The organism is Glutamicibacter sp. B1, from assembly GCF_039602135.1.
Lineage (GTDB): Bacteria > Actinomycetota > Actinomycetes > Actinomycetales > Micrococcaceae > Glutamicibacter > Glutamicibacter ectropisis.
Genome location: NZ_CP125942.1, coordinates 230,687 through 346,029, shown reverse-complemented (window position 1 = coordinate 346,029; position 115,343 = coordinate 230,687). Strand labels below are relative to the sequence as shown.

General features: G+C 55.2%; 95 protein-coding genes, 6 pseudogenes and 4 riboswitches (2 of these 105 running past the window's edge). Of the genes and pseudogenes, 45 read left to right on the top strand and 56 right to left on the bottom strand.

Translation table 11 applies throughout. From position 1 onward, the window contains the following. The 6 genes from QMQ05_RS01620 to QMQ05_RS01595 all read right to left on the bottom strand — a co-directional run. A protein-coding gene (locus tag QMQ05_RS01620; RefSeq protein ID WP_345472454.1) for a hypothetical protein crosses the window boundary here: on the bottom strand, nt 1-591 show its beginning. 819 nt of this gene lie to the left of the window's left edge; the window shows 591 of its 1,410 coding nt (coding positions 1-591); its start codon is at nt 589-591; its stop codon lies off the left edge, out of view. Between the two features lie 117 nt (nt 592-708). After that, nucleotides 709-2,043: an HtaA domain-containing protein gene (locus QMQ05_RS01615; protein WP_345472452.1), complete on the bottom strand. Its 1,335-nt coding sequence runs from the start codon at nt 2,041-2,043 to the stop codon at nt 709-711. Next, a complete protein-coding gene (locus QMQ05_RS01610) occupies nt 2,040-3,515 on the bottom strand; it encodes a hypothetical protein (RefSeq protein WP_345472450.1) in 1,476 nt (491 codons plus the stop codon). Before QMQ05_RS01610 ends, QMQ05_RS01615 begins: the two co-directional genes overlap by 4 nt. After that, on the bottom strand, nt 3,512-4,312 hold the full coding sequence (locus QMQ05_RS01605) for a heme ABC transporter ATP-binding protein (protein WP_345472448.1): 801 nt from the start codon (nt 4,310-4,312) through the stop codon (nt 3,512-3,514). The genes QMQ05_RS01610 and QMQ05_RS01605 overlap by 4 nt, the downstream gene beginning before the upstream one ends. 14 nt (nt 4,313-4,326) lie before the next feature. Next, a complete protein-coding gene (locus QMQ05_RS01600; protein ID WP_345472446.1) occupies nt 4,327-5,460 on the bottom strand; it encodes a FecCD family ABC transporter permease in 1,134 nt (377 codons plus the stop codon). Continuing rightward, nucleotides 5,457-6,563 (bottom strand): heme/hemin ABC transporter substrate-binding protein, encoded by a 1,107-nt coding sequence (locus QMQ05_RS01595; protein ID WP_345472444.1) that lies wholly within the window; start codon nt 6,561-6,563, stop codon nt 5,457-5,459. Before QMQ05_RS01595 ends, QMQ05_RS01600 begins: the two co-directional genes overlap by 4 nt. Nucleotides 6,564-6,973: 410 nt before the next feature. On the opposite strand from QMQ05_RS01595, the gene QMQ05_RS01590 reads away from it, so the two are divergent. Beyond that, on the top strand, nt 6,974-7,639 hold the full coding sequence (locus tag QMQ05_RS01590; RefSeq protein ID WP_345472442.1) for a heme oxygenase (biliverdin-producing): 666 nt from the start codon (nt 6,974-6,976) through the stop codon (nt 7,637-7,639). A 188-nt stretch (nt 7,640-7,827) separates the two neighbouring features. Here the strand turns inward: QMQ05_RS01590 and QMQ05_RS01585 are convergent, their stop codons facing one another. Beyond that, nucleotides 7,828-9,228 carry an LLM class flavin-dependent oxidoreductase gene (locus QMQ05_RS01585; RefSeq protein WP_345472440.1) on the bottom strand — a complete coding sequence of 467 codons (1,401 nt, stop codon included), beginning with the start codon at nt 9,226-9,228 and terminating at the stop codon, nt 7,828-7,830. Between the two features lie 59 nt (nt 9,229-9,287). Continuing rightward, complete coding sequence (locus tag QMQ05_RS01580) at nt 9,288-10,619, bottom strand: acyl-CoA dehydrogenase family protein (RefSeq protein WP_345472438.1); 1,332 nt, start codon at nt 10,617-10,619, stop codon at nt 9,288-9,290. 16 nt (nt 10,620-10,635) lie between these two features. Continuing rightward, a riboswitch (SAM riboswitch) is annotated at nt 10,636-10,727 on the bottom strand. Nucleotides 10,728-10,994: 267 nt separating this feature from the next. Beyond that, a riboswitch (SAM riboswitch) is annotated at nt 10,995-11,097 on the top strand. A gap of 147 nt (nt 11,098-11,244) precedes the next feature. On the opposite strand from QMQ05_RS01580, the gene acs reads away from it, so the two are divergent. Further along, on the top strand, nt 11,245-13,206 hold the full coding sequence (gene acs / locus QMQ05_RS01575; RefSeq protein WP_345472437.1) for an acetate--CoA ligase: 1,962 nt from the start codon (nt 11,245-11,247) through the stop codon (nt 13,204-13,206). Nucleotides 13,207-13,279: 73 nt separating this feature from the next. Here acs and QMQ05_RS01570 read toward each other — a convergent pair whose 3' ends face one another. Beyond that, nucleotides 13,280-15,136 carry a BCCT family transporter gene (locus QMQ05_RS01570; protein WP_345472436.1) on the bottom strand — a complete coding sequence of 619 codons (1,857 nt, stop codon included), beginning with the start codon at nt 15,134-15,136 and terminating at the stop codon, nt 13,280-13,282. Between the two features lie 663 nt (nt 15,137-15,799). Between QMQ05_RS01570 and QMQ05_RS01565 the strand changes: the two genes are divergently transcribed. Then, the gene (locus QMQ05_RS01565) at nt 15,800-16,234 is read left to right on the top strand and encodes a Fur family transcriptional regulator (RefSeq protein WP_345472434.1); all 435 of its coding nucleotides are present in this window, start codon (nt 15,800-15,802) and stop codon (nt 16,232-16,234) included. Between the two features lie 92 nt (nt 16,235-16,326). Then, entirely contained in the window at nt 16,327-18,507 is a 2,181-nt protein-coding gene (gene katG / locus QMQ05_RS01560) for a catalase/peroxidase HPI (protein ID WP_345472432.1), read from the top strand. A gap of 79 nt (nt 18,508-18,586) precedes the next feature. Here the strand turns inward: katG and QMQ05_RS01555 are convergent, their stop codons facing one another. The 6 genes from QMQ05_RS01555 to QMQ05_RS01530 form a co-directional block, all read right to left on the bottom strand. After that, nucleotides 18,587-20,077 (bottom strand): aminobutyraldehyde dehydrogenase, encoded by a 1,491-nt coding sequence (locus QMQ05_RS01555; RefSeq protein ID WP_345472430.1) that lies wholly within the window; start codon nt 20,075-20,077, stop codon nt 18,587-18,589. A 9-nt stretch (nt 20,078-20,086) separates the two neighbouring features. Next, nucleotides 20,087-20,992 carry a 4-hydroxy-tetrahydrodipicolinate synthase gene (dapA, locus tag QMQ05_RS01550; protein WP_345472428.1) on the bottom strand — a complete coding sequence of 302 codons (906 nt, stop codon included), beginning with the start codon at nt 20,990-20,992 and terminating at the stop codon, nt 20,087-20,089. A gap of 258 nt (nt 20,993-21,250) precedes the next feature. After that, on the bottom strand, nt 21,251-21,928 hold the full coding sequence (locus tag QMQ05_RS01545) for a GntR family transcriptional regulator (RefSeq protein ID WP_345472426.1): 678 nt from the start codon (nt 21,926-21,928) through the stop codon (nt 21,251-21,253). A gap of 74 nt (nt 21,929-22,002) precedes the next feature. Continuing rightward, nucleotides 22,003-23,487: an alanine/glycine:cation symporter family protein gene (locus QMQ05_RS01540; RefSeq protein WP_345472424.1), complete on the bottom strand. Its 1,485-nt coding sequence runs from the start codon at nt 23,485-23,487 to the stop codon at nt 22,003-22,005. Between the two features lie 125 nt (nt 23,488-23,612). Then, nucleotides 23,613-24,995 carry a protoporphyrinogen/coproporphyrinogen oxidase gene (locus tag QMQ05_RS01535; protein WP_345472422.1) on the bottom strand — a complete coding sequence of 461 codons (1,383 nt, stop codon included), beginning with the start codon at nt 24,993-24,995 and terminating at the stop codon, nt 23,613-23,615. 498 nt (nt 24,996-25,493) lie between these two features. Further along, nucleotides 25,494-26,831, bottom strand: coding sequence for an MFS transporter (locus QMQ05_RS01530; protein ID WP_345472420.1), 1,338 nt, complete (start codon nt 26,829-26,831; stop codon nt 25,494-25,496). A gap of 179 nt (nt 26,832-27,010) precedes the next feature. On the opposite strand from QMQ05_RS01530, the gene QMQ05_RS01525 reads away from it, so the two are divergent. Continuing rightward, nucleotides 27,011-27,847 (top strand): shikimate dehydrogenase family protein, encoded by an 837-nt coding sequence (locus QMQ05_RS01525; protein ID WP_345472418.1) that lies wholly within the window; start codon nt 27,011-27,013, stop codon nt 27,845-27,847. A gap of 9 nt (nt 27,848-27,856) precedes the next feature. Here the strand turns inward: QMQ05_RS01525 and QMQ05_RS01520 are convergent, their stop codons facing one another. From QMQ05_RS01520 to QMQ05_RS01510, 3 genes are all read right to left on the bottom strand, one after another. Further along, a complete protein-coding gene (locus QMQ05_RS01520) occupies nt 27,857-28,486 on the bottom strand; it encodes a methylated-DNA--[protein]-cysteine S-methyltransferase (RefSeq protein WP_345472416.1) in 630 nt (209 codons plus the stop codon). After that, complete coding sequence (locus tag QMQ05_RS01515) at nt 28,483-28,980, bottom strand: RNA polymerase sigma factor (RefSeq protein WP_334121070.1); 498 nt, start codon at nt 28,978-28,980, stop codon at nt 28,483-28,485. The genes QMQ05_RS01520 and QMQ05_RS01515 overlap by 4 nt, the downstream gene beginning before the upstream one ends. A 95-nt stretch (nt 28,981-29,075) precedes the next feature. Beyond that, a complete protein-coding gene (locus QMQ05_RS01510) occupies nt 29,076-29,636 on the bottom strand; it encodes a histidine phosphatase family protein (protein ID WP_334121069.1) in 561 nt (186 codons plus the stop codon). A gap of 111 nt (nt 29,637-29,747) precedes the next feature. Next, nucleotides 29,748-29,842, top strand: a riboswitch (SAM riboswitch). A gap of 118 nt (nt 29,843-29,960) precedes the next feature. Between QMQ05_RS01510 and QMQ05_RS01505 the strand changes: the two genes are divergently transcribed. The 15 genes and pseudogenes from QMQ05_RS01505 (at nt 29,961) to QMQ05_RS01435 (ending at nt 47,825) form a co-directional block, all read left to right on the top strand. Then, nucleotides 29,961-31,334, top strand: a complete 1,374-nt coding sequence (locus QMQ05_RS01505; protein WP_345472413.1) for an O-acetylhomoserine aminocarboxypropyltransferase/cysteine synthase family protein — start codon at nt 29,961-29,963, stop codon at nt 31,332-31,334. After that, nucleotides 31,334-31,828: a CoA-binding protein gene (locus QMQ05_RS01500; protein WP_058256124.1), complete on the top strand. Its 495-nt coding sequence runs from the start codon at nt 31,334-31,336 to the stop codon at nt 31,826-31,828. Before QMQ05_RS01505 ends, QMQ05_RS01500 begins: the two co-directional genes overlap by 1 nt. Before the next feature lie 730 nt (nt 31,829-32,558). Further along, nucleotides 32,559-34,023 (top strand): annotated as a pseudogene (locus QMQ05_RS01495) (IS3 family transposase). A 269-nt stretch (nt 34,024-34,292) separates the two neighbouring features. Then, complete coding sequence (locus tag QMQ05_RS01490) at nt 34,293-34,865, top strand: recombinase family protein (protein WP_345472410.1); 573 nt, start codon at nt 34,293-34,295, stop codon at nt 34,863-34,865. A gap of 87 nt (nt 34,866-34,952) precedes the next feature. Next, nucleotides 34,953-35,972, top strand: coding sequence for a hypothetical protein (locus tag QMQ05_RS01485; RefSeq protein ID WP_345472408.1), 1,020 nt, complete (start codon nt 34,953-34,955; stop codon nt 35,970-35,972). Between the two features lie 211 nt (nt 35,973-36,183). Beyond that, the gene (locus QMQ05_RS01480) at nt 36,184-36,594 is read left to right on the top strand and encodes a hypothetical protein (RefSeq protein WP_345472406.1); all 411 of its coding nucleotides are present in this window, start codon (nt 36,184-36,186) and stop codon (nt 36,592-36,594) included. 217 nt (nt 36,595-36,811) lie between these two features. Then, nucleotides 36,812-38,030, top strand: a pseudogene (locus QMQ05_RS01475) (IS3 family transposase). 858 nt (nt 38,031-38,888) lie between these two features. Next, a complete protein-coding gene (locus tag QMQ05_RS01470) occupies nt 38,889-39,374 on the top strand; it encodes a GNAT family N-acetyltransferase (RefSeq protein WP_345472404.1) in 486 nt (161 codons plus the stop codon). A gap of 318 nt (nt 39,375-39,692) precedes the next feature. Further along, entirely contained in the window at nt 39,693-40,469 is a 777-nt protein-coding gene (locus QMQ05_RS01465) for a DeoR/GlpR family DNA-binding transcription regulator (RefSeq protein WP_345472403.1), read from the top strand. After that, nucleotides 40,466-41,446, top strand: a complete 981-nt coding sequence (locus QMQ05_RS01460) for a 1-phosphofructokinase family hexose kinase (RefSeq protein WP_345472401.1) — start codon at nt 40,466-40,468, stop codon at nt 41,444-41,446. The genes QMQ05_RS01465 and QMQ05_RS01460 overlap by 4 nt, the downstream gene beginning before the upstream one ends. After that, a complete protein-coding gene (locus tag QMQ05_RS01455) occupies nt 41,443-43,509 on the top strand; it encodes a PTS fructose transporter subunit IIABC (protein ID WP_345472399.1) in 2,067 nt (688 codons plus the stop codon). Before QMQ05_RS01460 ends, QMQ05_RS01455 begins: the two co-directional genes overlap by 4 nt. Next, a complete protein-coding gene (gene ptsP, locus QMQ05_RS01450; protein ID WP_345472397.1) occupies nt 43,506-45,188 on the top strand; it encodes a phosphoenolpyruvate--protein phosphotransferase in 1,683 nt (560 codons plus the stop codon). The genes QMQ05_RS01455 and ptsP overlap by 4 nt, the downstream gene beginning before the upstream one ends. A 52-nt stretch (nt 45,189-45,240) precedes the next feature. Beyond that, complete coding sequence (locus QMQ05_RS01445) at nt 45,241-45,519, top strand: HPr family phosphocarrier protein (protein ID WP_058256119.1); 279 nt, start codon at nt 45,241-45,243, stop codon at nt 45,517-45,519. Between the two features lie 126 nt (nt 45,520-45,645). Next, nucleotides 45,646-46,950 carry an MFS transporter gene (locus QMQ05_RS01440; RefSeq protein WP_345472394.1) on the top strand — a complete coding sequence of 435 codons (1,305 nt, stop codon included), beginning with the start codon at nt 45,646-45,648 and terminating at the stop codon, nt 46,948-46,950. 215 nt (nt 46,951-47,165) lie between these two features. Then, nucleotides 47,166-47,825, top strand: a complete 660-nt coding sequence (locus QMQ05_RS01435) for a polysaccharide deacetylase family protein (protein WP_345472392.1) — start codon at nt 47,166-47,168, stop codon at nt 47,823-47,825. A gap of 20 nt (nt 47,826-47,845) precedes the next feature. On the opposite strand, the gene QMQ05_RS01430 is transcribed toward QMQ05_RS01435, so the two are convergent. The 5 genes from QMQ05_RS01430 to QMQ05_RS01410 form a co-directional block, all read right to left on the bottom strand. After that, nucleotides 47,846-48,277, bottom strand: coding sequence for an SRPBCC family protein (locus QMQ05_RS01430; RefSeq protein WP_345472390.1), 432 nt, complete (start codon nt 48,275-48,277; stop codon nt 47,846-47,848). Between the two features lie 117 nt (nt 48,278-48,394). Beyond that, nucleotides 48,395-48,763 (bottom strand): hypothetical protein, encoded by a 369-nt coding sequence (locus tag QMQ05_RS01425; RefSeq protein ID WP_058256095.1) that lies wholly within the window; start codon nt 48,761-48,763, stop codon nt 48,395-48,397. Nucleotides 48,764-48,902: 139 nt separating this feature from the next. Continuing rightward, nucleotides 48,903-50,519 carry a tetratricopeptide repeat protein gene (locus tag QMQ05_RS01420; RefSeq protein WP_345472388.1) on the bottom strand — a complete coding sequence of 539 codons (1,617 nt, stop codon included), beginning with the start codon at nt 50,517-50,519 and terminating at the stop codon, nt 48,903-48,905. A 21-nt stretch (nt 50,520-50,540) separates the two neighbouring features. Beyond that, on the bottom strand, nt 50,541-51,797 hold the full coding sequence (locus tag QMQ05_RS01415; protein ID WP_345472386.1) for an ATP-binding protein: 1,257 nt from the start codon (nt 51,795-51,797) through the stop codon (nt 50,541-50,543). A 125-nt stretch (nt 51,798-51,922) separates the two neighbouring features. Continuing rightward, entirely contained in the window at nt 51,923-53,578 is a 1,656-nt protein-coding gene (locus tag QMQ05_RS01410) for a thiamine pyrophosphate-dependent enzyme (protein ID WP_345472384.1), read from the bottom strand. A 322-nt stretch (nt 53,579-53,900) separates the two neighbouring features. Between QMQ05_RS01410 and QMQ05_RS01405 the strand changes: the two genes are divergently transcribed. Then, a complete protein-coding gene (locus tag QMQ05_RS01405) occupies nt 53,901-55,430 on the top strand; it encodes a sodium:solute symporter (protein WP_345472382.1) in 1,530 nt (509 codons plus the stop codon). A 197-nt stretch (nt 55,431-55,627) separates the two neighbouring features. Here QMQ05_RS01405 and QMQ05_RS01400 read toward each other — a convergent pair whose 3' ends face one another. Next, nucleotides 55,628-56,092, bottom strand: a complete 465-nt coding sequence (locus QMQ05_RS01400; protein WP_345472380.1) for a TIGR00730 family Rossman fold protein — start codon at nt 56,090-56,092, stop codon at nt 55,628-55,630. A gap of 552 nt (nt 56,093-56,644) precedes the next feature. Between QMQ05_RS01400 and QMQ05_RS01395 the strand changes: the two genes are divergently transcribed. The 3 genes from QMQ05_RS01395 (at nt 56,645) to QMQ05_RS01385 (ending at nt 59,282) form a co-directional block, all read left to right on the top strand. Then, nucleotides 56,645-57,253: a hypothetical protein gene (locus QMQ05_RS01395; RefSeq protein WP_334121054.1), complete on the top strand. Its 609-nt coding sequence runs from the start codon at nt 56,645-56,647 to the stop codon at nt 57,251-57,253. Nucleotides 57,254-58,559: 1,306 nt separating this feature from the next. Further along, nucleotides 58,560-58,991, top strand: a complete 432-nt coding sequence (locus QMQ05_RS01390; RefSeq protein ID WP_345472377.1) for a hypothetical protein — start codon at nt 58,560-58,562, stop codon at nt 58,989-58,991. A 132-nt stretch (nt 58,992-59,123) separates the two neighbouring features. Beyond that, nucleotides 59,124-59,282, top strand: coding sequence for a hypothetical protein (locus tag QMQ05_RS01385; protein ID WP_345472374.1), 159 nt, complete (start codon nt 59,124-59,126; stop codon nt 59,280-59,282). 45 nt (nt 59,283-59,327) lie between these two features. Here QMQ05_RS01385 and QMQ05_RS01380 read toward each other — a convergent pair whose 3' ends face one another. The 3 genes from QMQ05_RS01380 to QMQ05_RS01370 all read right to left on the bottom strand — a co-directional run bounded on the left by QMQ05_RS01380 (nt 59,328) and on the right by QMQ05_RS01370 (nt 62,813). After that, nucleotides 59,328-60,308 carry a TIGR00730 family Rossman fold protein gene (locus tag QMQ05_RS01380; protein ID WP_345472372.1) on the bottom strand — a complete coding sequence of 327 codons (981 nt, stop codon included), beginning with the start codon at nt 60,306-60,308 and terminating at the stop codon, nt 59,328-59,330. 196 nt (nt 60,309-60,504) lie between these two features. Continuing rightward, nucleotides 60,505-61,260, bottom strand: coding sequence for an SDR family NAD(P)-dependent oxidoreductase (locus QMQ05_RS01375; protein WP_345472370.1), 756 nt, complete (start codon nt 61,258-61,260; stop codon nt 60,505-60,507). A 257-nt stretch (nt 61,261-61,517) separates the two neighbouring features. Further along, entirely contained in the window at nt 61,518-62,813 is a 1,296-nt protein-coding gene (locus QMQ05_RS01370) for a flavin monoamine oxidase family protein (RefSeq protein WP_345472368.1), read from the bottom strand. A 126-nt stretch (nt 62,814-62,939) separates the two neighbouring features. On the opposite strand from QMQ05_RS01370, the gene QMQ05_RS01365 reads away from it, so the two are divergent. Further along, nucleotides 62,940-64,313 (top strand): PucR family transcriptional regulator, encoded by a 1,374-nt coding sequence (locus tag QMQ05_RS01365; protein WP_345472366.1) that lies wholly within the window; start codon nt 62,940-62,942, stop codon nt 64,311-64,313. 68 nt (nt 64,314-64,381) lie between these two features. Here the strand turns inward: QMQ05_RS01365 and QMQ05_RS01360 are convergent, their stop codons facing one another. Together QMQ05_RS01360 and QMQ05_RS01355 are read right to left on the bottom strand one after the other, a co-directional pair. Further along, on the bottom strand, nt 64,382-65,488 hold the full coding sequence (locus QMQ05_RS01360; protein ID WP_345472364.1) for a mandelate racemase/muconate lactonizing enzyme family protein: 1,107 nt from the start codon (nt 65,486-65,488) through the stop codon (nt 64,382-64,384). A 10-nt stretch (nt 65,489-65,498) separates the two neighbouring features. Beyond that, on the bottom strand, nt 65,499-66,275 hold the full coding sequence (locus QMQ05_RS01355; RefSeq protein WP_345472362.1) for an HpcH/HpaI aldolase family protein: 777 nt from the start codon (nt 66,273-66,275) through the stop codon (nt 65,499-65,501). 208 nt (nt 66,276-66,483) lie between these two features. Here QMQ05_RS01355 and QMQ05_RS01350 point away from each other — a divergent pair, with 208 nt between their 5' ends. Beyond that, nucleotides 66,484-67,980 (top strand): MFS transporter, encoded by a 1,497-nt coding sequence (locus tag QMQ05_RS01350; protein WP_345472360.1) that lies wholly within the window; start codon nt 66,484-66,486, stop codon nt 67,978-67,980. A 424-nt stretch (nt 67,981-68,404) separates the two neighbouring features. On the opposite strand, the gene QMQ05_RS01345 is transcribed toward QMQ05_RS01350, so the two are convergent. The 7 genes from QMQ05_RS01345 to QMQ05_RS01315 all read right to left on the bottom strand — a co-directional run bounded on the left by QMQ05_RS01345 (nt 68,405) and on the right by QMQ05_RS01315 (nt 75,671). Continuing rightward, the gene (locus QMQ05_RS01345; protein WP_345472358.1) at nt 68,405-68,764 is read right to left on the bottom strand and encodes a hypothetical protein; all 360 of its coding nucleotides are present in this window, start codon (nt 68,762-68,764) and stop codon (nt 68,405-68,407) included. Nucleotides 68,765-68,952: 188 nt separating this feature from the next. Beyond that, entirely contained in the window at nt 68,953-70,407 is a 1,455-nt protein-coding gene (locus QMQ05_RS01340) for an aldehyde dehydrogenase (NADP(+)) (RefSeq protein ID WP_345472356.1), read from the bottom strand. A gap of 12 nt (nt 70,408-70,419) precedes the next feature. Then, nucleotides 70,420-71,208 (bottom strand): 2-keto-4-pentenoate hydratase, encoded by a 789-nt coding sequence (locus QMQ05_RS01335; protein ID WP_345472354.1) that lies wholly within the window; start codon nt 71,206-71,208, stop codon nt 70,420-70,422. A 92-nt stretch (nt 71,209-71,300) separates the two neighbouring features. Next, nucleotides 71,301-71,726, bottom strand: coding sequence for an ester cyclase (locus QMQ05_RS01330; RefSeq protein WP_345472352.1), 426 nt, complete (start codon nt 71,724-71,726; stop codon nt 71,301-71,303). Nucleotides 71,727-71,731: 5 nt separating this feature from the next. Then, complete coding sequence (locus QMQ05_RS01325; protein ID WP_345472350.1) at nt 71,732-72,268, bottom strand: flavin reductase family protein; 537 nt, start codon at nt 72,266-72,268, stop codon at nt 71,732-71,734. 14 nt (nt 72,269-72,282) lie between these two features. After that, entirely contained in the window at nt 72,283-73,668 is a 1,386-nt protein-coding gene (locus QMQ05_RS01320; protein WP_345472348.1) for an LLM class flavin-dependent oxidoreductase, read from the bottom strand. A gap of 503 nt (nt 73,669-74,171) precedes the next feature. Continuing rightward, nucleotides 74,172-75,671, bottom strand: a complete 1,500-nt coding sequence (locus QMQ05_RS01315; RefSeq protein ID WP_345472346.1) for an MFS transporter — start codon at nt 75,669-75,671, stop codon at nt 74,172-74,174. A 143-nt stretch (nt 75,672-75,814) separates the two neighbouring features. On the opposite strand from QMQ05_RS01315, the gene QMQ05_RS01310 reads away from it, so the two are divergent. Then, nucleotides 75,815-77,215 carry a PucR family transcriptional regulator gene (locus tag QMQ05_RS01310; protein WP_345472344.1) on the top strand — a complete coding sequence of 467 codons (1,401 nt, stop codon included), beginning with the start codon at nt 75,815-75,817 and terminating at the stop codon, nt 77,213-77,215. On the opposite strand, the gene QMQ05_RS01305 is transcribed toward QMQ05_RS01310, so the two are convergent. Next, the gene (locus QMQ05_RS01305; protein WP_345472343.1) at nt 77,212-78,006 is read right to left on the bottom strand and encodes an IclR family transcriptional regulator; all 795 of its coding nucleotides are present in this window, start codon (nt 78,004-78,006) and stop codon (nt 77,212-77,214) included. The genes QMQ05_RS01310 and QMQ05_RS01305 overlap by 4 nt on opposite strands. Before the next feature lie 83 nt (nt 78,007-78,089). Continuing rightward, nucleotides 78,090-78,866, bottom strand: a complete 777-nt coding sequence (locus QMQ05_RS01300) for an IclR family transcriptional regulator (RefSeq protein WP_345472342.1) — start codon at nt 78,864-78,866, stop codon at nt 78,090-78,092. A 173-nt stretch (nt 78,867-79,039) separates the two neighbouring features. Between QMQ05_RS01300 and QMQ05_RS01295 the strand changes: the two genes are divergently transcribed. Together QMQ05_RS01295 and QMQ05_RS01290 are read left to right on the top strand one after the other, a co-directional pair. Continuing rightward, entirely contained in the window at nt 79,040-80,134 is a 1,095-nt protein-coding gene (locus tag QMQ05_RS01295) for an alcohol dehydrogenase family protein (protein WP_345472341.1), read from the top strand. Between the two features lie 19 nt (nt 80,135-80,153). Then, nucleotides 80,154-81,203 carry a proline racemase family protein gene (locus QMQ05_RS01290; RefSeq protein ID WP_345472339.1) on the top strand — a complete coding sequence of 350 codons (1,050 nt, stop codon included), beginning with the start codon at nt 80,154-80,156 and terminating at the stop codon, nt 81,201-81,203. A 126-nt stretch (nt 81,204-81,329) separates the two neighbouring features. On the opposite strand, the pseudogene QMQ05_RS01285 reads toward QMQ05_RS01290, so the two are convergent. Beyond that, a pseudogene (locus QMQ05_RS01285) lies at nt 81,330-81,725 on the bottom strand (IS5/IS1182 family transposase); the annotation flags it as partial. A 205-nt stretch (nt 81,726-81,930) separates the two neighbouring features. On the opposite strand from QMQ05_RS01285, the gene QMQ05_RS01280 reads away from it, so the two are divergent. From QMQ05_RS01280 to QMQ05_RS01270, 3 genes are all read left to right on the top strand, one after another. After that, on the top strand, nt 81,931-82,626 hold the full coding sequence (locus QMQ05_RS01280) for an NAD(P)H-dependent oxidoreductase (RefSeq protein ID WP_345472337.1): 696 nt from the start codon (nt 81,931-81,933) through the stop codon (nt 82,624-82,626). Between the two features lie 372 nt (nt 82,627-82,998). Next, nucleotides 82,999-83,964 carry a quinone oxidoreductase family protein gene (locus tag QMQ05_RS01275; protein WP_345472335.1) on the top strand — a complete coding sequence of 322 codons (966 nt, stop codon included), beginning with the start codon at nt 82,999-83,001 and terminating at the stop codon, nt 83,962-83,964. Between the two features lie 305 nt (nt 83,965-84,269). Beyond that, nucleotides 84,270-84,686 (top strand): riboflavin kinase, encoded by a 417-nt coding sequence (locus QMQ05_RS01270; RefSeq protein ID WP_345472333.1) that lies wholly within the window; start codon nt 84,270-84,272, stop codon nt 84,684-84,686. Between the two features lie 139 nt (nt 84,687-84,825). On the opposite strand, the gene QMQ05_RS01265 is transcribed toward QMQ05_RS01270, so the two are convergent. Continuing rightward, nucleotides 84,826-86,115: an adenylosuccinate synthase gene (locus QMQ05_RS01265; protein WP_022875364.1), complete on the bottom strand. Its 1,290-nt coding sequence runs from the start codon at nt 86,113-86,115 to the stop codon at nt 84,826-84,828. 2,018 nt (nt 86,116-88,133) lie between these two features. Beyond that, a complete protein-coding gene (locus tag QMQ05_RS01260; RefSeq protein WP_345472329.1) occupies nt 88,134-89,255 on the bottom strand; it encodes a ferrochelatase in 1,122 nt (373 codons plus the stop codon). Between the two features lie 214 nt (nt 89,256-89,469). Between QMQ05_RS01260 and QMQ05_RS01255 the strand changes: the two are divergent. Both QMQ05_RS01255 and QMQ05_RS01250 read left to right on the top strand, forming a co-directional pair. Further along, nucleotides 89,470-89,922, top strand: a pseudogene (locus tag QMQ05_RS01255) (deoxyribodipyrimidine photo-lyase); the annotation flags it as partial. After that, nucleotides 89,917-90,564 (top strand): DUF2867 domain-containing protein, encoded by a 648-nt coding sequence (locus QMQ05_RS01250; protein WP_345474591.1) that lies wholly within the window; start codon nt 89,917-89,919, stop codon nt 90,562-90,564. The pseudogene QMQ05_RS01255 and the gene QMQ05_RS01250, both read left to right, overlap by 6 nt. Here the strand turns inward: QMQ05_RS01250 and QMQ05_RS01245 are convergent. Together QMQ05_RS01245 and QMQ05_RS01240 are read right to left on the bottom strand one after the other, a co-directional pair. Next, nucleotides 90,561-91,187, bottom strand: a complete 627-nt coding sequence (locus tag QMQ05_RS01245) for a MarR family winged helix-turn-helix transcriptional regulator (RefSeq protein ID WP_345472327.1) — start codon at nt 91,185-91,187, stop codon at nt 90,561-90,563. The genes QMQ05_RS01250 and QMQ05_RS01245 overlap by 4 nt on opposite strands. A 183-nt stretch (nt 91,188-91,370) precedes the next feature. After that, nucleotides 91,371-92,297: pseudogene (locus QMQ05_RS01240) on the bottom strand (transposase); the annotation flags it as partial. Between the two features lie 413 nt (nt 92,298-92,710). Between QMQ05_RS01240 and QMQ05_RS01235 the strand changes: the two are divergent. Beyond that, nucleotides 92,711-93,573, top strand: a pseudogene (locus QMQ05_RS01235) (IS110 family transposase); the annotation flags it as partial. A gap of 210 nt (nt 93,574-93,783) precedes the next feature. Further along, entirely contained in the window at nt 93,784-94,011 is a 228-nt protein-coding gene (locus tag QMQ05_RS01230; protein ID WP_345472325.1) for a GyrI-like domain-containing protein, read from the top strand. On the opposite strand, the gene QMQ05_RS01225 is transcribed toward QMQ05_RS01230, so the two are convergent. Continuing rightward, nucleotides 94,008-95,243, bottom strand: coding sequence for an ROK family transcriptional regulator (locus QMQ05_RS01225; protein ID WP_345472323.1), 1,236 nt, complete (start codon nt 95,241-95,243; stop codon nt 94,008-94,010). The two genes, QMQ05_RS01230 and QMQ05_RS01225, sit on opposite strands and share 4 nt — an antisense overlap. 132 nt (nt 95,244-95,375) lie before the next feature. Here QMQ05_RS01225 and xylA point away from each other — a divergent pair, with 132 nt between their 5' ends. Genes xylA through QMQ05_RS01210 form a run of 3 tightly spaced genes read left to right on the top strand, consistent with a single transcriptional unit; the run spans nt 95,376 to nt 99,304 of the window. Next, nucleotides 95,376-96,563: a xylose isomerase gene (gene xylA / locus QMQ05_RS01220; RefSeq protein WP_345472321.1), complete on the top strand. Its 1,188-nt coding sequence runs from the start codon at nt 95,376-95,378 to the stop codon at nt 96,561-96,563. A gap of 35 nt (nt 96,564-96,598) precedes the next feature. After that, the gene (gene xylB, locus QMQ05_RS01215) at nt 96,599-98,026 is read left to right on the top strand and encodes a xylulokinase (RefSeq protein ID WP_345472319.1); all 1,428 of its coding nucleotides are present in this window, start codon (nt 96,599-96,601) and stop codon (nt 98,024-98,026) included. 9 nt (nt 98,027-98,035) lie between these two features. Continuing rightward, a complete protein-coding gene (locus tag QMQ05_RS01210; RefSeq protein ID WP_345472317.1) occupies nt 98,036-99,304 on the top strand; it encodes an FAD-binding protein in 1,269 nt (422 codons plus the stop codon). Here QMQ05_RS01210 and QMQ05_RS01205 read toward each other — a convergent pair. The 3 genes from QMQ05_RS01205 to QMQ05_RS01195 all read right to left on the bottom strand — a co-directional run bounded on the left by QMQ05_RS01205 (nt 99,225) and on the right by QMQ05_RS01195 (nt 101,740). Further along, nucleotides 99,225-100,226, bottom strand: coding sequence for a DMT family transporter (locus QMQ05_RS01205; protein WP_345472315.1), 1,002 nt, complete (start codon nt 100,224-100,226; stop codon nt 99,225-99,227). The two genes, QMQ05_RS01210 and QMQ05_RS01205, sit on opposite strands and share 80 nt — an antisense overlap. Next, nucleotides 100,223-100,792: a TetR/AcrR family transcriptional regulator gene (locus QMQ05_RS01200; protein ID WP_345472313.1), complete on the bottom strand. Its 570-nt coding sequence runs from the start codon at nt 100,790-100,792 to the stop codon at nt 100,223-100,225. The genes QMQ05_RS01205 and QMQ05_RS01200 overlap by 4 nt, the downstream gene beginning before the upstream one ends. Nucleotides 100,793-100,858: 66 nt before the next feature. Continuing rightward, the gene (locus QMQ05_RS01195; protein ID WP_345472311.1) at nt 100,859-101,740 is read right to left on the bottom strand and encodes a LysR substrate-binding domain-containing protein; all 882 of its coding nucleotides are present in this window, start codon (nt 101,738-101,740) and stop codon (nt 100,859-100,861) included. 117 nt (nt 101,741-101,857) lie between these two features. Between QMQ05_RS01195 and QMQ05_RS01190 the strand changes: the two genes are divergently transcribed. Further along, on the top strand, nt 101,858-103,024 hold the full coding sequence (locus QMQ05_RS01190) for an FAD-dependent oxidoreductase (protein WP_345472310.1): 1,167 nt from the start codon (nt 101,858-101,860) through the stop codon (nt 103,022-103,024). Between the two features lie 33 nt (nt 103,025-103,057). Beyond that, the gene (locus QMQ05_RS01185) at nt 103,058-104,296 is read left to right on the top strand and encodes an allantoate amidohydrolase (RefSeq protein ID WP_345472308.1); all 1,239 of its coding nucleotides are present in this window, start codon (nt 103,058-103,060) and stop codon (nt 104,294-104,296) included. 181 nt (nt 104,297-104,477) lie between these two features. On the opposite strand, the gene QMQ05_RS01180 is transcribed toward QMQ05_RS01185, so the two are convergent. From QMQ05_RS01180 to QMQ05_RS01160, 5 genes are all read right to left on the bottom strand, one after another. Next, a complete protein-coding gene (locus QMQ05_RS01180; protein ID WP_345472306.1) occupies nt 104,478-104,702 on the bottom strand; it encodes a hypothetical protein in 225 nt (74 codons plus the stop codon). Nucleotides 104,703-104,786: 84 nt separating this feature from the next. Beyond that, entirely contained in the window at nt 104,787-105,353 is a 567-nt protein-coding gene (locus QMQ05_RS01175) for a hypothetical protein (RefSeq protein ID WP_345472304.1), read from the bottom strand. A 300-nt stretch (nt 105,354-105,653) separates the two neighbouring features. Beyond that, complete coding sequence (locus QMQ05_RS01170; protein WP_345472302.1) at nt 105,654-106,784, bottom strand: tyramine oxidase subunit B; 1,131 nt, start codon at nt 106,782-106,784, stop codon at nt 105,654-105,656. Nucleotides 106,785-106,822: 38 nt separating this feature from the next. Next, complete coding sequence (locus tag QMQ05_RS01165; RefSeq protein ID WP_058256064.1) at nt 106,823-107,170, bottom strand: P-II family nitrogen regulator; 348 nt, start codon at nt 107,168-107,170, stop codon at nt 106,823-106,825. Nucleotides 107,171-107,194: 24 nt separating this feature from the next. Beyond that, nucleotides 107,195-108,433: an ammonium transporter gene (locus tag QMQ05_RS01160; protein WP_345472299.1), complete on the bottom strand. Its 1,239-nt coding sequence runs from the start codon at nt 108,431-108,433 to the stop codon at nt 107,195-107,197. A 376-nt stretch (nt 108,434-108,809) separates the two neighbouring features. Here QMQ05_RS01160 and QMQ05_RS01155 point away from each other — a divergent pair, with 376 nt between their 5' ends. Together QMQ05_RS01155 and QMQ05_RS01150 are read left to right on the top strand one after the other, a co-directional pair. Further along, complete coding sequence (locus QMQ05_RS01155) at nt 108,810-109,556, top strand: gamma-glutamyl-gamma-aminobutyrate hydrolase family protein (protein WP_334121023.1); 747 nt, start codon at nt 108,810-108,812, stop codon at nt 109,554-109,556. Between the two features lie 40 nt (nt 109,557-109,596). Then, on the top strand, nt 109,597-110,130 hold the full coding sequence (locus tag QMQ05_RS01150; RefSeq protein WP_334121022.1) for a TetR/AcrR family transcriptional regulator: 534 nt from the start codon (nt 109,597-109,599) through the stop codon (nt 110,128-110,130). Nucleotides 110,131-110,254: 124 nt separating this feature from the next. On the opposite strand, the gene QMQ05_RS01145 is transcribed toward QMQ05_RS01150, so the two are convergent. After that, nucleotides 110,255-110,443: a hypothetical protein gene (locus QMQ05_RS01145; RefSeq protein WP_334121021.1), complete on the bottom strand. Its 189-nt coding sequence runs from the start codon at nt 110,441-110,443 to the stop codon at nt 110,255-110,257. Nucleotides 110,444-111,028: 585 nt separating this feature from the next. After that, nucleotides 111,029-111,652 (bottom strand): thymidine kinase, encoded by a 624-nt coding sequence (locus QMQ05_RS01140; RefSeq protein ID WP_345472295.1) that lies wholly within the window; start codon nt 111,650-111,652, stop codon nt 111,029-111,031. A gap of 178 nt (nt 111,653-111,830) precedes the next feature. Beyond that, nucleotides 111,831-111,976: riboswitch (SAM riboswitch) on the top strand. Between the two features lie 20 nt (nt 111,977-111,996). Here QMQ05_RS01140 and QMQ05_RS01135 point away from each other — a divergent pair. Continuing rightward, complete coding sequence (locus QMQ05_RS01135; RefSeq protein ID WP_345472293.1) at nt 111,997-112,284, top strand: hypothetical protein; 288 nt, start codon at nt 111,997-111,999, stop codon at nt 112,282-112,284. Here the strand turns inward: QMQ05_RS01135 and QMQ05_RS01130 are convergent. After that, complete coding sequence (locus QMQ05_RS01130) at nt 112,281-113,675, bottom strand: amino acid permease (RefSeq protein WP_345472291.1); 1,395 nt, start codon at nt 113,673-113,675, stop codon at nt 112,281-112,283. The two genes, QMQ05_RS01135 and QMQ05_RS01130, sit on opposite strands and share 4 nt — an antisense overlap. Before the next feature lie 122 nt (nt 113,676-113,797). Continuing rightward, on the bottom strand, nt 113,798-115,078 hold the full coding sequence (kynU, locus tag QMQ05_RS01125; RefSeq protein ID WP_345472290.1) for a kynureninase: 1,281 nt from the start codon (nt 115,076-115,078) through the stop codon (nt 113,798-113,800). Nucleotides 115,079-115,182: 104 nt separating this feature from the next. On the opposite strand from kynU, the gene QMQ05_RS01120 reads away from it, so the two are divergent. Then, nucleotides 115,183-115,343 carry the 5' end (the start) of an Lrp/AsnC family transcriptional regulator gene (locus QMQ05_RS01120; RefSeq protein ID WP_345472288.1) on the top strand. Its footprint extends 325 nt past the window's final position, so the window shows 161 of its 486 coding nt (coding positions 1-161); the start codon lies at nt 115,183-115,185; its stop codon lies beyond the right edge, outside the window.

The following is a 115,343-nucleotide window of genomic DNA, read 5'->3' as shown; positions in this document are numbered from 1 at the left end:
AGCCTGGTACCCCGAAGCGGTAGCCTTCAGCGTCGCACTGCCGTCAGCAGCCACCGTTAGTACCGGGTCGGTAGCAGACCAGTAGGTCATGCCGCTGTAGAACACTGAGGTGAAAGAACCAGTCCAAGACACGGTGGCTTCACCGGTTTGCGGGTCAACCTTGCCGGTACCGTTGCTCAGCACGACCTTGTTGTTGCTGACCTTCTGGTTGGCGCCGGTACCGGTGGTCACGTTTGAACCATCACCGGTCTGGCACTTGGTGGCCCAGGTTGGTGTCATGGTGCTGCCGTCGGGACCGTCCTTGATGATGCTGACGTTACCTTCGGAGCTCTTGTAGAAACCATCATTTTCGGTCCAGACACGGCTGGATCCGGTATTGCCTGCGACGCCTGCCGAAAGGAAGTTACAGGTGCCCGGCGCGAAGCCTGCCGCTCCGCTCTCTGCATTCAGTCCCCATGTCAGTGAGACCCCGTCGAGCGTCTGCTCGGCGGCGTGCGCTGGAATAGCAACTGCTGCGATCGACACGGCGACGCCGGTTGCAGCGGCCAGGGCCAATGATTGACGAACTTTGGTGATGCCGTATTTTGCCACGGACTTTTCCTCCGAGTGATTTTAGAATGGAGTCGGAACCTGGCGGGTTCCGACGGTGAGGTGTATCAGTTTGACCGCGGGAGCTTTGATGCTCCCGGATCGATGTAGTGCTGACCCTTACTTTTTCGACGAGAAGGGCCAGACAAGCCAGCCGTGGCGGAATCCAACCCATGCCACGCTGCCCAACGCCAGCAAACCCGCCAGGGACCACAACAGTGGTTCCTTATAGTCCTTGACGCGTTCCACAGCTTCTGGAATAAGCGACTTTCCGACCCAGTTGATAGCTCTGGTCGCCAAAGCCGTTGGTTCAAGCAGGGTGGTACCTGCTCCTGGTAGTACTGCGCTGGCCGGCAGAACCGACTCGAGCGCTTGTTGCACCAGTTGCTGTACCGGCGAACCGGCACTGGCTACCCCAGAGGTCGCTTCATTAGCTCCTCCGGAATTCTCTTGTTCTTCGCTCACCACACCGCTCTCGCTATCCCCAGACTGATCCGTATCGTTTTTCTGAGGCGCGATGGGTGTAGCAATCACCGAGTTTTCTTGCGTGTAATTGATGTAGACATCGGTGGCTACCTTGCGAACGTCGGCGGCGCCACCGGATGAATACCAATACGATCCTTGACCGGTGAGTTGGTTAAACTCGACCCAATCTTTGGGGAACGAGCCCCACCAGGACTGTTCGCGCGACTGTGCCGGTTCAACCCCGTCGATCTTGACGCCTTGATACGCGGGGGTGCTCACGATGCCATTCTTTCCAAGACTCACCTTGGGCAGTTGGGCCATCACGATGTTCTTGCTTTCGATCTTGTTCCATTTGGTGGTGTCGATGCGATCGGCGGCATACCCGCTAGCAGTTGCGGTCAAGGTCCCTTTCCCGTCGGCAACTTTAAGTACCGGGTCAGACAGCGACCAGTAGGTCAGCCCTCCGTAGAACACCAAAGAGAACGAGCCCTTCCAGGAAATCTCGGCGGTTCCCTTCGCTGCATCAACTTTTCCGGTGCCCTGATCAATGACTACCTGTGCCCCGGTACCCGATTCAGATAGGTCAGTAGTGACCGTGCGTCCGTTGGCGTCTTGACACTTATTAGCCCATGAAGCGCTGGCCCACTCACCGGCGGCGTTAGGTTTCTCAATACGAGTATTGCCGTCCTGGGTCTTATACAGATCATCGGATTCTTTCCATACCTTGCTCGCCCCGGCATCTGCGGCGACACCCGCGGACAGGAAGTTGCAGTCTCCGGAAAAGGACCCTGAGTTCGACTCGACATTAACTCCCCAACGGAATTGGGCATCTTTGACTTCAAAGGCATCCGCTTGTGGAATGGTGACCTTCAGGTCAATTTCCTTGCTGCCGTTATTATCTGCTGCAACAGCTACCTGTCCGGTCAACAGCATGCTGGCACCGATAACAGGCACGATGAGTGCCGAAAGAACACGATGTCGCAAACTCACGCCCGCTCCTTATCAAAGCTCTCTTCAAGTAGGTCTAGGGCAGAAGTCTGTAACTCGTCTTCGGCGAGCGCTTCTTGCCCAACCGATGCTCTGGCCTCCATGGTTTGTTCAACAGGTGGCCTACCCTTGGCTGGGCGTCGACGCTTCTGAACCCGGCGCTTGACCTTACGTTGTCTTGAGATGGCGGGCTCAGATTTTTGGGCAGCCTTCCGGCGGCTACGCATAATTCCCGAGATCAGCGAGCTGATAATCAATACGGCCAGCAGCGCCCCGGCGACAACTACCGCAATCAGCGCCCAGCGTATAGGCTGCTGGTCCTGCGGTGTCGCACTCGCAAGCGCTTGGGCATCAGCCATCACACTGAATTCGGCTTCAACCGAGGTTCCTGAACCTGCACCGGTGAGTTTGATCTTGTGGGTGCCTGCTACGGTGTCGGCAGGAATTTGGACGGTGCCAGCGATTTCACCAAATTCACCGGCAACTACCGGTCCTGCAGCACTCAAGCCTGAGGAAATGCTGGCAACAACTTGCTCGCCTGCAGCAAATCCGCGACCGGTGAATCCCAACGACCTGCCGGCGATGACGGTCCCTTGTTCTAGGCCTAGCGTGGGATCCCCACTGGTGACCGCTTCGCGTACCGTTTGGCCATTCGAAGTGTCTTCGGCACTCTCTTCGTCAGCGGTTTGTTCACCGTTCGGCTCGGTGTCAGCAGTATCGTTGCCACCTTGTTGAGTAGTGGAGTTTGTGGATTCCCCGCCTGCGCTCGGAGCCTGCTGGCTGGTCGCGGATTCTGTTGACTGTTGGGCTGTCGACGTATCTTTAGTGGTTTGTTTTTGCGACTGTTTCTGGGTCTGGGCGGAGGCGCTACCAAAGCTCACCGGGGTGAATGCTTCATTAGCTCCGTTGACGACTCCGTGCGCGCCGATGGTGATGATGCCGCAGGTGACTTCCCGGCAATCGATGTTCTTGCTTCCGCCCGAGGCTGTTGCTGCGCTAAAGGTTGGTCCCGGGATCACTATGGTGGTGCTGAATGTTCCATTGGCGGCGATAGTTCCACCATTGGCACTGTCTGCGGTACTTGAGCCAGGGAACGCGACAAAACGCTGGTATCCCTTATTGTTTTTAGTCTGCGAGTCCGCGACATAATAGAAGTCTTTCCCGCTGGTTCCACCCTTGCTTGGCTTCCACCCTGCGGTATTGGAAATGTATCCAAAGACGACATATATCCCACCAAATCCGTTCTTCACGGATTGGAATCCCGAACCTTTTACCGTGATGGTTGTCGCTCCGGTCGCTGAAGCTTTGCCGGTGCCCAGGTTGGAGGTGACGCTCAGTGTACCCGCGGCCTGAGCGGGTGAAGTCGCAACAAGTCCACAACTGAGCATCATGGCGACGACTACCGCGATCAGTAATGTTCTGAACCGATTGTCTCGTCCCAACGCTGTGCGCTGTGTTGCATATGGGGAGCTCATATCAGTTCTCCTTCGGGGAAACGTTGGGTGCTTGAGTGCGCACGAAGCGGAACGATCACTAGTCCCCCGTGCTCTGTATGTTCAAAAACACTGACCGGGTAGCGATAGATGCTCTGCAGATTCTGTGCCGTGAGTACTTCTTCAGGGGTGCCATGAGCGATTACTCGCCCCTCGTCAAGCAGTACTACTCGGTCTGCATAGGCGGCAGCCAGGGATAGGTCATGCAGGACGACAACCGCAGTGACCCCGGAATTGGCCCGTGAACGCACGGTACTCATCAGATGTTCTTGATGCCGGATATCCATCGCTGCGGTGGGCTCATCAAGGAACACCAGCATGGTTTCTTGTGCCAGTGCCCGGGCAAAAGAAATCCGGGCTTTCTCACCGCCGGAGAGTGTTTGCACTGCTCGCGATATCAGCGGTTGGGATTCAGTCACGGATACCGCGGTAGCAATGACTTCCTCGTCCCGTTCCTCCTCAATAGTGCCCGTCCACGGTGAACGGCCCATCCGGATGACATCTTCACCGGTGAAGGCAAAGGAAATCCGTGACTCTTGGGTTTGCACTGCCCTGAGTTGTGCAAGGTCCTTGGCCGAGCGGTGCATGACTTCACGTCCCTGAAGCAGAATCTGCCCCGAATCCAGTGGCTCATCACCACACATTGCGGCCAGGAGAGTGGACTTTCCGGCACCGTTGGGCCCTACCAAGGCCACAACTTCACCGGGGTAGAGGTCCAGATTGACCGTGTCGAGAACTCGCCGACCGCCCAAGGACAACGTTGCATTGATAACTTGCATTATTGGCTGAGGCATCATGACCAACCCCCAGCACCACGACGCGTGCGGCGAATGAGCCAGAAGAAGAATGGGCCACCAACCAGGGCCGTGAGCATGCCGATGGGCAGATCTGCGTTGGCTACTAATGTGCGTGCCACGGTGTCGGCAACCAGCAGAAGCAATGCACCGCCCATGACCGAGGCCGGCAACAACAGGCGATGCCCCGGACCCAATGCCATGCGAAGAATGTGTGGCACTACCAGCCCGACGAACCCGATCACGCCGGCAAAGGCCACGGCGGCTGAAGTTAGAAAGGCCACGATAACAATGACTTCTTTGCGTAGTCGCTCTACGTTCACCCCAAGATGGCGTGCGGGACGTTCGCCTAAAGCCAGTAGATCCAGTTTTCGGGTTTGGGTCATGGCAAAGATGATGCCAATGAGTGCAATAGGTCCAGCGCTGACGACGTTGTTCCACATGGTGCCGTTGAGCGAGCCCAGTTGCCAGAAGATGATTTCTTCACGAGCCGAAGTGTCGGAAAGAAAAGTCATCAAGGCGATACAGGCCCCGGCAATCGCGTTGATAGCAACACCGGTTAGGACCAGGGTGACTACTTCTGTGCGGCCAGAGTGCCGTGCGGTGAGATAGACCAAGGCGGTGGCCAAGAGCCCACCGAGAAATGCTGCAATGATGGTGGTCCAGTTGCCGAAGATACTCAACCCAAAGGCGATGGAGGTGCAGGCGAATGCTGCAGCGCCGGAGGAAACTCCCACCACGCTGGGCTCAGCCAGCGGATTGCCGAAGACTCCTTGCATCAGAACTCCGCCGGCTGCCAATGCGGCTCCAACGATGATGGCCATGACCACACGAGGGAATCGAATCGTCCATAAAGCTTGCTGAGCAAACTGTTGTTCTGGCAGTGTGCCCCAGTCCAAGCCCACACGGTGGGCGATGCTGGCCAAAATCTCTGGAACGCTGATCTGCATCTGACCAACCCCGGCGCTAATAAGAGCCATCACGAATACTGCGAGGCCTAGTGCGCTAAGTACGATCAGATTTCCTTTCTTTGAGTTCGGTTTTGTGCCGAGCGGAGCCGTATTCGGCGCTTCGCCTTCGAGCTGAAGATCTGTGATTTCAAGGCGCAGTGGAGCGTTCTGCGTTGTGCTCATGAGTCTTCTCCAGCATCGGGCGCATACACAGCGACCGACATAGCCTCCAGCACTGCTGCGGAGTTCGGGCCGAAACTCAACAATTGTGAATCGGCCATGTCCACGATTCGGTGGTTCTTACCTGCTGGCGTGAGGTCAATGGCTGGCACCGAATCGGCGATGCCTTCCACCCCGCCCACTGATTCCAGGCCCTTGGTCATCATGATGATCAGGTCTGGTTCTGCATTGACCATGGCTTCATCCGTCATTGGTTTCATGCCGTCCCAACCAATTTCGCTGGCCACGTCGATTCCTCCCAACGAAGTGATCAGTGAGTCGGCGCCAGAGCCCTTGCCGAAGATGTAGTAAATTCCGGATTGGCCACGCGCATAGAGCATGAGCATGCGCACTCTTCGGTCTCCCTCGGGCGCGATGTCAGAGATCTGAGCGGTGATTTTCTCAATGTCGGCTTCGGTTCGTTCGGCAAGCTTTTTGCCTTCTTCGGGCACACCGAGTGCCGAGGCAATCTGCTCGATCATTTCGGCCGAGGTCTCCAAACTACGCTCGGAGTCCAATACGACCACGGGAATTCCAGCTTCACGCATTTGTTCAATGACGTCCCATGGCCCTAGCGATGTGTCGGTAATAATGACCGAGGGTGCGAGCTGCAAGATCGCTTCTGCGTTGAGTTCGTGTCCGTTTTGGGTGACCACTGGCAGGTCTTGGGCCTCATCAAAGGTTGTAGAGGTATCCCGTCCAATGACGTTGTCGCCCAGGCCTAAGTCGAAGACCACGCGTGAGGATGTCCCGTAAAGGTCAATGGGTAGGATCCGTGAGATGTCGGTGACGGTTACCTGATTCTCTTGGGCGTCAACAATGCTGGCGGGCAGCTTTGCTTCGGGATGCTGTGCGATCGGATCGATGTCTGCGCCGCTAAGAACTGCGGTGGATGGACCTTCATAAGATTTCGGGTCTTCGAGAGTCTGAACTGACGATAACGCCTTGCCGCTTCCGTCAATGGTGTTTTTGGAAGCACCATTTCCGCACGCTGTCACCACTAACAAAGTTGCCAGGCCCAGAGCGGTCAGCTTAAGGCGGCCAGAGATATTTTGCTTGCGAAACACAGAAATCCTAGATGCGAGAGTGTTGATGACCCGAGGTGGCATTCCCACATGCGCCTCAAGTATTTAGGTTAAGTTCACCTAAGCTCTAGATAGTAGCTTAAAGAATGATTTCGTATCGCAATAAAAATTCTTTTCAGCCTGCCAGCCGTCATCTGCAGACGCGCCGACGGGCACCAACTAGCGCACCCAGAAACGTAATGCTGAAGGAAAATTTTATAAATATCACCATATCAGTCAAATATTTTTGAAAATCGCCAAACGCCCACCGAATAGTGAACTACTCAAGGTCTTCCCGACGTTCATTCGCCGTGAACTGGATCACACCGACCGACCGGTCGTGAGATGCAGAATATTAGGGTACCCTTAACAAAATCCTTGAAATCGACTCGTATCTAAGGACCATGGGGAACATGACAGTTATCGATCAACCACAATTTTCAACTCGGCTACGCCAGGTCACCCAAGATGACCACCAGTCGGCAGAGTCCAGTAAGTTCATCACGACGTTGATGGCTGGCGAGCGTAGCGCACGTGACTACACGCTACTGATCTCGCAGTATCACTATATTTATGCAGCTTTGGAGCAGGAGGTGCGACGGCTGGCTCACCAAGCTGAGCTATCTCCCATCTTTGACCTTGCACTGGAGCGCTCGGCAAATATCGATGGGGATCTAGCGGTGCTCCTACCTGCTCATGGCTTCGAGCAGTTACCACCCGCTCTACCTGCCACGACCGAGTATGTAGAAGCCATCCATGCGGCCGCTATCGAACCTGCCAGGCTCGTTGCCCACCATTATCTGCGTTACCTCGGCGATCTATCCGGCGGTCTTCCCATAGGTAAGCTCGTAGCCCGCCACTACGGCATTGCCCCTGAAGCGCTGAACATGTGGAATTTTGAGCAAATCGAGAAGCCGAAGCTCTACAAAGACCGCTATCGGCTGCAATTAGATATCTTCGGTGAGGACGAAACTCGCGCCGTAGCCGTGCTGGATGAAGCTCAACGTGGATTCCAGTGGAACAAACAGCTGTTCCAAGAGTTGTTGCAGGTTTCAGAAGCACATCTTGCGCTGACCTAAGGTTCTAGATGCGCATGCCCTTCACCATACGCACAAACCCTGTGCTGCCACCGGGGCTATTCATTGGCTCGCTTCTATGCGATGCTCCTGAGAACAGCCGTCAAAGGCACAAAAATGCCCCAGTTCAGAATTTTGAACTGGGGCATTTGCGGGCTGTCTATGGGCAGCTCGCTCGGCTTCTCAGGAGGTTAGCCCTGAGCAGCTACGCGGTTAGCAATCTTGTACTTGGCGGCACGGTGGGTGTCCTTGACCCGGTCACCTGCGTTGAAGAGCTTGTTGCGCAGTGATCCTTCGGCGTACTCGGTCTTGTATGCGCCACGAGCCTGCAGCTCAGGAACCACGTACTCAACAACGTCTTCGAAGGTGCCAGGGGTGATGGCGTAGGCCAGGTTGAAGCCATCCACGTCGGTGTAGTCCACCCAGTCAATGAGCTTCTCCGCTACCTCGGCACCGGAACCAACGGTGATCGGACCGAAGCCGCCGACGCCAACCCACTCTGCCAACTGGCGGATGGTCCATGGCTTGCCATCATCGCCGCTGGCCTTCTGGAAGGTTTCCACCGAAGACTGGATAGCGTTGGACTTCACGTTGGAACCCAGTGGCTCGTCAGGATCCAACTCTGACAGGTCCACACCCATCCAACCGGAGATCAGTACCTGAGCACCCTCAATATCCGCGTAGGACTTGTAGTCTTCGTACTTAGCCTGAGCCTTTTCAGAAGTCTCGTCGGTGATGATGGTCTGCATCGCAAAGATCTTCACGTCATAGCGATCGCGGCCAGCCGCTTCGGCTGCATCACGGATCTTGGTGACAGTGGCCTTGAGGATTTCGCGGGTTGGGCTCGTCACGAAGACTGCTTCAGCATTTTCCGAAGCGAACTTGATACCGCGCGAGGAAGCACCAGCCTGGTAGATCACTGGGGTGCGCTGGGTGGAAGGCTCGGTGATAGCGATGCCTGGAACCTTGAAGTACTTGCCTTCGTGCTCAATGTTGTGCACCTTGGCCGGGTCGGTGTAGATCCCGGTTTCCTTGTCGGCCTGAACAGCGTCGTCTTCCCACGAGCCTTCAAGCAGCTTGTAGATGACTTCGAGGTACTCGTCGGCGTGGTTGTAACGCTCGTCGTGTTCCATCTGGTCTTCCTGACCCATGTTGCGAGCAGCCGAAGGCAGGTAACCGGTAACGACATTCCAGCCCACGCGACCATTGGTCAGGTGATCCAGAGTAGCCAAGCGACGGGCGAAAGCGTATGGGTGCTCGTAGGCGGTGCCTGCAGTAACACCAAAGCCGAGGTTCTCGGTCACTGCTGCCATGGCCGAAACCAGCATCATCGGGTCATTGACCGGAGCCTGTGCACCGGAGCGCAGTGGGGACTCGTTGGTCCCGTTGAAAACATCGTAGGTGCCTAGCACGTCGGCAATGAACAGGCCGTCGAACTTGCCCTTTTCTAGTACCTTGGCCAGGTGGGTCCAGTAACCAATGGTGTTGTAGGTCGAGGCCTTGTCCTCTGGGTGACGCCACAGGCCTGGCGACTGGTGCACGACACAGTTCATATCGAATGCATTGAAGAGAATTTCGCGCTTCTGGCTCATTAGTTTCCCCTTGCCATAGTTGAGTAGTAGTGAAGTTTGTTGGGCGGCGTGGATGCGCCTTAGGCCCGATGGTTACTGTCTTCTCCGGTGACCGAGAGACGTTGCGGTTGCACTGCATTGATCTCGTAGTCACCCACGATGCGTGCCTTATAAATGGCCGGATTGTGGGTGGCGATGGTGCGGGCATTGCGCCAGTGTCGATCCAAGTTACAGATCACGCTGGTGGACGATGCTCCAAGCCCATCAAAGAGTTTGCTCGTGGCTCCGATGACCAGTGGCTGGACAATGGTTTGTGCCCGGTTAGCTGCTAGTTCACAGACCGCGTAGCGTTCCTCATCATTTAGCCCTGGGTCGATGAGGGCGGCTTCAACCTCAAGGACAGCACCGATCACCACCGAGTCAGCGGCGAAGGACTCTGCGGAGACCTCACCGACTAATTGCAGTACTTGTGGTTCGCGGTGTACCGGCACTCCCGTGCCGGTGGTGAAGATGCGCGTACGATTCTGCACCGAAATACGCAGGTCATTCAGTGCTGCCCGCGCTATGCCAGCCTGCACGGCCATGAGTACCAGCTGGAAAATCGCTGCCTCAGGGTCATTCTTCTGCTGTGGCATGAAGGTGTCTACCGGCACCTGATGGAATTCCGTGGTTCCCGTACCGGTGAGACCCTGGCCGAAACCATCCCAGTCATCCAAGATTTTTACGCCACTATGTTGGGTGGAGACCACCGCAATCTGGCGCCCGGCAAGCTCCGGGTGAGCCACAGCCACCGTGGTCCAGTCGGCAAAGATAGTGCCGGTGCAGTAGTACTTTTCACCAGTCACCAGCCAACGGCCATCAACCTGGCTGGCTTTGGTGTTCAAGGTACCAAGCGCATTGCCGCCACGTTCGGTGTACGCGTTGCCGACAATTTGTCCCGCGGCAATGCGGGAAACCCACTTGCTACGTAGTTCCTGATCTTCAAGAACCAGAACATTTTCAACAAATGCGATATGCGCGCGCCATAGCTGGCCCACATGCGAATCAGCTTCGGAAAGTTCGATGAGTAGACGGAAGACGTCAACCAGTCGTGCGCCGTACCCACCTTCGGCGACTGGGATACGTAGCGCCCCAAAGCGTTCTCGATTGAGCAGGCCTACCTGCTCAAAAGGCAGTACGCGGTTCCGGTCACGTTCCTTGGCGGTGGCTGCAATCTGCGCGAAAACCGGGCGGAAGACTTCAGCCAAGCGATCATATTGTTCGTCTGCGCTAGGGCCTGGGGTGACCTTGAGTAGTTGCCGGGTAGGCAGCTGCTCTTGGAAGTCATCTAGTCCCATGGCGCTAGCCTGCGAAGGATCACTGAGCTGGTTGAAGTCCAAGCTTGTGGTGTTTGGCGACTCGCCAAATGACATTAGAAATCCTCAATTCTTTCCATCGGTCCTGGCGGTAGCACCGTCCCGCAAATCGGGTGGTTGCTGCGGCGTCATCGAGCCAGATCTCTCGGCCGCTCTGGATGGGTTCTCATTCATTTGTAGCCGTAACAAAGCGGTGCTTCCAAGCCACGAAGTCACATTTCGTCGTGACGATGCGCCGGTTTGACAGGCGGTTTGCACAGGCAACTTCGCATTCCACCGAAGATGAACTCATGAAAATCATCAATCATCGATCAAACCGGCATTCAATGAAATAAATAACGAAATATCTCGTGCGTGTGACGTAGTTATCGAATATTTTTCATGTTACGCAAGATTTGCATTCAATTCGTTCGAAATCATGTAATGGACGGGTAACCATCCCGAGCGACCGAGAGATCTGGCTCCTAGACGTCGCAGCAACCACCTATGAATCACATGTTCCATAGGCCGGTGCTACCGCCAGAACCGATGGAGATGATCATGGCACTGAACTATGCACAGCCTCAGGGACAAGACCCGGCCAACGCTTCAATTGCGCTGGCTATCGAGCGGGGAACCTGATTTCGCCTCTCCCGCAGCTTCTCAACTTGTCACCCATTAACACTCCAAGGAATTATCTTTCATGACCATCGAATCAGCATCGACCGCCACACTGGTGTCAGAGGAAGCACGCCAAGCATTCTGGGATGAAGCGGCGCACCTTCTAGATTGGGACACCGAATGGCACACCACCAGCCAAATTCTCCCCGCTGACCCAGTAGCCAAGCGTGGCCCGCAGATTTCTTGGTACCTCGGTGGCAAACTCAATGCCGCGGTGAACTGTGCCGACCGCCATGTTGCGGCCGGTCGCGGTGACAAGGTTGCGCTGTACTTCGAGGGCGAACCCGGCGACCGTGTAGCCGTCACCTACAAGAACTTGCAAGAACGCGTCAGCCAAGCTGCCAATGCCTTGGAATCCTTGGGTGTGGTCAAGGGCGACCGCGTGGTCATCTATCTGCCAGTACTTATCGAAACCGTCGTCATCACCTTGGCTTGCGCCCGCATTGGCGCGATCCACTCATTGGTTTTCGGCGGGTTCTCTGCTGAGGCGCTGAAGTTCCGCGTGGAAGACACCAAAGCCAAAGTCTTGGTAACCACGGACGGCCAGTTCCGTCGTGGCACTTCCGTGCCGGTCAAAGACAACGCCGATCAGGCGGTCTCGGGCGAAAATGAAATTGAAAAGGTCCTGGTCATTCGCCGCACAGGCGATGAGATCCCATGGACCGAAGGCCGAGATGTTTGGTGGCACGATGTGGTCGACACCCAGCCCACCGAGCACGCTGCACAGTCCTTTGACTCGGAAACCCCGCTATTTATCATGTACACCTCAGGGACGACCGGACAGCCTAAGGGCCTGGTACACACCACCGGCGGTTATCTGACTCAGGCAGCCGCCAGCTACAACATGCTTTTCGCCAACCCTGATGTTTCAAAGCGAGACCAAGACGTTCACTGGTGCACCGCAGACCTAGCCTGGGTCACCGCCCACACCTATGAGATCTACGGTCCGCTGTCGAACGGCGTTACTCAGGTCATCTACGAAGGCGTACCAAATGCCCCACATCCTGGCCGTCACTTCGAAGTCATCGAACGCTACAAGGTCACCAGCTACTACACCGCGCCAACGCTAGTGCGTTCGTTGATGGGCTGGTTCCCGCAGGGCATTCCAGCTTCCTACGACCTGTCCTCCATCAATATTGGCGGCACCGTGGGCGAAGCAGTGAACCCGGAGGCTTGGAAGTGGTTCCGTGAACAGTTAGGTCGCGATACCACCGAAGGTCTTCCCATGGTAGATACCTGGTGGCAGTCCGAGTCGGGAGCCACGATCCTTTCGCCACTGCCCACCGACGAGTACTTCAAGCCTGGTTGCGCTGCCCGCGCCCTGCCTGGAGTTTCGGTGGACATCGTTGATGCTCAAGGCCAGCGCGTTGCACCGAACACTCAGGGAAATATTGTCATCACCCAGACGGGACCTTCGATGGCACGAACCGTTTGGGGTAATCCAGAACGCTACTACACCAGTTATTGGGAACAGTATGTCGGACAGGGATGGTTCCTTGCCGGTGACGGGGCGCGCTTTGATGATGATGGAGACATTTTCATTTTGGGTCGCACCGATGACGTGATCAACATTTCTGGGCACCGCCTGTCCACCATTGAAATTGAATCTGCTCTGGTCACTAACGCGGGTGTCGTTGAGGCTGGCGTGTGCCCCACCCCAGATGCCAAGACTGGCCACGCCGCTACCGCTTTTGTGGTTCCTTTGGACAAGTCATTGATTGCTGAATACCCAGATGAGCACCTGGCTGCCCGTCAGGCACAGTTCATTGCCGAATTGCGCTCTACCGTAGCTAATCAGATTGGCCCCATTGCCAAGCCACGCGATGTGGTTCTGGTTCCGGACGTTCCTAAAACACGTTCGGGCAAGATTATGCGCCGACTGCTCACCCAACTATTTGAGGGCACCACACTCGGCGATACCACGAGCTTGCAAAATGAACCGTGCATTCCAGAGATCAATGCGATCTGCCGAGCACGTAGCTAGCTCTTAGCCAAGAGAATGGCAGCTTAAATAGTGGAAGCCACGTCCCGCGGGACGTGGCTTCCACTATTTTTTGCTAGGAATCTTTTGACTCGGTGGAGTCCTTAGAGTCTTTCCCATCAGCTTCGGTGACAAACACCTGCGCTGACTTGGTAGCATCCTCTGCTGAAGTCTCAGCCGGAGCAACAATTGGAATCTCGGTGGTCATCAGGCCGAACTGGCTACCTTCGTGCCGGTCCACGCCCTGGGTCACCGATTGCTCCAGTACGGTGCGGGCAACCTTTCCACGCAAGATCAATGGATCCCGGCTCAGGTCCTTCCACAGCGCGACGCACAGCAACAACATCACGATCACGAATGGCAAGGCCGAAACAATCGTTATGTTCTTCAAACCGTTGAGCGCCTCGTCTGGATGATCTCCACCGGCAAGCAGCATAACGGCAGCAACGGCACCAGTGGCGACACCCCAGAAGATCACTGACTTCTTGGTCGGGTCTTCGGCGCCACGCTCACTGAGCGCGCCCATCACGATCGAAGCCGAGTCGGCTCCCGTGACGAAGAAGATGGCAATCAACAGAACGGTGATCACCATCAGCACGGTCGCTATCCAGCCGTTCAGCGGGAGCTTATCGAGCAGGTCGAAGAGGATCAGGTCAAAGTTAATGTCTGGTGCCCCGTCGACCATCTTGGCCAAAGCATCTCCGGTGTTCCCGGCACGCTCAGCACGTTCCTGCAAGCCGATGGCTCCGCCACCGAAGATCGAGAACCACAGCAAGGTCACGGCCGATGGCACCAACAGTACGCCGGTAACAAACTGGCGAATGGTGCGTCCACGCGAGATACGTGCGATGAACAGGCCAACGAATGGGCTCCATGAGATCCACCAAGCCCAGTAGAAGACGGTCCATGAGGACAGCCAGCTGGACATGGTTTCATCGCCGGAGGCCGCGGTGCGCGAAGCCATCTGAGGCAGGTCACCAATGAATGAACCCACAGCGTTCGGGATGACGTTGAGGATGAATAGCGTCGGTCCGCCAATAAAGACGATGAGCGCCAGGATTACTGCCAACACCATGTTGATGTTCGACAGCCACTGAATGCCACGCTCAATGCCGGAGACGGCAGAGGCTACAAACAATGCAGTCAGAATCGCGATGATGACTACCAATATGCCGGAGCCGACCTTCTCAAGAATGCCGGCGGACTGGATACCGCCACCAATCTGCAGCGCGCCAAGGCCCAGCGAACATGCTGACCCGAAAAGGGTCGCGATGATTGCCAAGATGTTGATCGTGCGACCGCCCCAGCCATGTACTACGCGCTCTCCAAAGATTGAGGAGAACATGGCAGAGAAGAGCTGTGGGCGTCCAAGACGGAAACTGCCGTAAGCCATACCCAAGCCGACGATGGCGTACATCGCCCATGGGAATAAGGTCCAGTGGAAGAGCGTCGTACCCATGGCGGTGCTCATGGCCGCGGCGCTAGATCCTTCGACGGTCCCTGGTGGAGGTGACATGTAGAAGAACAGTGGTTCTCCTACGCCGTAGAACACCAAGCCGATGCCCATACCGGTCGCAAACATCATGGAGATCCACGAGACGGTAGTAAATTGTGGTTTTTCGTCATCCTTACCCAGCGGGATACGGCCAAAGTTCTTCACTGCGACCACGATGACAAAGATTGCGAATACCGAGGCTGCAATAATAAACAGCCAACCGGTGTTGGTGATGACCCAGTCCAGGGCTACATCTGCGGCTTTACCTAAGCCTTCTGGGGTAACGAAACCCCAAACAATAAAAGCCAGCGCTAAGGCGCCAGCGATACCAAATACCCAATAGTCAGTTCCTGAAACCGAATATTTCTTAGGGCGTCGTTGTCGAGCTGAATGCAGCTCGCCGACAAGGTCTTCAAATGATTGATCCGTCTGCTTCATTGCTTTCTTCCTTCACCGGCGAGGTTTCAAAGGTGAAATTCCTTCGGAGCCCAACGAGCAACGGTTCAACTAGTGAACGATTGCTCTGCAGTGTGCTTGATTGCGAATTGCTTATCGGTTTCGATTCACTGAATCCAAATCTAGCGTCAGCGGGCGCTGAATGAAACAGCTGACCCCGTGTATTCTCACCGGTAATTTCACCAGTGACCCGACGCTATTTCTTCTCGGATTGTCACAATAAATCCTAAATAGTCCTTATTAAGGATGGTCGACCCACCATCATTGGTCAAACCAGAGTCCCCAGTTTTCGCGGTTTTCGCTCCCCCGACCCCGGTGTAGCGCATAGTTTCCATAGGTGATTCACAGCTATGTGAACTTGCTCGCGTTGATGAAAATCCATGCCCACCGTGCCATGAATTCAACGATTTTCTATCAGTAATTTCGGCGACGGATTCTCCGCTTAAATCCCACGGCTGACCGTTGTTGTTGGTCTGCAGCCTCGACTGAAGACGGTCCTGTAGGGGTAATTCAAAGTATACCGAAAGGGGAATATATACCCTCTGATGAGGGCCTTGGGGCGCTTGCCGAGGATTTTCGCGATGTAACCTGAAAGACATCTCGTCTTATCTTGACTCATTCAAAATAAGCAGGCATGCTGAAGGTATGACATCTACGGACGGGATTGAGCAGGTGCTCAAGGCAGCTTCAATGCGAGTCACGCAACCACGCGTTGCGGTGCTCGCTGCCGTTGCCCGGCACCCTCACGCAGACACCGAAACGATCATTTCGGCGGTCCATCGTGAATATCCCAAGGTGTCACACCAAGCGGTCTATGACTCCCTCAAACTTTTCACGAGTTTGGGAGTCATCCGTCAGATCCAGCCGCAGGGACATATTGCACGCTATGAAACTCGCATCGGGGACAACCACCACCATGTGGTGTGCCGGCAATGCGGGAACTTAGCGGATGTTGATTGTTCTGTCGGTGAGTCTCCTTGTCTACATGCGTCAGATGACCACGGTTTCAAGATTGATGAAGCTGAAGTGATCTACTGGGGCGTCTGCCCCGAATGCCAGGCAAAAGACCTCGACGGCTGACCGCGCGGCCCTAAGACTTGGTTGTCGCTCGGGAACCGCCCAAGCGATGAGCATCAAACCCTAAACCCCAAGAAATCCGGAAGGAAGAGCACATGTCTGAGACAACAGCAGGTCAGTGCCCGGTTGTAGGTAACACCGGTCGCGTTCACCCGACCCAGGGCAACGCCAACACCGAGTGGTGGCCAAATAAGCTGAACCTGAAGATCCTGTCGAAGAATCAGGAGGCTACCAACCCTCTGGATGCCGACTTCGATTACATCGAGGCTTTCGAAGCCCTGGATTTGGCAGCGGTCAAGGCTGACCTTGCCGAGCTAATGACCAAGTCCTACGACTGGTGGCCAGCTGACTTCGGTCACTACGGTCCTTTCCTTATTCGTATGGCATGGCACTCCGCCGGTACCTACCGTTCGCACGACGGCCGTGGCGGTGGCGGTGCTGGTCAGCAGCGCTTCGCTCCATTGAACTCATGGCCAGATAACGTGAACCTGGATAAGGCTCGCCGTTTGCTATGGCCAGTAAAGAAGAAGTACGGCCAGTCCATCTCCTGGGCTGACCTTATTATCCTGGCTGGCAACGTGGCTCTTGAAGACATGGGCTTCAAGACCTTCGGTTTCGCTGGCGGTCGTAAGGACGTTTGGGAAGCCGACGACGACGTGTACTGGGGCCCAGAAAAGGTATGGCTGGAAAGCGAACGCTACACCGGCGCTCGTAACCTCGAAGCTCCGCTGGCAGCAGTCCAGATGGGCCTGATCTACGTCAACCCAGAAGGTCCAGACGGCGTTGCTGACCCACTGGCTTCGGCAGTAGATATCCGTGAAACCTTCCGCCGTATGGGCATGGACGACGAAGAGACCGTCGCCCTCATTGCCGGTGGCCACACCTTCGGCAAGACCCACGGTGCCAGCGCCGAATCGCACAAGAGTGGCGACCCAGAGTCCGCTCCACTAGAAATGCAGGGTCTGGGCTGGAAGTCCGACTTCGGCACCGGCCACGGCGATGACACCATCGGTTCCGGTCTGGAAGTTACCTGGACCTACCACCCAACCCGTTGGGACAACGAGTTCTTCCACATCCTCTTCGCCTACGAGTGGGAACTGTTCCACTCGGCAGCCGGTGCACAGCAGTGGCGTCCAAAGGACAACGGCGGAGCCGACATGGTTCCAATGGCACACAACCCATCGGTGCGCCGCGAACCACGTATGCTCACCAGCGACTTGGCCCTGCGCTTTGATCCTGCCTACGAGAAGATCTCTCGCGAGTTCAAGGACAACCAGGACAAGTTCGCAGATGCCTTCGCTCGTGCATGGTTCAAGCTGACCCACCGCGACATGGGTCCAAAGTCCCGTTACTTCGGCCCAGAGGTTCCAGCTGAAGACCTGCCATGGCAGGATCCACTGCCAGCTGCACCAGAAACCACCCTGGGCGCTGCAGAGATCTCGGCACTGAAGGAACTGATCAAGGAATCCGGTCTGAGCGTTCAGCAGCTGGTCTCCACCGCATGGAAGGCCGCAGCTAGCTTCCGTTCTTCGGACAAGCGTGGCGGTGCCAACGGCGGTCGTATCCGCCTGGAACCACAGGTTTCCTGGACCGTGAACCAGCCAGAGCAGCTCAAGCCAGTAATCGCGAAGCTGGAAGAAATCGTTGACACCTTCAACGCTACTTCCGCCATCAAGACTTCCTTCGCTGACGTTGTGGTTCTTGCCGGCAACGTAGGTGTTGAGCTGGCAGCTTCGGCAGCCGGCCAGCAGGTCGAGGTACCGTTCACCCCGGGTCGTGTTGACGCTACCCAGGAGCAAACGGACGTGGAACAGTTCGCATGGTTGGAACCAGTTGCTGACGGTTTCCGCAACTACGATTCGGGCTTCTTGAACCTGCCTTCCGAGTACCTGTTGCTGGACCGCGCTAATCTGTTGGGCCTGACCGCACCGGAAACCACCGTACTGGTTGGTGGCCTGCGCGTACTGGGCAACAACTGGGATGGTTCGAACACCGGTGTCTTCACCGACACCCCAGGTGCCCTGACCAACGACTTCTTCGCTAACCTGCTGGAACTGGGCCTGGAATGGACCCCAGATGCAGAAGAGAAGACCTACGCAACCACTGACGGCCGCTGGGTCGGTAGCCGCGTAGACCTGGTCTTCGGCTCCAACTCCGAGCTACGCGCACTGGCCGAAGTTTACGCTTCGGACGACGCCAAGGAGAAGTTCGTCAAGGACTTCGCTGCAGCTTGGGCCAAGCTCATGGATGCAGACCGCTTCGAGCTGCGTAAGTAAGTAGCCCTAGGCACAAAAACCGTGGCCGCTACCTTCCAAATGATTTGGAAGGTAGCGGCCACGGTCGTTCTTGCCCTATTTATCGGGACATATTGTGCATGACGTGCTTGGTTCTCGAGTAGTCATCCAAGGCGTAGGCCGAAAGGTCACGTCCGTAGCCCGATCCCTTAAAACCGCCCCATGGCATTTCGGTAGCCAACACCAGATGGGCGTTGACCCATACGGTTCCGGCGTCCAAGCGCGAAGCCACATAGTGGCTACGCTGGGCATCCTTGGTCCACACCGAAGCGGCGAGGCCGAAGGGAACTTCATTGGCACGAGTGATGACTTCTTCCTCGCCACTAAAGGTCTCTACCGAAATGACTGGGCCAAAAATCTCCTGCTGGGTGCATGATGCTCCCTGCGATGCCTTGATGACCGTGGGCTCGATGAAGTACCCCTTGGTCGGTATCGCCTGTCCCCCGGTCACAAATTCATTGCCTTCTTGCTCAGCAAGTTTCAGATGGTCCAATACACGGGAGTAATGCGCTTGGGAAATCATCGGACCGATTTCCACGTCTTCTCCTGTCTCTGGCTCACCCACCACCAAACTCGATACCGCCTCAGCTAGTTTTGAAGTGAATTCTTCGGCAATTGACTCATGCACCAGTACACGACAAGCCGCTCCACATTCTTGACCAGCGTTCCAGAATCCACCGTTGCGTAGCCCTGCTACCGTCGCCTCAATATCAGCATCTTCAAAGACCACAGCGGGTGCTTTGCCACCCAATTCCAGATGGACCCGTTTCACCGAATCCGCGGCGGAAGCAGCAACCGATTGACCACTCCCCACCGAACCCGTCAAGGCGATCATCGCAACTTGCGGATGCGAGGCAAGTCGGTCTCCGATGACCGCTCCACGTCCGGTCAGAACGTTAAAGACACCGGCCGGTAGGAGGTCGGCTGTCAGTTCTGCGAACTTAAGCGTGGTCAGTGGTGTAGTTTCCGAGGGTTTGATCACCAAGGTATTGCCTGCTGCGAGGATTGGCGCAATCTTCCAGACGCCCATGAGCAGCGGGTAGTTCCATGGGGTCACCGCTCCGATGACTCCCAAAGGTTCGCGGACGATCACGGAGGTATGGTCTTTTGCGTATTCTCCGGCCGCCAAGGTGGTGCCCGCACGCAATGCCCCAGCCATAAAGCGGAAGGAGTCAATGGCCGAATCAACGTCATCCTCGGCTACTGCTTGAGGCTTGCCGGTATTAAGCGATTCCAGCTCAACTAATAACTCCCGCTCATCCTCCATGCGCTGTGCAATATTGAGCAGTACTGTTGCACGCTCAGCCGGAAGGGTGCGTCCCCACGTGCCGAAGGCTTCGTGAGCTACTGCAACGGCGCGGTCGACATCTTGGGTACTCGCTCGGGGAACGTCAAGAATGTTCTCTTCGGTGCTTGGGTTGATGACCGTGAAAGTCTCGGTACTCTCTCCTGCGGTGAACTCGCCGTTGATAAAGAGTGCTGCTGGAGGCAGTGCTGGAGTTGGACGTTCTTGCCCATTGCGACGAACTTCCACTGTGCTTGTGGTTTCCATGTCCGGTCCTTAGTTCTTCGCCGATGCTGCAGCTTCGGCCAGCTGTCCTAGCAAGCCCTTAATACGTTCGGTCGTTTCTTCGCTGGCAGGATGGATTGGTAGGCGTGGTTGACCGAAGTCTTCTCCCTGAATCTTCAGCGCAGCCTTGATGGCTGGGATGAATGGTTCGGTGAGCAGGCCGTCGATGACTGGATAGACCTTGTTCCACAAGGCACGGGCCTTGACCAGGTCGTTGTCTTGCACCGCGGCATAAACGTCAGCAAGTTCGCGCGGCACTACATTGGCAGCGCCAGCGACAATTCCGGCTGCACCTTCAAGCAGCCCTGCAAGGGTCAAGACGTCCCAGCCAATGTAGGTCTCGATCTTGTCACCCAAGTGATGGATCATCTGCAGTGCCTGTTCCATATTTCCACTGGAGTCCTTGATGTATCGGACGTTTGGAATTTCAGTAACGAGTCGTTCCACCAAGGCAGGGTCAAGGTTGATGCCGGTGGCTGGTGGAATGTTGTAAAGCATGACCGGTAACGATACTGAAGCGCTGACGGTTTTGAGATAGTCAACGGTTTCTTCAATCGAGATTGGCTCGTAGTACGGGGTCACGATCATGACGACATCGGCACCTACTTGTTCTGCATGCCGAGTGAGTTCAATTGCTTCACGTGCTGTGGTGGCACCGGTCTGAGCGACAACGGGGACTCGGCCCGCGGCGGCTTCCACAACTACTTCAACAACTCGTTTGCGTTCTTCGTGCGTCATTGCACTGAACTCTCCGGTAGATCCGCAGGTCACCAGGCCATTCACGCCTCCGGCGATGCTTCGTTCTACGAGGTTTTTTAGAGCGGTTTCGTCAAGGCTTCCATCATGTGCAAATGGTGCGATGAGCGCGGTGAGGATTCCATGAAGATTTACAGACATGTTGGATACTCCTTCAGTTTTGAATGAATTTGCGCCAGATACGTATCAGATTTTTCAGAGCGATCGGCGGTTGAATAGATTGATTTCGTCATGTTGCCATTGACTATGACGGGTGAACGGAACATGCGTCAACTAAAGATGTTTCGTGTAACGTGGATCTCATTCAAGAGTAATATGTGATCACAAATCACACAAGAGGTTAAAAAATATCCCATAAATTCAAGCCATGGCGGCTCGTGTGGTGTCAGAAAATTCCTATTACTGCGTGGCCGAGGGAAGCGCCTGGCGAATCCGCTCCATAGCCGCAAGAATAGATTGATCAGTGAGCTCAGCCATCAAATTGACGTCCTGCGCCTTCACCGCCTTGAGAAGTTTGGACTGAAATTCCCAAAGTAGACGAGATTTGCCTTCAGCCACGGCACGTCGTGCGCCGATCAGCTTGTAAGCCCGACACTGAATCCACAAACGTTCAATGGACTCGTACAAAACCGAGTTCCCTGATGCCAAATAGATGGTGCTCAAGAATTTTTCGTCAAAAGCTAGGCATGCTGCCAGATCACCATCTGCCAAAGCAGCTTTCATAGAATCATACTGATCCTTTAAAACTGCTTGCTCAGGCTTGCCAAGGTTTACGACACCGAGTTTTGCTGCTTCTACTTCCAAAACTCGACGAACCGCATAGACGTTGAGCAATTCGCGAGCGGTAAAGGTACGAACTACTGCCCCACGATAGGGAATAGTCTCAACTAGACCGCTTTCCTCCAGACGACGGATCGCATCTCGTACCGGCATGACGCTTGTGCCAAGCTGGTCAGCCAAGTCTCGAATTCGAAGTCGTTGTCCGGCAACAAGATCACCATTGGTGATCCCCTGATGGATCGCATCGAAAACCTGATCTGCGACCAGGGCACCTGGTTCGAGCTTGTTCAACGTCATGTCGACATTCTATCGATGGATGTGATCACGAATTCAATTTTTGAGTCCTTTAATGCAACACGTCGTTCGGATCGTTACTTGCGGACAGATTCCTTGTTATCGGTATCGATCCAGAAGTCGGCACCATCGATTCCAAGCTTTCTAGGGTCAAATACCGGATTCAGCCCAAGCTTTCGCTGCCGTTCGTAATCGGCATGGATCTTACGTACCGTCGGGAAGAGGAATGCCAGACAGATCAGGTTGACCCACGCGATCAGCCCCAAACCGATATCTCCGGCAGCCCAGATGAGTTTGGCATCAGCGATTGAGCCGATGAAAACAATAGCCATGGTGCCTAGCTTCAACGCTAACTTCCAGACGTTGCCGGACTTCCCATTCAGGAGGAACAACAGGTTGGAATTGGCAACGTAGAAGTACGCCAAGAGGCAAGCGAAGCCAAAGAGCAGAACGGCCACAGCAACAAATCCCGCACCCCAGCCTGGTGCCACGGTATCGATCGCTTCTTGCACCCAGTTTGCTCCGGCAGCAACGTCCGGCACGTTATTGACAAGGAAGCCATCAGCACCGTCAGATACGTTGAACTTTCCGGAGACAACCATCATCAGACCTGTGGCCATGCAGATGAGCAGAACGTCGATATAGATGCTGAATGTTTGCACCAATCCTTGCTTTGCAGGGTGCGAGGTTCGAGCGGCGGCTGCGGCGAATGTAGCTTCCCCGAGTCCGTTAGACGAGGCGAAGACCGCACGGCGTACGCCCCACGCGACAGCTGCACCTGCCACACCACCCAGAATCGGATGAATTCCTAACGCAGACTGGATGATAAGCATGAATGCAGCGGGAACCTTAGTGATGTTCAGGGCAATGACAACTAAGGCGAGGATCAAGTAGCCTACGGCCAGTACCGGTACGAGGAACTGTGTCACCTTCACCAGTCGAGTCGTTCCACCGAAGATCACTCCAGCAATCAAAAGGGTCACGAGAATCGCAGGAACCCACGAAGGAACGTCAAAAGCCAGCTTTGCACTCGCGGCGATCGTATTGACTTGGAAGCCGGGGAAGACTACGCCGTATCCAATGACTCCAAGGACGGCAACCAGCGCACCAATCTTGGGCAGCTTGAGACCGTACTTGATGTAATAGGGCATACCACCAATATCTTCATTGGCTTTCTGCCGGTCTTCGTCCATCACCCGACGCTTGAACGCTTGGGACAATGTGGCTTCGGCATAACCGACGGTGCAACCCACTAGGCCGGTTGCCGCCATCCACAGCAGCGCACCGGGACCACCAGCGAAAATTGCGGTGGCTACGCCGGCGATACTACCGACACCGACTCTGGATGCCAGTGCTAGAACCAGTGCTTGAAAGGATGACAGGCCACCCTGACTGCCGTCGTTCTCCTTTAGTTGCCGAAGCATGTCCGGGATGCGGGTGAATTGGACCCCTTTGGTTGCCACTGAGTAGGCAATACCTAAGCCCAAAACTACGTACGCCATTGGTCCCCATAGTGCATCGGAAACCCGTGACAAGAGCTCTGCGAAGTCAAAATTTTCCATTTGGCCTCTCTCTTTCCTTGTCGTGAATCGTGAAAACTAAGTTGTTGAACGCCGCAATCAGCGAGGAGGCTTGTCGCGGTCTGTCGAGATGATTGGAGTTTGGTTGGAGCTTGGTTGGCTTGAAGTTATCCGGCTTCGCGAATTTCAAGCGTGGGGCTCTGGCGATGCGTAGCCAGTACACTGGCGGCATTCTGCGCGGCAGAGAATCCTGAGGTCACCGATGATTCGGTGTACAGGGTCCCCATAAAGTCGCCTGCCAAGAAGACGCGATCGGTGCCCCGCATGAGGGTACTTTGCAGCTTGGCCCGTCCTGGGAAGCAGTAAGGTGAAGCGACTTTCCAGCGTTCGGTTTTTGCTTCAACTACGGAGTCTGCAAACTTTCCGCCGAGTACTTCATCCAGATCACGCAGGTGGGTCTCGATTACCTCTTCTTCAGGTTTCTCAAGTAGAGCTGCTCCGAGGTCAGCCGGTGAGAAGGTCATCATGCTTCCGCCGGGCTGACGCGATGACTCGCTTCCGCGCACAATGCTGGCTTGGTTCAAGGCAATAGCAAATGAACGTTTTGGAGCCGCAATCGCGTAGATGTCGTCCCAGTGTCTGGCTGAAGTTTCGTCGGTCAGGAAAGCGGTACTGACGTGTGGACCGTACTTGATTTGAGACAACGCGTCTTTCAAGTCTTCTGGCAGATCAACACCAACCCGGTGGGATACATCTGCGGTCGTGGCCAGAATGACGGTTCGTCCCTCAACTTGGCGCATCTGCCCATTTTGCTGGTATCGCACAATCACTGAATTGCTCTTGTGAATCACTTCCTGGACTTTCGCACCGCGTTCGATACGTCCGTCCAGGGCTGCGGCAATGCTTTCGGTCAGGGTGGAGGGTCCGCCTACGATTCCCTTGCTCAGTCCTTGACCAAAGCCTAGAACCAGACTGAAATAACCGATTCCGGCTCCGGCCGAAATCTGATCCATAGTGCCGGCAGATCGGGTGACAGTAGTTTTGAAGAGCGAAGCGGCGTCTTCGGGAAGGTCACCAATGAAGTCTTGGAAGGTGCGCTCATTTTCAAAGTCGTAGATGCGTTGTTGGCGCGAAGCACCGGATTCGCCCGCACGTTTACGCACCACAGATGTGTATTTAGCGACGCCCGATACGACTTTAAGTCCGCCTTTGAAGGTGGCAATCCGATCACTCAGGCTCATTGGTAACCGCAGTGGATAGGTTGCGATATGTCCGTTTTTGATGAATTTTCCATTCATCGACATTCCCTGCAGTGAGCCGGGAATATTGACAGCGGTCACTCCGACCTCGTTGAGCAATGACTCAGTCGAGGAATCTTCACCAGCGAAGACGTGTCCGCCCCAATTGAGCCAGTAGGCGCCCCTACGCTCCGATTTAATTCGCCCGCCAACTCGGTCGTCCGCTTCGAGGATCAATGAGTCCCAATGACGCATCCGCCATCCAGCGGATAGCCCAGCTAGGCCTGCTCCGACGATAACAACGTCCTTCATGAGTTCTTTTCTCCTTAATTCAGGGGTCGACAAATAGCGCGCTGACGGCGCGTGAAAATATGAGGGGAACGCAGGCCAAATGCTGCAACTACACAGTGGATCGATGAGATTCAATGATCCGGGTGCCAACTGGAGCGGCGAGTTTTCTGCGAATGCTTCGATCGCATCGGATGTAACGCCACTCACATTAACTGTAATTTGTGATCACATATCACGCAAGAGGTTATTTGATAATTCTCGTTAGATCCTCACCTTCAGGTCGCAGCCCCAAAACAACCTCAGACAGCTTCCTCCAAGTCAGGGCTGGATCAGCGAAGTAAAGGCACAATCAGAGTTAGCCATCATGCAGTGCATCAATATCTACGGCCACAGAGCTCCAACAACTGATTAATCAGATGAAAGTGAAATGCCAGAGAATTAAAAACACGGTCACCACCTTCCAGATGTATTGGAAGGTGGTGACCGTGGTGGTTTGCGAGAGCTATTGTTGTGCTACTCCTAAGGAACCGGATTGCCCAGTTCTCGCAGATCCGTCTTACTAGTTTCGCGAGCCCACAGCGCGCCAATGACAGCGAGAATCGAGGAAGCGGCAACGATCCAGGCCGCTGGGCCCCAGTTAGCAGTCACCCCACCGACGAGCGCGGTGGCCAGCATGGGAGTGAAGCCGGCACAGAGAATACCGATCTGCAACCCAATAGCCATTCCCGAATAACGAACCTTCACGTTGAATAGTTCGGAGAACCAAGCCGGGTACACCGAATTTGATGCGGCGTACGTTCCGGCCGTAATCAGCATGCTAGAAACAAAAATCATGGCCAGATTCCCAGTGGAAATCGTCATGAAGTACACAAAGATCATGACACCCGAACCCAGAACACCGGCGATGAAGACCTTTTTGCGTCCAAAGATATCCGAGAGTCGCGCAAAGAATGGCTGGCTAGCGATAGCAATGATGTTTCCAGCGATGCTTACCCACAACATAGTGGCAGCTGGAATACCTACCGAGACGGCATAGGCGAGTCCGAAAGACTGCATAAACGTATTCGTGACCACTTGAAAGGACATCAGCGCGACTTGGATAAATTGCGCTGGGTGGGTGGTGATCATTTTGGTAAATGGCAGCTTGAGCGTCGAGTCATCTTCCTGCTTCTCCTCGAAAACCTCGGGTTCATCCAAGGAACGGCGCACCAGGTAAGCAGCGACGAGCACTAGAAGTGAAAGCCAAAACGGAATTCTCCAGCCCCACGCCAACCGCGCGGATTCCTCCATTGCGGCCACGGGAAGAAAGGCGAGGGAGGCAAGGACGATGCCGAAGGAAATACCGCTCATGGCAAAACTAGCGAAAAAGCCACGTCGACCTTCTGGTGCTTCCTCAGTAGACAGCGCCGAAGCTCCTGCCGTTTCAGCACCGGCCGACAACCCTTGCATCAGGCGCAAGATCACCAGAAGTGCCGGAGCCCAATATCCGACAGTCGAAAAGTCAGGCAGCACACCAATAAGGAAGGTTGCCGAACCCATCAGCACCAGGGTCATCACCAGCGTTGCCTTGCGCCCCAGCTTGTCGCCAAGATGCCCAAAGAAGACCGCGCCGAAAGGCCGGGCAATGTACGCAACACCGAAGGTCGCAAATGAAGCCAGTAACGCGATGGTTGCATCCCCGGAAGGGAAGAAAATTTTGGAGAAGATCAGCGAAGCCGCTGTCGCGTAGATAAAGAAGTCGTAGTACTCCAGTGCGCCACCGAGAAACCCTGCGAGCGCCGCTTTCTTAGCTCGTTTGAGCTTGCGCTGTTGTTCTTCATCGAGGCTGTGACTCGATTTAATGATGGTCTTGCTCATTGGGGCGTCCTTCCACGACAGCGGGGATGTTTCACGTCCTACGTTGATGATAATGTGCACTATGCGTACACATGTGCGTTATGCGACAATTAATAAAGTACAGCAAGGTGAGGCGCGTCACAAGATGTTAATTGGTTTGCATCGCCAATGCTGAAGAAGTTCGAGTCGAAAGGACAACAGTGAGTTACCAGGACAACGCATCACAACTATTCATCATCGGATCCCACGCCTCTGGCACCATGTCACCCAGCCTCTGGAATCCAGTATTTGAGGCATTGGGCAGTCACTGGAATTACGTTCCCTGGGATGTCCCGGTGCACAGTGACATGCAAAAAGTTCATGATGGCTTGCTCTCTTCAGAAGTCATAGGCGCCAACGTGACCATGCCGCACAAGCAGTGGGCCGCGGCCATCGCGGACGAGCGCTCAGAACAGGTCAGTCTCAGCGGTGCAGCGAACCTCCTGATTCGTCAGGACGGCAAACTGAATGCTTACAACACTGATTTGATTGCAGTAGAAGCAAGACTCGCCACCAAAATCCATGAACACGTATTGCTCATCGGCGCTGGTGGTGCAGCTCGTGCTGCCCTGGTTGCGCTCAAGGGAAACATCGGCACCATCACTATCACTGACCGAAATCACATGGCCGCCGAAGAGCTTTTATCCTTGGCACGTTCCATGGGGATTTCAGGAAGGACAGTGGACTTCTCTTACGTTGCCGAAGCCGCCATGCAAGCCACCTTGATCATTAACGCCACACCTATAGGAAAGTATCGTGAAGACGTGGCGCCTTGGGGTACACAAGAGCTTTCGTCTGGAACCTTTGTCTATGACTTTGTGTATAGCGAGCACACCACGGGAACAATCACGTCCGCCATGGAGCAAGGCCTGGAATATTCAGATGGCTGGCAGCACCTATTGCTTCAGGCCGAGGCGATGATCCCAATACTGGGTTTGGGTGAACAGGCCAAAGAGCAGCTTGAGCTCTCCTTGATGCGCATCCGCGAAAACAACTGATCAATAAAACTAGAAAAGGGTCCTCATTGCGCCACCGAAGTCTGGATTCTCCAACTTCAGCAATTGAGTTTTCGTTTCCAGCCCACCTAAATAACCACCGAGTGAACCATCAGTTCGTAGTACCCGGTGGCATGGCAGGACAATGGGAATCGGATTGGTCGCGCACGCTGAACCCACAGCACGCACCGCCTTCGGGTTGCCGATACGCTCCGCCATTTGCGAGTAACTCCACGTTTGCCCGTAGCCAATTTCGCCCAGTTCTAATTGCACTTGACGCCGGAAAGCAGTGGAAAGTTTCAAATCCAGCGGCACATCAAAATTGCGGCGGGATCCAGCAAAATACTCATCAAGCTGCCGAGCCACGGCGTCCAGTCGCGACGAGTCTTTAAGGATTCGCGGGCTGAGTTTCTGACTCAGTAGCTCAAGGATTTTGTCATGATCTTCGCTCTCAAAGGCCACACGCACCAGACCAGCTGGAGTGCTAGCCAGCAGGAGCGAGCCGATAGGGCTATCAATCACACGGTAGGAAACATCCAGTAGGTCCGATGCTTTCGCTTTAGCCCGAAGTTCTTTTCCAAGCTGCGCCAAAAGCTCAGCTTCTTCTCCGGTTGCCGAGGAGTTGAATTTTGCCTGCGTCATGACTGCTCCCGCCACAGTGAGTCATCGCCGAGTATTCGGCGAAGGTTTTTGATCCCGTCACTACCAGCACGCCGTGCGGCGGCCTCGCTCCCAGAAACTAGCTGGGCTATCTGCGCGTAGCTCAGACCGCCGAGATATCTATAGCCAACTACCATTCGTTGCTTCTGCGGAAGTTTTGACACTTCCTGCCATAGTTGGAGATTGTCGGCTTCCATCTCAAGGTTCACTTGCTCATCAGCATGTTCCCACTGCTGATGATCATCAAGAATTTCTGGCTTATTCTTACGCAGCTCATCGATGGCCTTGTTCCGTGCAATGCGTACAAGCCAGGCTGATACGTTGGCATCCTCAGCAAGTTGCGGATAAGCCTTGAGCGCGGAAAGGAAGGTTTCAGACCAAGCATCTTGTGCACGGTGTTCATCAAGTAGGGCACGGCAAACCCGCAGTACGTTCAGCCCATAATCCTGGACTATCCGCTCAAACGGTATTTGCATGGCTCTCCTGAAGATTGGCACCGTAACGGGCTTTCACCATGTAAACGTATCGCGCAGCAAAAGTGTGAGGTCGAGGGACAAAAAATTTTGAGCCTCTAGCAGCTCACCAAATCCAACTCTTCAGCCAACTCTTTGAGGCGTTGGATATCTATCTGAATAATCTCACCGTTTTCCACGCCACGTGGGAGCTTGGTCCCTGCGAGCGCATCACGGATGACACGCATGGTCGCGCCATGACTAACTACGGCTACCTTTTTACCTGCGTGCTCTTCACACAGATTCAGTAGTGCAGGAATAGCTCTGTTCAGAATATGTGCAATGGGCTCCAGTTGATCCCGCAACGCTGCTGACTCTTCGTCACTGACCTCGGCCATGATTCGGCCTTCCAGAGGTCCAAAACCGCGCTCAATTAATTCCGGGACTGGCCGTCCTGTATCAATGTTCAGTTCTTCAGCAATCAACGCTGCGGTTTCCTGAGCCCGCCCTAGCGGTGATGCCAGAACGAGGGAAAAACCTTGACCAGCTAGTTCGCGTCCAACTCTGCGGGCCTGTTCACGTCCGGTCTCATTCAAGGGGATATCAGTGCGCCCCTGAAGACGGCCTACCAGATTCCAATCGGTCAGTCCGTGTCTGATCAACACCAGCGCAGTATCCATGATCCAAGCCTACCGGCGCGCCAACGAATCGAAGAATCTCCGATATTACGTCCAATACGCAACGTTAAGACTCATAGTTAGGTCACGAACGGTCATGTTGCGAAGATTGTTACACCATCCCGAGCGGCTGAGAGATCTGGTTCGATGACGCCGCAGCAACCTGCCACATCCGGTGGTTACGGTGCTACCGCCAGAAACGATGCAGCCGCATACCTTGTTTAACCACAACGAGTTGCGACATTGATTCCGGGATTCCTGCCTCGATCGCACTACCGCCTAGCGGTGAAGAGCGAAAACCCAATCGACAAGGAGTCGTAAGCCCACATGGCAGATCATCAGTTTGGATTCCGCACCCGTGCATTGCACGCCGGTGGTACCCCCGATGCCGAGCACGGCGCCCGTGCAGTCCCTATCTATCAGAGCACTTCATTCGTCTTTAAAGATGCCGACGATGCAGCCAACCTTTTTGCTTTGCAGAAGTACGGAAATATCTATTCGCGTATCGGCAACCCGACCGTCGCTGCTTTTGAAGAACGAATTGCTTCCTTGGAAGGAGGCATCGGTGCCGTAGCTACTGGTTCGGGCATGGCCGCCGAATTCGTTACCTTCGCTGCCCTGGCACAAGCCGGGGATCACATTGTCGCGTCCTCAAAGCTTTATGGCGGAACCATCACCCAGCTTGATGTTTCGTTGCGTCGTTTTGGCGTCGACACCACTTTCATTGATTCCAATGATCCGGCCGATTTTGAAGCCGCCATCCAGGAGAACACCAAGGCGGTGTACACCGAAGTAGTGGCGAACCCGTCGGGCGACATTGCCGATATTAAGGGGCTGGCCGAGGTGGCACACCGTCACCTGATCCCGCTAGTGGTTGATTCCACTCTCACTCCCCCATACATTCTGCGCCCTATTGAGCACGGTGCGGATATTGTCATTCACTCAGCAACCAAGTTCATTGGTGGCCATGGCACCACGCTCGGTGGCGTCGTTGTTGAGTCGGGCAAGTTCAACTGGGGCAACGGCAAGTTCCCCACCATGACCGAACCGGTGGCCAGCTACGGCAACGTTTCCTGGTGGGCCAACTTTGGCGAGTACGGTTTCTTGACCAAGCTTCGTAGCGAGCAGCTGCGCGACTTTGGTCCTGCGCTGCCAGCTCAGTCGGCATTCCAGCTCTTGCAGGGCTTGGAAACCTTGCCGCAGCGTATGGATAACCACCTTTCCAACGCGAAGCAGGTTGCTGCCTGGCTTGAAGCAGATCCACGCGTGACCTATGTGAACTTCGCTGGTCTGGAATCCCACCCGCAATATGCCCACGCAAAAGAATTGTTGCCCATGGGCGTCGGCTCGGTCTTCAGCTTTGGCGTGAAGGGTGGCCGTGAGGCTGGTTCCAAGTTCATTGAAGCTCTGCAGCTGGCCAGCCACTTGGCCAATATCGGTGATGCTCGCACCCTGGTGCTGCACCCCGCATCCACCACCCATCAACAGCTAAGTGCAGAGCAGTTGGTGGCAGCCGGCGTTCCCGAAGACCTAATTCGCCTCTCAGTGGGTCTAGAAGATGTCGAGGACATCATCTGGGACCTTGACCAAGCATTGACTGCATCACAGGAAGCCACCGATGGGTCCGCTGAAGAATTTGCAGCACCTACCTATGACGGTGCAGCCTGCGCCATTCCTGCAGCACCGAAGGGAGCTAACTAATGAGCACCACCGAACGCACTTGGGAAGGTCCGGGAGCAGCCGAACGGCTGAACATCCTGCGCGAAACCAAATCCATCGCCATCGTGGGCGCTTCCAATAAGCCTTCACGCGCCAGCTACTTCGTCGCAACCTACTTGTTGTCGTCGTCCAAGTACAAGGTGTACTTCATCAACCCGGTACTCGATGAGATCTTGGGCCAGCCGGTCTACAAGTCCCTCGCGGACCTGCCAGAGACTCCGGACCTGGTTGAGGTCTTCCGCAAGCACGATGACCTGCCGACCGTTCTGGATGAGGCATTAGCTGTAGGGGCCAAGACTCTCTGGTTGCAGCTTGGCTCGTGGCATGAAGAGGTAGCCCAGCGCGCAGAGGCTGCTGGCTTGAACGTTGTGATGGATCGTTGCGTCAAGATTGAGCACGCTCGATTCCATGGTGGGCTGCGCTTGGCGGGCTTTAATACCGGCGTGATTTCTTCGAAGCGTCAGGTACTCGCCTAAACACTGCAATACGAACGCCGGCGGCGGATGACCCTAAAGGTTTTCCGCCGCCGGCGTTCGTTTTCAATTGCAGATAAGACTTTTATGGTCTCAGCCACGGATGCCTTCGTTGACTCAGATTATTCACGCGATTCTTTACGGCCATAGGCACGGAGTTCGGCGCGCAATTGATCCTCAAACTTGGACGCGAGCTTTTCGTTCACGGGCCTCTGCGCGAGAAGCTCCTCAAGTTTCATCATGATTGCGCCAGTCTTTCTCTAGAAGTTATCCAGTGTGCAGGCCACGGCCGCACACTAGTTACGAACTTCAATCCCATTATCCTAGGTTCTGCCCGCGTCACAATAAGAGACTACTACCGTCGTCCTTCCCAACAGTGCTTCCTCTGACTGGTGCTCAAATTCATGAGTCTCGTGGTGGCCACACGATTTAGCATCTGCACTGACGTCGATTATTCGACGCTGATAACTTCCATTAACGCGCCCAAGCCGAACTCCACCCATTGCGTGGCGACCCCCGGGACAGATCCAGTTTCGCTGCACTAGTCATCGCCGAATCACTCCTATGTGAGCCGATAACTGTATACAAGTCGCCGGTCTCGTGCCGCGCCCCTGTCTGTCAGGGTTGAGTGAAACCAGTCCTTCATAGCAACACCACCAACCCAGACAGGGCGAGAACTAGGAAAACACTGCCGACCATGACCGCCACCGACATTCACCACCCAGCACCACCGATGCCCGAGAATAGAACCATGGCTTCTTCTCCACGCCCGGACCAACCAAAACGCCGAACCATCAGCCCCGCACAGAAACTCGCTTACCTTAACGATTACGAGCAAGCCAACCAACAAGAGCAAGGCGGCAGCTACTTACGCACCAACACGATCTACTCCTCGCAAATTGCTGAATGGCTCAAAATACGCGACGCGGGCATCCTCGACGAAAACACCACCACAATCACCGGTCAGTCTTCCCGCACTGGCAGGGGAAAACTCAGTAAAGAACAAGCCGAAATCGCGCGACTCAAACGATAATTAGCAGCCCGTGATGCGAAGCTTGCGACGACTCAAAACGCGTTAGACATCATGTGAAAAGCACACGCGCTCTTGGAACAGATCTCGAAGAGCGCGGATACCGAATAGACTCTCGTGCGTTCATGAAGAACGTCTATGACCAGCTCATTGAGTCAGGGATCTCCACCCGCAAGGCCAGTTATCTGTCTGGGGTCAGTCGTGCCACTATGGCCCGCCACAAGCGGGCCAAACGGTTCCCGCCTCAACCCATGGATGCGCGCAGGCCGGTACCAGTCAATAAGCTGTCCGAGGCTGAAGAAGCAAGGATTCTTGAAACGTTGTATAGTGACCGGTTCGTAGATCAAGCCCCTGAACAGATTTATGCGGTCCTATTGAGTGAAGGGACGTATCTATGCTCTGTCTCCACCATGTATCGACTGCTGCGCAGGGCGAAGCAAGTGCAAGAACGCCAGCGTCAGGAACGTCATCCTGCTCGGAAAGTCCCTGAACTAGTGGCGTATCAGCCGGGTGAAGTGTTCTCTTGGGACATTACGAAACTAGCTGGCCCTGCTAAAGGAACATATTTTGATGCGTACGTGATGATTGATATTTACTCCCGTTTCATTATTGGCTGCGAAGTGCATGCCAGAGAGTCAGGATTGTTAGCAACAGCATTCATGAAAAGCGTGTTTGCCCAGCATCAGGTACCACTGGTGGTGCATGCTGACCGCGGCACGTCGATGACATCAAAACCGGTGGAAGCGTTGCATTCTGATTTAGATGTGTTGCGGTCGCATTCGCGTCCGAAAGTCAGTAATGACAACCCCTACTCGACAGTCGTGGTTCAAGACGTTGAAGTATATGCCGGTGTCCCCTCCAGCGGTTTGGTTCGTTGAAGCACGCTAGGGATTTTATGGGCCGGTTTGTTCAGGCGTATAACACTGAACGTCGCCATTCGGGGTTGGGTTTTCATACGCCTGCGGACGTGCATTTCGGGGTGACGAGTTATGTTGATGATCAGCGTTTGGCTGCGTTGGAGATGGCGTGGGCTGAGCATCCTGGGCCGTTTGGGAAGAATAGGTTGCCGAAGAAAATGTTGTTGCCTCACGCGGCGTGGATCAACGAACCAATTGAGCAGGAAGAGACAGAGAAAAATGATCTTCTAAGAGCTAGTGGTCTCACTTGATTTGAAAATTACCGATCCGGTACGCGCGCGTATCCGCTAATGACCTAGACCTCACTGCCCGGAAGAACGTGCTCATGGCCTCGGGCGTGACTCCTGACCAGATCTTCACTGATCAAGGCCTAACCGGCACAAAAAAGCGTGGCCAGGGCTCCGTGAGGCGTTGGCTGCTCGCCGCGCAGGGGGATACATTCGTGATGACGAAGCTTAACCTGTTGGAGTGATCCTAAAGAGACACGAAAGACATTGCGGATGAACTCACTCGCCGCGAGGTGAAGCTCAGCATCAGCGGATCTGTTCATGACCCCATCGTCCCTGAAGGCGAACTCCTGTTAAATGTCCTGGCTTTGGTAGCCGAGTTTGAGGCAGATTTGATCCGGGCACGCATGCGTGAGGGCATGGCTGTGGCCGAAGGAAAAAACACACTATACGACAAGCAGCTCAAACTTTCAAGCAAGAAGCGCATCTATCGGAGCTGCATTGCGCCGGGAACGACACAACGACAGAACTTGCCGAACTATTCTCGGTGGCCAGATCGACTGTGTGTCGCACCCATAGGAGAGCTAGCGAACCCATTAAGCAAGGAAGCTAAATTTTTCCGCGCAGGTCAGTTCATAGGCCTAATGCTCAATTTCCAGCTCTGTGCAGTGTACCTCGGAAATTTTCATGCCCATAGTCGACTGCCCAAGCCTAGAATCTCACTGACTCGCGTGCCGCAAACTTCAGAAACTGGTAGCTGCCCGGTTCTTGACCATCTGGTCAAAACGACCATTTCCGGCAACGATCGACCAAATAGAGGGAACGGACTAACAAATTCAATTGATCATCGTGAACTAAAACCCTAGTCAAAGAACTACATGCTGTGCAATAATAATATTTCTGCCGAAAAAATTCAGCAACTCGTTCTATAAAGTTTTGGTTAGGTTCCTAGTATGAAGATGAAACCGCTTCCTGTCGTTTCGCTATGCGCGCTAGCACTAGTGGCATCGCTTTCAGTTGCTCCTGCAAACGCTGCTTCGAATGTCCAGTCGCAGCCCGTTGACGCAACCACTTTAACGACTGGCGACAAGCAAGAAATTATTCCGCCGGCACCAGAAGTAAAGTTATCTACTTCGGAAAACCCTAGCTTAGACGAGTCTGGAATTTCCTTGAAATCCAAACAACTCCTATCTTCCAACGAGGCACGTGTGCTCTCAAAGGCGACTGCCCAGGCACTCGAAACAGTGGCGCCAGCGGCCAATGAAATCAACAAGGGCTTCACATTAATTCAAAAGAACGCTAATTCTCCGGTAGCTAACCTTACGATCGAGACGGCAACCGATTCGGATCTCATCCTTCAAATTGACGATACAGTCTTCATCCAAAGTGAGGACGAAACTCAGCAGTATGGAGTTATCGAAAAGCCTGTAGGCATTGACGCTACGGGTAAAGAAGTTGAACTGACTACTGCTGTAACTGGTTCTAAGGTTTCATACACGGTTGCAGATCCAGAAAAAGCCGTATTTCCGGTCGCTACTGCTGCAGCTTGGAGCTACACGGTTGCTTACACCTGGAAGGACGTAGGATGGCCTGCCTACGTTTCGTTCAAAAAAGCCGCAGCCGCACTTAAGAGATGCTTCAACTGCAGCTTCCCCTTGAGTGGAGCACCAAAAGCGTTCCCTGTGAAGGGCCAAAAAATTAACCTTAGCGTCATGGGTGTAAAGGCACCAGTACAAGTTACCAAGGCATCGAAATCGCCACTCACGTGGACTTTTAAGACTTTGCCAGGACACTTTGATGGTCCCGGATCAACGATCCAGTTCAATCTCTTTAGTGGACGTAACAATGAATTTGCCCTAGGTGTCACGGCTAAAGTCACGAGTTCCAAGATCCCTCAATGGTTGAACAAAAATGCTTCGCAGAAAACTTGGAGGACTTTTGCCTACAGGATTGCTCGAGAAGCAAATAAGTAGTCGGGCCGATCAATATAAGATCTCGTAAATAATGCCTTATGAGGTGGCGAGACTGCAGTGTCAGACTCGCTGCCTCCACTTGGCAGATAAATGTGTTGCCTGATGTCTGCAAATGGCTAACGCTTCGAGTAGATTATTCTTGACTCCTGTTCAATACAGAGTCACATGACAATGGTACTAATGGGTACATGGACCCCTAAAAGAGGCTACGATGCGCGAGACTGAACTAAAGTTTTCCCGAGTAATCATTAACTCATTACTCTTCTCAATATTGGTCCCATTGCTGGTTGCGATCGCTTCCCTGATTGACCCTGAACGCAATTCAATATCTCAAGCATTCTTGGGATATGTAGTATTTTATGCACCCTTTTCACTACCCGGAGCCGTAGCTTTGACGGCAGTTTCTGTCATAGTCTTCATGGTGGGGTTAAAGCGGTGGAGGAATTCGATCAGTGCTCTTGCATCCTTTGTAGCTGTATTTATAGTTGGGCTGCTTGCGGCGCTCGCGGTTGGTCAATTTCAAGCGTTGGATATCCTGAGTGTTGTTATTGCAGCGACTTGTTTAGGGTCCTTAGCTGGCCCCATCGGAGCTTTAACGCACAAAGATTCCAACCTAATGTGACGATGCTTCAAAGTTTCGTATGGCCATCGTTTGTGAAGTTCTCTTTGTCCTTACACCACAGCTCACGTGTGCGGTAAGAGAAAGCCGAAATGATGGAAAACAGAACCAACGTTTCTATCCCCACTGGATACATTTTCCTTGGTTGCTGATGGGGTTAGCCTGAATTAGTGGACACCCAAACTAGCGGGATTCAGTTCCTGCTGAAAGGATGTCACTGATGTCAGAACATAAACGCCAGCGTCGGACCTTCTCCGACGAATACAAGAAAGAAGCTGCCGGTCTCGTTATCGATACCGGCCGATCGATCACCAAAGTCGCTCGTGAAATAGGTGTCGGCGAACAATCCCTAGGGACTTGGGTCAGAGCGGAGAAGAGTCGCCGCGGACTGAGTGGAGAGCCTACCGGCGCCTTGGATGAAGACGAACGCGCTGAACTGAAACGTCTACGTAAAGAAGTCTTTGATCTGCGGGAAGACAACAAATTTTTGGGAAAAGCAGCGTCCTTCGTCGCGTCGAAGCATCACCGTCCGAACGGTTCGAACTGATGCGCGAGGAGAAGGAGAACTTCTCCATCAAACGAATGGCGCACTTACTGGATGTCTCTACCTCCGGATACTACAACTGGTTCCAGAGGCAAGCGCAGGGACCTAGTCCGCGTGCTGTCATCCAGCGGGTCAGGGATCAGAAAATCGCGAAAGTGTTCGAGGATTCGTATGGGACTTACGGGGCACCGCGCGTAGCAGCGCAGCTGGCCCGCGAAGGGGATAAAGCGGATCCCAAGACGGTCGCGGACTCGATGCGCCGGCAAGGGATCGAAGGGATTAGCCCGCGCAGATTCCGACCGGTGACCACTATCCCCGGCGTGGACACGCATAAAATACCGGATCTCGTGCAGCGCACCTGGGATCGCGGACGTTTAGACGCTGTGTGTGTTTCAGTGACATAACCTATCTGCGGACTCGTGAAGGTTGGTTGTATCTGTGCGCAGTGCGAGATGGATGTTCGCGTCGGGTTTTGGGGTGGGCTATGGATTCGGTGCAGAACACAGATCTGGTGGAACGTGCTTTGCGTGGTGATCTTCCGGCAGATGTGGTGTTCCATGCGGACCGTGGGGCTCAATTCACCTCGACTCAGTTGTGGGAAGCATCCCAGGAGCTCGGTGTTTTGCAGTCCGTGGGCCGTACCGGGGTGTGTTGGGACAACGCCATGCAGGAGTCTTTCTGGTCGACGTTGAAAGCCGAGTTTTATGACCGTCGAGTTTGGAAAACTCGGGCTGAGGCGAAGGCTCAGGTTGCTTGGTGAAATGAAGATTTCTATAACCGTCGTCGGTTGCATTCGAAGGTTGGAATGTTGCCGCCGGTGGAGTTTGAGCAGGCTATGCGTGCTGGGGCTCAGGCAGTGGAAGCTGAAGAGGAAGTGCATACGCTAGCTGCGTGATGCGGAACACGTGTCCACTAGTTGCGGGGAACCCCAGAACCATCTGTGATAGAACTAAGCTCCCATTGCTCCGAAAACCTATCCACAGTGAGCTCGTTGAATTCCGCGGGGGAAGATGCCTGCCGCAGGGTTAAACGAACCTCTATTCGGTTCCATAAATTCACTTGACGAAGGATCGATATGATTGCCGTTCCGTCTTCCGAACTCAAGCCTCGTTGGAGTAGATCATGGATTCTCTTCACGAGAAAACTCCGGCTTCTTGATCTCTGAGCCATCCATAATTCTTATTATCGACATTACGTGGCATTGGGGCTTTGCCATGGCTGTGCCTCTGAAATGTCTTGCATCGAATTAGATCGAACACTTCTCAGTACCATCCTTGGTACGGCTCAACCACTAGGTTCCTGACATCTGTTCGCCAACCCCAATTCTGAAGCTATCGCTATTTTCGCAAGTAATAAAATTGTCACGCGATGAAGTCGAGCAAGAAGCCTTGTCGCAAATGGGTTTGGGCCTTTGCCTCGACTAGAACGGACTCCAACGATTAGCTCAGGTTGCCAAATCTTCATGACGGAGAGCGAACAAAAATGCAGGGCTACAAGAAGATCCAATACAAGTACCCCGGCCCCAGCTTCCGCTAAAATTCCAAGTTCACTACTAGTTGAAGTGAACGAGGACCACGGAGTATTACCCAAACGTCTGAATACGCTTCAAATCGGTCGCGATTGTTGCAGCTTTACTCATCACTACGCGTATGCGGAACGTATGCCTCTTACAAAGTGGCCCATTTAAATGGATGATAGTTGAAATATCCGCCGGCGTTCAGGCCTGGCATACGCATTTAACAAGGAGTGCCGCGTGAGCATTATCGTACGCCGAGCAGATTCATCCGACATCCCGGCAATTCAGGCTATTGGCTTATTAACTTGGCCGACAACCTACCTACCGTTCACTTCTCCAAACTATGTTCTGGCAAATTTGAATTCATGGTGGACGGAATCCGCTGTACGACAAACGATCGAAGAAGACGTGACTTTCGTAGCCTGCGATGGCGAACAGGTACTGGGCGCGGTGACCGTGGGTGAGTTTGAAGGGGAGTCCGTAATTTGGAAGATCTATGTTCTTCCTGAAGCGCAAGGCAAACGTATTGGACTCATGCTCATGAATACGGCCCTGGAATTAATTGGCGAGAACTGCGATGCGCGTCTCGAATTCGTCAAAGGTAACGAGCACGCTCGCGACTTCTATGAAAAAGCCGGGTTTACTTTTGATTTCGAAGAAGAACCCGGCGATGGCAGCGTCACCGTTTGGATGCGTCGTAAAGCTCGGGCAACATCGCGATGACACCGCAAAATTCCATGAGCTACTAACAAGGGTCGGAGCAGTGTCGCGTTCGATAGATCCCGTGCTCAACACTTCCGACCACCGTCCTCCGTAGACATCAAAAGCTACGGGGAGCTACTCTCAGCGCATAAATTTTCGAGCCGATTTTTAAGGCCCAATGGTACCCGACCGGGCAAAATGCCAACTATAGCCACATTCAGATGTCTGATTCGTTAACTTTCGCTCACATTTCACTTGACGTTCCCACTCAATCGGGCATAAAGTCATGGAAACACAGATTCATGTGGTGCACGTCATGAGGGATTGCGGAGGCAGTAAATGTTCGCCGAAGAACGACACCGGCTGATCGTCGAGCAGCTTGAGAAGGACGGAAAAGTCACCGTCGCTCAGCTCGCCGAACGCTTTGAAATCACCCGGGAAACGGTCCGCCGCGACCTCGCCCAACTCGAATCAGAAAACTTCCTCCGCCGCGTCCACGGTGGAGCGGTCACCACCACCGAGGCAAGCACCCGCGAGGAAAGCCACCTGGTACGTACGGCCATTCACTCCGATGCTAAATCCCGCATCGCCCAGCGCGCACTGAGCCTGCTGCCCGTCTCGGACGCCTCGGTCATCATCGATGCCGGCACCACCACCGAATTCCTAGCAGAACGCATGCTGCGCACCAACGCCAGCGCTGGTCTGGTCGTCATCACCCACGCCCTACCCATCGCCTCCGTCTTGGTTCAAAGCACCGCGGTGACCCTGGAACTGATCGGTGGACGCGTCCGCGGACTAACCGGAGCCACCTCCGGAGCACAAACCGTCGAGGAATACTCCCGCCACCGCGCAGACATCGCTTTCATCGGCACCAACGGACTGCACTCTAGCTTCGGCCTGAGCACCCCCGATCCACTAGAAGCCGCCGTGAAACGCGCCCTGGTGAACAGCGCCCGCCGGGTCGTATTGCTCTCCGACAGCTCCAAGTTTGATCAGGAAACCCTGGTCCGCTTTGCCACCTTGGATGCCATTGACACCCTGGTGACCGATCAACAGCCTGGTGAAGAACTTGCGGCCGCCTTGGAAGCCGCCGATGTAGAAGTGGTGATCGCATGATTGTGACCCTGACAGTCAACCCGGCACTGGATAAAACCATTGAGCTCAGTGAGCCTCTGTCCCACGGCGCAGTACAGCGCGCCGCCGCCAGCCACGTGCAGGCAGCAGGCAAGGGCGTGAACGTCTCACGCGCCATCGCCGCCGCCGGCGTACCAACCCTGGCCGTACTGCCCGGTGCCAGCACCGACCCGCTGGTCACCTCGCTGAGCAACGATCAGTTGGCCCACCGCTGCCTCTCGATCAGCGAGCCACTGCGCACCAACATCACCCTGACCGATCCTGATGGCACGACCACCAAGATCAACGAACCAGGCCCCACCCTGAACGCCGACCAACTGGCAGAGCTCAGTGAGCTCGTATCAGATGCGGCAGCCGGTGCCCACTGGCTGGTGCTGGCCGGATCACTGCCACCGGGCGTGCCAGCGGATTACTACGCACAGCTGACCGCAAAGCTTCGCAGTGATCTGGGCGAGAAGTGCCCAAAGATCGCGGTCGACACCTCCGGTGCTCCGCTGATCGAGCTCTTCGCCCACTCCCAGAGCCACGTGCCCGACCTGATCAAGCCCAATGCCGAAGAATTGGCGGAATTGGTCGGCGGTTACGACGAAGACGCGCTGGAAGGTTCGGTTCAGTTGGCTTCCGACTGCGCACAGCAGTTGTTGGCCAAGGGAATCGGCACGGTGCTGGCCACGCTGGGCGCCAAGGGCGCACTGCTGGTTGCCGAAGAAGGTATCTGGCATGGCTCCCATACTCCGATTACCCCGCGCAGCACGGTGGGAGCTGGCGATTCCTCGCTGGCCGGCTACCTGCTGGCAGATGTTGCAGGGGCCAGTGCCCCTGAACGGTTGAAAAACGCCGTCGCCTATGGGGCTGCAGCAACGCAGCTGCCAGGCTCCACCATCCCCACAGAATCTGATCTCACCGTTGACGCCGTCACCGTCGAGAAAATTACTTCAACGCAAGGAACCGAGTCATGAGTGAACTAATCACCCCACAGCTCGTGCTGCTCGATGCCGATCTGGGCAACAGCACGGGCGAAGTCATCGAGAAGCTAGCTTCGCTGGTGGCCGAACAGGGCCGTGCCACCGATGCCAGTGCGCTGGCCGCCGACGGTAAGGCCCGTGAAGCCAAGACCGCCACCGGCGTTCCTGGCGGCATTGCCATCCCGCACTGCCGTTCAACCGCGGTGACCGAACCAACCTTGGCGATGGCCCGACTGAACCCCAAGGTGAACTTCGGTGCCAAAGACGGCGAAGCTGACCTGGTCTTCTTCATCGCTGCCCCAGATGGTGCCGACCAGGCTCACCTGAAGCTGCTCTCCAAGCTGGCTCGTGCCCTGGTGAAGAAGTCCTTCACCGGTGCCTTGCGTGAAGCCAAGAGCGAGAACGAAATCGTGGAACTGGTACGCGAGGTAGTGGCCGACAAGCCAGCTGCTCCTGCGGCTGCACCGGCCGCCGCTGCTGCCCCAGCTGCCGCAACCTCCGAGGCATCACCAGCTGCTGCCAACGGCCCCAAAAAGAAGTCCATCGTTGCGGTGACCGCATGCCCTACCGGTATCGCCCACACCTACATGGCTGCCGACTCGCTGGCGCAGACCGCCGAAGAAATGGGCGTCGAGTTCGCCGTAGAAACCCAGGGTTCCTCGGGCTCCACCCCACTGGACCCAGCGGTCATTGAAGCTGCTGACGCGGTGATCTTCGCGGTGGACGTAGACGTGCGCGACCGCGGCCGCTTCGCCGGCAAGCCGGTCATCCAGGTTCCGGTCAAGCGCGGCATCGATGAGCCGGAAAAGCTGATCAACGACGCCATCGCCGCCTCCGAGGATCCGCAGGCACGCCGCGTTCCTGCAGGCGCCGCGGCAAGCACCGAAGAGAACAAGGACAACGAATCCTTCGGCGCCGGGCTGAAGCGCGCGCTGCTCACCGGCGTCTCCTACATGATTCCGTTTGTTGCCGGCGGCGGTCTGCTGATCGCACTGGGCTTCTTGCTCGGCGGTTACTCGATCACCAACGTGGCCGATGACTTGCTCGGTGCCAACACCCTATTCAACCTGCCCGGTGCCGACGTCATGTCGCAGCTGGACACACCTTTTGGCCCAGTCGGCGCCTACCTCGGCGCGGTAGCCTTCAAGATCGGTAGCCTTTCCATGGGCTTCCTGGTCCCGGCCCTGGCAGGCTACATCGCCTACGCTTACGCTGACCGTCCGGGCATCGCCCCAGGCTTCACCGCGGGTGCGGTGGCAGGCTTCATGGGCGCCGGCTTCATCGGCGGCATCGTCGGCGGTTTGATCGCCGGCCTGGCCTGCCGCTGGATCGGCTCCTGGAATGTCCCGCGCTGGATGCGCGGGTTGATGCCGGTAGTCATCACCCCGCTGCTGGGCTCGATTATCGCCTCGGGTTTGATGTTCCTGTTCCTCGGCGGACCGATCGCCAAGCTCACCGAAGCGCTGAACAGCTGGCTCTCGGGCATGTCCGGTGCCGCCGCAGCAGTGCTCGGCCTGATCCTTGGCCTGATGATGGCCGTCGACCTCGGTGGACCGGTGAACAAGGTGGCCTACTCCTTCGCGGTGGCAGGACTGGGTACCGCCTCGCTGGCAGATAACCCGGCACCGATGATGATCATGGCTGCCGTCATGGCCGCCGGCATGGTTCCGCCACTGGCTCTGGCCCTAGCCACCACCGTCGCTTCCAAGCTGTTCACCGAAGCCGAACGCGAAAACGGGAAGGCCGCCTGGCTGCTGGGTGCCGCTTTCATCTCCGAAGGCGCCATTCCATTCGCCGCAGCTGACCCGCTGCGCGTGATCCCGGCTTCCATGGTAGGCGCCGGCGTCACCGGTTCGCTGATCATGAGCTTCCACGTGATCAGCCAGGCCCCACACGGTGGCATCTTCGTCTTCTTCGCGATGAACAACACCTGGCCGCTGTTCCTCTTGGCTACCTTGATTGGTACGGTGATCTCGGCAGTGTTGGTCGTGATCCTGAAGAAGTTTGTACGTAAGGCTCCGGTTGGAGCCGCTGAACCGGCAAAGGTCGCAGCATGAGCAAGAAATTCACTGGAGTAGGCGTCAGCGCTGGACGTGTCATTGGACAGGTGCGTCGCATGCCTGACCCTATCCTGGCTCCGGCCGATGGTGCACCGCTGCCCCAGGGTGTAAGCCCCGAGGAAGAAAGCCAGCGCCTGGCCGAAGCTTCCAAGGCGGTAGCCACCGGGCTCAAGGAGCGCGCAGCAGTGGCCACCGGAGATGCCCAAGCCGTCTTGAAGGCCACCGCATTGATGGCCAGCGATCGCACCCTGCTGAAGTCAGCGACCAAGTTGGTGTCCAGTGGCACCTGCGCCGAGTCGGCCATCTGGGAAGCTGCCGATGCGGTCGCCACCCAGCTGACCGCCCTGGGCGGTTATATGGCTGAACGTGCCGGGGATGTGCTCGACGTACGTGCCCGCATCGTTGCCGAACTGCGTGGCGTGCCTGCCCCAGGCATCCCGGACTCGGATCAGCCATTCATCCTCGCTGCCGTGGATCTGGCCCCTGCGGACACCGCAACCCTGGATCCGGCTAAGGTGCTGGCCCTGGTCACCTCCGATGGTGGACCACAGTCGCACACCGCAATCATCGCTCGCTCGCTGGGCTTGCCGGCCATCGTCGCAGCACCAGAAACCACCGAGCTGGCCGATGGAGACTACGTCTTTGTTGACGGCATCGACGGACTGGTCGTCACCGATCCGAGCGAAGCCGAAGAGCATTTGGCCCAGACTTACGCGAACCGCGAGGTTCTGCCAGATTTCTCTGGCACCGGCGAACTGTCCGACGGCTACCGCGTACCACTGCTCTCGAATGTGGGCAGCGGTGAAGACGCACAGTTGGCTGCCGCCGCAGGCGCTGAAGGTGTAGGCCTGTTGCGTACCGAGTTCTGCTTCTTGGGGAAGGAAAAAGAACCTACCCACGAGGAGCAGGTTGCTGCCTACGGCGCGGTCTTCGCTGCCTTCGCCGGCAAGAAGGTTGTTGTTCGTACCCTGGATGCCGGTGCGGATAAGCCACTGCCGTTCTTGACCGACGCCAGCGAACCAAACCCGGCACTGGGTGTGCGTGGTTACCGCACCGATATGACTAGCCCGGGCGTGCTTGAACGTCAGCTCAAGGCCATCGCCCAGGCAACTAGCGAGCATGAGGCTGATGTCTGGGTCATGGCCCCGATGATCTCCACCCCGGCTGAAGCCCAGGATTTCGCGCAGATGGCTCGGGGTGCAGGACTCGCTACCGCAGGAACCATGATTGAGGTCCCTTCAGCAGCAGTTCTGGCCGGCCAGATCCTGCAGCGCTGCGACTTCGTTTCTATTGGTACCAACGACTTGACCCAGTACACCATGGCTGCGGACCGTCAGCTGGGCACCCTTGCCGAGCTGAATGATCCATGGCAGCCAGCGGTGCTTCACATGGTCGCTGCCACCACCGCTGGTGCACAAAGCGCCGACGGTAAGCCAGTGGGTGTTTGTGGTGAAGCCGCTGCCGACCCGGCTCTGGCCGTGGTGCTGGTGGGCTTAGGCGTCACCACCCTGTCCATGAACAAGCGCGCACTGGCTCCGGTTTCTGCGGTACTGCGTACCGTGGACTTTGCTAAGGCCCAGCGTCTGGCGCAGCTGGCCTTGGATGCACCGTCCGCTGAGTTGGCTCGAAGCGCGGTGCGCGCCGAGTTGAGCGAATTGGACCGCTTCGGCCTCTAGGCCACTAGAATTTATCTCAAGCAACCGTTCACAAGATCCTAAAGGAGCCATCATGGCAGAACGTAAAGCAATCATCGGTAGCCGCGTCGGTTTGCACGCCCGTCCGGCAGCTATTTTCGCCGAAGCAGCAGCAGAGCTTCCGGTAGAGGTCACCATCGCACTGGAAGGTGAACCTGCAGAGGACGCAATGGACGCATCGAGCATCCTTTCGCTGATGGGTCTGGGCGCTGAGCACGGTACCACCGTGGTTCTGCGTGCCGAGGGTGATGGGGCGGAAGCTGCTCTGGATCAGCTGGTCACCATCTTGGAGACTGACCACGACGCTGAGTAATTTTTAGCAAGAAAAGCGGGGAACAAGCTGTGGCTTGTTCCCCGCTTTTTGTTTCGCAAATTACTGATTGACAGATCTCAATCACTTGTCGGATGATAATACTTACGCACTACCGTAGGAGTTTGGATGAGGGCACTCAAAAGCTCTGCGCTGCGTCTCATCAGGCCCTTCGCCATCCGCGATTACGCCATGTTGGCCAGCGCTCTTGTTTTATCTACATTCGCCGCAGGCATGTGGACCGTGGCCATGGTTTATCAGGTGCGCCATCTTGGCGGTGGTCCGATGGAACTGTCGATGGTTGCTACCGCTAACGCCGTGGGGCTGCTCTGCTTTGTGCTTTTCGGCGGCATTATGGCTGACCGCCATTCGTGCCGGCGCATCGTTGTGCTGGTAGAAACCTTTTCCTTCGTGCTGATGAGTAGCATCGCAGTCTTGGCCATCACCGGCAGCTTGGAATTGTGGCATCTGATGGTGGCAGGCTTTCTTATTGGCGCCGGCTCGGCCTTTTTCTATCCCGCATACTCAGCTTTACTTCCCAAAATGTTGCCCGCTGAACAGTTGTTGGCAGCCAATGGGTTAGAAGGCACCATCCGGCCTGTAGTGCATACGGCGCTAGGACCGATGACCGCGGGATTCCTCGTGGCCGCCTTGTCGCCAGCTCACGCCATCATTGGCGTGGCCCTAGTGCATGCTTTAGCTCTACTCATGCTTCGCATGATCCCCAACCGGGATGCTTACAACGCAGTGAGCGCGGAAGGTGACCAACCGCAGCCGAGCATTCTTAGACAATTGCGTGAGGGTGTTGGTTATACCGTGCGCACCCGCTGGTTGCTGTGGACCCTGTTGTTTTCCGTCATTTCAGTGTTCACCTTTATCGGCCCCTTCGAAGTGTTGCTGCCGTTTATCGTCAGCGATAACTTGCATGGTGATGCAAAGCTTTTCAGTTTCGCCTTGGCCTTCTTTGGAATCGGGTCTGCACTTGGATCACTGCTCATCGCCTCCGCAAAATTCCCCCGACGCTATCTAAGCCTGATGACCGCTTGCTGGTGCTTGGGCACCCTGCCCCTAGCGATGATCGGCTTCGTCAGTGAGGCGTGGACGCTCTTTGTTATCTTGTTGGCCTTCGGTATTACCGACGCAGTGGGGATGGTCATTTGGGGGACGCTGTTACAGCGTAGAGTCCCTAGCCACCTGTTGGGCAGAATTTCCAGCTTAGACTTTTTCGTTTCACTAGCGTTGATGCCTTTATCCATGGCGGTGGCCGGACCGCTCACCCAGGTAATGAGCCTCCAAACGATTTTTGTCATCGCAGGGGTAGCCTCGCCAGTTTTCGGCATCATCGCGTGGTGGGCCGGGAAATTTGCCAACGATGAATTGGAAAATCCACTCATTGACGAACCTACTTCTGTGCCCGAGGCAGAAACACTCTAAGTGCAGTATCTCTGCCCTAGCGCAGTCGGGCAAGTGCGCTGGTTCCGCGCTAACCGCCTTGAAATTCATGGCCCATTTCCGTGACGGTCTATACGAATTGCACAAGTAGCGACAAGATTAGAAAGATGACCCGACGATTTTCGCGCCGGATAATGTGCTCTTTGGCGCTACTGACTTTGATATGCACTGCCTCGTGCTCATCCATTCCAGAGGCAGTGTCACCCACCCAATCCCCCACCGAGTCCGCTGCCCCACAAGTCGACTGTTCGCTGGAGAACTGTGTTGCGCTCACCTTTGATGACGGGCCGGATCAGTACACCCAGAACCTACTCGACACCCTAAAGTCCACCAACACTCCTGCGACGTTTTTCCTCATCGGAAGCAAGGTTCAAAACTTTCCCTCCATGGTGAAACGCATGGAAGCGGAGGGCCACCAGGTGGGGAGTCATACCTGGGATCATGCCGATATCACGACCCTGTCTGACCTAGAGCTAAAGCAACAGCTAGAACGCACCGACGAGGCTATCAAGGAAGTTACTGGAAATAGTCCCAGCGTTTTTAGGCCACCTCTGGGTCATCACGATGAATCACACAATGAGCAAGTACCCTACCCAGTGATTCTATGGGATACCAACAGTCACGATGGTAGGATTAAAGATTCTCAGAAGATCGCAGACGCCATTATGGACACCGTACATCCGGGTTCCATTGTCCTGATGCACGACACCCGCAACACCACGGTGCAGGCGGTTCCAGAGTTAGTTTCGCAACTCAAAGCGCAAGGCTATACGTTGGTGACCATAGACCAGCTCTTTGCTGGAGAACTCACTAATTCTGTGGCGTATTCCTCGGGGCCACAAGTCACCGGAAAGTAAGCGTCCGCGTTCATTTGTTTCTAGGGCGCTTGCTCCGCATAGAGCCGTAATTGGTCTAACTTGTCCCCTTCACTTTCGCGAATGTTCGAGGCAAGCTCTTCGCACTGTTCAACACTCAAATCAGGATTGATAATCGCAACCTGCAAGACCACTTCGGTATACCCGGCATCGTCTTTCAGATCGTATCGGTAGGACAGCCCGTCCGGATTTTCCGAAGTATGCAGAATCAACAACCGATTTTCGATGAGCTCGTGGACGCGATAGACCCGTTCGTGCCCGGCAACGCGATAAACAAGATTCGTTCCAACTTTTAGTTGGGGATCATCAGAATGCATGGAACCAATTCCATGAATCCACAAGGGAGCAGCTGCCCAGTCGGTCAGCAACTCCCATACGCGGTGCACCGGAAGGTGAATAAGAACGGTGCTTTCAAAAACACTGAACTGGCTCATACCCGAATGGTGGCACTCTCAACGCGTATTGGGAATAGCTTTCAGCGGATTTGGGTAGATAAAAAGTGATCCCGAGCAGAATCTCTGCTCGGGATCAGTTCAAAGCGTTAACGGCGTTTACCAGTCTTCGTCAACGTCTGCCTCGGAAACACCCAACTCCGGTTCTTGCTCTAAGTCGAAGTTGTACCAGGCTTCAGTGAAGTCAGCCATCGAGTCCAGTGCGTCCTGTGCATCGCCGTCCAGTACCTCAAGGGCTTCAGGACTGTTCAGCACAGCAGTGACTGCAACGAATGGGTGGTTCTCAAAGTAATCGGTTGGAGTGGCCTCTTCGTTAAACGTCAGATTCTCGCTCTGCGCAAAAAGTTCAACGTACTGAGCCACTGCCTCGGGCAGACGGCTCAGGTTGATGCCAGTCAAGGACTCATTGTAGATTTCAGCGGTTGCGTCAGCCCACTGCTCAATGAGCTCGTCGCTCATCTTTGCCATCAGATTATCCACCTCGTGGTCGGGGTTGTTGCTTCACGTAATTCGGTAGCAATTCATCCTATTTCTTCAGGGCGAGCATGCCAAGACAGAAGCTTTAGTTGGATTGTGATCTTTCTGATCGTGTGAATTTCGACGGCAACTACTGATCCAATGAAGGAAGATCGGGAAGTTCAGGCAACGGCGTAATACTGAAATCTTCAGGTTTCACCGAAGGAATCTGCGTGGGAATCGTGGGGGTTTGACTTGGTTCTTCTACCTTGCCTGATGGCTGTTCGTCTACCGAGTTATCCGTTGCACCAATGGATTCAGGAGACTGCACCAGCAATGAGAGCGCAGCGGAAAAGGCGATCAGTCCAATGACTAAATGTAGCCCGATGAAGTACATGCCTCCGATATTGCCTCTAAGCAAAGCGAAGTTCCGCGACTTCGCCGAAGCACCGACCGCAAGCCCATAGGCGAAGGCGTTGTTTTTGAATCCCAAACGGAACTGGCAGTAGGCCAGCACTCCTCCAATCACTAGGAGTTCAAGGCCCACCGAAGCCAATGGCACCGTAGCCATGTGATTCGTTTGCGAGACAGCTACCCCAAAGAGAATCAGGTGGGCGATGACCAGCAGAACACGTTTCCAGAAACCTGCCGCGAATCCCCCACTAAGGCGCACCAGATGAACGCGACGCTCTTCAGGATCAGTCCGATCCGTCGGGGGAGCCGAATTTTCTCTACGAATCAGTGTCGCTGCCACCCTACTGGCCACGATGCTCAGAATCATCAAGATGGCTCCAGCAAGCGGTGCAAAACAGCCTGCGAGCGCACCGGCCACGGCCACTACCCAACTGCCCTGATAGGCGCGCACTGCTTTAGGCAATGTCGGGAAACGAGAGTGGATATCTTTGAGGTAGCCGGAGGGAAGGGACTTCGCGGTCTTTTTATAGGTCGAAATATTCCACCAGGCAAATACGCCGGCACCCACCAATACCAGTACGATCACCACAATTTTGCCCAGCGAACCACCGCCATAACCAAAGGCGGCGATGACTGCCAATATCGGAGTGAAAAGCCACCAACGGTCGGCATAAACAACCTGTTTCTCTAGGAAGTTCTCTGCATAGTCCCCGTGCAGCTTTTCATTCATTGGGTCGCTGGCCAGCATTCCGCACAACAGAACACCTTGGTCTCCCACGACCTTGTGACCATTCTTGATACTGCCCGCTGCACGCAGCAGCCCCTGATGGTGTGGATCTATGCGCAAACCAGCTTCGAGGAAACCCAATGCGCTATTTTGATCATCAGCTAAATCAGCGGCTAAGGCTGCACCTTGATAGAAGTCAGGGTTTTCTGGATCCAGTTTCAGCGCATGTTCGGTGGCCTGACGAGCCAAGATGCGTTCATCATTGTTCTGGACGTGGCCGAGCAGAATCATGCCAAGCAGGTAGTGCCCGCGCGCATACTCGGGGGCTACCGTGATGACTTGCTGAATCACCGCAAGTGCTTCGTCTCGACGGTGCAGGCTAGAGAGTGCTACTGCGAGCTGTTCTCCGGCCACTGGATGCTCGGGGTTCAGTGTGAGCGCAGTGCGTGCTGTGGCTTCGGCGTCATCCCATTGCTCAAGATTCAAATGGCAGGCAGTGTAATAAATCCAAAACTCGGCCACGTGTTGGTAATCGTTGAGATTGTCTTTCAGCAGACTGATGGCTTCGGCATCTCTACCCGTCGCCAGATGATGGGTGACCCTGGTCTGGAGGACATCAAAATCCATGCGGAGCCTTCCGTGAGTTATTTACATCAATTTTCTGGCGATCAAATATGCTTCTAGCTCGTCGTAGCGGCCGTTTTCGTTGCTGAACCGGACCACGTTACGCGCGGATTCCAGCCACGGCAGGGTCGATGGTTTCACTTCGTTCAGCGCCAGTTGGATATGTGTCATGTCCACGGGTAGCACTTCATTGCGTTCAATGGATTGCATCATGGCTTTTTCGGCAGCCGTAGTGCACAGGTGTTCTAGGTCAGCACCTGAGAATCCATCGGTGCGCTGGACAATCCATTTCAGATCAATACCGGCGATGGGGCGACGCTCCAGGTGGTACCGCAAGATGGACTCACGAGCAGGTCCATCCGGCGCGGTAACTAGTACGGCTCGGTCCAAACGTCCCGGACGCAATAAGGCTTCGTCCAGATCCCAAGGATGGTTGGTCGCTGCCAGTACGTACAGTCCATCATTATTCGAGGACAACGAATCCATCTCCATGAGCAGCTGGTTCACCATCTGGCGCAGCCACGAGGCGCTCCCGGACAGCGAGCCACGGCGAAGTCCTAAGGCATCAACTTCATCAAGGAACAAGACCGTTGGGGCATTACTTCGGGCCTTATCAAAGACGGCCTTGATGTTCTTCTCGGTTTCGCCAATGTGCGAGTCCAAGATATCGGTCATGGTGACGGCCATGAAGTTGGCCTGAAGCTCGCCGGCTACCGCGCGTGCCACGAAAGTCTTACCGCACCCCGGAGGACCATACAGCAACAGCCCGCCGCGCAGAGATTTGCCGAAGGCTTTTGCAATGGCCGCATTGCGCATTGGCGCCAAGAATGACTCATTCAGCCGGTCTTTAACGTTTTGTAGGCCACCAACATCCGCCAGGGTAATGCGCTCTCCGACAGGTTCTTCGGGAACAGCACCGCCTGAGCACTCGCCCATCTCAATTTTTGGTTCTGCGAATGGGGCTGGCACCGATTGCTCAAATTGTTCGGCGGCAGCGTCCCAGTCAAAATCGGGCTGTTCGGCCTGTGTAGGTTTTTCTGGTTCCGTGACAGGAGCCGTTGCATCAGCTGCGTTACCCAACAACGCTGCACTGACCTGGCCAAGCAACTGGAGTGCAACAGTGTTTCCAGGATCCTTCTGGACCACGATATTGATATGCGTCAGGGCTTCAGCAGCACGGTTTGCTTGATGTAGCTGTTGAGCAAGATGCAGACGCAATTCGTGTTCTTCCGGTGCGGATTCCACCGCGCGGATGAGGCTAGCGATCAATGGGTCATTCATATTTGAGCTCCACTAGTGCAAGTTGTTGCCGGCAAACTTCATCTGGCTGATAGGCCCTTTAAAGCGCCCAACGGGTACCGCATCAACGATACCCGTTGGGATTGCAGGTTCCCTTGTAGCCTCGCTTAGTAGGCTTTAACACCTTGCTCTACGATGAGGTGGATCAACGCAAAGGTCTTGTTCTCGTCAATAGCTTTCACTGCTGCTTCCAGAGCGGCGGGGACCTCTGAGTCGTTCTCTACCCGAACCCCAAAACCACCGAAAGACTGAGCCATCAAAGCAAAATCGGGGTTCTGTAGCTGAGTACCAGAAACACGTTCAGGGTACTGGCGTTCCTGATGGGTACGGATGGTGCCGTATTGCTGGTTGTCCATGACAATCACCAAAGGAGTTGCCCCATACTGGGTAGCGGTCGCTAGTTCCTGACCATTCATCAAGAACTCACCATCACCAGCAATCGTTACTACTCGACGCCCTGGGTAGTTCAACGATGCCGCGACGGCCGATGGGATTGAATACCCCATGGAGCCGTTGCGCGCCGAGAGCATTGACGCGTAACCGTTGGTTGGGAAGTAACGGTGCGCCCAGTTGGTGTGCTCGCCCGCGCCGAAGGTCACCATGGCGTCTTCCGGCAATGCGGTGACCAAGTTAGCCATCAATGTGGCCATCTTCGCTGGCCCGTTGGCTGGCTCCGAGGTTGGCAGTGCCGCGAATTTCTCCTGCTCGCCACGCATTCGTGCGGTCCATTCTTTCCATGAATCCTTCACTGGTAGATCCATTAGGAGAAGATCACGGACGAATACATCAGGCTTGGCAACAATCTGATGTGAGACCGGGCCGGAGCGCCCACGCAGAGAAGGGTCAATGGTGACGAGGAAGTTTTTCTTTTCCCAGTTCTGGCGAATGTTAAAGCCGTCGGTGATAACGTCGCCGGGTACGGTACCCACGAAGATCAGCAGGTCAGTTTCTTCGAGCAGGTCGTAGGTTGGCTTGGGACGCCCGTAGCCGATTGGACCAACGTATGAGGGCGAATTGAATGGCACAGTTCCTTCGCAACGCCATTCGGCCGCGGCAGGCAGATCATGTTCTTCAAGCCACCGGGTAAAGTCAGCGGCTCCCTGATCCGACCAGTCATTGCCACCAAAGATAAACAGTGGTTTATCTGCTTCCTGCAACGCCGAGTTCAGTGACTTCCAGTCGGTCACTGTCATACCACCGGTGGCGACGGGAATCTCTGGGTGTAGTTCAGCGGAAATTTCATTGCGGATAATGTCTTCTGGAAGTCCAACCACGACTGGGCCCGGGCGTCCGGACATGGCCGCGAACATCGCTTCGGCGACAACTTCACTGGCGCGTTCCGCGTGGTCCAAGATCATCACGCGCTTGGCGCCGGTGCCAAACCATGCCTTGGGATCAAATTCCTGGAAGGCTTCCTTTTCACGATGCTCGAATGGAATCAGGCCCACAAAAAGCACCAGCGGGGTGGAGTCCTGCCATGCAGTGTGCAATCCAACATGTGCGTTGGCGGCGCCCGGACCGCGGGTCACCATGGCAACTCCGGGGCGTTGGTGCATCTTGCCTTCTGCTTCAGCCATGTAGGTGGCTCCGCCTTCGTGGCGGCAGACGATGGTTTCAATGGAAGAGTTGTGCAGTCCGTCGAGGACGTCTAGGTAGCTTTCTCCCGGGACAACATAAGCTCGTTCAACGCCGTGTGCGGCAAGTGTATCGACAATGACGTGTCCGGCTGACTTCTTTGTCAGACCTTGAGCATTTTCACTCATCTTTAGGCGTCTTTCTGGTTGCGAAGAATCATTTGACGCAACGTTGCGTCGTCGAGCAACGATACTAAAGAACGTCTAACTGCACATGATGAAGGCCTATTGCTACGCAAGTATGACACGATGCAAGTCAAGATGCATATTTCTGCGCAAATTGTCTAGATTCTTTACCACTGAATGACAGTAACGTTGCTCACATTTCCATACGCTCTAGCCTGCGGACATAAACCGGGTAGACATTGACTTGTGACTGGCCACACAAGTAGCCTATTGAGAAATAAAAGTTTACTGATAGTAAGCATTCTCACTCGCATCGGGGAAGTCCATGGAAATCATCAATGGGAGCATTGTCGCGTTATACCTCGTGGCAATGCTTGCTTTCGGCTGGTGGGGCAAGTCCCGCACCAAGAACAGCAGCGACTATCTAGTCGCTGGACGTCGCCTCGGCCCGTTCCTCTATACGGGGACCATGGCCGCAGTAGTACTCGGCGGAGCTTCCACCGTGGGTGGTGTTGGTCTGGGATACAAATGGGGCATCTCAGGCATGTGGCTGGTCGTTGCCATCGGTGCTGGTGTCATCCTGCTGTCCTTGGCCTTCGCCCCGACCCTGCAGAAACTCAAGGTCTTTACCGTCTCCCAGATGCTCTCGCTGCGCTATGGCAGCCAGGCCGCGACCAATACCTCCGGTATCGTCATGCTGGCCTATACCCTGATGCTCTGCGCCACCTCCACCAGCGCTTACGCCACAATCTTCGTGGTGCTGTTCGATTGGGAGAAGTGGGTGGCCATTGCCATCGGCGGCGCCATCGTTATCATCTACTCCACCATTGGTGGCATGTGGTCCATTACCCTCGCCGATCAGGTGCAGTTCATCATCAAGACCATCGGCATCTTCGCATTGATGCTGCCGTTCTCACTGCACGCCGCAGGTGGCCTGGATGGAATACGCCAGCGCATCGGCGATGAATTCTTCGATATCACCGGCATCGGGCTGCAGTCGATCATCACCTATTTCGTGGTCTACACCCTGGGCCTGCTCATCGGCCAGGATATTTGGCAGCGCGTGTTCACCGCCAAGTCTCCGAAGGTCGCCCGCTGGGGTGGCACCACCGCCGGCATCTACTGCGTGTTCTACGGCGCCGCCGGCGCACTGATCGGCATGGCCGCTCGCGTGGCACTGCCAAACATTACGGGTGCCGAAGCCAACAAGGACGTGGTGTACGCCGAGGTCGCTACCCAGCTGCTGCCGGTAGCCGTGGGCGGACTGGTCATGGCCGCAGCAGTTGCGGCAATGATGTCCACCGCATCCGGCGCGTTGATCGCGGCGGCCACCGTGGCACGCACCGACGTCACCCCGTTCGTGGCCAGCTGGTTCGGCAAGAACCTTCAGGTCAATACGAATGAGAACCCAGAACACGACGTGCGCGCCAACCGCATCTGGGTGTTGGCACTCGGTCTGGTCACCGTCACGCTGGCCATCCTGGTGGACGACGTGGTCGCGGCCCTGACCATCGCCTACGACATCCTCGTTGGAGGTCTGCTGGTGGCGATTATCGGCGGTCTGCTATGGAAGAGGGGTAACGGCCTGGGCGCGACCGTTTCCATGGCCGCCGGCACCATCGTCACCCTGGGCACCATGATCGTTCTGGAGATCCAGGCGGAGAACAAGTTCGACGGTGTCTACGCCAACGAACCGATCTACTACGGACTGATCGCTTCAGCAGTAGCGTTCATTGTTGTATCGCTGCTGACCAAGTCCACTGATCGACAGGTGATTGAGCACTGGAACCTGCGCGTTGCTGGAAAGGTCCAGGACGTACCAGTCAGCGCGACGGCACAAGAGCCTACGCTCTAGTCCGTCAAGATTACCGAGTCGGACCCGTAAAAACGAGCCTTGTGCTCAGCGGTGTTCACCGCTGAGCACAAGGCTCGTTTTATTCCTCATGCATAGTTCTTGGAACCTGCGCCCCATCTTGCTGCCGGAGCCTCCCACGAACACAGAGCATCCAAAAGCGCTTCCGGTTCGCTGGCCACCACCAAGGAATCGCGGAACTACAGAGCGAGAAAACCCTGATCAGTCATGTGATCCAGCATCTTCAGCGGAGGCTGCCAAAATCCATCAACGTCCAAAAGAGCTACCGGTTTCGCATGGATACCCAGTTGCTGCCAGGTCCATACTTCAAAGAGCTCTTCCAGCGTTCCGGCACCACCGGGCAGGGCAACAAAACCATCCGCCAGTTCCGACATGCAATGCTTACGCGCATGCATATCGGGCACAACTTCCAAGCTCGTTAATCCTGGATGCGCCAGTTCTCCATCAACCAAGACCTGCGGCATGACACCAAATGCCTTGCCACCAGCCTTGCGCGACGCATCGGCAACTGTTCCAATCAAGCCCATGCGTCCACCGCCATAGACGATGGCTCGACCCAGTGAGGAAACAGTACGCGCGAAGTCTTTTGCCGCCTGCTCATAAACAGGCGACTTGCCCGAAGTCGAGCCGATGAAAACTGCCAAGCACTGGATCCTCCGTGGGCCCGCGAGTAAAGCCTGGAAGACCATGCCTTTGAGTAAAGTGGCAAGCTCATCTAGTTCCGCTGCCTCGTCAAGGCACCGCAGCTACTCGATTTCGGCCTGTGGTTCACCAATTGATGCCAAAGGACGTTCAAATACGGTGGCTTGAACACTGCACCCCGACAAGATCGTCCAAAAACAAGGAATTTTATTCCTGCATCATGTGCCGCAACTAGTGACGCAGATTCATGCTTACACCATTAGTCACTAGAGGCTTTTATTAGATTGCCGATCGTACTCATCAAGTTTGATCTCGTACCCGCCAAAGCCGGGAAAAAGACGGGCAAAGCCTAGGTCCGGTTTTCTGCGGCATATAGCAAAGTTTCAGATACAAAATACTTAAGCTGACATTTCAGTGCTCACGGTTGGCGCGCAGGGAATTGGAAGCTCAATTCGAAAATGAGAATAAAATACCTTGAAATGGATGATGGCCACACTGTTTTCTATGTAGAGTCTATACAAAAGGCCCAAATCACGTCCGAAAGTGGAAAATCTATGAAGAAGCAGTTTGCGATAGCTCTTGCACTGTCATTAGCCCTAACAGGTATCATTCCTGCACATGCAATGAGTCCAGACAAAGCTGCCCCGGATGTTGTTAAGACTGCCAACGCCTCGTCCAATCCTTCAAAAGCTGATTCGTTGCCCATCTCCCCTGCAACGCCTGCTCGTGGGAGCGTTACATACTATCGATATGACGTGATCGATCTGAAGAAGACCAAAAATTGGACGAACACCAAAAAGCAACTAGGTATTTGCAAGGTGTCCAAAGGCGTCGGCGGCAGCTGCAGCATCAACGCCGGCTATTCAATTGGCACTGACGTCTCAGTAAGTCTAGGCGCGACCATTAACGATATTTCCGGCTCCGTAGGTTTCAACCGCCACTATTCGGCCAACGGCTCCGTCTCTTGGACCTCACCATCAATTAGCAAGAAATCCGCTGCCACCTATCGCGCTTACGCTGTAGGAACCAAGGCAACCTACAAAATCAGGAAGATGAAAGGCGTGAAAGCACTGGGACAAAAGAAAACACGGTGGACCACAGTAAGCACATCGGGCACCCTGACTGCATTTTCGCCTAACATTGGATTCGACATCAAGAAATAAGGAAATTAATTGAACACTTACACAAGGTTGTTTCAACTTCTCGGGTGGACCATCGCGGTACTTTCAACAGCGTTTGGCATATTTTTCGTATCAAAAAAGGAAGCTACAGCCTGGGATCCTCAGCAGGGTTCTGCAGAGGTACTTACTTCACGAGTGGTTTACCTAGAACCTGTAGGCTTGGCGCTATTGGTGGCAGGTGTTCTTTCGCTCGTAGCCCTATGCATCGTGGAATCTGTTCGAAAGCGTTAGTTTCCGGGGATCATTTCCGAGTGCGCCTCCATGATATTGGCTTTAGCGTAAAGCAAGATTGGTGTCCCTGTAAGTTCAACTGCTTTAGCTGAATCACGCTATTTCGTTTCGGTGTGATCGAGATATGAGTTTTTCTTGAAATCCAGCAATCGACGATTCTCTTGAATTCCAGACTATGCAGATACCGTGCCGCGGCTTTGCTGTTGTTGTTCGACGATAGTCCATAGTCAATCAAAACCAGGCGGGAAACGTGTCCCAAGTTCAGCTTGGCATGAGTTCTAGTGCCACCGGCCGGCACGCGTACGAGCCGGGACCAAGCCTGATCCTCACTATTCACGCGTGCCGTTTTCTACTATGCCCGGCGCCGGTCCAAACGACCTTCTCCGCCCCGATGTCACAGGCGGTTTTCAGATCATTCGTGGCGGCATAATTGAACAAATTTGCTACTGGACGAACAAGACTTATCGAGCAGGGAATAGCTCGACTTTTTGCATTCCTTCAGGCCCAAACCAAGCCCTAGCATCGGTTGGAAGTCTGCATCACATTTACGTGCGCAGTTTCCGCTGTTTCGCGAAAGGCACTCATGCCTATCACTTCTCAATCTTCGCTCAGGGCCACCACCGCAGGAATCTTGCTGACACTCATTCGTGCCATTCAGAGCCTAGTCGCTGGCGGCGAATGGGGTGGTGCGACGTTGATGTCTATGGAGCATTCCTCGAATAAGACCAAGGGTCGGGGCTTCTCTCTCGGTTGCTGGAGGTCCAGCCGGAGCACTAGTGGCAACATTTGTCCTCGGTATCTTTGCTTCGCTCCCCGAAAAACAATTCCTTTCTTGATATTGGCGCATGCCGTTTTTGGCGTCCACCATCGTGGTCCTAGTTGCTCTGTACCTGCTTTATCAGGTGTCGGAATCTCCAGAGTTCCTGGCCGCCGAATAGATTGCACGCACACAAGAACCACCCATTCTCCAGATTCTGAAACAATCCCGCTTCAAGACCTTCTTTGGCATCTTGCTGGCGTTGACCCCCTCTTCTTATAGGCAATGTTGTCGGCCTTCATGGTGCCGTTCCTCGCAGGGCGTTCCGCTCAGATTGCCAGTGAAGGCCAAGAGCCCGCGGTAGCCGTATGCTCCTTGCTCTTCATGGTCACCATTGCCAGTGGATTAGCGGTACTCGCCATTCCACTCGTGGGCTGGCTTTCGGATCGCTTCGGACGAGATCGAATGCTAATTGTCGATTCTGTGTTGGGCTTAGTAGACGTCTGGCCAATGATGCAACTGTTTATGCCTAACGACCCGATGTTGATTTGTGCTGGTTTCATCTTGGGACTGCCCATTATGCAGGTCGCCATTCTCGGCGTCCACGGCTCCTACCTAGCCGAACTATTCAGCCCCATCACCCGCTACACCAGTTTATCTCTGACCTATCAGGTCCGTTCCGGCCTGGCTGCAGGAACCGCCCCACTGGTTGCCCAAGCCCTCGCGGCGTAGAGCAATCGCAGCCTGACGCTAATCGCTGTCTACTATATGGCGCTGGCAGCCGTCGCGAGCATCTCAGTGCTCGCCTTGCGCGCACACTCCCAGAAAAAACGTCACTTCAAATTAGCTGCAAAGAGCCGGCGCATGGATCATGCCTACGCCGTCAGCTTTGACGGTGCAGGCTTTTGCTTGGGCAATGGTCAAGACGACATTTTCCTTGATAAACGGAGCCACCATGTCCTGATTTCCGGCATTATCCAGGACGCACCGGTCAGCGCAACGGCACAAGAGCCTACACTCTAGTCCGTCAAGATTACCGAGTCGGACCCATAAAAACGAGCCTTGTGCTTAGTTCTTGGAACCTGCGCCCCATCTTGCTGCCGGAGCCTCCCACGAACACAGAGCATCCAAAAGCGCTTCCGGTTCGCTGGCCACCACCAAGGAATCGCGGAACTGCGGGGCGAGAAAACCCTGATCAGTCATGTGATCCAGCATCTTCAGCAGAGGCTGCCAGAATCCATCAACGTCCAAAAGGGCCACCGGTTTCGCATGGATCCCCAGCTGTTGCCAGGTCCATACTTCAAAGAGCTCTTCCAAGGTTCCAGCACCACCGGGCAGGGCGACAAAAGCATCAGCCAGTTCTGCCATTCGATGCTTGCGTGCATGCATATCGGGGACAACTTCTAGGCTTGTTAGACCTGGATGCGCCAGTTCGCCATCCACCAGAACCTGCGGCATAACTCCGAAAACTTTTCCGCCGGCTGCACTGGCTGCATCGGCGATGGTTCCCATCAGTCCCACGCGTCCACCACCATAAACAATGGCTCTGCCCGAGGTGGCTACTGTACGCGCGAAGTCTTCTGCCGCTTGCGCATAAATAGAAGATTTACCTGAAGCCGAGCCGGTAAAAACTGCCAGGCTGCGAACCTTGTGTGGCTCAACGAGCATGTCCGGGAAGACCACGTCGTTCAGTAATGGGGCCAGCTCAACCAGGTCTTCTGACGGGTCAACCCACCGCAGTTGTTCGATCTCTGCCAGAGGTTCACCAATCGGTACTATTGGATGCTCAAATACGGTGGCTTGAACGGTCCGTCCCTCTTCGTTGGCGGCGGGAGCCGTAAACGTTCCGAAGAAACGTAGTGACCTTGGATCTAGTTGGACGCCCAGCTCTTCACTGACTTCGCGCACCGCTGCGTCGATAGGCGACTCCCCCACTTCTGGCTTGCCACCGGGGAACATGAAAGATGCCGTCCCTCGCTTACGGACTGTCAGAACCTGTCCTGCATCGTTTCGGATAATGACCGCGCTGACAGTGATCTGCTCTGGCATTTATGTTCCTTCTTAATCCGTCCACAAGCTGGTTGCACCCGGCAGGCGCCTTTCAATCCTAGACTCCTTAGACTACTTAGACTCAACGATTCATCTAATGACTTCCAGCATGGGTGGAACGAAGCGTGGCAAGAGAGTGGACCCGTCGTGGAGACGGGCAGCAGCAGAGCATCTCGTTGCGTCATGGCTCACGGCATTAGTACACGGCTTTCGCCCCAGTCACCTCTAGAACGGTACCGGTCACATACCGCGACTGTTCAGAGGCTAGGAATAACATGGCATCCACGATTTCCTGTGGCTGCGCAACATGCCCCAGGGGTACCGTATTATCGAGTTCCCTAAGCGCCTTTTTCGCGTCTAGCCCCCGGTACTCAAATCCGCTGCGAAGCATAGGTGTATCCACTTCGTTCGGGCAGACTGCATTGATCCTGATCTGCTGTGTTGCGTGGTCCCGGCCCATGCTTCGGGTCATTGCTATGAGCGCTCCCTTGGCCGTGCAGTACGCCAGATGCGCCGGGCCCGGATAAAGTCCCCACGCTGAGGCGGTATTCACGATAGTCCCTCCACCGTTGGAACGCATGTGCTCGATGGCCGCACGACTGAGCTTGAACGCTGCCGTGAGGTTTACCGCCAGCGCGCTGTCCCACATTTCGTCGGAGGTTTCGATTGCGGTACCTCGCGGTATGGTCCCTGCATTGTTAAACAGCAGGTGCAGTCCGCCGAAACGCTGAACTGCATGCTCAACTAACGCCTGGCAGTGTTCAGTTGCCGTGATGTCCCCGGCGAGCGCTGACAGGCGATCTCCGTAACGTTCTTCGAGCAGTGCACAGCTACTAGCGTCCCGTCCGGTGACGACTACTTTTGCACCTTGACTGATCAGCTGTGCAACGAGCTGTTGCCCAATACCGCCGGTAGCTCCGGTGACGATGGCTACCTTCGAATTGAATCCCATGTCTATTTCCTTAGCTCGTCACCGGCTGATCCTTGGCCGATAGTTTTTCGGTGACGCATTGTTCTACGGCTGGTTCCCCCTGAAGCTGGCGCTCCGACAGGTCGGTAATCGCGCATCAAGTTTCTATCTTCATGCACAGCCTTGTTGAGCCACGCGAGTACAGAGGTGACCCCACTGATTGCTCAGCTAAGGCAAACCACCAGTACCCACGTGGCTCGGGCGTTATATATTGCGGCTGCTCTTCGTGGCCTTTTTCTCTAGAGTTGCTCGGATACCTCGCGGGCGACGCGCAACCCACTTTCGATAGCTCCGTCAAAGAAGCCGGCCCAAAGGTTGGCGATGTCTCCACTGGCCAGATGCAGGTTACCTTCAGGACGCTGTAATTCCGCCTGGCTCTGTGAGTAGGCCAAGGGCCGGTTGATGAGCCAAGTTTCCTTGGCATATTGGTCTTCGTTCCAGTCATGAGCCGCGAGTTCAAGGATCTCGATATCATCGCGCCATACCGACAGTGCCTTCTGGGCATCCTCAATACTGGTTACGTCAATGCGTGAAGCGTCCGCTCCGAAAGAAACCAACACTGCGTCCTCTTCACCAACAAATTCGGTGCGAACCACGGACAGTGGGTGGTCCTTGGTGGAGTATGCAAAGAAGGGCTTGATTGGCCCCTTAACACGCATCCACAGCTTGACTCCTTGGGAAGCGGTTCCGGTCTGCGAGGCTTCGCGCTTCACCTCAGACAGTTCCGGAGCGATATCCAATTCATGCAGGATGTTTAGTGGGGCGGTCAGGATCGCTTTCCGAGCGCGCAGCGTTTCTCCGCCCTCAACGGTGACGCTCACACCTTCCGCATCATGTTCAATCTTGGTGACCGGGGTGTTCAAACGAATTTCGCCCTTGATGTCCCCTGCGATGGACTTGACCAACTGGTCATTGCCTTCTTTCAAGCGGTATACAGAGCTGGCTTCGTGCATCACTTTCCAGGCCCCTGAAGTTGCTGCGGTCCAGCGCAGCGCAGCGCTGTAGCCGACTTGATCCAAGGGTCCATTGCAGTGTCCCACCCAGGCCGCCTCATTGGCTTGGCGTTCATCATCGCTCAGTTCCAACGCGTCGAGCGCCTGCTGTAGGGTCAGCTGATCTGCTTCCTTAAAATCTTCAGAGTCCGCCACCAAATCCGGGCGTGGCAGTAACTTGCCAGCGTTGCCAACCAGGGCTTCCATGCCGGGGTCGATGAGCTGCATAAATCCTGGCAGGTCACCTTTGCACACCTCTCCATTGGCGAACCAGAAGGTCTCCTCGGCACGAGCCAAACGATCTGCTTCCAGGCCGTATCGGGTCACTTCGGCCCATACATGCGGCTGAGTCCAGTGCATCCAGTTCCCACCGAGTTCCAGATACTTACCCAAACGCTTTTCGGTGAAGAGTCGACCGCCCAAGCGATCACGAGCTTCGAGGACGATGGTGTCCACACCGCGTGTCCCTAGCTCTCGTGCCGCGGTCACACCCGCCAGGCCAGCTCCGATAACAATAACGTCGGTATCGAAAATCTCGCTCATGGTTTCCTACTTTCATCAAAGGAGAGGGGATTCTTTTCTGCTGTGATCCACAGTAGAAGCGGACACCATGACGCACGATTAGACGAATGTATGATTTTAGGAAGAGATTCAAACAAAGGGATAATCATGGCCTCACTTCTGACAGTTGCCGACCTTATTGCTGATCCAACGCTAGACACCAATGTCATCGCTGGTGCCACTGGACTGGACCGCACGGTGCGTTGGGCACAGACCAGCGAATCGGCAGAACCATGGAAGTGGCTAGGTCCAGAAGAACTTCTCATGACCTTGGGGCTGAACGTCCCGACTGGTCCTGAAGGTCAGAAAGATTACGTGCGCCAGGTGCATACTGCTGGCATTCCTGGCATCGCTATTGGAGCCGATGGATTGGCGCCATCCATCACCACTGAGATGAGGCTGGAAGCCGACCGGTTGGGTCTGCCGTTACTCTCCACAGGGACCAGTACTCCCTTTGTGGTTATTGCCCGCACCGTAGCGGCAGCCACCACCAATCAACTCAATCGCGGGGTGCTGATGCTTTCCCGTCTCTACCAAGAGGCGGGTTCCCAATCAGCTCAGGCCAAACGGCGCGGAGATTGGGCGAAGAAACTCTTGGGAGTACAAGTAGCAGTCGAGGACACTGCCACCGGGTGCACTGTCATTGGGACGCGTCCTACCGGTGCGCTACGGCGCCATTCACTGTCCACTCTACGAACCACGCAGTTACTGATCCCGGCAGAAGACCAAATCGATGCCTTATTACTGGTGCATCTGAAGCTCATTCTTTCCGTGGATACCAACGCGCTCTTGCAACAGGCCGAAAGCTCTATCTCTTCCGGTGAGTCGCTCTTGCGATTGGGCTTGGCCGGGCAATTGAGCGCAACGCAGGTGAAAGGTGGCAAGTGGCTAGCACCGGGTGAAACTTTCAGGGTGCTCGCAGCACCCGAAAAGCACGGTGAGAGTCTGAGCATGTCGTTGGCACTGCACGGATTGGTCCCGCTTCAGGCTAGATGGAAGCAACACGCGGTGGCTATAGTGCGCGAGCAAGATCTAGGTACCGTGCGGCAGATCTCCGCCGCCATGAATATCGCCCTAGGTTCCAGTCTCGCGCAACGAGACTTGGTAGATCTGGCGGGAGCCGCTGAAGAGGCCATCAGTGCCCTGCCCGAGGCCAGCGAAGCAGGGGTACACGAATTTTCAGGTCTACAGGTTTCCCTGCTGGCCAGATCGGCTAGCGAAGCGCAAGGCATCATTAGCCGAGTCCTTGGCCCCTTAGCGAGCGAGACCGGGCAGGCGGAATTATTTCGGTCAACCCTTTTCTCATTACTGGAACATGACATGCAGTGGCAGCGTACTGCTAACGCGCTAAGTATCCACCGTCAGACGCTGGTCTACCGAATCAAACAGGTCGAGGAAGCCACCGGGCGCAGCGTGCGCAAAGTCGCCGATCTTTCGGATTTCCACTTGGCTCGCCAAGCGTGGGTGTTACTGCACGACTGATTGACTACAGCTAAATGGGCTTTGCGCCCCTTCCTGTTGGACGGGGCGCAAAGGAATTCACATAGCGGCTAGTTGATCACGGCCACGGGGACCGAGAACTTCGACTCATCTGGGATGACTCCTAGCCCGGGACCAGTGGGAACCCTAATATAGCCGTCGATAACCTTGATGGGGTTGGCATCGTCGTAGTGCTCGGTCAAGTACGGTTCGGCAATCCAGACCGCTTCGAGGTTCTTCGGGTTCACGGTGGCGCCGACCTGCACGCAGGCTGCGTTGATAATATCGCCTCCCCAGGCGTCATCCACGGTGTGAGGCAGATTCACTGCCTCGCACAAATCCCGGAAAGCGGTCATTGGTTGGATACCACCGAGTCGCGTGACCTTCATACCGAAGCCATCCACTAACCCCTCGCCGATCACCCGCATCACGGTGGACAGTGAATCGGCAGCCTCATCCATAAAGACGCCATGATGCAGCATCGGACGAACTCGGGCGATTTCTTCGATGGAGCTGGTCGGTTGCTCCAAAATGATCGGCACATCTATGCACTCACGGCTCAGGCGCAACAGGTCACGACTGTTGAGACTACGGTTGGCATCCACCGCGAGCTTCGCCTTGTTGCCAACCTTTTCGTACACCTTACGCACGGTTTCGATGTCTAGTTCTACCGGACGAGCTCCGACCTTCATTTGCAGGCGTGGATAGCCCTGAGCCACACGTTCGGCCGCAACCTGAGCGATAGTATCCGGGTCACCGACGCTCAATGCGTAGTAGGAAGGAACCCGGTCAACTTCTGCCCCTCCAAGTAGTTGAGCCACGGTGACACCGAAGTGCTTGCCGGTGATGTCATAGGCGGCGATGTCAATGGCAGCCTTGGCGTAGTGGTGCCCAGTGAGCAGCGCATCCATGCGACGATGTAGTTTCTTGATCTCGCTCGGGTCCTGCCCGATCAGCCCCGGAGCCATGGCCAGCAATGCTGCGCGGGCACCTTCGGCATGGTGTGGCTGATAGACCGGTCCAATGGGGCACGTTTCGCCCCAGCCAACCAGGCCAGTATCCGTGGTGACCTTCACTAAGGTGGTGTCCACATCGTTGAATTCACCATGGGACATGACGTAAGGGCCGTTGGAAATCGGCAGGTTGTGCGAATAGACAGCAATTTCAGCGATACGCAATGACAACTCCTTAGCGTGCGTTTAAGAGGGATTGTGCGGCGGTGGTGATCAGCGCACCATCGGTGGCGATGGGCATGAACTTAAAACCGATCTCCACCATGGCCTTAGCCAAATCCAGATCGCCCGCATACAGACCCGGCACCACGCCCGCGGCAGTAGCCCGGGCAGCGATGTCACGCAACACGTATTGCTTGTCTCCATAGGTCAGCTCTTCCAAGGACCAACCGTGGGAGATTGCTAGGTCGTAGGGACCGACAAAGATCGCGTCGGGCCCCGCGGCCAGGATTTCGTCGAGGTTCTCGTAACCCTTCACGGTTTCGACCATGAGTGCGACCTTTGGGTCAGTTTCCACAGCACCCACGACCTCGCTCGGGTAGCGCGGGATGGTGCGGGTAGGACCATAACTGCGTTTGCCACGCGGAGCATATCGGCAAGCTTCCACTAGAGTCTTGGCCTGCTCACCACTTTCGACGGTGGGGATGATGATCAGCCGTGCGCCAGCGTCCATGGCACGACCGATATGGCCCACCTCGTGACTCGGTACACGCACACCGGATGGAACACCGAAATTATGGGCGGCTTCGAAGATCGCCTTGTAGTCACCGAGCTCAGCGTGGCCGTGTTGACCGTCAACACAGATCCAGTCGAACCCCTCGGCGGCAGAAACCTCAACGACAGCCGGCTCACGGAAAATACTCCACAACCCAAAGAGTGGCCCCGCTTGCTCGAGATCGAATCGAGGTAGTACTTGGCCACTGGTGCGTTCACTGGTGCCATGGATTTTCATTTTCACTCCCTAGGTTAATTCCCCAGCCACCAATGAGTCGCAGGTTACATGCGTGGGTTGACTGGATCACATTTGGAAGCATATTGTATTGGTCATCAAGTAATCAAGTAGTTCATCTAGTGAACGATACATGGTCGATACGACTGCTCGACGGCGCCAGTCAGGGAAAGGTCCGGCTCGTTGAGGCAATTCCCGATAAGGCGGAAACATGTCCCAAAACCCAACTAATCGCAACAGGATCACCGGCGGTAGCCGGCGACTGCGGGCCGAAGACTGCATCGTCGCAGATAAAAAATCCCTGCGTCAGGCTCAGATCGGCGCCGGAGTCGGTAACTTCATTGAGTGGTACGACATCGGTGTTTACGGCTACCTTGCAGTGACCATGACCAAGGTTTTCACCGAAGGCATGGATGAGACCTGGGGGCTGCTGGTCACCCTGCTTGGCTTCGCAGTCTCGTTCATTGTGCGGCCTATCGGTGGCATGATCCTTGGCCCACTAGGTGACAAGATTGGCCGCAAGAAGGTCATGTTTTTTACCATCATGCTCATGGCGCTGGCCACGACGCTGATTGGTTGCCTTCCAAGTGCCGGAACCGCGGGCCTGTGGGTCATTGTTCCTCTATACCTGCTGAAAATGGCCCAGGGCTTCTCCACCGGCGGCGAATACTCAGGGGCCTCGACCTATATCGCAGAGTTTTCCCCTGATAAACGCCGCGCCTTCATGACCTCACTATTGAATGTCGGTTCACAGCTGGGTTTCGCAGTCGGAGCCGGCGTGGTGGCACTGACAACTTTTTTCACGCAATCCCAATGGGGCGAGGACGCCATGGTCAATGGAGGCTGGCGAATCCCATTCTTAATCGCCCTGCCATTGGGTATCCTCGCGGTGTCGTTGCGCAGCCGATTGCCTGAATCTCCCGCTTTTGAAATCACCCAAGAAATCCCGGATCCTGGCAATCCAGATTCAATCTTCATCCGGCATTCCTTGCCTAAGGTACTGAAATTGTATTGGCCTTACATCCTGGTAGGCGTCGCTTTGATCGCCGCTGACGGTACCGCGTCCTACACCCTGACCAGCTACATGCCGACATATCTGGAGACCGAGGTTGGCGTGGCCGCTGCACACACGGCGACGGCAGCCGTAGTCATCCTGTTCATTCAGGCAGCAATGATTCCACTTTTTGCCCTCCTAGCCGACAAGTACGGACGCAAGACTGTGTACTTCATGGCCACTATCGGCAACCTAGTTCTACTCCTTCCAGCCTTCTGGATTATGCAGTCGGGCACGATGGGCGCTCTGTATATGGCCCTATTCATGGTTTCGGTGCCAAGTTCCGCGTTCTTGTCACTGACCGCGGTGGCTATGTCAGAGTTGTTCCCTACCGCTTCTCGCTATACGGGTGTGGGATTCACTCACAACATCGCGATCTCGGTCTTTGGTGGAACAACTCCCCTTGTTTCCCAGGCGCTTCTGCAGGCCACCGGCGGACTATGGTACGTGCCCGCACTCTACGTCATGCTTTTCTCATTCCTTGCGCTCATTGCCACCTTCTTCCTCAAGGAAACCGCACGAAAGCCACTGCTCGGTTCATTCCCGGTGGTTTCTTCCTTTGAAGAAGCCAAAGTTTTGGCTGGAGGCCAAGACACGAATCCCGATCTTGATACCAATACGTTCCCCATCCTTACCAGCACAAAACAGAAATAGTTACTCTACGAAGACCGTCCCGGGGACCAGCGCATGCCGCGTTGGTCCCCGGGACGGTCTTTTCAGATCAAAGGCAGCTACCACGCAGGCAATCATGAATGTGTCGATATTTTGTTGCCGGCCTCTTGAAATGCCGTGGCAGGCGACGTTCACCGAATAAAAAAATTTGGATGGAGTCTCCAGCCAGTGACTTGTTCAATCAGCTCCATCTCATTTGCTCATATCGGGCGAGTTCGGGATTCGGCGAAGGTAATAACTGCACTTTGGCTGGCGCACACTTCTATTGAATATCAGGCTCTCTTCGTCTTTCTCAAAGTATTTTTGCCCCGCCAAAGTAATTGGCACTTGGCCATGCATGACCAGCCAGTAATCCGGGCGTCTTCAATCCACGAAGTCCTGAGAAATAGGCTTCAGTACAAGCGAATTAACGGCATTCATCACCGATCTGCAGGACGCGGTACGAGCCGTTCCCGAGCAGCAAAATTGCTGCATCTCCAAGGATGCACTCCGATGCTCCGTGCGTCGTTCCTAAGAAGCGCAGCGCACGCAACGTGACCTTTCGGTTCTGTGCGCAGCCAATCAATTCAACGAATGCCGACGCCGTCAATGCAAAGGACGGTTCCAGCTGGCGAAGTTTCGCACGCCCGATACCAACCATAGGGAATCTACGATTGTCGTTAACGGCGGGAGCATTGCTAGGCAGCGTCGCAAAGTTATAAGCATGTGGCAGGTTCTCCGATTTTTTGAGGTTAACGACAAACCACCACCAGTTTGCAGGATGCAAACTGGTGGTGGTTTGGTCTTATCGGCCCTTGGATATGTAGAACAGACAGCTCTTGGTCAGTGACTTACTCAGTCCTGCCCGTTGAGCGATGGCCTTGGGATCACGCGCGGATTGATGCTCAAGCACGGCACTAACCCGTTGCACAGCCCAAGCCGGAGGCGCTGTTCTTACCGGCATGGTGGTTCCCATCAGGACACCGGACGGCCGTCAACCAAGCGAGGGTTCGACAGCGGGTTCGCGTCCTGCAGTTCTGCAGGCAGCAAGTGTTGCGGGAAGTTTTGGAACGCCACCGGCCGCACGAAACGAGCGATGGCTGCGGTTCCTACCGACGTCGAACCGGCCGCGGTCGTTGCAGGGTAGGGTCCACCGTGCTGCTGCGCATAAGTGACCGACACTCCGGTAGGCCATTGGTTCCACAGCACCCGTCCCGCCTTGGACGCTACAACGCGCACCAGCTGTGCAACGTCATCTGATTCCTCGGCCTGCAGTGTCGCGGTCAGCTGACCTTCGAAAGTGCTCGCTGCGGCAACTAGTTGCGCTTCGTCGTCGTATTCCACCACCATCGCGGTCGGACCGAAGCACTCTGCCTGCAGCGCGTTCGGATCAGCCAGTAGATCTTCGATGCTCGTCACCAACAGAGTTGGCGACGGTGGATCAGCCAAAGGATCCGATCCTTGTACGAGCACCTCGGTCGCAGCATGGCCAGAGAGTGCTTCAAGCACCTCCACGTAACCGGACTGGATCCGCGAGTTCAGCAGCTTAGCGCCCTGCGGCAGTGCTGCGGTGGCCAACGCTTCGCGCATGCCCGAGTTTCGCGGAATAAACAGCGTGCCCGGTTTGGTGCAAAATTGTCCGGCGCCCATGGTGAACGAGCCAATAAATTCGGACGCGATGCTCTCGCCTCGTAGTTTTGCCGCCTGTTGCGTGACAAAGACCGGGTTATTGCTTCCCAGCTCACCGTAGAACGGAATCGGCTCTGGACGGGAGTTAGCCAGGTCGAACAAGGCTCGTCCACCTGGGATCGAACCGGTGAATCCCGAACCTTTCACCCGGGAATCCAGCAAGGCGCTCTTCCCCGCCTCGGTGCCAAATACGACATGGAACAGCCCCTCCGGTGCCCCCGCCTCGGCCAGTGCCTTGTTGATTACTTCACCGGTCAGTGCAGAGAGTTCTAGGTGACCCGAGTGGGCCTTAACAATCACCGAGTTGCCCCCGGCGAGCGCGGAAGCAGTGTCGCCGCCGGCTACCGAGAACGCGAAGGGGAAATTAGATGCGGAGAACACCAAAATCGGGCCCAAGGGGATGTGGGTTCGGCGCAGGTCAGGACGCGGTGCACCCATTGGCCAGTCGGCGTCTGCATGATCGATCCGGGCGTCGTACCAGGTGCCTTCGCGTAACACCTGACCGAACAGACGCAGTTGAAAGGTGGTGCGCTTCAGCTCTCCGGTCAACCGGGCCTCGGGTAGGTTAGTTTCCCGCATAGCGACTGGGATCAGCGTTTCGCCAGCAGCGTCCAGGGCATCAGCAACAACGTCTAGTACGTCGGCGCGCTCTGCGGCAGGAGTCTGCGACCAAGTAGCAAAGGCCTGATCGCTGGCGCGCAGGTACTCTTCGATTTGTGGTGCGGTGGTATCTTCAACCATGATCAGCGTTCCTTACTTGGTTGCGGTGTATTCGAAGGACAGCTCGCCCCAACCTTCGAAACGTCCGGTGATGGAAGTACCTGGAATCATCTTCTCGGCAGCCAAGCAGCTGCCCGGAAGAATGAACTGTCCAGCTTTCAGACCGACACCATAGGCTGAGATGCGGCGGACCAACCAGGCAATGGCTCCGATCGGGTTACCGTACACAGCGTTGGTATTACCCCGGGCAACTTCTTTGCCGTCGTATTCGATGATGCCTACCGTATCGGCAAGATTAACTTCGGAAAGCTTACGTGGCTGCCCACCCACGAGAATTCCGCCGATTGAACCGTTGTCAGCCAAGGTATCAAAGAGGCTAATGTTCCAGTTCTTGATCCGCGAGTCAATGATCTCCAACGCTGGGATCACAAAGTCTGTAGCAGCGATAACCTCCGCGGCGTGCACGTGCTTGCCGTAAAGGTCCTTTTTCAGCACAAAGCCAGGCTCAAGTTCAATAAATGGTTCAATGAATTCGGATTGCTTGATAGCTAGGTTCTCTGGATAGAACTGGCTGGCGAGGATATAACCGTAGTCAGGTTCGTCCACACCAAACTTGTCCTGCATCGCTTTGGCAATATTGCCCAGCTTGAAGCCGGCAACTGCATCGCCGTCTTCGATAGCGCGGCGCACTAACTCCTGCTGTACACGGAAGGCGTCTTCGGTACTCGGCCCCATGTCCTCGGTGATCAAGGTGTCAACGGGGGTGCCGCTGGCTTTGGCCTCAATGAGTCGCTGGGCGGTTTCTGCAATATTGATTGGCACGGTGTTCCTTCGTCGGTGATCTGGTTAATGGCAACGATCCGGCAAGACAAAAGGAGGTCTAGGACCTTTTACCCTGCCGGTTCGAAGCACGGCTATTTCTTGCGGCGAGTATCGCCAAGGTGGACAATCCGCATGGCAGAGAGCATTTCGCGGGGATCCCACACGACATCTTCGTCGGTGATCTTTCCGTCCTCGACGCGGATGAATGATGCGCCGGTGACTACCACTTCACGACCCGTGGGTGGCACTCCCATATATTCCCCGGAGTGCCGACCGATGCTACGCCAGTAGATGGCCACTTCAGTTTCGCCTTCCACGGCGCGCAGGATATCCATGCGGTAATCACTGAAGGCGTTGTGTTGGGAGTTGATCTGTTCAATAACCTCGTCGATGCTCTCTTGCCCCGACTTGGACTGACGACTGTAGTTCTCGGCAACAAGGCCAGTAAAGGCTTCGACTTCGCCGTTGCCCCAGGCACGTTGCCAAGCATCAAGAATGGAATTACACAGTGCTGACATGATAGTTAGCCTTTCTTTTCTGGATTAGCTGGGGCTGGCCACAGGTTAAAATCTCCGAATTTTCCGCCACGGAACAGCAACGCGTCCGCATCGGAAGAGACCATTGAGTCCACGCCGCCCACGATCATGTAGTGATCGCCAGCGACGACCTCTGAGAGGACTTCGCAGTCGATCACGGCGGTGGCCTCGGTGATGTGCGGTGTTCCGTGCTCACCGATGGTGTAATCGATGTCGGCGAACTTATCCTCGCCTTTGCGGGAGAGCGCCCGACAGATCGGTAGCTGTTCGGTTGACAAAATATTGGCGGTGAAGCGACCTAGCGAACGCAGCAACGGCCAGGTGCTTGAGCCCTTGTCGACGCAGAAGGTCACTAGTGGTGGGTCCAACGACAGGGACATGAAGGTTCCTACAACCAGTCCCATTGGCTTGCCTTCGGCGGTCATACCGGTGATGGCCGTGACGCCGGTGGGCAGGGAACCGAAGATCTTGCGATATTCAGCCGGGTCAATTTCCGGAGTCTCCGGGGTAACGATGATCGACATTGTTCACGTGCTCCTTATCGTGCTTCGGTGGACTGCTTGCGGTAGGCAGCACCTGGGTGGTCTTCGGGCAAACGGGCAACGCCTTCACCGAAGAGGTGCTCGCGCAGGGTGGAACCGGTGAAGCTGGTACGCATTGCGCCACGCTTCTGAAGTTCCGGAACGACAAACTCAGTAAAGTCCTTGATGTCCTGGAACTTCACAGCGTTGGCGATGTTGAATCCGGATACCCCGGTCTCTTCCATCCAAGAAATCACTTCGTCGGCAACGGTCTGCGGACCACCCACGATCACTGGCGAGGTCCCCCCAATGCCGGTGTATTCGGCAATATCACGCGGGGTCCATTCCTTGTCTGCGTCGACTTTCTGGAAGAAGGTCAGCATGGTTGCAGTGCCCTTGGCTTCAACATCCTTTAGCGGCTTGTCAGGGTCAAAAGTGGACATATCCAGTCCGGTCCACCCCGAGTAACGAGCCATGGCTCCGTCGTAGGAGACAAGGTCTAGATATTCCTGGTACTTCGCCTGCGCTTCTTCATCGGTGGCTGCTGAAATCACGGTGATCATTTGCAACGTGGCGATATGTTCTGGGTCGCGGCCAAACTCGATTGCCTTCTCGCGTAGCGCATCAACCTGCTTTTTGAGCGTCGGCTTATCGATGGCGTTCATGAAGACCGCTTCGGCGGTCTTTGCGGCTAGTTCCACTCCTCGTGGTGAGCCACCGGCCTGGAAGATTACCGGCGTGCGCTGCGCGGAAGGTTCACACTGATGAATGCCCGGAACCGTGAAGTGAGTGCCTTCGTAGTTGATGTCATGAACCTTCGAAGGGTCTACATAAACGCCATTGTCCTTGTCGACGATGACCGCATCGTCTTCCCACGAGCCTTCCCACAGTTGCGTGGCTACGTCGATGAATTCTTCAGCGCGGTTGTAGCGGTCAGCGTGTGCTGCGACCTGCTCCTGATTGGCCAAGTTGCGGGCTGCAGCGGTCGAGTAGGAGGTGACGACATTCCAGCCAATGCGGCCGTCCGTGAGGTGGTCCAAGGTGGAGAACTTTCGGGCCAACTTGTACGGCACATCGTAGGCGGTCGATGAGGTGACACCGAAGCTGAGGTTCTGGGTGACCGCTGCCATAGCTGGGATCAGGTAGGCGGGATCATTGGTGGGAATCTGCGCAGCGTCCTTGAGGGAATCGGCTACCGAACCCCGGTAGTTCTCGTGGTAGCCGTCGTTGTCAGCAAAGAAAATCCCGTCGAAGTTAGCCCTCTCAAGCAGCTTGGCGTATTCGATCCAGTACTTCAGGCTCGTGTACTCGTGACCGCGGTCTGTCGGGTGGCACCAGGTACCAGCCGACAGGTGCGCCGGGCCATTGAAGTCGAATGCGAAGACGCGCATCTGCTGTGCCATGACTTTTTCCTTTACAGGTTACCGTTCACTAGGTGAACTATATGTTTATTTAGTGATCACAGCATAGAGTGCTTTTCTTCACAGCGTCAAGCTCAAAATGAAATCCGCGTCACGTCGGGTTGCGTTACCCGTCACAAGACCAGAAAGTGCCCATTTGGACGCAAGGCAGAGGCAGGTCAACAAAGTAAAACGCAGAAAGCTCGGTGCCGCGGATGTCATAGTGACGACTTAGCGAGACTCCTCGGCGTGGAAAATCAGCATGGGCGATAGCACCCACTACCCACGAATGGCACCCTCACAGAACGGGGTAATCTGAAACACGCAGAAACACCGCCTCACTCGACGCACTAGTCAACTAAGGGTGCTTGCCAGCCATCTTTTTAGCCGCTGATGACTCAAAAACTCCCGAAGGATTAAGCCAAACAGCTCCCCGAAAGCCGGACTTTAGAAGTCACAACAGCTTTCGGGGAGCAGCTCAGTAGCGCCGAAAAACCTTTTGATTCCTACTTGGTTGCCGCTGGCATTGGGACCAGAAGCATGGTTCGGGTATCAAGATTTTCGTCCTTATCCTGTCCATTGCATAGGGCCACGGCCTCGGCAAGACTTTCCACTACAGGCACCGAACCGAGCAGAGGTTTACGCGCAGTTTCTTTCATGAAGAAGGTTGCGCCGAGAGCCACGATGGAGAAGAACATGACATACATGGCGGGCGTGTAAATATTGCCGGTGGTCTGCACGAGAGACTGTGAGACGAGCGGGACTGTTCCACCGAAGACCGACACCGCTAAGTTGTGAGTAAAGCCCACACCCGTATACCGCGAAGCCGTCGGGAACAATTCACACATGAAACAGGCAGTGAGTGCCAAGAACGCCGAGGAAGGAATCATGATTAGCGTCAAAGCAAGATACAAAGACGCCAAAGTTCCTGACTGCATGATGATGAAGGCCGGGAACAACAAGGCGATGTTGCCAATGGTCGCAATGCGGTACACCAATCGACGTCCACGACGGTCAGCAAGAATTGCAAAGAGTGGGATCAAAATAGCCTGGACTACGAGCACCACAACGGAGGCCAGTGCAGTATGGGCCGCCGCGACTCCAGCTTGAGTTTCCAAATAGGTTGGAATGTAACTAGTCAATGTGTAGGAAGCCGTGCCATCAGCGGCAATCATGGCAAGACCCACCAGGATTTGCGGCCAGTACATACGGATCACCTTAGGCAGACTGTGCCTAACAAAAATCGAGTCCGGATTTCCTCTGTCAGGAATATCATGGACAGCTTCGAACGCTGGGGACTCGGGAATACGACTTCGCAAGGAGACGGCAAGGATACCCAGTGGCAGTGCAATCAAGAATGGAATTCGCCACCCTCCATTGAACATGGCCTGAGGCCCAAAGTTCGCCTCAGCAATGAAGGTCGTCGCTGCCACGGTGGCTGCACCAGCGGCGAAGCCGAGCATCGCCCCAGAGTTCAATAGTGAGGTCATAAACGCACGACGCTTATCAGGCGAGAACTCGGCAATATACGTCGAAGCGCCGGAATATTCGCCTCCGGTGGAGAAGCCCTGAACCATTTTCAGTAGGTACAGCGGAATAATGACCCACAGCCCGGCAGTTCCGGCACTGGGCAAACAACCAATCAGCGTCGTGGCACCTGCCATCAGCAAGATCGTGAAGAACATGACCTTTTTACGCCCGATTTTGTCACCTAATGGCCCGAGGAACATTCCGCCGATTGGCCGCACCACAAAGGAGATAGCGAAGCCGAAGAGGGTGACCAGCAACCCCCAGGTTTCATCCATTCCTTCCGTGAAGACCTTGGACATGGTCACGGCTAGATACCCGTACACACCAATGTCGTACCACTCGATGAAGTTACCGACGCCAGCACCAATTTGTGCCCGTTTCAGCTCCTGTCGGTCTGCAATGATGCAGTCTTCGGGGCGTAACCGGCGGGTGGTCTTCGGCAATGCCAGGCTTTGTCGTGAACTAGTTTCGGACATCGCTGCCCCTCCTTGAAATTTGCAAGCCTCTGCATCATTGCTCGGGGCTTATCTCGTGAGAACCAGACTACGAAGTAGATGTGATGTGCAATACTGTGCTTTGAAATGAATTAAGGTCGATTTTCATCATCTACGATAAATTCATGATCTCTGCACTCACCGTTCGTGACTTGACGCTCGACCCGAGCCTTGAGACCAACGTTTTGGCGGGCACCTCTGGCTTGGGCAGATCCCTCGACTGGGCACAAACCAGCGAGATGCCCGACCCATGGAGATGGCTCGGTGAGGGCGAGCTACTGATGACCATGGGTCTGAACTTTCCGGCGCACCCTACCGAACAATGTCGCTACATCAGCAAACTCAATTCATCAGGCGTTGTCGCGGTGACCTTCGGTGCTGACGGAATGCAGCCACCACTCTCGGCCGAGATGCTGGCTGAGGCAGACCGACTTTCCTTCCCCGTCTTGCTCACCGGCGAAAATACACCTTTTGTTGTCATCGCCCGGCTGGTGGCTGCAGCCAATGGCAACCAGCAATCACGCAGCATCTTGGCATTGTCAAGGATCTACCAAGTCGCTGCAGCACAGGAAGCTGACCAGCGACGGCAAGGAAACTGGGTTCATGAATTATTCGGAGTTGAGGCCTCGGTAGTAGACACCGAAACGGGATGTGTCGTTATCGGCACTCACATTGCCTCACAACCGCATGCAAAGTCTCATGTGCTCAATACAATTCGGCCAGCAACCCTTCAGATTACCCATGGCCACGACCTCGATGCATTGTCGCTGGTTCATCTCAAACAGGTACTGACCGTAGACGCCAATGCCATACTCCAAGAAGCCCTCACCGATATTGCCAGTGGAGAAGCGGCTGTCACCGCCCAGCGTAGACGTCAGGAACTCGATACCCGCACCGCTTCGCAACGCACGCTGATCCCCGATGGGCCATACCGAATATTGGCTTCCCCGGAAAAGCATCATCACCGCTTGGTGCTGGGTCTGGCTCTCTCGAAAGTTGCTCCCCTATCAATGAAGATGAATGGGGCTTCACTGACGATGATCAGCACCGCCGAGCTAAAGCAAGCGAGAACGATCTATGCGGAACTAGGCATTCCGGCCGGCCTGTCTTCAGAACGATTGGATCCAGCTGACCTGACGGGAGCCGCGTCCGAAGCCGTCAATGCCATGGAGGTGAGCCTGCGAACCAATAATGCCTGGACGGAATTTGAAGGAGAAAGAATCTCCTTGCTGGCCCGTTCACGCACGGAGGCACGAGAAATCGTCCGTTCAGTGCTTGGACCACTGGCAGGGACTAAGCCCTCAGTGATCACGCTACGCGATTCGCTGTTCCTCTTGCTGGACAACGATCTGAACTGGCAACTAACCTCCACGCAGTTAAGTGTCCACCGCCAGACCTTGGCTTACCGCATTCGACGAGCAGAAGAAATCACCGGACATCAGCTAAAAAAGGTTAGCGACCTTGCGGAGCTTTGGCTAGCGCGCCAGGCCTGGCAGATGCAGGGTGAAACCTCAGATGAAATCTAATTCACCAACGAGACGATCCGCTGGGTGAGGCGCTGTGCGCCTTCTTTGAGTGCTTCAATTTTTTCTTCCTCGACACTGACGCTGCCGATGTTCAGGCGTGGCGCGATGTAGGCTAGCGTGGCCAGCAGGTGACCGGTCTTTCCGTAGATCGGTACGGCGAAAGAAATAATTCCTTCTTCCAGCTCTTCAATGGTGCTGGCCCAACCTTGCTCGCGCACCGTCTCGATGTGTTTCATCAGTGCGGGATACGTGGAAATCGTGGCGGAGGTCAGCTTCTCAAGCTTGTTATTAGTCGCAACTTTGATTTCGTCGTTGTCCAAGTCCGCCAGCAGGAGTTTTCCGGTGGCCGCTGCGTGCAAGGGCCATCTCATTCCGTGCATATCCGACATAGTTACGCCGATAGCGCGGGGGCTCTCTTGCACTATGAGGTCCAAATCGTAGCGCCCTCGACGGAGGCTTAGTGTCAGGGTCTCCCCCAGCTCATCAGCAATTTCTGCCACTGTGCCCTGCACGCGTGAAGCCAGTCCAGAAGATGGGTCCACGTCCTGTGCGATGCGAGCCAAGTCCCAGCCGAGTGTGTAGAGCGTTTCCTGGCGATCGACGAACCCCTCCTCTTCAAGGGTCACCAACAGGCGAAAGGTGGTAGCGCGTGGCAATCCGACCTTGAGCCCAATTTCGGTCACATTCATCGGATTTGGTGAGGCGGCCATAGCGCGCAGAATGGAGATAGCACGGGAAACGGATCGGTTTGCGGCCACCCCGGCGGAGGGTTTTGTTTCGGTTTCAGCCATGGTCGTGGTTGTTACCTTTCAAGTTGACTACTTCAACCCTAACTTGAATCGAGCGGTTCATGTCCGCTCAATGAACAAACCAGTCAGTTTCCATCAATAGATTCCAGAACTTCCGCACCCGCTTCCTGCAACAGCTTCACCAAGTTCGGGACCCCATGAAGTTTCAATCGCTCGCTCGGACCGTAGACAGCCATGACCCCGATGAGCAACCCTGATGCTCGGCGTACCGGAACACTGAGCGAAAATAGCCCGATCTCAAGTTCATTATCTAGAGTTGCGTAACCTTGGCTTCTCACGAGGGTCAGTTCTTCGAGTAGCCGTTTCCTGCTGGTGATGGTTTGCTCAGTGAATTTTTCTAGGCGTGCTGGCAATAACTTCAGCACTTTGGCATCGGGCAGCTCGCTGAGCATGAGCTTGCCGGTACTGCTGGCATGTGGCGGAAACTGGCTACCAAGAAATTGCTCTTCGGTGGTCAAGAAGCGGTTCGATATTCCTTCGGCCACAATATCGAAGGATCCCCGCGAACCGCGCAGGGCAAAGTTCACTGGTTCATTCACTTGCTGCGCATATTTGTTGAGTATGGGCTGCAACTTCGCCGATAAACCACGGTCTAGATGCGGAAGCCGGCTTAGCCTAACCAATTCCCACCCGAGCCGATAAGTGGATCCGGTGCGCTCTACATACCCCGCTGTTTCCAGACTAAGTAACATGCGGAAGACTGTGGGCCTTGAAGTACCGGTAGCCTCGGCCAGATCGGTCGCACTTGCCCCATCGGGATAGTCACCCAACGCCGTCAGCACTGCCAGTGCTTTGAGCACCGATTTATTGGCCAGTGTACTGGCTTCATTATCCCCACTCATCTCAGCTCCTCTTTAATCAAGCTCAAATTAAATTTTTCCATACGGAACTTTGAAACTCTTGACACGAATTACGACAAAATCTAGATTGAATTCTAGCGTTCATAAACCGAACGCAAGCGTTCACATTTTGAACACGTGAAAATATGATCACACACTTCCACAAGGACTGAAAATTGCGCATTCCACAAACCATGGCTGCAGCACTGCTCATCGGCAACGGCGGTTTAGAAAAGCTCGACTACCGCACAGATGTTGCGGTACCTCAACCAGCTGCAGGCGAAGTGCTTATCGAGGTTAAAGCCTCAGCAGTGAACAACACGGATATCAACACCCGCATCGGTTGGTATTCCAAACAAATTAACGTTGCCACCGAAGAAGGAGGAGCCGCGGGATTCGACAACACCGACAATGAGGATGCCAGCTGGTCAGGAACCCCACTAGGCTTCCCACGCATTCAGGGTGCCGATGCCTGTGGCTATATCGTCGCGGTGGGTGAAGGCGTAGACCAGTCCCGCATTGGCCAACGGGTACTGGTGCGAAACATGTTGCGTACCGGCGTGGACTACAGGTCTTATGAGTGCTGGACCTTCGGTAGCGAGTGCGACGGTGGCTTCGCTCAATTCGCTACGGCGCCAGCTCGCGAAACCTACGCGGTGAACAGCGACTGGTCCGACGAGCAGCTAGCCGCCGTACCTTGCGCCTATTCGACTGCTGAGTTGATGCTGGATCGCGCAAATGTCATCGATGGTGAGCGCGTACTCATTACCGGAGCTTCGGGTGGGGTGGGCCTGGCAGCAGTGCAGCTCGCTAAGCGTCGCGGAGCCCACGTCATTGCGCTCAGCTCCCCCACCAAAGCTGAAGCGCTCAAAGCGCAGGGGGCTGACGAGGTACTGGATCGGAACTCGGTTTTGCCCTCAGCACTAACCAGCAAGGTACACGTCGTGCTGGATGTTGTATGTGGCGAGGGTGTCAATGAACGCCTATCTATTCTGCACAAGGGAGGACGCTACGCTATCGCCGGGGCAATCGGCGGTCCAATGACACAGGTGGACCTGCGCACCATCTACCTCAATGATCTGCGCATCTTGGGGTGCACTTTCCAAGATGACCACATTTTCGAGAACCTCATCGGTTATATCGAACGCGATGAAATCAAACCTCACGTTTCCAAGGTCTATCCACTCGCTCACATCGCCCAAGCCCAGGAGGACTTCCTCTCAAAGAAGCACATGGGAAAACTCGTGCTCGTTCCACCATCCGTCAACTAAGTAACACGAAGGAATCGCCATGGGAATCAAACGCACTTTTGATGCCGTAGAAGTCCACGAGGGTGCCCCTTTACGGGTGATCACCAGTGGTGTGCCAACCATCCCCGGAAACTCGGTCTATGAGATGACCCGATGGCTGGAGGAAAACGACGACCAGCTACGAAAACTGATGCTACGCGAGCCACGCGGCGTGCCGGCCCTATGTGCGAACTTGATTGTGCCCGCCAAGGATCCACGAGCCAAGGCCGGATTCATCATCATGGAACAGACTGAATACCCCATGATGAGCGGTGGCAACGTACTGGCCGTGGCCACCGCACTTCTGGAGACTGGCATGATTGAAATGCATGAGCCGGTGACCGAATTTAATCTCGAAGCACCGGCGGGCCTGATACCAATCAGCGCCGAATGCAAAGACGGCAAAGCCACCCAAGTCACCTTCACCAATGTCCCTTCCTTCCCCGTCTATATCAACCAAGAGATCAACGTTCCACATCTGGGCCAGGTACGAGTCGATGTGGCCTGGGGTGGCATGTTCTATGTGATCATCGATGCCACCCAGTTTGATGGACTCAAACTCATACCTGAGTCAGGCAAAGAAATCATCAAGATTTCTGCGCTAGTCACCACCGCGGCGCAGGAACAACTCTCAGTTGAGCATCCAGACTTCCCCGGGGTTGGGATCACTGTTTCCATCATGCATGAACCGTCACCCAATCCGGATCGTGATATTCGCACCTCGAATGTCATGCTTTCCGGTGAAGTTGATTTCAACCGACCGGAGACGTGGACAGGGGCGTTAGACCGCGGTTGTTGCGGCACCGGAACCTCGGCCATCATGGCGGTCGAATACGCCAAAGGCCGACTTGCTGTGGGTGACACATTAATGAACGAGGGCCTACTGGGTATCACGTTTACCGGAACCGTTATCGAAGAAGTCGGACTCCACGGATACAAGGCCATTGTGCCCTCCGTTGGTGGACAGTGCTGGATTTCGGGCTATAGCAAATACGTACTGGATTCCACTGACCCATTCCCGGAGGGATACACGATCGGTGATATCTGGTAGAAGTTGCGGGGCGTCAGGCTGCGCACTCGCCTAGGTCAACTCACGCAATAGGTGGCGGTAGCAAATCGGCGCAAGCGCAGCCATGTTAGCGGCTAAGAAATCGCGTCATTAGGGAACCACCGAATCTTATGACTTTCGATTAGACCGTGAATCCCGCCGATGCGTCACCCACGCTTGACGGATCAACCCGTGGATCACAATGATGCTGTTCGCAAGGCTGATCATTGCCTCAATCACCGTAGCCTTGCGTTCGGTGCGAATCGCTAGTTCCTTGAACCCGCGATTGTGCCACGAGTTCGCGCGTTCCACTACCCAACTCACGCCACCTTGCAGGGGTTCACCCTTGGAGCTGATCTCCCAGTCGCATCCAAACTCGGCGAGAAGATCACGAGTCTTGTGGCTGCCGTACCCAGCATCCCAATGGACCTTGATCTGCTCTGGTAATTGGTAGCCGAAACGGGAAAGACGTTCCAACATCAGGCGTAGCAGCGGGAAATCGCCGACATTATCGCTCGATATCACCAACAACTTCGCGAGCTCGTCACCACTCTCGTAAACCGCCACATTGCTGGCGACGCTGGTGATATACCCTTGCAGATTCAAGTCCTCTTTGAATGGGCCGTAGCGGCAGCACCATATGCAGGTCTTCAAGCTGTCGCCTCTGCCAGGTCGGCGGCCGCAACCCTGCTACGCACTCACTCACAAAACTCATCAACCAAGGACAACGATGTCACACCTACTAGCAGTTTTCGCCCACCCCATAGTTGGCTCATACCCCACCGCCGTGCTTGAAGCCTTCCAGCAACCTTTCCGCGATGCTGGGTACTCGGTCGATGTATTAGACCTGCACCACGAGCAGTTCGACCCCCGCTTCACTAAGGCAGACCATGCCCACTTCTGGGGTGGCCCTGTCCCACAAGATGTGCAGCAAATGCATCGTAGAGTTGAAGCCGCCGATCGGCTTGCCTTCATCTATCCCGTGTATTGGTGGGGCATGCCCGCACTGATGAAAGGGTGGATCGAACGCGTCTTCACCGGTGGATGGGCCTACCAGTTTGGAACTGGAGTAGAAGATCGCGGCACCCAAGATCTTCCCGCCTCGCTCCTTCCTAGCATCCCCACTCTCTTGCTCGGGATTGCCGGCTCCACGAAACGAACTTACGCAAAGTATGGCTATGACGCAGCCATGCGCACGCAGATAGATGTAGGCACGTTCGCGTACTGCGGGATCACAGATGTTCAGAGCCATCTTATTTTTGACATTGAAGGTGATCACAACGCTCCCAACCGAGATAAAGGGCTGAAAGAAGCCGCCCGTTGGGCTCGGGAATTCCTAAGCGATGACCACCCTGTACGCAACGCCAAAGAAGATCACCTGATTGCCCAAAAGCTCAACGAGGGAACTTCGGTCACGCTCGGCTAATATGCGCTGGAGCAGCGGGCACAGTCTTCTTGTTTCGCTACGCAGAGAAGGCGGCACATTGGGATCTAACAGCAGTATAGGCGGCTCCTAGCGTCAATATCAAGAGGAAACATTTAGTCATTCAGTGAATACTATGGTCATTTGTTGACTGTCTAGCTATTCTGTATTTGCGGGCTTTCGACGAAAAGCACCGCCCAGGAGTCAGGTTCGGTGAAACTATCGATCTTGTGAATACTGGCGGTGTCGCATCTGCGACACATCGACCTGCCGCCTCATTTTTCGGGTCTAACCATGCTTCGGATCGCCACACAGAGTGCACCGTCGCACGTTTCACCGGATCTGTCCTCCCGTGCTTTAACGAAAGGTAGCGCCATGAAGGCAATCCAGATCACCGAGTTCGGTGGGCCTGAAGTACTGCGTTTAGCAGACGTGCCAGAACCCGCCATTTCCCCTACCGATGTGTTGGTACGCACCGAAGCCATCGGCGTCAATTTCATCGACACCTATTATCGAGAAGGCGCCTACCCCACAGAATTGCCATTCATCCCAGGCGACGAAGCCTCTGGGGTAGTTGTTCAGGTAGGCTCCGAGGTTTCCGATATAACCACCGGGGATCGCGTCGCATGGTCCGCGCCGCATGGCTCCTACGCAGAGTTAGTGGCCGTGCCGGCCGCGGCGGCAGTCAAGGTTCCAGAAGGTTTGGATCCACAGCTGGCCGCTTCCAGCCTGGCGCAAGGCATGACAGCCCATTATTTATCGCACTCAACGTACGCCATCCAACCAAACGACCACGTACTCATTCACGCGGGTGCGGGCGGGGTGGGACTGCTGTTAACCCAGATGGCAAAAGCGCGCGGCGCCACCATCATCACCACCGTTTCCAATGAGCAAAAGGCTGCCTTATCTTCGGACGCAGGTGCCTCACACGTGCTGATTTACGGTCCAGATCTCGCTGAGCAGGTACGCGAATTGACCGGCGGCGAAGGAGTCGCGGTGAGCTACGACGGGGTCGGGGCAGCCACCTTCCGTGCTTCGCTGGCAGCAACGCGGGTGCGCGGTACCGTCGCGCTATTAGGAGCCGCCAGTGGCGCAGTACCACCCATGGATCCGCAGGATCTTAATCGCGCCGGATCCCTATTCCTCACCCGCCCGACCATCGGCGATTACACCCGCGATCGCACCGAACTGCTCTGGCGCGCCGAGTCAGTGTTGCGCGGAATCCAAGAGGGCGAGCTCAGTGTCAACATCGGTGGAAGTTACGCATTAGCCGATACTGCCCAGGCCCATGAGGATCTGCAAGCACGGCGCACCACTGGCGCCCTAGTTCTCATCCCTTAAGGCCCAAGCGGCACCAGGAACCAATCAGAGGAAGGCGTCCAGTCCATTGGCGCGATCTCTAATTTACCTCCAGTGGGATTCTCACTTTGCGCAGTGACTTTCCCAGCCACCTTAAGTCGACAGAGCGTTCTACCGCAGCACTCGATGAGGCATTCTGAATTGCATAGGTCCGGATCACCATCAATGAAATTCAACAAAAAGTTCTCCAGCCCACTTGACGGTGTGATTTGAACCTCAGTATGCTAATGATCACTAGATAAACATAACGTTCACACAATGAACACAACTCAACGGAGGGCTGAGGCATGATCGAGATTCTTCACGGCACGGTAGAGCATGGCGACGCCCGTGGTCGAGAAATAGGATTCCCAACTGCAAATCTACGGATCGATGACCGTGAACATCTGGACGGCGTTTGGGCAGGGTACGCTGAAGTCGACGGCCTCCGCCACGCTGCGTCCATTTCTATCGGACGGCGCCCCACCTACTACCCAGACAACGCCTACCGTCTAGCAGAAATCCACATACTAGACTTCCAGGGCAACCTCTACGACAAGGTAATGAGCGTTGAGCTGACAACCTTTATTCGTGGCCAACAACGCTTCAACAATTCCCGTGAACTCATCTCCCAGATCGTCGAAGACGTACGCATAACGCGCGAGTTAACTGATCCCAGCGAAAAGTTCATCCGGCTACCGTGGATAGGCCTCGTCGCAGCCTGAATCGCACCGATGCTCAGTTCTTTTCTGCCACCGTCAGGGCTCAGCAGCAGAAGGACTACCGTCATCCGTCGCAATGACGGCAAGAAGCCACTGCGGTTCAACTCTCGTTGAACTGCAGTGGCTTCTTAGAAACTAAAAATTAGTCCTGAATCAGATCATGGCGCACGATCGTTTGATCGCGGTCCGGACCCACACCAATGGCGGAAATCCGAGTGCCACTGATCTTCTCCAAGGCCAGGATGTAGTTCCGGGCATTCTCCGGAAGATCTTCCATGGTCTTGGCATCCGAAATATCCTCGGTCCAGCCCGGGAAGTACTCGAAGATCGGCTTCGCATGGTGGAAGTCAGTCTGAGTCATTGGCATTTCATCGTGGCGAACACCGTCAACGTCATAAGCCACGCACACTGGGATCTGCTCAATGTTGGTCAGCACGTCCAACTTGGTCACGAAGTAGTCGGTGAAGCCATTCACGCGCGAAGCGTGGCGAGCTAGAACCGCATCGTACCAACCGCAACGACGTGGACGACCGGTGTTCACGCCGAACTCGCCACCGGTCTTCTGCAGGTAAATACCCATCTCATCGAAGAGCTCGGTCGGGAACGGACCAGCACCCACACGAGTGGTGTAGGCCTTGATTATACCGATGGAGCGAGTAATGCGGGTCGGGCCAATGCCCGAGCCTACCGACGCGCCGCCAGCGGTTGGGTTGGAGGAAGTCACGAATGGGTAGGTGCCGTGGTCCACGTCCAGGAAGGTCGCCTGACCGCCTTCCATCAGTACCACCTTGTCCTCATCCAGAGCCTTGTTCAGCTCGTAGGTGGAGTCGATGACCAGTGGGCGCAGACGCTCAGCGTAGGACAGGAAGTACGAAACAATTTCCTCAACCTCGACGCTGCGGCGGTTGTAGATCTTGACCAGCAGTTCGTTCTTCTGGCGCAGTGCACCTTCGACCTTCTGGCGCAGGATGGACTCGTCGAAGACGTCCTGCACGCGGATGCCTAGGCGTCCGACCTTATCCATGTAGGCCGGGCCGATGCCGCGGCCGGTGGTGCCGATGGCCCGCTTGCCCAGGAAGCGTTCGGTGACCTTGTCCATGGTCTGGTGGTACGGGGCCACCAGGTGGGCATTGGCGGAAACGCGCAGCTTCGAGGTGTCGGCGCCGCGGGATTCTAGGCCGTCGATTTCATCAAAGAGGGCTTCAAGGTTCACCACGCAGCCATTGCCGATAATCGGAGTGGCGTTCGGGGAAAGGATGCCGGCTGGAAGGAGCTTTAGCTCGTACTTCTCTCCGCCGACGACTACGGTGTGCCCGGCGTTGTTGCCGCCGTTTGGCTTGACCACATAGTCGACCTTGCCACCGAGTAGATCGGTAGCTTTTCCTTTACCCTCATCGCCCCATTGGGCTCCGACGATCACGATTGCTGGCATGGGATCCTCCCCCTTGCTTAAAGCAGCGGTTGCGGCGTGCTTAGCGCCGTCCCGGCACGGTGCCGGGCAAAAAATATGCCCCTGTCCTGCGCACTAAAACCCGGAGGTCCGTTGCAAGAGTTAGGGGCTCTTACGACCAAAGTTTACCGAAACGATTAGCGAATCTCGAGCTGTACGTCACGAAGTCGAGCTTAATCATGGATATCAATGATTTTCTGGCGCAGAAGGTATCTTGCTGTCGCCTTCCTGTCTCTCTTACCGTTAACTTCAGATCCAACAGGTGCAGGCATCGCTAGCATGCCGATGGCAACGATCACAACTTGGTGGTGGATTGCGGAGCCAGCACCGAAGGACACCAATTCGCGCTATCCACACGTACCGTCGGAGACACTCCTATTTCTGAAGGTTTGCATCAGGCGAATATATCCAATGCTCCGTGACGATTCTAGAGACAGCACGCAATTCGCTCCCATAACTATTTTCGGTCACCACTCTAAAATAGAAACCACCGTTTACCGACTTCTGTAGATAAAATGACCGATCCGAGAATTTGATGGTGCGGATACCTCGGGAGTAACCGACGGCGTCAGCTCCGATCGAGGCTACTGCGAGTTAGCCCCAAACAGGGCCCCTACCAATAGACGTGGTTGTTCCGTTAGTAATGATCGACGCCGTGTCAGCATCAGTGGATTAGGGAACTTTGCCCCCGCTCGAACCCGTTTGCACTCCCCATGCAGCAGCGGGGACGAGCTCGGGAGCAAGTGTCGCACTCGGTACCAGGGAGTAGGCACTGTAGAATATGAATTCACGCGCCAGGCGCTGCCCGAGGAACCGCAGATGCAGTCAGCGTGCGTTCGAACACATACCAACGACCTGCAATGCGCAAGCAGGTTGAAGGCAGGAACGATGATATTTGAGGCGCTAAGATCCTCTGTCAGCGCAGCACTCGAATACTCGGCTAGATGGCTCCAGCTGATCGTCTTCCGCTTCTGCCGGTGGACTTTGCCCCGAATTCCAGCTAAGCACAGTCCATTTGAGCCTCCCGCACTTCACATTTCGGGGCAGATTCAGCCCAACCCAGCGCATCGTTCCCTAGAGGTATTTTCTCAGTGAAACCGGGTAACAGTGTTGAAGTCGCCGGGTCACATTTATGAGTAGCGCTGAGTTTGGTGCCATTATTGCGACTGCCGGCAGAGCCACAAACTGGGCGGCACAGCTACATCAGCCCGGCTCTTTTCGGTGCGCGAACAGGAGACGAGGCGACGCTTGCCGCCCACAAAGGCGGGGCGCGGTCCTTGTAGCGGTGGCAGGCTCTAACAAATCAGGGACAATAGGACGGTGCATTCCTGCGCGAACAGACGCAGCTTGCTGGCCACTATTTCTACAGGGGAGGTCGCGGTGGGCTGCAGCTTTTTCACGGTCCTTGACTTGTCAGCTACAGCATCGACAGCAACTGGCTTAGGCAGTTGCGTTCAGTCTCAGGCTGACTGCCCTAGCCGGTGACGGGTAGTACTACTCGATGCAGATGGTACACCCCAACAGCTGGCATGAATCTACAATAGTCAGTGGCTTTGAGATTTGTGCACAAGACTGAGTTTGGAATAGTAAATTCACCGGTGCTCCAAGTCTTCGCGGAGCGGAAACTGGGGAGACTACCAACTAATAGTGAAACCCGCGGCTGTATAGATTCCCTTCAACCACTGTCTAGCACAGGGCATCGAATGGAAGAATACGCGTCAGCACTGCCTCCGGCACCACTGGAACCTTGGTTTGAGACAACCAACGAGACACTTGAACCTAATCGAGCTAAGGTTGATTTACAGTGCAGTTCTAGGAATCGCCTTGCATGTAGTCGTAAGGTGTCCCGTCCAGCCACACAGTTGAGAATCTTCCTGCTGAGCGAAAGCAACGTGGAACTATCAGGCCAACCTGCCAGCTTGTTCGAGCGGGCCCATCAGTGCACTTACGCAGATCCGAAAACCCTAGCAGGCCACGCTTACCGAGGCCTCTGACCAGCATCAGCAAGTAGGCCAATTCGGCTGCGTGGGCACCTTCCTGCCGCCCTCACAGCAGTTGCGCGAGCAGGCGCCGCTGCCTGAGGAGAGCGCGCTGCCAATTACTACTGCTTCCTCGATTCGTTCTACGCTGTTACGTACCTGTGCTGCGCGTTCTAGAGCTAGGTCGATGAGCCCTGAAACGAATTTAGGGTGAGTTCCCACCGTGGCTGCGCGTACAAAGTTCATCTGTAGATCTTTGGCCGTTTGGAATGCTTCAGTGTCGAGGTCGTATTTGACCTCCATATGGTCTGAAACGAAGCCGATGGGAACGACGACAACCCCGTCAACTCCATCCTGGGACAGTTCCCTCAAACGATCGTTGATGTCCGGTTCCAACCAGGGGGTTCGTGGCGACCCGGAGCGGGAACAATAAACTAGCTCGCTTCTAAACGAGCCATAGACCGGTTCCAGCTGTGTGCCGATCCAGTCAATCAGTTCTTCGTGCTGCGCCTGGTAGCCGTTGGTGTGGCGTTCGGAGTTTTGCTGCATCGCGCTGGGGATGGAGTGGGTGACGTACAGTATGCGGAATGCACTGGGGTTCAAAGAACCTGCCTGCGAGCGATACTTTTCTAAGGCTTCACGGACGCAGTCAAGCTGTGCCTGAGCAAATCCCGGATGATTGTAATATTGGCGGACTTTATCGAACTCAACGTGGATGCCTTCTGCGAACAGCTGAGTCTGAGCTGTTGCGAAATCCTCGCGGTACTGACGGCATGAAGAATACGAGGAATATGCCGAAGTATCGATAGCCAGGAACTTCTGAGCTCCTGAGCGCTGATGTTCATTGCGCACTGCATCGGTAAGAAATGGTTTCCAATTGCGATTGCCCCAGAACAGCGGAGTAGTGATTCCTCGGAGCTCCAGCTCGCGACGCAATGCTTCCAGCAGGCTTTTATTTTGTTCATTAATGGGAGAGCGGCCACCAAATTGGTAGTAGTGCTCCCCGACTTCTTTGAGCCGCTCGTCAGGAATTCCGCGGCCGGCTGTCACATTTTGGAGGAAGGGCAACACATCTGCCTCTTGTTCCGGGCCTCCGAAGGACATCAGAATCATCGCATCGAACGGTGAGAGATCTACGTTCACGTCGCATCCTTGAGTTTTTGTTTGGGTAGGGCACTACTAAGATCTAATCTTAGACTAGCTTAATGCTAGCCTAGCTAGATAAATTCATTGCGTTCTCAGTTCACTGCTAATGATCAGGTTTATCCAGTGCAACGCTTCTCATTGGTAGAAAAGTTCATATTCCAAGCACCGAACTGGTGGACGGCTTGGTAGTTGAAAAGGAAGTGCTTCACCTATGCAATCTGCATCTCCCGTAGAACTAGTCTGGCTTCGTGACGATCTTCGAATCAACGACAACCCGGCTTTATTTGAAGGAATGAAACAGGGGGAGGCTTGGGCCCTCTACATTCTCGATACAGAGTCAGCGGGAATCCGCGAACTTGGGGGCGCTGCAAAATGGTGGCTGCACCATGCATTGAAATCTATGGCGGCTCAGTTGCGGGAGCTCGGTGTCCCGCTGATACTGCGCTCAGGAGATCCTCAATAGGTTTTCCGGAAGCTTCAAAAGGAAGCCTCTATTTCTTCGGTCCGTTGGAACCGTCGCTACTCGCCTTCGGAAATAGCAGTCGATGCTCGAATCAAAGAACAAATGGGTGAGAGTGGGATTCAGGCACATAGCTACTGCGGCTTTCTGCTCAAAGAACCGTGGGAAATACAAACCGTCGGTGGAACTGGCTACAAGGTGTTTACCCCGTTCTATAACCGCCTTCTTGAGCAGAACATCCGCAAACCACTGCCAGCACCTGAGGCGCAGAGTTACCCGCAGGGGAATCTGCCGGCCAGTGAGGATCTGGCGTCTTGGCAGCTGCTTCCACATTCACCGAATTGGGCACGTGGTTTGGAAGAAGCCTGGGAGCCTGGCGAGAATGCAGTTTACGATCGTCTAGAGCTGCTTATTGCTTCGGCAGAACAGGTCAATACCGTGGTTCGTAGAATCGGCGGTGAGACAGGCTATTTTGGATGGCCGTTGTTGTGGAAACTGCGTGGACTAATGGATAAGGTCAGCGGCGGAGTGGGACTTCGCCGTGGGCGGCGGTCCCGCAGCCAGCTCTCCCTAGGGGACGTTGTCGACTGGTGGAGGGTGGAAGCGCTTGAATCCAACTCACTGTTAAGGCTTCGCGCAGAAATGCGGGTGCCCGGACAAGCCTGGCTTGAATTCAAAGTAAGCAAGATCCCGGAAGGCAAAATTGAGCTAATCCAAAGGGCAGTGTTCTTTCCCGAGGGGCTGCTTGGACGCTGTTATTGGTGGGCTGTCTACCCGTTCCATGGTTTGGTATTTACTGGGATGATCCGAAATATCATTCGCCAGGCGGAAGCCGTCCAGTCCTAGCTGCCTGAAGATTCGTTGTTCTGCGAGGCCGAATCCAAACTGGCTTCCATCGCCTGCGAGGTGCCGGAGAGGAATCGGATGATTATCTCCCGTTCACTTTGGCTGAACGAACGCAGAACCTCAAAGCGTTGAGCGTGATGACGTCCGACCTGCTCCCGGGCTGCCTGATGGGTTTCTTCGGTGACCTCAACACACTGGGAACGGCGGTCGGTGGGATGTGGCTTTCGAATGACGTGCTTGCCTGCCTCCAACCGGTCGAGCATCTTGGTCACCGAAGCGCTGGATATTCCTAGGTAGCGGGCAAGTTCGCCTGCCGTGACTGCTTTACCCGCATAGGTCGAGGAGATCACCTTACGGATAGCTCGCATATCCGTCTCATTCAGGTTCATAAAACGCTGAGTACTGCGCATGATCTTGCGCTCAATGCCGCGCATGCGGGAGAGCTCTTGCATGATCTGATCAATCTGAGTCAGATCCTCAGGCTTCAATCCGGCAGGGTTGATCAGGTGTCCTTCTGGATCCGAGGATGCCAAGCTGAACATGCCGGAAAACACCTGGTCCTCCATGATTCCCCCTCGGGTGCTCGCGTTATTCGAGCATGGCTCGCTGACTGCGACAATCATAGCCGATCCACCACGCGGGAGCTTCTGGCTATCATGAGCTACATGCAGAAACAACTCCAACCAGTATCCGCCCCTTTATCTCTTTGACAATCTCTAAAAGAGGATCATAAAGACTGTGGGCCGCCCAGCCTCGGTATTGCGTCTTGCTCCTGTCTAACCAATGATCCCAATTTTCTATGTCTCTCAACAAGCCGAAATTGGGCCGTCCGGCAATGAGTGAGATGCGATTAGTAAGCGATACAGGGGCCTGGCGAAGTACCTTTTCAGAATTCTCCGAACTTCACGCGACGATTTGCCTTCAGACTTTCTCCGTTCTGCATAAGTACGAGTGTCTGGATCGTGAATCGTTCTCACGATAGTAGCCATATGCAAGGCGCTGTTCAGCCGAGGACCACCACCACGATTCAATCGAAGTCGCTCAACATCGCCAGATGAAGCAGTAATAAGATCAACACCAGCCAACGCGGCAAATGCGGCTTCGGTACGCACCCGGCCAAGGTGCGCCCATCCGCCACAAACGACTGCTTCAATCACAGGTCCGGCACCGGTAACCTCAAGTAGTGGAGCAGCAGTACTTGATTCGATCAGTTCCGTGATCTTCTCGTAGTTATCTTTGAGATCAGCATTGAGCTCGAGCACATGTTTCGCCATCCGTTCAGCCTCAGCACGAGCAATGACAAATCGATCCCTTCAACGCGCCCACGCCATGAAGAAACCTTGACGATCTGTGGTTCACTCAGTGGTGTCCGTGCATCGATTCCCAAATCCAACGATCCACAAGAGAGCAGTGAGCACATTGATTTTTGACGTCCGTTCCAGAATCATCTGTTTTCGTGCCCCGGTCAGAACATTCAATGCTGTCCGAATTCCATCGCCTTGCCTCGGATTCCTCAGTTCAGGCTCCATAAACGGTAAGGCCGCAGGGGCATACCTGCGAGGCGCTTCTATCATACGATAGCCACTCTTGGACACCGAACCGGCTAAGAATACCCCAAAGCTACTGATGCCCTCGACAACCCAAAGTACGCGGATTTCATCCTGAGCTCTTCGATTGACCCACGTCATCGCACGTTTACCGCCAGCAAGAGAATTAGGAAAACTTTTCGCTCCTACCCGCTGCGTTCAGATGGGCCGATAAGCCGGCGATGTTCACTCGCGAGGCTTTCCTGTGATGAGCCACAACACCTGTATCGGGCAATCTTCTAATCAAGCCATCGAAGCGGACAAGGTCGGCGCTGGTCCCTCTGTAGCGACTGGACGATTCGGATCCAAGGCCGCAAGATCGCCGAGGGGTGTTGAGTCACAGTCGAGACGAGTTAACCAGAACCTACCCTGCCCGCTAGTCGCAGACCAGCCACTTCAATACTCACAGGGGTGTTGCCACCGTGGATGGGATGGCAGCGAGGCAATTGTTATTCGTGGCGCGACGCCGAAAATGGACGCCTGTCATAACGTGGATGTAAGCCTTTGCTACCTGCGGTTGCTCGACTTTGGACAGGAACTAGTTCAAAGGAGCACTAGTCATGATCACTTCAGAAGCAGCCATTTTCCTTAGACTCGACGTGGGAAAAAGACCACTGGGCCTGCGCCGTCACCAAAGACGGCACCAGAATCTTGAACAAGACCCTGCCCTAAGACGAAGACAAACTGGTCTCGGTCTACCAGAACCTCATCGCGAAAGGTACGGTGCTAGTCGTCGTGGATTAGCCATCCACTATCGATGCGCTGGCTGTTGCCTTCGTCCAGCACCTCGATACCCCGGTGGCTTACCTGCCCGGAATTTCGATGCGACGTATCGCAGATATGTATCCTGGAACGGCGAAAACACAGGAAAGGGATGCATTCATCATCGCTGACGCGGCCCGCAACTTGCCGCACACGTTGCACAGCATCCTAACCTCAGATAAGGACAAAGCCGCTCTGGGAAAACTCACAGACTTTGAGCTAGACCGAGACCGCCAGATCATGCAAACCAGCAACAGAATCCGCGGGTTATTCACCTAGATCCGCTCTTCCTTGGAGCGAGTCCTAGGCCACTGACTAGACTATGACACCGTGTTCGTAGTCCTTGCCGTCTGCCTCATCTAGCTGCGATGAAGCATGCCGGCAGAGGCTGGATCGATGCGGGGCTCAAGAAGCACGGTGCTCGCCGATACACCGAGTGGGCCTCAGCCATCCTTGACGCCCTAGATGAGCGCACCATCGTCGTGGTCGGCACCGATGCCACCGTTTTAATCATTCCGTTTTGTCCCGGCAACTGATCTAATTGCACGCCCAGCGCGCGCATGGCCAAGAAATTTGAAACTTTAGTGGAGGATCACCCTCTATACGTGACCCCTGTACCATACCAAGGTTCGTAACCAGGATGGCCGCGGTTATCATTGCCTAGCTCTGCAGCCACTGCTATCATTGCATCTAGTCAAAGCCAGATTTACAGCCGATGATCAACCTGAAAATACTGGCCACATCGGTCCACTCTTCGGCAGAGTCGCACAAGCCTTGTTGGCCTAAAACCTTGTCTCACCCATCACGCAATACAACGGAATCGAGGACTGCATTGAGGTCATTGCTAGGATGCACCATTAGCGCTCCGGGAATGGAAAATATAGAAATTATCGAGCTTCCCGCAGTACCCGAAGCGATCTGTGGGGTGCACCTTGGAGCCATGGATACCATCCATGAAAGCTGGCAGGCATTGCACGAGGAAGTCTTGGCCCGTGGCTTGGTTCCGACCGGCCCCTGCCGCGAGGTCTACGTACGTTCTGAGTCCGACGACCAGGCGGATTGGGTGACCGAACTTCAGCAGCCGGTCAGCGCTGCCTAGTCCACCAGCTGGTAGGGGGCTTCCAGCAAGTCCCCTACCACGCTACGTGCGGCTCCGACCAACGCTCCGGTTTGCCCCAAGGGCGAGCGCAGCAACCGTGCTTGGTCGGCGATACTCGGAGCGTGATCTTGGAGGCTGGATTCCATGGCAGGACGTAGCCACTGCTCTAACGCGGCAAAGTGACCGCCAAAGACGACGGTGGATACGTTATAGAGGCGCAGGGCCGAGGTCACTGCAATCCCTAGGGATTTTCCGGCCTCGGCTACTGCGTTCACGGCAACTTCGGTTCCACTTTGCAGTGCTTGGTAGAGCTGGCTAATTCGTTCTTGGCGCGATGCACTATCCGTGCCATCGCCAAGTCCGGCTGTGGCCAAGATGGCTTCCTGTCCGGCAATGGTTTCCAAACACCCCCGACCGCCGCAACTACATTTTTTGCCATCGGGTTCGATCACCACATGGCCGAGTTCACCGGCGTGCCCTTGGGGGCCGATAAAGAGTTCTGCGTCAATGATCAGTCCGCCACCAATGCCGACTTCCCCTGAGATGAAGAGGAAGTCTCGTTCTTGGCCATCCATCAATTGCTGTTGGGCCAGTGCTGAGGCGTTGGCTTCGTTAAAGAGCCGGAACCGGGTTTTGGGTTCAGGCAATAGCGCTGCCACATCAAGGTTTTGCTCCACCCAACCGAGGTTAGGAGCCTGCAGGACTGTGAAATGGTCTTCTTGAACCAAGCCGGGAACGGCCAATCCCCCACCGAGGATCATGAGTCCTTGGCTACGGGCAGCTTCTTGAAGAGTTTGGCTAAGTTCGCCCAGCGCCGTGAGCACTTCGCTGGCCGTTGATCCGTGGTTGGTGCGGGGCAGGATTTCATGTGCCAGCAGTTTGCCGTTGAGGTCAACGAGGCCGGCGGCAATGTAGTCAACGTTGATTTCCATGCCCATGACACAGCGGGTGGGGTTTAAGATCAGCCCCACCGAGGGCCGCCCGCGCTCCCCGTCGCGGTGCACGCCAATTTCAATGACCAGTCCGGCAGCCAACAGGTCAGCGACCAGGCTGGAGACCGAGGCCTTGGTGAGTTGGCTCAGTTGGGCAATATCAGCCCGGGATAATCGTTGGTCTTCTGTTGCGGCAGCAATTACGGACAGGACCCTGACCAGGTTGGCTTTGCGCACGTCGCCGACGCTGCCCGGGGCCGAAGGTGTTGCGGCTCGGGCGGTCGTCACTGGTTGGCGCATGGCCTCTCCTTGGAAATTTTCTGGAATGTTTTTGGACTGCTCTCTATTGACTCTAGCGCATGAGCGCCCATATAGTTTAGGACATAAACTAAATGGCATGAGCCACCCCGAACGATCCAAGGATGTATCACCATGAGCGTTACCCCGACCCCTGCAGACCACTTCACCTTTGGCCTCTGGACCGTTGGATGGACCGGTGCCGATCCTTTCGGCGTCGCCACCCGCAAGAACCTGGACCCGGTAGAAGCCGTGAACAAGCTGGCCGAACTCGGCGCCTACGGCATCACCTTCCACGACAACGACCTGATTCCTTTTGACGCCACCGAGGCAGAACGCGAAAAGATCCTGGCTGACTTCCGCGCAGCCCTGGAAGAGACCGGACTGAAGGTCCCCATGGTGACCACCAACCTGTTCAGCCACCCGGTCTTCAAGGACGGCGGTTTCACCTCCAACGACCGTTCGATTCGCCGCTTCGCACTGGCCAAGGTGCTGCACAACATCGACTTGGCAGCAGAAATGGGCGCCGAAACCTTCGTCATGTGGGGCGGCCGTGAAGGCAGCGAATACGACGGATCCAAGGATCTGGCCGCAGCACTGAACCGTATGCGCGAAGGCGTGGATACCGCAGCTGGCTACATCAAGGACAAGGGCTATAACCTGCGCATCGCGCTGGAACCAAAGCCCAATGAACCACGAGGCGACATCTTCTTGCCCACCGTCGGCCACGGCCTGGCATTCATCGAGCAGCTCGAGCACGGCGACATCGTTGGCCTGAACCCCGAAACCGGCCACGAGCAAATGGCAGGCCTGAATTTCACCCATGGCATCGCCCAGGCACTGTGGGCCGAAAAGCTCTTCCACATTGACCTCAATGGACAGCGCGGCATCAAGTACGACCAAGACCTAGTCTTTGGCCATGGCGACTTGACCAGTGCTTTCTTCACCGTTGACCTGCTGGAGAACGGCTTCCCTAACGGCGGACCAAAGTACACCGGACCACGCCACTTCGACTACAAACCATCACGCACCGATAGCTACGACGGCGTGTGGGAATCGGCCAAGGCCAACATGTCCATGTACCTGTTGCTCAAGGAACGCGCCCTGGCCTTCCGCGCGGATCCAGAAGTCCAGGAAGCCATGAAGACCTCGGGCATTTTTGAACTAGGCGAAACCACCCTCAACGACGGGGAAAGCGCAGCGGATCTGCTGAACGATTCAGCAAGCTTCGCGGGCTTTGACGCTGAGGCTGCCGCCCAGCGCAACTTCGCCTTCATTCGCCTGAACCAGCTGGCCATCGAGCACCTGCTCGGCTCACGCTAAAACACCTAGTTCACCGAAGAAAGCAGCCACATTCAATGACGCTTGTAGCCGGAATTGACTCCTCCACCCAGTCCTGCAAGGTGGTCATCCGCGACGCCGACACCGGAATGCTGATCCGCTCCGGGCGGGCCAGCCACCCGGAGGGCACCGAAGTTGACCCGGAGTTCTGGTGGAGCGCCCTACAAGAGGCGATTACCCAGGCAGGTGGTCTGGAAGATGTGGCTGCGATCTCGGTGGGCGGGCAACAGCATGGCATGGTGGTCTTAGATGCCACCGGTACGGTGATCCGACCTGCACTGCTGTGGAACGATACCCGCAGCGCGCAGGCGGCCCGCGAGATCATCGCCGAGGCCGGTGACGGCGATAGCGAGGCCGGGGCCGCCTACTGGGCACACCGCACCGGCACCCTGCCGGTCTCCTCGATCACTCTGACCAAGCTGCGGTGGCTCAAAGACAACGAACCAGAAAACGCAGCTAAGGTCGCCGCGGTCTGCCTGCCGCATGACTGGCTGTCCTGGCGTTTAGCCGGGTACGGTCCGGGCAGTGGCACCAAAGGTTTAGCCTCCCTGTACACCGACCGCTCCGACGCCTCGGGCACCGGCTATTATCGCGCAACTGAAAGCGCTTATGATCTCGCAGCTCTGGAACAGCATTTGGGGCACGCCCCTGTTCTTCCCACCGTGGCTGGCCCGCTGGAATCCATTGGCCGCACCCCTTCTGGTGCGCTGATTTCTCCCGGCGCGGGCGATAATGCTGCGGCCGGTTTAGGTGTTGGCGCCACCGTGGGAGATGTGGTGATGTCTTTGGGCACCTCTGGCACAGTGTTCGCCGTTGCCGATGTTCCCAGCGCAGACACCAGTGGGCTGGTCGCCGGATTTGCCGATGCCACTGGCAACTATCTCCCGCTGGTGTGCACCTTAAACGCCACCCGAGTTTTTGATGCCACCGCCAACCTGTTGCAGGTAAGCCTTGAAGAACTGAACGACCTCGCGTTGACTGCCGAACCGGGCTCCGAGGGCCTGACCCTACTGCCCTACTTTGACGGCGAGCGCACCCCGAATCTGCCAGATGCCACCGGTTCGTTGCACGGAATTACCCGGGCCAATTACACCGCACCCAATGTGGCACGAAGCGCCGTAGAAGCGGTGGTCTGCTCGCTGGCTGATGGGCTGCGTGCCTTGGAATCACAAGGTGTGCAGGCTCAACGCATTATCTTGGTTGGTGGCGGAGCGCAGTCCCGTGCGGTGCAACAGATTGCGGCCCAAATATTGGACTTGCCAATCATTGTTCCGGCTCCGGGTGAATATGTGGCCGATGGTGCAGCCCGACAGGCTGCCGGGGTGTTGACCGGCCAGTTCCCGCAGTGGGTTCAGGAATCCATTGAAGCGCCTGCCGCAGAAGCAACCCCTCAGGTTTTAGAACGTTACCGTTCGCTGGTTTCCAGCCAGTGGCTAGAGAAGTAAGGACAAGCCGTGAAGCTAGAGACCAAAGAACTTAACTGGGCCGGAAACCTTGAATACCGGGCCATTGAATTGTTGTACCCCACCAGCGTTGAGCAATTACAAGAACAAGTTCGCACCGCCAGCAAGGTGCGGGTCTTGGGCTCTCGCCATTCTTTTAATGACATTGCCGATACCAGCCAAACGCTGATCTGCTTGAGCAAGATGCCTGAAGTCATTGAGATTGATGATCAGGCCATGAGTGTGCGCGTCAGCGGTGGAATCACCTACGGAGCTCTGGCCGATGCACTGCATACTGCTGGCTTTGCGCTGCATAACCTCGCTTCCCTGCCACATATTTCGGTGGCCGGTGCGGTATCCACCGGCACCCACGGTTCGGGCAAAGCTCATGGCAATCTGGCTACCGCCGTCAGTGCCGTTGAGCTCGTGCTGGCCGATGGTTCACAGCTTTCCGTTGATCGAAGCGATCCAGAGTTCAACGGCTATGTCGTCTCTCTTGGCGCATTAGGTGTGATCACGCATCTGACTTTGGATATTGTGCCAAGCTTTGCGGTGCAACAGACGGTGTATGAGCAGCTGTCCTGGGAGAAGGTGTTGAAGGACTTTGATACTGTTCAGGCTTCCGCCTACAGTGTCAGCTTGTTCACCGACTGGAGTGGCGAGCTGATTGGCCAAACCTGGCTCAAACGTCGTGTGGGCGATGCCCCGAATGATGATATTGACCAGGGTCGGTTTGGAGGATTCCCTGCCAGCACCGCAATGCACCCACTTCCCGGAGCCGATGGTGTGATCTGCAGCGAACAGCTTGGCGTGGCCGGACCTTGGTCGGATCGGCTCTCCCATTTCCGCATGGATTTTATGCCTAGCGCCGGGGCTGAACTGCAGACCGAATATCTGGTTCCCCGTGAATATGCGGTGCAGGCAATTACCGCGATGCGTGAATTGTCTTCAGTCATCACGCCGTTACTGCTGGTGGCTGAAGTTCGCACTATCGCTGCCGATCAGTTGTGGCTCAGCGGCAACTATGGACGCGATGGCATTGCGCTGCACTTTACGTGGAAGCCACAACAGCCAGCGGTCGAAGCGATTTTGCCAGAGATTGAGTCTGTCCTGGCACCTTTCTCGGCTCGTCCGCACTGGGGCAAGCTCTTTGCTGCCACTGCGACCGAGTTGGAGGCGCTGTATCCGAAGTTCACCGATTTCATCGAGCTAACTCAGCGTTTGGATCCGGCTGGCAAATTCCGCAATGAGTTCCTTGATCGCAAGGTATTTGGTGCGTAGCAACCGAAGCTAAGACCCGTTCATTCCGTGGATTTCGTACCATGAGGATCAGAAGCGCCGCCGCAATCAGTGCCATGCCTATCCACCCCATGACACCCAACCGTTCATTGAGCAGCCCAACGGCCAGTGCAGCAGCAACGGCGGGTTCACTCAGGGTCACGGTGGTGGCGGTACTCGCCGGCACCTTAACCAGGGCTATCCCAAAGCAGAGATAGCCTAGGAACATTGGGACCAATGCGAGGTAGCCGGCCACCATCAAGTTCTGCGCGCTGGATAGCAATGGAGCTCCGGTGAAGAACAACACCGGCATCAGTAACAGGCCACCAACTCCAAAGACAGAACCCACTGCGCTTTGTCGGGCAATTCCCACCTGCATCAATCGTCCGGTAGCCCATGAATAGCGGGCATAACTGGCGCCTGCGACAAGCCCAAGCAAGCATCCTGCCACTACCCCAGAGCCACTACCGCTGGCTTCCGTAGCACGGGAGAACCCCAGCAAGGTACTACCCAGAATTCCTAAGGCTGCTGCGAAGTACCAACGCACCGTCAACCGCGCGCCGTCGGCGACGCGTTCGAGAATGCCAGAAAAAAGTGGCGCCGTGCCCAAGGAGATCACGGTGCCCAGCGCAACTCCACCTAAGGACATTGAGCTGTAGAAGGCCAGTGGATAAATCATGACGTTTACCCCACCAAACAACACCATGCCCTTGTTTTTGACCAGTGCATTGCGGTGGCCCCACACCGAGCGCGCTCCGACAACGCACTGCAACAATCCACCGATTCCCAGGGAAGCTGCGCCAATAGCAAGAGGCGATACCTCGGGTGCTTGAGCGGCCACAGTGCCGGTAGTCCCCCAGAGAATGGAGGCTATCAGCAAGAGGCCAATGGCACCGCCCATACCGCCTTGGTCTTTACCGCTCACAGTGCTTCAACCATGTCACTGATCATTGCCCGTGCGCGCAAAAGCAACGTACTATTTCCTTCTAAGCCGGCACGCGAAATTGCACCTTCGAGGAGGAAAGATATTTGTCCGGCCAGCGCTTCGGCCTGTTTTTTCGTCGTCAGGGATGCCAGATGACCGGCAAGCAACTGTTCTACTTGGAGTTTGTGAGCGGCAACGATGGAACGCCCGGGGTCCCCTGCGGGTAATTCAGCAGCGGCGTTGAGCAGTCCACAACCACGGAAACCATGCTCATAGCCAGCTTCGGCGTGATCAATGTAGGCGTCCACCACGGCAAGTACACCACCGGCACCGTCACCTGCCTTTTCTAGGCGCGCTTGATAAAGCCCTAACCATTCTTGGTGTCGCGCTTCCAGATAGGCCATCACCAAACCGGTTTTGGATTCGAAGTTGTTATAGAGACTCATTTTGGCCACGCCGGCCTTGGCGATCACCGCATCGATCCCGGTAGCCGAGATCCCCTCGGCATAAAAGAGCTGGGCGGCTGCGTCCAGCAGTTTGGTGCGGGCAGTGATACGAGGTGGCATGAGAACTCCAAACTAGACTGATCTGTCTAAGTTAAGAGGCTATGTAAGTTATACCGATCTGTCTAGTTAATTTCGAGCGTGAAGCTCCGCCTCAAGCAGGCATTGCAAAAATGTTTGAGCCGCTGGATTTGAGGCACCCATGCCCGCATAGAGTCTGGTCTTTGGCTCGCCGACCAACGGGTGGAACGACACTTCAGGCATCTGAAAACGTGACACCGAGGCAGGCAAGATTGATACACCCAACCCTGCAGCAACAAGCCCAAGAATGGTCTCCTGATGAATAGCCCGCTCCACGATCCGCGGTGGGGTACGCCCATCAAATAATGAGTGCACCAAAGAATAGAAACCACTCATGTACTTATAAGGGAAGAGGACAAAATCCTCATCAGCCAAATCTTCCGTAGCAATCTGCTCGTTTGCACTTAGCCGGTGGCCAGCTGGAAGTGCCACCACCAGCGGTTCCGCATGAATTTCTTGCAGCTCAACCCCCGGAACACGCGTTGGGTCGCGCAGAATTCCGAGGTCAAGATTGTTTTCCAGGAGTCTTTCAATCTGCTCATCCGTTGTCAGCGGGTGCAGCACCAGCTCCACATTGGGCCTCAGTTCGCGAAACCGACGCAATGCCGAGGGCATCGTGGCATAGCTCGCGGAGCTCACGAATCCGACGTTGAGTCGACCGCGTAGCCCCAGTCCCGCTTCGGTAAGTTCTTGGTTAGCCTTCTCCAAATCTGCCAGCAATGGCTTAATGCGATCTAGGTACATTCGACCTGCCGGAGTGAGGATCACGCTACGGGTCGTACGGTCAAAAAGTTGTACGCCCAACTCTTGCTCTAGTTTTTTCACGGCCACGGTCAGTGGCGGTTGAGACATGCGAAGTTCTTCGGCCGCTCGGCCGAAGTGCAAATGCTCAGCAACAACAAGGAAGTAGTGGAGGTGGCGTAGTTCCATGCACCCTATTTTTGCATAAAAGCTAATAATGTCGATGAAAAATGTATTGGACGGCTTAATAATAATCATGGGTTACTAGAGGTAGAACAACACAAATGCCCAAACCAGGAGCAAACCATGAGCACTTCATCCCAGTCACCTTCCGCAGAATATGTCGTTATTGGAGCAGGCCTTGCCGGTTCTTCGGCAGCATGGCGACTGGCCCAGCGCGGACACGAAGTTGCCCTGCTTGAGCGCAAAGTCCCTGCAGCGGATGATGCCAGTTCACATGGTTCAGCGCGCATCTTCCGTTACGCCTACCCCAACCAGCTCTACACCGATCTGGTGGTTCAGGCAGGTAAAGCATGGGATGAGCTTGAAGAAGCCAGCGGTAGCCAGCTCATCAACCCTTGCGGCTCTGCGGACTACGGCCCCTTGCGCAACCCTCGTCAACTCGCAGGAATTCTCGAGAACGCAGGAGTGGAACACGAGTTACTCTCCGCGGCTGAAGCACGAAGCCGTTTTAACGGAATCAACTTTGATACCGAAGTCCTCTGGCACCCAGGTGCCGGAGTGCTGGATGCAGAACGCACCGTTCAGGCAATGGTGGCGCAGGCCAAGGCCCACGGGGCCCAGGTAGAAACACAATGGCCAGTCGCTTCCGTGGAAAAAACAGCCACTGGATACAAGGTCATTTCCACAGATGGGCGCACCTATTTAGCATCAAAAATCATCGTGGCAGCAGGCGGTTGGTTGCCAGAAATATTGGGTAACTTGCCACTACCCACTGGCTTCGTACGCAGCGTTCCCACAATGGATGTTTACCAAGAGAATGCCTACCACTTCCCTTACCGGGACCAAAACCCTGAGGCGATCCAGGCATGGCCGACCTATATTCACAAAGATCCTGCCTTTAAGTCCTACGGTCTCCCGGGCGGGCGCGATGCCAACTTCCGCGGGCAGAAGGTTGCCGAATACATGGCCGGACGTCGCATGGATACGGCCAGTCAACAAAATGGCCAGATTGACCCAGCCAACCGCGAACGCGTCATCGAGTACGTGAAAAAGTACCTGCCCGGCCTTGAACCCACTCCCTACGCCGAAACCACCTGCATCTTCAGCTCAACTCCAACCGAAGATTTCATCATGGACGAAGCTGATGGCATCACCATCCTTTCGCCCTGCTCCGGACATGGGGCGAAGTTCGGACCCTTGCTCGGCACACTCGCAGCGGATCTTGCCACCGGAGCGCGCGAAACCCCGGAGCTCTTCCGACTCGCCTCTCACGCCAAAGTCATGGCCTAGAACACCGAACAGAAAAACGAGTCGGAGAATCGCATGCTCAACATCCCCCTAGGCCTACCCACCACAACCGTCACCGAGCTCATGTCCAGCATTGCCGGCACCGGTCAAGACCAATTGCGGGGTGGCTACTCCCGCCCGGTGTATTCCAGCGCCGAAATTGATTTGCGCACCTGGTTCATAGAACAAGCCACGAAGCGACAACTGAGCGTTGAGGAAGACGGTAATGGCGCGCTGTGGGCATGGTGGGATCTGCCTACCGGAATCCGCACCAACGCCGTTGTCACCGGCAGCCATCTAGATTCAGTTCCCGGTGGCGGACCCTTCGACGGTCCTTTGGGCGTAGCCAGCGCACTGATTGCCTTAGATTTGATGCGATCACGCAATCTCGTGCGCACTCGCGCCATGGCGATCGTGGTTTTCCCGGAGGAAGAAGGCTCCCGATTTGGCGTGGCTTGTTTAGGTTCGCGCCTGCTGACGGGAGCCATCGACCGAAATAAGGCATTGAACCTGAAAGATCCCGACGGCAACAGCTTTGCCGACGTTGCCATCAAGAACGGACTTGATCCGCGCTACATCGGCCCAGATCGCCGTCGCTTGGGACAGATTGGGGTTTTTGTCGAGTTGCACGTGGAACAGGGACTCGGTCTGGCAGGTCTCGATCACCCCGTGGCTATTGGCGGGTCAATTCTCGGCCACGGCCGCTGGAAGCTAAGCATGAGTGGACAGGGTAACCACGCAGGAACCACACTCATGTCCGACCGCAAAGACCCGATGGTCGCCGCGGCCCGGAGCATCGCCGCGGTGCAGCACATTGCCCGAGCGCGGGATAACGCCCGAGCTACCGTGGGCCGTTTACAACCGGTGCCAGGCGGAACCAACGTCATCGCCTCGCGCGTGGATTACTGGTTAGACGTGCGTCATCCAGATGACGCGGTCACCGCCGCTGTGGTTCAAGAGATTCACGACGCTGCGCAGCTCATTGCGGCTGAGGAAGGCTGTGTGCTGGAATTCTCTCAGGAGTCGCTGAGCCCAACGGTGAGTTTTGATGCAAAGCTTTCAGGGCAACTTGGACTGGCACTACCCAACGCTCCGATACTTGACACCGGGGCGGGCCACGATGCTGGAGTGCTGGCCGGACACGTACCCACGGCCATGATCTTTGTTCGCAACCCCAGTGGAATCTCCCACTCCCCTGAGGAATATGTAGAAGATGCTGACGCGGAGTTAGGTGCTGCGGCTTTGGCAGATGCCTTGTCATCCTTGTTGGGGTAGCCGAGTTATTAAGTGAAGAATTTCGAGGTCAATCGAACCTGAGGTCCGTTTATCCTCAATAGCAAGAAATCGGATTCCTTGGCGTCAGGATACGTAAATAGGGGACGTCGACAGCCGATGCAAGTCACACCGGCTGTCGACGAAATCATGGTACGCATCCTCACAGGTTGGAACAGATAACTTACGGACCTTGGAGAAGCGTGATCACGACATTCATGATCTGAATGGCAACGATACCGAAGATCGCTGAAATAAGGGCCCACCCGTAGGCTTTTTTCGAGACCGCGACGACGCTACCTGCCACGCCGAATGCCATTGGCAGGAAGAACATCCAAAAGGGCTTTGCGACTCCCGTATTTTTCCAATCAACCAGTGCCAGCATGGACACTACTACAAGACCCAACATGATCATGGTCCATCTCGGACATGGCGCCATCTTCTTCTTTGATACCGTACTCATAAGCAATTTCGCCTTCTTGGATCTGGTTGATTATTTGAACGGGTTGCAAAAGGAATAGGTGAAATAAACGCTGACGGCACTAGCCATCGCACGTTGTTTTGCACCCATTTTGTATGCATTTTTCTGGATGCCTGACACAAGTGCACGGTCGCAAGAACAGGCGAAATAGCCGCGGGATCCGTAGCACTTGTCGTGTGTCCGACATAGCGAGTCGAGGGTATCTACGGCAATGCCTCCACCATGACCGGGTCCACACCAGTTTCCCCAAATCGGCATACCTGCGCGTGTAGCGATATTACCTGATGGACTTGCTTGACTTGCGCTGTATTGGTTCAGTAATCGACCTATCTCAATGACCGATGGTTCCGCACCAACAGCTTCCGCATTCTCAACGTCGAAATATACTCGACCATTGCGAGTGCTGGTGAATTCGAGAGTAGCTGACACAGTCTCCTCAATTTCACGGGCAGCATCCACCTTCTGTTTACTTGACGATGAAGCCGCGAATGAAGGGGCAGCGATTGCTGTCAGACTAGTGATACTCAATCCAACAATCTCAAAGCAAGCAGTTAAAACTTTGGATGCTTTTATTAACATTATTGAATGCTCACATGTTGCAAATAGTCTAGTCAAACGGCCAGCGTCAAAACGGGCAACCTTCGGGAGTCATCACTAAATTTTCAATAATAAAGACGACAATCCTATGAAAATGCACTACTGTGACGTCACGTTGGACGGGCTAAACGCCCTTTCGCCGCATGTACGATTCCATACCCCGCGCTAGCACCAAGAGTTCAGGCGACTTAAGACAGAAATGGCAGATCCCCGAAAAGGCGGCCACACTCCGCTTTTCGGGGATCCACGTTTATCAAGGTCCGGTTCTCCGGACCTAAGTCATTATGCGAGGACCGGGGTCTCCCACAGGTTCAATACCTGGCCGATATTCTTCTCCTCGGCCGACTGGTACAAATCGGTAGCCCAGGCCACGTCTTCAATCGGCATGCCACCCACCGAGTAAAGGATGATTTCCTCATCGTTGCGGCGAGCCGGAATCTTGCCAGTGGCAACATCCGCGATCTCTTCGAGCTTGGATTCTGGCAGTTTCCCCTCACGCATCAAGTCGTGGAAGTGGGTGCCCGGAATTCCCAGAAGCTGGTATGCCTGGGTTCCATATTCCTCAGCCCATGCATCGTACAGGCCACGAGCGTCCAAGATGAGGCGAGCATCGTTGATAACAAAATCATCATCAAAGCGAGCAGCCGCAGGCAGTAGCAAGAGTGCACCCGGCTTGATCGCGGCAGTTGGGAAGTAGGGGAAAGCCTCGGAACCCTTGATGTCGGTGCTGGTGGTCGCCATGATGACATCCGCATCCTTGATCGCTTCTTCAACGGTTTCGGCAGCTACCACCGAAGTCACCTGTGGGAAGTTCTCTTTGACATAGTTGGCGAATGTTTCCACGCCTTTGGCCGAGCGGCCCTTGATAGTCACCGTATCGATGCTCGGACGCAGCGACAGCGTGGCATCAATGACTGACTTGGCGATGACGCCAGGACCAACCACAGCAGCAACCTTGGCATCCTGCTTGGCCAGGTGTTTCACGCCCACGCCAGGAACAGCTCCGGTGCGGTACGCGCTGAGTAGGTTCGCGCTCATTACTGCCATCGGTGCACCGGTGTCGGTGTCGTTCAGGGTAAATAGGTGAATGGAACGCGGCTGACCTTTGGCGCGGTTCTCCGTGTTCGAGCCGTACCACTTCACGCCCGTGGTCCCGAAGCGGCCACCGAGGTAGGCCGGCATGGCCATGAAACGACGGTCCGGACCATCACTTGGCATACCTTCATGGACTGGGGTCTGCGGGAACGTGATCATCGCGCCGTGCGAGTTGCCGTTCTCTCCGGCCATCCGATAGTCCCCGTTGCGCAACAGGATGAGCGCTTCTTCCATCACGTCGGTGCAACGGGCGATGTCGGTGACACCTGCGGCGATCATGTCCTGTTCGCTGAGGTAGCGGAAATTGATAGTAGTCATATGGAGCTCCTTCATTGGATTCTGCTAAACGTTCAAACTTAGATGGCTGATTCGCCGGTTTCACCGGTACGTACGCGAATGATCTGTTCCAAAGAGGAAACCCAGACCTTCCCGTCGCCGATTTCCCCGTTCTCACCGGTTTTTGCGGTGCTGAGAATAATCTCCAGTGCACGTTCCAAATCTGATTCTGAGACCAAAAGTTCCAACCGGATCTTGGTCCGGAACATGACGGAGAATTCTTGTCCGCGGTAGTACTCGGTACGCCCGCCCTGGGCGCCACGCCCCTGAACTTCGGTGGCGGTCACCCCCGAGAAGCCGGCCTTCTCCAATGCGGAACAGAGGGATTCGAGCCTGATGGGCTTGATCACTGCGGTAATAAGTTTCATGGCAGAGCCTTTCTGTGCAGGCCGCTAGAATTGACGGCTGTCATAGGCGGATTCGGCATGAATGGAATTGTCCAACCCAGCCTCTTCTTCCGCTTCGCTGACACGGATTGGAGAAATCTTGTTCATCACCCAGGCGATGATGAAAGTCATCGTGAAGCTGTAAACCAAGGTGGCGGCAATCGCGATCAGCTCGTGACCCAACTCAGCGAAATCTCCACCAAAGAAGATGCCAGCCATGTCGCCCGGAGCCTGCGGATTCGCGAAGAAGGTCGCAAACAGCGAGCCGGTAATACCGGCAATGCCGTGCACTGCAAAGACATCCAGCGAGTCATCAATCTGGTGACGACGCTTCCAAGTAATGGCCCACGCAGCCGCAGCTGCGGCAAGGAAGCCCACCATCAGAGCCCCGATCGGCCCTACCGCGTCGGCTACCGGGGTGATGCCAACCATTCCGGCGATAGCACCGGTACCCAAACCCAGCATGGTGGCATGCCCATCACGAATACGTTCAATCGTGATGAACCCCAGCATGCCACCACACAGGGCCAGCAAAGTGGTGAGAATGACGTACTGAGCCATGAAGTTCGCGCCACCGGCGGTGCCGCCGTTGAACCCCATCCAACCAGTAGCGATCAAACCCACGCCGATCATCATGAGCGGCAAGTTATGTGGACGTCCTGGGCTCATCTTGCGCTTGCCCAAGACCACGGCCAGTGCCAAGCCTGCAGCACCAGCGTTCATGTGTACCGCGGTGCCACCAGCGAAGTCGTGGAAGCCCAACTTGTTGCGCATCCAGCCACCCACCGTGCCAGTTTCTGGATTATCAAGTGCGAAGACCCAGTGTCCCAGTGGGCAGTAGACCAGGATGATCCACAAAGCCACGAAGACCAGCCACGCGCCGAACTTCATACGGCCGGCAGCGCCGGAGGCCACCAGTGCCACGGAAATGGCGGCGAAGAGAATGTAGAACGCACCCCAGAAGGTTCCGCCTGCATCATCGTCGGTCATGAAGTCGGAGAAGAAAGAGTACTCGAAGGGATTACCGATGATGCCTGCGCCCCCAAGCGAATCACCGAGCACCAATCCGTGGCCGATAACGACGTAGACAACGCCGGTCACAGCCAGTGCACTGAGCACCATCAGCATCATGTTGAGGACGTTGCGTCCGTTAAGCATGCCACCGTAGAGCATTGCCAGTCCTGGGAACATCAGCAGGACCATGGCGAATGCCGCCAGGAGCCATGCCATGTCAGCGGCTTCCATGATGGGCGCCCCTTTCGAAGTTTGTGTTTGCGAGCAACATCAAACTATCGACGCAACATTCCGCTTCGCTTTCCGATCCGTTTCCAATAAGCAACGCAATGTTTCATTTCACAGGCCAAATATCGCTCGTGTGAATTCTTTGTAAAAGGCCGGTCATCAGCTGACTTATTGTTGGCCAAACAAGCCACCACCGATAATCTGAATGGCAATTATTAGGTTCCGACGTGGCTTTATTAGCGAGTCGCTATAGATGAACTTGTAGAAATAAGTAGGAAACATCTCTGATTCAACTCAGAAATCCGAACCCCATAGGATGAGTCATATCAACCTTCACGGGTCAGTTCTTCAGACCCGAATGCAACAGTTGGAGCTGGTCTTGGCACCTTTAGAATTCACGGTCCTGCACATTCGCGAGTCCCGTGCCCACAACCCACAATTCCAGAATGAACTTGATGAGCTCAACGAGAATACGATCGGTCAGATCATCGATGCCGGACACAATGCATCGCTGATTCCGTGCAATGATTTGAGTATCGAGCAGATGCTCCAAATTGTGGATGCTTCAGATGCTGTGCTGATCATGGGCGGGGAAGATGTTGAACCATCACTTTATGCAGGTTCCTTGTCCTACCCTGGCGCGGGCCATCACGAGGTAGCTTCGGACCGAAACCAGATAGCCGCCATTCAACATGCCATCACGACCAAGACCCCACTGCTTGGAATTTGTCGTGGCCTGCAACTGATCAACGTTGCATTGGGCGGCACCCTGATCCAGCATCTAGATAATGCCGATGCCCATCGCGGCACAGGCAACGATCCCTTTATGGATACCCGGTTCGATTCGATCACTGCCGAGCTTGCAGAGGACCTGTCGGCTAAGGAGAGCCACAAGTGCACGCACCACCAGGCAATTCATGAGCTGGGTGAGGGTCTGCAGATCGCGGCCATGTCCACCGATGACATCATTGAAGCCGTCGTTCACGAGTCTGCGCCGGTCACGGGCGTGCAATGGCATCCAGAACACCCACTCACTGCCTCCACTCAGCTCCGAACGCTGATCAACCGGCTACAGGGACAGTGCACGCAAATTTCAGGATCAGTTTCAGAACTCATCAACGGCTAACAACAAGAGAGTTAATGCGCCTGAGGCTAGACTTGTTTATATGGCATTGACTCAGTTAACGGTCGTGGATACCGCGGTCGACATCCTGCAACAGTTCGGGTTAGCTGACTTGTCGATGCGTCGCTTGGCCAAGGAACTTGATGTTCAAGTTGGTGCTCTTTACTGGCATGTGAAGAATAAGCAGGAATTGCTCGCCCAGGTGGCAGCCAAGCTACTGAACACCCCGCAGCTCTCGGTCAAAGCCGAAGAATTCAACGCACCTGCTGACGCCATCCTTCAGCTAGCCCGAAATTTGTACCTAGCATTGTTGCCTATCCAGGACAGCCCCGAAGTCATTGAGGTTGCCACGGCCATGCAGGCCACCGAGTTGGCCCCGGTACTGCAATTGCGTGAGCTACTGGAAGCTGCCGGGCTGTCTTCCGAGAATGCTCGCCACGGTCAGCAACTCCTGCTCAACCACATTCTGGGCTCTGTCGCCTTCCGTCAGAACCTAGTGCAATTGGATGTTGATTCACCGATATCCGACGGATTCGACTGGGCTCTACAACGTGCTGTTGCTGGACTGGTTAACTAACAAATCAGTTACGCGGTCTCGACGACTGCCGCCGTACAAGGGGTTTCGCTATCTCAAGCATCCGCGATGAGCTAGCTGTATCGAACATCGAACGAATAATCCAAGGGTGATTCCACCACTCGGGTCACTCGTTCAGCGCTCCAAGGGCAAAAACCACAAAGAAAAATGCGCAGATCCAGAAGGCTACAAGCGCCCAATTGCCAAAGAACTTGTCCTCTTTGGAACCGGTTTTCTTTCTGTCCTGACGTTCCCATTCGAATACACCGATGAACAATAGGGCCAAGATCAAACTAATTACTGAAGCTGCGATCAATTTTTGGTTTCCTTCGACTTATTCACGGTTCTAATGATTGGTTTGCGGTGAGCTGCATCAGGAAGTTATTAGTCCTGGCACCCCTCAAGGGCTACGCGGGTCATCGTTTTTGGGCACACGGAATGAGACCAGTCCCTGGAACCGAATTTGTCGTACTCGCCGTTGACGAAAATCTCAACACCGTCGGAATTCGTACTCGTACGGTAAAACACTATGATCGGCTCCCCTTCAGTAGTTGGCGATGAAACAGCCAACTCGACATTGCGCTTACCTACTGCAGCGTCCATGCAGTCAAGAGCTTCAGCCGCTATCTGTTCCCCCTGAGTAAGGGTTAGTTCGCCACAAGAATCACGTGGAACATCATCGTGGAAAGCCGACGGCGCCCGATCGGAATTTCTGGATCTTTCGAATATATCTTGAGATCCGTGCTGTCCATCCGGCATCAATCCCGCGCATGCAGAAAGCATCAGCAAGGCTATAGCGGCCATAGATAACCCAACCGGAATCCTCATGTACCGAGTCTGGCACACGATTCGTCATTAGGTAATCGATGTGATCGATTCGTGACTTGGGGATAATAGCGAACTAGCTCAGTTTTCCGCCGGAAGCTTCGAGGTAGCACGAGGCGCACAGCGATTCGTACCAAACGTCTTCGCCATCGATGGCAACCTGATCACCATCAAAAACTACGGTGTCACCAATCCGCCGGGTATTAAACATGGCCTTGCGTCCGCACCGGCAAATGGTCTTCAGCTCTTCCAAAGAGTGGGAAAGCTCCATTAGACGAGCTGAACCAGGGAATGCGTGCGTGCGGAAATCTGTGCGGATTCCGTAGGCCAGCACCGGCACGTTATCCAATACGGCGATGCGCAAAAGATCATCGACCTGCTCGCGGGTCAGGAATTGCGCTTCATCCACCAAAAGGCACGCCACAGGTGGTGCATCCACGTGAGTCACTAGCGCTTCTGGGTCATCTCCCGAACTTTGTACGGCGAATTGCTCGCGAACGTTATCCTCGGGGCTGATGGTGAAATCGACAATACGCTCGATCCCCAGCCGTGAAACAATCGAGTTTTCACCCTTGGTATCAATGCCGGGTTTAGCCAAAAGGATTCGCTGGCCACGTTCTTCATAGTTAAAAGCAGCCTGAAGCAAACTCGTGGACTTGCCAGAGTTCATTGCACCGTAGCGGAAATACAATTTGGCCACTATCGCTCCTTGAAGAATCTTTGCGTCAGCCAACTAGTTGGCACCCTACGATCTTAGTGCCGGTGCAGTTTCTCCTCTGCCAACCAACGCCGGGTAACACTAAGCAAAGATGAACTCACATTGCATGACATAGGAAAAACGTTGAGCCCCCATCAAAGTTTTTGTAGCATGAAATCAACTTCACGAGTTCTGATCGCTGACACCACCAAATGGTGGTTTCAGCAAAGCTCCGACTGATCAGACACCAACCCCACAGTTGTACGGCGGGTGGTTCGGATGAAGAAGCGGCCTCGGATGCAAGAGCGTCACAGGCAAGAACAACAAGTGAAAAGGTCCTAGCTGCCATGCAAAGCTCTACCCAAGAACCACTAGCACTCCCCCAAAATTCTGCACGCTTCAGCTCAGACTGGATCAGCGCACGCTTTTGGAAAGATCGCACCACCGGTCAATTGACCATTGCAGCTGACGGACAGCTGTGGAATCTAGAACCAGAACAGCCAGAACTGTTGGATAAGGTTTTAGATCCGGCAACCGTCAACGACGCAGAATTCAACGCACACCTGAAAATCCTGTTGGTTCCTCGGGCCCACGAAATTGCTGGAACGTCCTTCTTCCGATTACGCCACCCCTAAACGGTGTCCTTGCCAGAGTGCTGCTTCTTGGTAGCGAAAACCAGCCAGTACAGTAGCGACATCACTGCAACGAAGGGCACTCCGAAAATCAGCGTGTACTTGAATTGAGGTACAAAGAATGAGGTCACCAGCAGCGCGGCAAGCAGGAGCGCTCCAACAATTGATGCTGCTGGATACCCGAATAGCTTGAATTCTAGGCTCTCGTGATCCTGCTTTACTTTGCGCCTGAAAGACACATGGGTCAACAAGATCATGAGCCAGGTAGCCAAGGCGCCAAAGGTTGCTAGGGATAGCATGATGCCAAACCCGCCCTCAGGCACCAGCGCGTAAACAATCGCAGCCACGGCGATACCTCCGGCGGACATCCATACCGCATGGACCGGTGCTCCTGCGCGGTTAGTTCGATGTGCCATGTGTGGTGCGTGACCTGCATCAGCCAGGGAATGCAGCATCCGAGTAGCGGCATACAGCTGGGCATTCATGGCCGATAGCGCAGCAATGATCAATACAAAATTCAGCACTGAATCAGCAAAAGGAATACCTACCTGGGACATCACGGTCACAAAAGGTGAACCGCCGGAGATCAATTCGCTGGTTGGAGCTACAGCCAGGATCAGCGCCATGGTGAATACGTAAAACAGCAAGAGTCTCAGGAAAGAAACCTTGAAGGCCTTGCGCACCGCAAGTTTCGGATTATGGGCTTCAGCAGCTGCGATCGAGATGGCCTCAATGCCCATATAAGAGAAGATCGCTACGATCACCGCACTCCACGTACCGAATAGTCCGTTGGCGAAGAAACCACCCTCTGCGCTGTAGTTATGCACCCCAAACTGATCGTGCGGATTGTGGAAGACCAGCCACAGCGCAATGATAATGAAGGCAAGAACCGCAAAAACCTTGATCGCCGAGAACCAGTATTCCGTGGTTCCGAAAACTTTCACGCTGGAAAAATTCACTGCCAGAAGGACGGCAGAGAAAATGCCCACCCACCAAAGGCCCGAAATTTGTGGGAACCAATACTGCATGTATTCGCCCACCGCACTGACTTCGGTACCTACCGCAAAAATCAGCGCCGACCAATAAAGATACTTGGTGAGGTAACCGGCAAAGCGACCAAGATAACGTTCGGCGTAAACGCCGAAAGATCCCGCCACCGGTTGTTTGACCGTCATCTCGGCGAGCGCACCCATCACCAGTAACGCCACCACGCCACCGATCACGTAACTGAGGATGACCGATGGCCCTGCCATCATGATGGCCAGCTTACTGCCAGCAAAAAGTCCGGTGCCGATGGCACTGCCCAGGGCGATCATGGACATCTGTGCCGGAGTCAGTGTTTTCTTCAGGCCCGACCCGACGTCAGTGGCGCGTACCGGCTGTTTGCCCAACAATATTCCCCTAAACCTCATACGAACAGCACGGCATCAAAACATGCCGTGCTGCGTATAAGCGTACTCTGGCCACATCAGACCAGAGGTGACGCTATTGGTAGGGTTTGTTTCTGTTTTACCGGTTAGGTCACGGCATTTCGTACGGAGTACTCTTCACGTTGCCACGCGTTGGTGTGCAGAATTTCACGCAGTTTCTCCACTGCATCCCAGATATCGGTGCGGGTGAGGTACAGCGGGGTGATGCCAAAGCGCAGGACTTCCGGTTCGCGGTAATCGCCAATCACGCCCTGGTCGATCAAGGCCGCGATGATTTCGTAACCGTGCTCATGGCGGAAGCTCACATGGCTGCCTCGTGCTGCGTGCTCACGCGGTGTCACCAGTTCTAGCCCATAGCCGTCGCACCGCGTCTCCACTAGTTCAATGAACAGGTCTACTAGTTCCAGGGACTTGGCGCGCACCTGAGCCATATCTGCCTCTAACGCGATATCCAGTCCCACCTCCACCATGGACAGGGAAGTCATGGGCTGAGTACCGCACATGAATCGGCGGATATCGTTGGCCGGGGTATAGCTCTGCGACATTTCGAATGGCTTGTTGTGCGACCACCATCCCGAAAGTGGCTGCCAGAAGCGTTCGTGATGACGCTCGTTGACCCAGATGAAGGCCGGTGAGCCTGGTCCACCATTCAGGTACTTGTAGGTGCAGCCCACGGCATAGTCTGCATTGGCTGCATTCAGGTCGACCGGTACTGCCCCGGCGGCATGAGCCAGATCCCAGATCACCAGTGCACCAGCATCGTGGATTGCTGCGGTGATTTCATCCATGTTCCACATGGAACCGGTCCGGTAGTTCACATGTGACAGCGCGACGACGGCTACGCTGTCATCCAAGGCTTCGCGAAGTGAAGCTTCGTCGTCAATCAGCTTTACTTCGTAGTCGACGCCGGTTTCCGTTGACAACGAGTTGACCAGATCGGCCAATCCCTCAGCAATGTAAATGTCGGTAGGGAAATTATCGCGTTCGGTCAGGATCACTCGACGATTCGGGCCATCGGCCTTTTGCGTGCGCAATGCTGAAGCCAAGGCTTTGAAGAGGTTCAGCGTGGTGGTGTCGGTAATGGCGGTTTCATTCGGTTTTCCACCCAGTAAGCGACCGAGTTTATCGCCCAGCTTCAGTGGCAATTCAAACCAGCCGGCGGTGTTCCACGAACGGATTAGTCCCTGTCCCCATTCTTCGCTCACTACTTGGGCTGCGCGTTTGGCGGCACCCTTCGGTAGAGCTCCGAGCGAGTTCCCGTCAAGGTAAATGGTGTCCTCGGGCAGAATGAACCGATCTGCAAAAGCGGTCAAGGGATCGGCCTGATCCAACTGGGCCAAGGATTGACGAGTCAGTTCGGTAGACATTTTGCTCCTAAGATTTCAGTTCTCCACGCTGTAGTCAGCGTAGAATCAAATACAAAACCAAGCGAGCAAATCTGAACTTACTTAAAGAATGAGGTGAAATTTTCGTGGAAAATTCTCTCTGGGAAGTGCAAGGCGATGCCGTTCCGAATCCAATTCGCGTTGATGACACTGACCTAGCGATCCTCTCAGAACTGAGCAAGGACGGCAGAATCCCGAACAATGTTCTCGCGAGCAAAGTCGGCGTCGCGCCATCCACCTGTCTAGG

Excerpts from the sequence above, each read along its gene's own strand:
- QMQ05_RS01610 (WP_345472450.1), bottom strand. The coding sequence starts at position 3,515 with ATGAGCTCCCCATATGCAACACAGCGCACAGCGTTGGGACGAGACAAT.
- QMQ05_RS01605 (WP_345472448.1), bottom strand. The coding sequence starts at position 4,312 with ATGCAAGTTATCAATGCAACGTTGTCCTTGGGCGGTCGGCGAGTTCTC.
- QMQ05_RS01600 (WP_345472446.1), bottom strand. The coding sequence starts at position 5,460 with ATGAGCACAACGCAGAACGCTCCACTGCGCCTTGAAATCACAGATCTT.
- QMQ05_RS01590 (WP_345472442.1), top strand. The coding sequence starts at position 6,974 with ATGACAGTTATCGATCAACCACAATTTTCAACTCGGCTACGCCAGGTC.
- QMQ05_RS01585 (WP_345472440.1), bottom strand. The coding sequence starts at position 9,228 with ATGAGCCAGAAGCGCGAAATTCTCTTCAATGCATTCGATATGAACTGT.
- QMQ05_RS01580 (WP_345472438.1), bottom strand. The coding sequence starts at position 10,619 with ATGTCATTTGGCGAGTCGCCAAACACCACAAGCTTGGACTTCAACCAG.
- acs (WP_345472437.1), top strand. The coding sequence starts at position 11,245 with ATGACCATCGAATCAGCATCGACCGCCACACTGGTGTCAGAGGAAGCA.
- QMQ05_RS01570 (WP_345472436.1), bottom strand. The coding sequence starts at position 15,136 with ATGAAGCAGACGGATCAATCATTTGAAGACCTTGTCGGCGAGCTGCAT.
- QMQ05_RS01565 (WP_345472434.1), top strand. The coding sequence starts at position 15,800 with ATGACATCTACGGACGGGATTGAGCAGGTGCTCAAGGCAGCTTCAATG.
- katG (WP_345472432.1), top strand. The coding sequence starts at position 16,327 with ATGTCTGAGACAACAGCAGGTCAGTGCCCGGTTGTAGGTAACACCGGT.
- QMQ05_RS01555 (WP_345472430.1), bottom strand. The coding sequence starts at position 20,077 with ATGGAAACCACAAGCACAGTGGAAGTTCGTCGCAATGGGCAAGAACGT.
- dapA (WP_345472428.1), bottom strand. The coding sequence starts at position 20,992 with ATGTCTGTAAATCTTCATGGAATCCTCACCGCGCTCATCGCACCATTT.
- QMQ05_RS01545 (WP_345472426.1), bottom strand. The coding sequence starts at position 21,928 with ATGACGTTGAACAAGCTCGAACCAGGTGCCCTGGTCGCAGATCAGGTT.
- QMQ05_RS01540 (WP_345472424.1), bottom strand. The coding sequence starts at position 23,487 with ATGGAAAATTTTGACTTCGCAGAGCTCTTGTCACGGGTTTCCGATGCA.
- QMQ05_RS01535 (WP_345472422.1), bottom strand. The coding sequence starts at position 24,995 with ATGAAGGACGTTGTTATCGTCGGAGCAGGCCTAGCTGGGCTATCCGCT.
- QMQ05_RS01530 (WP_345472420.1), bottom strand. The coding sequence starts at position 26,831 with ATGAGCAAGACCATCATTAAATCGAGTCACAGCCTCGATGAAGAACAA.
- QMQ05_RS01520 (WP_345472416.1), bottom strand. The coding sequence starts at position 28,486 with ATGACGCAGGCAAAATTCAACTCCTCGGCAACCGGAGAAGAAGCTGAG.
- QMQ05_RS01515 (WP_334121070.1), bottom strand. The coding sequence starts at position 28,980 with ATGCAAATACCGTTTGAGCGGATAGTCCAGGATTATGGGCTGAACGTA.
- QMQ05_RS01510 (WP_334121069.1), bottom strand. The coding sequence starts at position 29,636 with ATGGATACTGCGCTGGTGTTGATCAGACACGGACTGACCGATTGGAAT.
- QMQ05_RS01505 (WP_345472413.1), top strand. The coding sequence starts at position 29,961 with ATGGCAGATCATCAGTTTGGATTCCGCACCCGTGCATTGCACGCCGGT.
- QMQ05_RS01500 (WP_058256124.1), top strand. The coding sequence starts at position 31,334 with ATGAGCACCACCGAACGCACTTGGGAAGGTCCGGGAGCAGCCGAACGG.
- QMQ05_RS01485 (WP_345472408.1), top strand. The coding sequence starts at position 34,953 with ATGAAGATGAAACCGCTTCCTGTCGTTTCGCTATGCGCGCTAGCACTA.
- QMQ05_RS01480 (WP_345472406.1), top strand. The coding sequence starts at position 36,184 with ATGCGCGAGACTGAACTAAAGTTTTCCCGAGTAATCATTAACTCATTA.
- QMQ05_RS01465 (WP_345472403.1), top strand. The coding sequence starts at position 39,693 with ATGTTCGCCGAAGAACGACACCGGCTGATCGTCGAGCAGCTTGAGAAG.
- QMQ05_RS01460 (WP_345472401.1), top strand. The coding sequence starts at position 40,466 with ATGATTGTGACCCTGACAGTCAACCCGGCACTGGATAAAACCATTGAG.
- QMQ05_RS01455 (WP_345472399.1), top strand. The coding sequence starts at position 41,443 with ATGAGTGAACTAATCACCCCACAGCTCGTGCTGCTCGATGCCGATCTG.
- ptsP (WP_345472397.1), top strand. The coding sequence starts at position 43,506 with ATGAGCAAGAAATTCACTGGAGTAGGCGTCAGCGCTGGACGTGTCATT.
- QMQ05_RS01445 (WP_058256119.1), top strand. The coding sequence starts at position 45,241 with ATGGCAGAACGTAAAGCAATCATCGGTAGCCGCGTCGGTTTGCACGCC.
- QMQ05_RS01440 (WP_345472394.1), top strand. The coding sequence starts at position 45,646 with ATGAGGGCACTCAAAAGCTCTGCGCTGCGTCTCATCAGGCCCTTCGCC.
- QMQ05_RS01430 (WP_345472390.1), bottom strand. The coding sequence starts at position 48,277 with ATGAGCCAGTTCAGTGTTTTTGAAAGCACCGTTCTTATTCACCTTCCG.
- QMQ05_RS01425 (WP_058256095.1), bottom strand. The coding sequence starts at position 48,763 with ATGGCAAAGATGAGCGACGAGCTCATTGAGCAGTGGGCTGACGCAACC.
- QMQ05_RS01420 (WP_345472388.1), bottom strand. The coding sequence starts at position 50,519 with ATGGATTTTGATGTCCTCCAGACCAGGGTCACCCATCATCTGGCGACG.
- QMQ05_RS01415 (WP_345472386.1), bottom strand. The coding sequence starts at position 51,797 with ATGAATGACCCATTGATCGCTAGCCTCATCCGCGCGGTGGAATCCGCA.
- QMQ05_RS01410 (WP_345472384.1), bottom strand. The coding sequence starts at position 53,578 with ATGAGTGAAAATGCTCAAGGTCTGACAAAGAAGTCAGCCGGACACGTC.
- QMQ05_RS01405 (WP_345472382.1), top strand. The coding sequence starts at position 53,901 with ATGGAAATCATCAATGGGAGCATTGTCGCGTTATACCTCGTGGCAATG.
- QMQ05_RS01395 (WP_334121054.1), top strand. The coding sequence starts at position 56,645 with ATGAAGAAGCAGTTTGCGATAGCTCTTGCACTGTCATTAGCCCTAACA.
- QMQ05_RS01390 (WP_345472377.1), top strand. The coding sequence starts at position 58,560 with ATGGTGCCGTTCCTCGCAGGGCGTTCCGCTCAGATTGCCAGTGAAGGC.
- QMQ05_RS01385 (WP_345472374.1), top strand. The coding sequence starts at position 59,124 with ATGGATCATGCCTACGCCGTCAGCTTTGACGGTGCAGGCTTTTGCTTG.
- QMQ05_RS01380 (WP_345472372.1), bottom strand. The coding sequence starts at position 60,308 with ATGCCAGAGCAGATCACTGTCAGCGCGGTCATTATCCGAAACGATGCA.
- QMQ05_RS01375 (WP_345472370.1), bottom strand. The coding sequence starts at position 61,260 with ATGGGATTCAATTCGAAGGTAGCCATCGTCACCGGAGCTACCGGCGGT.
- QMQ05_RS01370 (WP_345472368.1), bottom strand. The coding sequence starts at position 62,813 with ATGAGCGAGATTTTCGATACCGACGTTATTGTTATCGGAGCTGGCCTG.
- QMQ05_RS01365 (WP_345472366.1), top strand. The coding sequence starts at position 62,940 with ATGGCCTCACTTCTGACAGTTGCCGACCTTATTGCTGATCCAACGCTA.
- QMQ05_RS01355 (WP_345472362.1), bottom strand. The coding sequence starts at position 66,275 with ATGAAAATCCATGGCACCAGTGAACGCACCAGTGGCCAAGTACTACCT.
- QMQ05_RS01350 (WP_345472360.1), top strand. The coding sequence starts at position 66,484 with ATGTCCCAAAACCCAACTAATCGCAACAGGATCACCGGCGGTAGCCGG.
- QMQ05_RS01340 (WP_345472356.1), bottom strand. The coding sequence starts at position 70,407 with ATGGTTGAAGATACCACCGCACCACAAATCGAAGAGTACCTGCGCGCC.
- QMQ05_RS01330 (WP_345472352.1), bottom strand. The coding sequence starts at position 71,726 with ATGTCAGCACTGTGTAATTCCATTCTTGATGCTTGGCAACGTGCCTGG.
- QMQ05_RS01325 (WP_345472350.1), bottom strand. The coding sequence starts at position 72,268 with ATGTCGATCATCGTTACCCCGGAGACTCCGGAAATTGACCCGGCTGAA.
- QMQ05_RS01320 (WP_345472348.1), bottom strand. The coding sequence starts at position 73,668 with ATGGCACAGCAGATGCGCGTCTTCGCATTCGACTTCAATGGCCCGGCG.
- QMQ05_RS01315 (WP_345472346.1), bottom strand. The coding sequence starts at position 75,671 with ATGTCCGAAACTAGTTCACGACAAAGCCTGGCATTGCCGAAGACCACC.
- QMQ05_RS01310 (WP_345472344.1), top strand. The coding sequence starts at position 75,815 with ATGATCTCTGCACTCACCGTTCGTGACTTGACGCTCGACCCGAGCCTT.
- QMQ05_RS01305 (WP_345472343.1), bottom strand. The coding sequence starts at position 78,006 with ATGGCTGAAACCGAAACAAAACCCTCCGCCGGGGTGGCCGCAAACCGA.
- QMQ05_RS01300 (WP_345472342.1), bottom strand. The coding sequence starts at position 78,866 with ATGAGTGGGGATAATGAAGCCAGTACACTGGCCAATAAATCGGTGCTC.
- QMQ05_RS01290 (WP_345472339.1), top strand. The coding sequence starts at position 80,154 with ATGGGAATCAAACGCACTTTTGATGCCGTAGAAGTCCACGAGGGTGCC.
- QMQ05_RS01280 (WP_345472337.1), top strand. The coding sequence starts at position 81,931 with ATGTCACACCTACTAGCAGTTTTCGCCCACCCCATAGTTGGCTCATAC.
- QMQ05_RS01275 (WP_345472335.1), top strand. The coding sequence starts at position 82,999 with ATGAAGGCAATCCAGATCACCGAGTTCGGTGGGCCTGAAGTACTGCGT.
- QMQ05_RS01270 (WP_345472333.1), top strand. The coding sequence starts at position 84,270 with ATGATCGAGATTCTTCACGGCACGGTAGAGCATGGCGACGCCCGTGGT.
- QMQ05_RS01265 (WP_022875364.1), bottom strand. The coding sequence starts at position 86,115 with ATGCCAGCAATCGTGATCGTCGGAGCCCAATGGGGCGATGAGGGTAAA.
- QMQ05_RS01245 (WP_345472327.1), bottom strand. The coding sequence starts at position 91,187 with ATGATTGTCGCAGTCAGCGAGCCATGCTCGAATAACGCGAGCACCCGA.
- QMQ05_RS01230 (WP_345472325.1), top strand. The coding sequence starts at position 93,784 with ATGGAAAATATAGAAATTATCGAGCTTCCCGCAGTACCCGAAGCGATC.
- QMQ05_RS01225 (WP_345472323.1), bottom strand. The coding sequence starts at position 95,243 with ATGCGCCAACCAGTGACGACCGCCCGAGCCGCAACACCTTCGGCCCCG.
- xylA (WP_345472321.1), top strand. The coding sequence starts at position 95,376 with ATGAGCGTTACCCCGACCCCTGCAGACCACTTCACCTTTGGCCTCTGG.
- xylB (WP_345472319.1), top strand. The coding sequence starts at position 96,599 with ATGACGCTTGTAGCCGGAATTGACTCCTCCACCCAGTCCTGCAAGGTG.
- QMQ05_RS01200 (WP_345472313.1), bottom strand. The coding sequence starts at position 100,792 with ATGCCACCTCGTATCACTGCCCGCACCAAACTGCTGGACGCAGCCGCC.
- QMQ05_RS01195 (WP_345472311.1), bottom strand. The coding sequence starts at position 101,740 with ATGGAACTACGCCACCTCCACTACTTCCTTGTTGTTGCTGAGCATTTG.
- QMQ05_RS01190 (WP_345472310.1), top strand. The coding sequence starts at position 101,858 with ATGAGCACTTCATCCCAGTCACCTTCCGCAGAATATGTCGTTATTGGA.
- QMQ05_RS01185 (WP_345472308.1), top strand. The coding sequence starts at position 103,058 with ATGCTCAACATCCCCCTAGGCCTACCCACCACAACCGTCACCGAGCTC.
- QMQ05_RS01180 (WP_345472306.1), bottom strand. The coding sequence starts at position 104,702 with ATGTTGGGTCTTGTAGTAGTGTCCATGCTGGCACTGGTTGATTGGAAA.
- QMQ05_RS01175 (WP_345472304.1), bottom strand. The coding sequence starts at position 105,353 with ATGTTAATAAAAGCATCCAAAGTTTTAACTGCTTGCTTTGAGATTGTT.
- QMQ05_RS01170 (WP_345472302.1), bottom strand. The coding sequence starts at position 106,784 with ATGACTACTATCAATTTCCGCTACCTCAGCGAACAGGACATGATCGCC.
- QMQ05_RS01165 (WP_058256064.1), bottom strand. The coding sequence starts at position 107,170 with ATGAAACTTATTACCGCAGTGATCAAGCCCATCAGGCTCGAATCCCTC.
- QMQ05_RS01160 (WP_345472299.1), bottom strand. The coding sequence starts at position 108,433 with ATGGAAGCCGCTGACATGGCATGGCTCCTGGCGGCATTCGCCATGGTC.
- QMQ05_RS01150 (WP_334121022.1), top strand. The coding sequence starts at position 109,597 with ATGGCATTGACTCAGTTAACGGTCGTGGATACCGCGGTCGACATCCTG.
- QMQ05_RS01135 (WP_345472293.1), top strand. The coding sequence starts at position 111,997 with ATGCAAAGCTCTACCCAAGAACCACTAGCACTCCCCCAAAATTCTGCA.
- kynU (WP_345472290.1), bottom strand. The coding sequence starts at position 115,078 with ATGTCTACCGAACTGACTCGTCAATCCTTGGCCCAGTTGGATCAGGCC.